The following is a 115,343-nucleotide window of genomic DNA, read 5'->3' as shown; positions in this document are numbered from 1 at the left end:
GTGGCCGTCCGCCAGGACCTGGATCTCGATGTGCCGGGGCCGGTCGATCCACCGCTCCACCAGCAGCGTGTCGTCGCCGAAGGAGGACCGGGCCTCGCGGCGGGCCGCCGCGATCTCCTCGCCGAGCACCGCCACGTCCCGGACCAGCCGCATGCCCTTGCCGCCGCCGCCCGCCGAGGGCTTGAGCAGCACCGGCATACCGATCTCCCGCGCCGCCGCGGTCAGTTCGGCATCGGACAGGCCACTGCCGGAGGAGCCCGGCACCACCGGCACGCCGGCCGCCTTCACCGTCTCCTTGGCCCGGATCTTGTCTCCCATCAGGGAGATCGCGGCGGCGGGCGGGCCGATGAAGGCCAGTCCGGCCTCCGCGCAGGCCGCCGCGAACGCCGCGTTCTCCGCGAGGAACCCGTAGCCGGGATGGACCGCCTCCGCGCCGGTGCGCCGGGCCGCGTCGATCAGCTTCGCCACCGACAGGTAGCTTTCCGCGGCTGCCGCCGGGCCGATCCGGACGGCCGTGTCGGCCTCCCGTACGTGCCGCGCATCGGCATCCGCGTCGCTGAAGACGGCCACCGAACGCACGCCCAGCTCCCGCAGGGTGCGGATGACGCGGACTGCGATCTCGCCCCGGTTCGCCACAAGGACCGTGCTGAACATGGAAGAAGTCCTCACATTCGGAAGATGCCGAAGCCGGGCTCGCCCAGCGGGGCGTTGGCACACGCGGTCAGAGCCAGACCCAGCACCTGCCGGGTCTCCAGCGGGTCGATGACCCCGTCGTCCCAGAGCCGGGCGGTGGCGTAGTACGCGTTGCCCTGCTCCTCGTACTGGGCGCGGATGGGCGCCTTGAAGGCGTCCTCGTCCTCGGCCGGCCACTCCTGGCCCGCGCCCTCGATCTGGTCCCGCTTGACCGTGGCCAGCACGGAGGCGGCCTGCTCGCCGCCCATCACCGAGATCTTGGCGTTGGGCCACATCCACAGGAACCGGGGGGAGTAGGCCCGGCCGCACATCGAGTAGTTGCCGGCGCCGTAGCTGCCGCCGACGACCACCGTCAGCTTGGGGACCCGGGTGCAGGCCACGGCCGTCACCATCTTCGCGCCGTGCTTGGCGATACCGCCGGCCTCGTAGTCGCGGCCGACCATGAAGCCCGAGATGTTCTGCAGGAACAGCAGCGGGATGCCGCGCTGGTCGCACAGCTCGATGAAGTGGGCGCCCTTCTGGGCGGACTCGGAGAACAGGATGCCGTTGTTGGCGACGATCCCGACCGGGTGGCCGTGGATCCGGGCGAAGCCGGTGACCAGGGTGGTGCCGAACTCGGCCTTGAACTCCTGGAAGCGGGAGCCGTCCACGATCCGGGCGATGACCTCGCGGGCGTCGTACGGGGTGCGGGAGTCCACCGGCACCGCGCCGTACAGGCCGTACGGGTCCACCTTCGGCTCCTCGGCCGGCTCGACCGGCCAGGGCAGCGGGCCGCGCTCGGGCAGGGTGGCCACGATGTTCCGGACGATCCGCAGCGCGTGCGCGTCGTCCTCCGCGAGGTGGTCGGTCACGCCCGAGATCCGGGAGTGGACCTCGCCGCCGCCCAGCTCCTCGGCGGTGACGACCTCGCCGGTCGCGGCCTTCACCAGCGGCGGGCCGCCCAGGAAGATCGTGCCCTGGCCGCGCACGATGACCGCTTCGTCGCTCATCGCCGGCACATACGCCCCGCCGGCCGTGCAGGAACCGAGCACGGCGGCGATCTGCGGGATGCCGGCACCGGACATCCGGGCCTGGTTGTAGAAGATCCGGCCGAAGTGCTCGCGGTCCGGGAACACCTCGTCCTGCATGGGCAGGAAGGCGCCGCCGGAGTCGACCAGGTAGACGCAGGGGAGACGATTCTCCAGTGCCACCTCCTGGGCGCGCAGGTGCTTCTTGACGGTCATCGGGTAGTACGTGCCGCCCTTGACGGTGGCGTCGTTGGCGACGACCACGCACTCCCGGCCGCTGACCCGCCCGATGCCCGCGATCACCCCCGCGGCGGGGGCCGCACCGCCGTACATGCCCTCGGCGGCCAGCGGGGCCAGCTCCAGGAAGGGGGAGCCCGGGTCCAGGAGGGTGTCCACCCGGTCCCGGGGGAGGAGCTTCCCGCGGGCGGTGTGCCGGGCGCGGGCCTTCTCGCCGCCGCCGAGGCGGGCGGTCTCCAGGCGGGTCCGGAGGCCCTCCGCGAGTGTGCGGTGGGCGGCCTCGTTGGTCCGCCAGGCTTCGGACGCCGGATCGGCGGCGCTGTGAAGCACTGGTGCCTGCTGCATCCCGTGAGCTCCCTTGCCCTCGGTTAATGAGCGTTAACGCATGACCTGCTTAGGTTAACGAGCGCTAACGGCCCCTGTCTAGAATGGATTCCCATGACCACATCAGCGGCCGTCCCCACCCGTCGCGAGCAGATCCTCAACGAGGCCGCTCGCCTCTTCGCCGAGCGCGGATTCCACGGAGTCGGCGTCGACGAGATAGGCGCGGCCGTGGGCATCAGCGGCCCCGGCCTCTACCGGCACTTCGCCGGCAAGGACGCGATGCTGGCCGAGCTGCTGGTGGGCATCAGCGAGCGGCTGCTCACCGGCGGCCGGCACCGGGTCGCCGAGGCGGCCGGCCGTCCGGAGGAGGTCCTGGCCTCCCTGGTCGACGGCCACATCGACTTCGCCCTCGACGACCGCGCGCTGATCACCGTCCACGACCGCGAGCTGGACCGGCTGCGCGAGGCGGACCGCAAGCTGGTGCGGCAGCTCCAGCGGCAGTACGTCGAGCTGTGGGTGGCCGTTGTGCGGGAACTCCACCCGGACGCACCGGAGGCGGAAGCCCGGGTGGCCGTCCACGCGGTCTTCGGCCTCCTGAACTCAACCCCCCACCTCGGCTCCCTCGGCCGCGAAGCCACCGAATCCCTCCTCCGCCGCCTGGCCAACGGCGCATTTGCCGCACTGAGCGCGGCTCCGACCGCCTGAGCCCGGGCGGCTGCCCGGGGCCGCTCCGACGGCCTGGGGCCGTCCCGGCCGCCTGGCGCCTCGCCGACCGCCTGAGCCCGCGCCGCTTGGCTGGGGCCTCGTCGGCCGCCCGGGGCCGCTCGATCACCTGGGGCCGTGCCGGCGCCTGGCGCCTCGCCGACCGCTTGGGGCCGCATCGGCCGCTTGAGGCCGCCCTGTCACCCGGGGCCGCTCCGACGGCCTGGGGCCGTCCCGGCTGTCTGAGGCCCGTCCCGATGGCCTGGGGCTGCTTCGGCCGTATCAGGACAGCTCATCGCCCGGGGCCGCGTAGGCCGTCTGGTCGTCCGGGCGGTTGGGGGCCGGCTGGGGCGCTCCGAGGTCGGCTGAGGCCGCCGCGGGTGCCGGACCGGGCCCGGCTGGGGTGCTGCCGGGGTCCGGAGGGGACGGGCCGGTTGCGCGGCGCGTCCCGGTTGGCGGGACGGAACGTACGGGTCCGGGTGGGCGGCGGCAGAATGGGGGTCATGCCGATACCCAGCCGCGCGGAACTCATCGACCACCTCGTCCGGACCCGTATCGCGGGCCATGTGGCGACGCCCCGGGAGAACAACCTCTCCCACTACCGCAAGCTCGCCAACGGCGACCGCCACTACTGGCTGGGGCTGGAACTGGGCGACCGCTGGACCGACGAGCAGGACGTGCTCGCCGTGATGGCCGAGCGCGTCGGCGTGGTCGACGACCCGGCCCACCGGTTCGGGCAGGACACCATCGACCCCGAGCTGACCGTGGACGGGCTGGACCGGATGGCGGCCCGGCTGCGGAAGGCGGCGCTGGACCAGCAGAGCGTTCTGCTGGCCACCGGCCACCCGGGCGGCCTGCTGGACGTCCACCGGGCCACCGCCGCGGCTCTGCGAGCGGCCGGCTGCGAGATCGTGGTCATCCCCTCCGGGCTCACCGCGGACGAGGGCTCGGTGTGGCAGTTCGCCGACGTGGCCGTCCTGGAGCGCGGCGCGACCCTGTGGCACACCCATTCGCCGGAGCCGATGGCGGCGATCCTCGACGGCCTGGCCGCGGCCGGCCGGCCCCAGCCGGACCTGGTCGTCGCCGACCACGGCTGGGCGGGCTGTGCCGCCCAGCGCGGCCTCGACGCGGTCGGCTACGCGGACTGCAATGACCCGGCGCTGTTCCTCGGCGAGGCGGAGGGCACCCTCCAAGTCGCCGTCCCGCTGGACGACCACGTCCGCGACCCCCGCTACTACGACCCCCTCGTCGCCTACCTGTTGGGCACGGCCGGCCTCGCCGAGACCGACGCCTGACCGGTCCGGCGATGTCAGTGGCCGTCGGTACGGTCGGGGCCATGACGACGCCTTCGCATCCCCTGTCCGCCCTGCCGTCCGGCTCGCCGATCGTGCAGGACGGCACACCGCTGCTGTGGCTGTCCGACGGGCCGCCCGGGCCCGGCAGTTGGGCGCTGTCCCGGCGCCCGGGGGCGGTTCCGGCCGGGCTGCTGCCCGTACTGCTCCACGACACCCACGGACCCGAGCGGTGGTGGGAGGAGCGGTTGTACCCCGCCCGGATGTCCGACCCCGACGACCACCACGTCGAGGTGGTGCTGCGCGAGTATTGGGAGGCCGTCGTCCCGGACGAGGAAGAGGACGAGGACCCGGAGGGGGAGGGCGCGGAGCTGATCGCCCCGTTCGGCCGCAGCTGGGCGGGGCTGGCCGCGCCCGGTGTGCCCTCCGCAGACGCAGCGGATGCCGCGGACGGCGCCGCCGGGCCGGAGGCCGTGGCGGCCGGGACGGCGGAGGCGCTGCTCGCCGAGGGGCGGCTCCGCAATCCCCGGCTGGGGCTCGTCCCGGCCGACCGCAGCGCCGACATACCCGCCGCGATCGGCTGGACCGGTCCCACCAACCACGAGAACGACACCGCCAGGATCAGCGCGGTCCTGCGGTCCTGGGAGGAGCGCTACGGCGCCCGCGTGGTCGCCCTCGGGTACGACGTGCTGGAGCTGTCGGTCGCGGCCCCGCCCCGCACCTCCGCCGAGGCCCTCGCGGTGGCCGCCGAGCACTTCGCCTTCTGCCCCGACCTGGTCTGGCAGGGGGCCGGCAGCCTCCGGGAGTACGCGCAGGAACTGCCGGGGACCGGGGAGTGGACCTTCTGGTGGGACTGACCGCGCTGCGTGGGGGTCAGCGCGGTCAGGGTCGGCGCGGTCGGGGCCAGAGCGGTCCGGGTCAGCGCGGGACGCGGACCACGCCCTCCTGGATGACGGTGATCGCCAGCTGCCCGTCCTGGGTGTAGATGCGGGCCTGGCCCAGACCCCGCCCGCCGTGCGCGGACGGCGACTCCTGGTCGTACAGCAGCCATTCGTCGGCCCGGAACGGCCGGTGGAACCACATGGCGTGGTCCAGCGAGGCCCCGACCACGTCGCCGACCGCCCAGCCGCCCCGCCCGTGGGCCAGCAGTACCGAGTCGAGCAGGGTCATGTCCGAGACGTAGGTGGCCAGGCAGACGTGCAGCAGCGGATCGTCGGCGAGCTTGCCCGCCGTACGGAACCAGACCTGGGTGTGGGGTTCGATCGGTTCGCCGACCGAGCCCCACGGCGGGGTGGTGGCGTACCGCAGGTCCACCGCGCCCCGCGCCTCCAGCAGCCGCTCCACCGTGCCCGGATCCCGGAAGGTCTCCCGGTAGAGGGGCAACGACTCGGCGGCCGTGGGCAGCGATTCCGGGTCCGGCGCGGCCGGCATGGCGGCCTGGTGGTCCAGCCCCTCCTCGTACGTCTGGAAGGACGCGGAGAGGTGGAAGATCGGCTGGCCGTGCTGGACCGCGACCACCCGGCGGGTGGTGAAGGAGCGCCCGTCGCGGATCCGGTCCACCGAGTAGACGATGGGCGCGCCCGGGTCCCCGGCGCGCAGGAAGTACGAGTGCAGCGAGTGCGCGGTGCGGTCCTCGGGCACGGTGCGGCCGGCCGCGACCAGTGCCTGGGCCGCGACCTGACCGCCGAAGACCCGCGGTACCAGCGCCGAACGGCTGGTACCGCGGAAGATGTTCTCCTCGATCTGCTCGAGGTCGAGCAGATCGAGGAGTTCGCCGAGTGCTGCGTTCAAGGCTGCTTACAGGCCCATCGACTTGGCGATGATCGACTTCATGACCTCGCTGGTGCCGCCGTAGATGCGGTTCACGCGGTTGTCGGCGTAGAGGCGGGCGATCGGGTACTCGTTCATGTAGCCGTAGCCGCCGTGCAGCTGGAGGCACTTGTCGATGACCCGGTGCGCGACCTCGGTGCAGAACAGCTTCGCGGAGGCGGCCTCGGCGGCGGTCAGCTCGCCGGCGTCCAGGGCCTCCAGGGCGCGGTCGGCGACGGCCTCGGCGGCGTCCACCTCGGCCTGGCAGGCGGCCAGCTCGAACTTGGTGTTCTGGAAGTGCGCGACCGGCTTGCCGAAGACGGTGCGCTCCGTCACGTACTGCTGGGCGAACCGGATGGCGGCCTTGGCCTGCGCGTACGCGCCGAAGGCGATGCCCCAGCGCTCGGAGGGCAGGTTGGCGCCGAGGTAGTAGAAGCCCTTGTTCTCCTCGCCGAGCAGGTCCTCGACCGGCACCTTCACATCGACGAACGCCAGCTCGGCGGTGTCGGAGGTGCGCAGGCCGAGCTTGTCCAGCTTGCGGCCGATGGAGTAGCCCTCGGACTTGGTGTCCACGGCGAAGAGGGAGATGCCGAAGCGGCGGTCCTGCTCGCTCGGGGCGGAGGTCCGGGCGCAGACGATCACGCGGTCGGCGTGCACGCCGCCGGTGATGAAGGTCTTGGCGCCGTTGAGGACGTAGTGGGTGCCGTCCTCGGAGAGCTTGGCGGTGGTCTTCATGCCCGCGACGTCCGAGCCGGTGCCCGGCTCGGTCATGGCCAGGGCCCACATCTCCTCGCCGGAGACGAACTTCGGCAGGTAGCGCTTCTTCTGCTCGTCGGTGGCGAGCATCTTGATGTAGGGCAGGGCGAGCAGGACGTGCACGCCGGAGCCGCCGAAGTTGACGCCCGCGCGCGAGGTCTCCTCGTAGAGCACGGCCTCGAACTTGTGCGTGTCCAGGCCCGCGCCGCCGAACTCCTCGGGCACGTTGATGCCGAAGACGCCCAGCTCGCCGAGCTTGTAGTAGAAGTCGCGCGGCGCCTGGCCGGCCGCGAACCACTCGTCGTAGACGGGGACGACCTCGGCCTCGATGAAGGCGCGGATCGTCTCGCGGAACGCCTCGTGGTCCTCGTTGAATACCGTACGGCGCACGGCCGGCTCCCTTCGTCGCGGCGGTCCGCCGCTTATGTCTAAGCGCTTGCTCATACATAAGTTACCGGCGGGTTGTCGGGCGTGTCCAGAGCCGGGGGCCGTGGGTGCCTCAGGGGCCGGGTGCGGGGGGCTGCCCGGCGAGGGCCTGGTGGGTGAGGTGGAGCCCGGAGCGGAGGAGGGCGTCACCGCTCCCGGGGTGGGCGGCCCGGTGCGCGGCCTCCAGCTCCATGGCGCGGCGCAGCTCGGCCGAGTGGTCGCCGCCGCGCAGGGCCGTGTCCAGGGCCCGGGCGGTGGCCTCCAGCACCGGTGCGAGCTCGCGCACGGCCCGGTCGCCGGGGTCCGCGGCGGGCGGCCAGACCTCCAGTTCCCGGGTGAAGTACTGGAGGCTGAGCGCCGTACGCCCGGCCAGCCGCAGCCGGTCGCGCAGGCCGTCCGGCGGTGCGGCGGGCAGATGGAGGCGGCGCGCCCTGACGTCCAGGGCGGCGGACAGCTCGTACGGGCGGTGCCACAGGGCGAAGGACTCGGGGGCGCGCCCGCCAGGGGCCGGGCTCGAGGTCGAGGCCGGGGTCGTGCGGAGCTGTCCGGAGATCCGCTCCAGGCGGGCGGCGAGGTCCGTGCGGTACGCCTCCAGGCCCGCCGCCGCCTCCCGGTAGGGGTCGGGCGGCCACAGCAGCGGGCCGAGGAGGGCCACGACGGCGATGCCGACCGCGCTCTCCACCAGGCGGGCCAGCGGGTAGCCGGCCGCCGGGGTGGTGTAGATCATCAGCGCGGTGATCAGCACCTGCTGGTTGGGGGAGCCGTCGTGCCGCATCAGGTACATCCCGGCGGTACCGCACACCAGCACGAGCATGAACGAGGCCGAGGACACCGGCAGCCAGTGCAGCACGGTCACGCTGAGCAGCACGCCCACGACCACCCCCACCAGGCGCTCCAGGGCCAGCCGGGGCGCGGCGAACAGGTCCGCGCGCAGGATCAGCACGGCCGGCAGGGCGGCGGGCACGGGCGCCGTGCTCGTGCCGAGCCACACGCACAGGTACCAGGGGACGGCGGCGCACACGACCAGCCGGGCGGCCGGCGCCACACGCTCACGGAGGGCGCGGTTCCATGCGCTAGGCGTACCGGGCATATCGGGCATCGTAGGGCGGTGGGGCCGTCCGGCGGGCCCGGGACACCGCCGACGTCGTGGCCAGACGGGCTATTGACCGTGGTCCGGGCGGCTTGAATCCTGGCACGGGCAGGTTTGATCTCGTGGGGCCACGGGGGTGGGGTTACAGATGGAAATCGAGATCTTGAGCGCCGGGCAGGGGGACGACGCCGAGCTGCGGGCGTTACGCGCCTGGCTGCGCGCGGACCCCCAGCTACGGGGCATGGTCATCCGGCTGGTGGACGCGGAGGAGCCGGAGACCATGGGAGGCGTCCTCGAGGCCGTCCACGTGGTCATCGCGGACGCCGCCGCCCTCGGCGGCTTCGCAGTCTCCCTCGCCACCTGGCTGGGCACCCGCCCCCGTGCCCGGTCCCGCACGCTCCGCTCCGGCGGCCGGGAGCGGGAACTGCCCGAGCGCCCCGACGCCGACCAGGTCTTGGCCCTGCTCGAGTCGGCGGAGCCGGCGGAGGGTGCCGAGGAAGGGGTCGACGCGGGGGAGGGGCGCCGATGAGCTCCAGGCTTCCCGACGTCGAGCGCTCACGGGCGGTACTCGTCGGCGTCTCCCGCTACGACCACCACCCCGCCCTGGACTCGGTGGAGAGCAACCTCAGGGCGCTGCACCGGATCCTGGTCAGCCCCGACCACCTGGGCCTGCCGCCCTCGCACTGCCAGGTCGTACGCGACCCGGGCAACGCGGACGAGGTGATGGCCGCGCTGGAATCGGCCGCCGACCGGGCCACGGACACCCTGATCTTCTACTACGCCGGCCACGGCTTCGCCGACGAGGACGGCCTCTACCTCGGCCTGACCGGCACCCGGCACCGGCCCGGCTCCGAGCGGTACAACGCCGTCCACTACGAGTGGGTGCGCCGCGCCGTGCTGATGGGGCAGGCGCAGGCCGCCCAGCGGATCATCGTCCTCGACTGCTGCTACAGCGGGCGGGCCGCCAGCGAGACCACGGCGAGCGTGATGGGGTCGGTGAACACCGACGTGCAGGGCACGGTGGTGTGGGCCGCCACCAGTCCGAGCCGTCCGCTCGCGAAGGCACCGACGGGCGCGGAGTACACCGCGTTCACCGGGGAGCTCGTCCGCACCCTCGAAACGGGCATCGAGGGTGCCGCCGAGGTGCTGGACATGGACACGATCTTCCATCGGGTCAGCCGCGGCCTGGTCGCGCAGGGCTTCCCCCAGCCGGACCGGCACAACCACGCGCTGGGCGGCCAGCTGGCCCTCGTACGCAACCGGGCGGGCGCGGCGGCCGGGGCCGCCCCGGTGTCCGCCGCGCCGGGCGCTTCCGCGGCTTCCCCGTCCGGGTCGAGCGCCTCGTGGGAGCCCTTCACGTGGGGGCCGATGCGGACGGACCTGCTCATCGTGGAAGGGGACGGGGAAAGCGTCATCCCCGAGACCTCCCTGCATGTGCGGGCCGTGGACGAGGACGTGGAACTGCCGGACGAGCTCGCCGAATGGCGGGACGAGATCGCGGTGGAGCAGGACGGGCTCAAGGCGGCGGGCAAGCCGTACTTCTGGAACGGGCTGAATTACGCGGTCGAGCGGATCACGATCGGGCGGGTCGCCGAGACCGAGTCCCCGGAGATCTACATCCAGTTCCAGAACTCCGACTACTACACCTTCCTGGCCACCCAGCAGCTCGACCGGCAGTTCCGGGACGGCAGCACGCCGAAGAGCCGGTACATCGACCCGCACGAGGACCCGCTGGACGTCGAGCCGTTCATGAGCTCGTCGTTCGGGACGAACGTGGCTGTGATCACGCGCGACGAGAAGCTGATCGTCTCGCGGCGCAGCCAGATGGTGGGCTCGCACCCGGGCACCTGGAACTCCTCGGCCAACGAGGCGCTGTCCCGGGTGGTCGACAACGCGGCCCGCCAGGCGCCCAGCATCTTCGGCGTGGCCCGCCGCGGGCTCAGCGAGGAACTGGCGCTGAGCGCGGACGAGTACCGGCTGAGCATGCTGGCGCTGACCATCGACAAGAGCACCCACCAGTGGGGCGCCCTGTTCCTGGCCAAGCTGCGGCGGGTCACCTCGCGGGAGTTCGTCGAGCGGCGCTCGCGGGGGGTCTCCGACAAGTGGGAGCACGACCGGCACGAGCTCGTCGACTTCGAGATCGAGCCGGTCATCCGCTTCATCTTCGACCCCGAGCGGTCCGGCCTGTGGTCACCGACCGCGCCGGGGCTGTTCTACCTCGCGCTGGTCAACAAGTACGGGCGGGTGGCGGTGGAGCGGGAGAGCATGCGATTGCTCGGCGGGGCGGGGGCTACAGCGCGTTGACGAACGCGACCCACGCGGTGGCGGGGATGAGGAGGGCGGGCCCGTTCGGGTTCTTGGAGTCCCGGACGGGCACGGCGGTGGGGTGGGTGTCGCTGACTTCGATGCAGCTGCCGGATTCCTCCCCGCTGTAGGACGACTTGCGCCAGTCGGTCAGGGTGCTGGCGTCCGGCACGATGTGCTCATTCATGCTGCTCGTGTTCCTCCGCGATCGTCCTCATGAGGGCCAGGGACTCCCGCAGAGGGAGTGCGTCACCCAGGGCCAGAGAGTATCTGGCTTGCAACTGCCGTACCAGCTCTGGTGAATCGTGCACCCTGCCAGTGGAAATGCCTTCGCTGTAGGCGGCGGGCGGCTGGTCTTCGAACCACATCAGCGAGAGCATGCCCTGAAGAAGTGGGTACGTTCCGACGCTCAGCGAAATCACATGTGTGCGGATTCGGTCCCTCTCGGTCAACTCAATGAGGTACCTGATCTGCTCGGCCATGACTTGTGGGCTGCCGATGGGGCGCCGCAGTGCTGCTTCGTCAAGCAGGACCCACATTACGGGCGTCACCGGGTCGTCGAGGATCTTCGCCCGTTCAAGCCGTGTGACGACGTGCCTGTCACGCTCCGCTTCACTCTTCGGGGGGAACGCGGCACCGATCACCGAGCGCGCGTACCTCTCCGTCTGGAGGATGCCCGGCACGTAGGAATGCGCGAACTCTCGGATTTCCACGGCCTGCTGTTCCAGCTGCCGCGCTGGTTCGAAGTAGTCCGCGATCGTGTCGTCGTCCTGCGGCAGGAAACTGGCCAGCACATCCCCCGTGCCCAGCGCCCGGTCCAGGCGGCTGGCGTCCTCCCGGGACGGGATGCGGCGGCCTCCCTCGATATGGGCGATGTGCGAACGCGTCATGATCGCCCGGTTGGCCAATTCCTGCTGCGTCAGGCCCGCGGCCTCCCGCTGCGCCCTCAGCCAGTCGCCGTAGATGCTGCCCATTGCCAACTCCCATGTGACGGCGGTGATGTCACGCCCTACCCCCTGGCGAGCCTACTCCGCCCCGTCTCACTGTGTGAGTGGATCGTTACAGACGGAGAAAGGGAGCCGCGACGTGGACGGAATCGGCAGGCTGTTGCCGTGGGCCGGGACGGACGAGAAGCCGTGCTATCTCGTCGGGGACGGGGCCGGGTTCCTCTCCCGGTACGCAGACAAGATCGAGCTCGTACAGCTCGGCATGGCCGCGAGTCTCATCGAGCACGCCGAGGACATGCTCGCCGACCGGCGCGCCACGCGCGACCAACTCCACTTCCTGGCCGGCCGGATGAACGAGGCGCTGCGCGATGTGCACAGGATCGCGGTGAGCCGGGGCGACCGTTAAGCCTTGCCTTGCGCTCCTGGAACAGGGCTGGGCGCGGAGAGTCAACCGTTGCGGTCCGCTCCGCCGTACAAATGAAATCCCGACAGGGGTGAGTTGGCGAGCGAAAAGGAATGGAAATGGCTATGCGTAGATTCTTTTTGCAGTCCGCGGCCGGGGCTGCCGCACTGATCGGTTTCATCGGAATCACGGCCACACCCGCGAGCGCCACTGTGTTCAAGAACGTCGGCCGCCCTGGCCAGTGCTACCAGAACTACGTCTGCCTGTGGGCCAGCCCCAACTACCAGGACGACGGTTCGTGGTGGCCGGGGATCGCGTCGGACCAGAACATAGGTGACATGGGCAAAATTCAGGCGGGCGCCGGCATGCAGGACACCGCGTCATCCATCAAGAACAACACCGGGCGCAGCATCTGCTTCTACGAGCACAACTGGTACGGCGGCAACCAGTTCAGGATCGGCCCGTGGGAACAGTGGGCCACTGTGCCGGGGTGGATCGACAACAAGATCAGCTCTTTCAAGTTCTGCTGACTTACCGATCGGCAAGCCCTTGGCGGCGCGACAGGGCGAACCACAGCTCCATCCGGACGTCCGGGTCGTCCAGGTCGCGGGCCAGCAGGGCCGCGCAGCGGGTGATGCGCTGGCGGACGGTGTTGCGGTGGACGCCGAGTGCGGTGGCCGTGCGGTCCCAGCTGCCGTGGTGGGCCAGCCAGGCGCGCAGGGTCTCGCGCAGGGCCGGGTTGAGCGGGGCGAGCAGGGCGGTGGCGTGGGCCTCGGCCGCGGCGGCCGGGACCAGGGAGGCGAGGCCGCCCTCGTGGTGGCGGGCCAGCGGGGCGCGGGCCGCCTCGGCGCGACGCAGGGCGCCGGCCGCCTGGGCGTCCGCCGAGACCAGGTCCCCGGCTCCGGCGGGCGCGCTGACACCGAGCCGCCAGCCCGGCTGCGGGGCCGGATCCCGGTCGGTGATCAGGCGTACGGCGCCGGGGCCGGGGCCCGGGTCCACCAGGGCGGTGCCCAGGGAGGCGGCCAGGGCGGTCGGGTCCCCGTCACCGGAGGCGTGTACGACGGTCCAAGGCCCGGAGCCGGGCAGCCCGCCGACCCCGGCGCCGGGGTCGCCGAGCAGGACCCGGGTCAGGGCGGCGGCCTCGGGGCCGGGCGTGGCGGGCCGCTCGGCGGTGAGCAGGCTCAGCAGCACGGCGGCGATGGAGGCGATGGTGCGGTCCCCGGCCCGCCGCTCACCGGGGACGGCCACCCCGAGTACGGGACTGGCGACCGGCCCGGCTCCGGGCCCCGGCGGCTCCGGGGCGTCCGCGCCCTCCGGGCGGCGGGTGAGGGCGTACGCGGAGAGGTGCCAGCCCGCGGCGGTGTCCGTGGCCGTGGCCGGCCCGGAGCCACCCACCCGCACCGCGAGCGCGGCAAGCGCGGCACGCGCCTCCGGCGGTGGCACCCGCCCGGCCACACTTGCAGCCCGGCCGGTTACGCCCGGAGCCTCCCCAGCCCGCCCGCCGGGCGCCGCCGCGACGGAGCCCGGCGCCCGGCCCGGCCGGCCCGGCGCCCTCTCGGGCCGGTTGCCGCCCCGCTCGGCCGAGCCCGGAGCCTCCCCGGCCCGGCCCCCGGCCGACTGGGCCGAGCCCGGCGCGACCGGCGCCCCCTCCCGTCGGGCCCCGCCCGGCAGGAGTTCGGCGTGGCCGCCCAGTGCCGCCGCCAGGCGGGTCAGTACCGCAGGGACCGGGTTCGGGCGGGCGGCGGCTGCGGCGAGGGACTGCTGGGCCGTCGTCACCCGGCGCAGTTCCCGCGTACGGGCTTCCGCCATCAGCCGCCACACCGTACGGGCAACCGCCGTGAACGGCGTGCCCGGCTCCACCTCCACCAGCGGCAGCCCCGCCGCCCCGCACGCGGTGAGCAGCGGTTCCGGTACCCGTTCGTGGACCGGGGTCACGCCGAAGCCGAGCGCCGCGACCCCGGCGCGGGCCAGCCGGGCCACGTACTCCGCCGGGTCCCCGGCCCAGGCGCCCGCCGTGAGCAGCAGCTCGCCGCCCAGCAGGTACGGGGTCGGGTCGGCCATCTCGGAGGCGTGCACGCCATGCACGGCAGCCTCCGGCGGCCCGGCGACCAGCCGCAGCCCGAGCTCCCGCTCGCCGAGCAGCGCGCCCAGGCCCACCGGCGGCGTCGGTGGCGTGGCCGGAGGCTCGACGGGCGGGTTTCGCATGGATGCTCCGTACATTTCAGTGCCGCGCAATAGATAAAACGTACACTTCGCGGCCCCGTCCGGGCCGCTTACGCTCGAAAGACCGCACCACCCGCATCACCGCAGCACCGTCAGGAAGAAGGCACCCCCATGAGCACGCAGCCGCGCGGCCCCGTCGATTCCTCCCGCATCCCGCGGTACGCCGGGCCGGCCACCTTCGCCCGGCTGCCCCGCCTCGACGAGGTCGGCTCCGCCGATGTCGCCGTGGTCGGCGTGCCCTTCGACTCCGGCGTTTCCTACCGCCCCGGCGCCCGCTTCGGCGGCAACGCCATCCGCGAGGCCTCCCGCCTGCTGCGCCCGTACAACCCGGCCCAGGACGCCTCCCCCTTCGCCCTGGCGCAGGTCGCCGACGCCGGTGACATCGCGGTGAACCCCTTCAACATCAACGAGGCCGTCGAGACGGTCGAGGCCGCCGCCGACGACCTGCTGAACGCCGGCTCCCGCCTGATGACCCTCGGCGGCGACCACACCATCGCGCTGCCCCTGCTCCGCTCGGTGGCGAAGAAGCACGGCCCGGTGGCCCTGCTCCACTTCGACGCCCACCTGGACACCTGGGACACCTACTTCGGCGCCGAGTACACCCACGGCACCCCGTTCCGGCGCGCCGTGGAGGAGGGCATCCTCGACACCGAGGCGCTGTCCCACGTCGGCACCCGAGGTCCGCTCTACGGCAAGCAGGACCTCGACGACGACGCCAAGATGGGCTTCGGCATCGTGACCTCGGCCGATGTCTACCGCCGTGGCGCCGACGAGGTCGCCGACCAGCTGCGCCAGCGCATCGGCGACCGCCCGCTGTACATCTCCATCGACATCGACGTGCTCGACCCGGCCCACGCGCCCGGCACCGGCACGCCGGAGGCCGGCGGTATGACCTCCCGCGAGCTGCTGGAGATCATCCGCGGTCTGTCCTCCTGCAACCTGGTTTCCGCGGACGTCGTGGAGGTGGCCCCGGCGTACGATCACGCCGAGATCACCTCGGTCGCGGCCTCGCACACCGCGTACGAGCTGACGACGATCATGTCGCGGCAGATCGCGGCTGCGAAGGCGAACCCGAAGGGCTGACACGCGCGTGACCCACGACCACGACCTGGTACTCCGTCCCACCGAGGCCCAGCGGGCGGCGGCGCTCGCGCCGCCGCCGGGCCGGACCGGCGGAGACCTGGTCGTGGAAACGCTGCGCGGCCTGGGCGCGACCACCGTGTTCGGCATCCCCGGGCAGCACGCGCTCGCCGTCTTCGACGCCGTCGGCCGCTCCGACCTGCGCCTGATCACCCTGCGGGTGGAGAACAACGCCGGGTTCGCGGCCGATGCGTACGGGCGGCTCACCGGCGAGGCGACCCCGCTGCTGCTGTCCACCGGGCCGGGCGCGCTGACCGCCCTGCCGGCCCTCGCGGAGGCGGCTGCCGCCTCCGCGCCCGTACTGGCCATCTCCTCCCAGGTGCCGACGGCCGGCCTGGGCGGCGGCCGGCGCGGCCATCTGCACGAGCTGCGGGACCAGGCGGCCTCCTTCCGCGAGGTGGTGAAGTCGGTCCACATCGCCCGGTCCCAGTCCCAGATCCCCTCGGTGATCACCGAGGCCTGGGAGTCCGCGCTCACCGCCCCGCACGGCCCGGTCTGGGTGGAGATCCCCGAGGACGTGCTGCGGGCGGAGACCGTAATCCCGCAGGTCACGGTCGGGGACGCGACCCCGCACGAGCTCGCCCCGCGCCCCGAGCTGACTGCCCTGGCCGCGCACTGGCTTCAGACGGCGGCCCGCCCGGTGATCATCGCGGGCGGCGGTGTCATCCGCTCCGATGCGGCGAAGAAGCTGCGGCAGCTGGCGGAACGGCTCAACGCTCCGGTGGTGACCACCTTCGGCGGCAAGGGCGCTTTCCCGTGGACCCACCCGCTGTCTCTCCAGTCCTGGCTGGAGGACCGCCATATGACCGACTTCCTGGAGGACGCGGACGTTCTGCTGGTGGTCGGCTCGGGCCTGGGCGAACTGTCCTCGAACTACCACACTTTCTTCCCCGGCGGCCGGGTGATCCAGATCGAGGCGGACCTCGGCAAGCTGGAGTCCAACCACCCCGCGCTGGGCATCCACGCCGATGCGCGCCTTGCCCTGCAGGCGCTGCTGGAGACGGCCGGCGAGCGTGAGGACCCGCACGCGCCGGAGCGGGTCCGGCTGGTCCTCGCCGAGATCCGGGACCGCCTCGCCGGCCAGGACCTCGCGCTGGAGCAGCAGCTCCTGACCTCGATCCGGTCGGCGCTGCCGCCCCGCTCCCCGTCCTTCTGGGACATGACGATCCTGTCGTACTGGGCCTGGTCGGCCTTCGACGCGCGCCACCCCAACACCATGCACTCTGCGCAGGGCGCGGGCGGGCTGGGCTACGCCTTCCCGGCCGCGCTGGGCGCGTGCGTCGCCGAACCGGGCACGCCGGTCCTGGCGGTCTCCGGCGACGGCGGTGCGATGTACTCGATCGCGGAACTGGCCACCGCGAAGCAGCACGATCTGGACATCACCTGGCTGATCGTGGACGACGGCGGCTACGGCATCCTGCGCGAGTACATGACCGACGCGTACGGCCGGCCCACCGCGACCGAGCTCACCCGCCCGGACTTCGTCGCCCTGGCGGCCTCCTTCGGCGTCCCGGCCGCCACCACCACCCCGGACACCCTGGCCGCCGACCTCACCCACGCCCTCACCACCCCGGGCCCCTCCCTCCTGGTCCTCCCGACCACCCTCCGGATGTTTGCCCCCACGCACGTGTGAGCGGGCTCAGGCCGCTTCGTGCTCGACGGCGGTGAACTCCACCTGGGAGGTTTCGCCGACCAGTTTGAGGTTCAGCTCGGACTCCATGGCTCGGGCGAGCCGGGCGAGCAGCGGCACGGTCGGCACGGTGCCGCCGAGCTCCAGCTTGGAGACCTGCGGCTGCGTCATCCCGGCCCGCCGGGCCAGCTCGGTCTGTGAGATCCCGAGCTCGGTCCGCCGGTCGTAGACGGCCTGCCCGAGGTCGAACGCGAGTCGGATCTCCTCGCGGTGCCTGGTCACCTCGGGGCTTTCGGTGAGCCCCTCAGCGATCTTCCTGTCACGGGTGAGCTTCCACTGAGCGTGGCTGACCATTACAGCGCTCCGTCCTTGGTGTCACGGATGTAGACGTCAGTTGCGTGACCGTGCTCGGCCTTGCAGTGTTCCTTGGCCAGTTTCGCCCGTGCCACCTCGGCCTCCTCGCGCTGCTTCGTCTTGCGGAAGACCGTCAGGAGGACGATCCGTCGTCCGGGGGCGAGCCAGTACGAGATGCGTACAGCGGCACGATCGTGCCCCAGGTCGAACCGGAGTTCACGGACCCCGTTCCCCAGATGCCGTGAATACGGCTCGGCGAGAGTGGTGGGACTGTCGAGCAGCAGCCCGACCACATGCTCGGCCACCAGGTAGTCGGCGTCCGAGAGGTTCATCAACCACAGCCGGACCTCCGGCTCGATCTCGATGTCGAATGGCTCGTCCATATAGCGGAACGTATAGCCATCTCAGTGTATGGCTGGGCCGAATGGGTGGAAAGCCCCCGAAGGGGTGAACAACCGTTGCGGCATGACGGCAGCAAACCGTTCGATTGTTGCAGCGGGATGAAAACCGGCCCCGCCCGTGTTGGCGCTTCCGGCAGGACTGGACCGACGGGGAGGCATCACGTGACGGCGGCAGAGACAGCCGGGACAGGGCAGGGCTGGGGGAGGCGGCTGGCCGCCTATGCCTGGCGGTACAAGGCGAACGTACTGCTCGCGCTCGGATCCTCGCTCGCCGGAATGGCCGTGATGGCCGTGGTGCCCCTGGTCACCAAGGTGATCATCGACGATGTCATCGGGGACCGCAGCAAGCCCATGGGCCCCTGGGCCGGCATGCTCATAGCCGCCGCGATAGCCGTGTACGTCCTGACGTACATCCGCAGGTACTACGGCGGCCGGCTCGCCCTCGACGTGCAGCACGACCTCCGCACCGAGATGTACGCCACCCTCACCCGGCTCGACGGCCGGCGGCAGGACGAGCTGTCCACCGGACAGGTCGTCGGCCGGGCCACCAGCGACCTCCAGCTCATCCAGGGCCTGCTCTTCATGCTGCCGATGACCATCGGCAACTTCCTGCTCTTCGGGATATCCCTCGGGATCATGCTGTGGCTCTCGCCGCTGCTGACCCTCATCGCCCTGCTGATGGCCCCCGCCCTCTGGTTCATCGCCAAACGCAGCCGCAAGAAGCTCTTCCCCGCCACCTGGTACGCCCAGGGCCAGGCCGCCGCCGTCGCCACCGTGGTGGACGGCGCCGTCACCGGCGTCCGCGTGGTCAAGGGCTTCGGCCAGGAGGAGCAGGAGACCGGCAAGCTCCGCGAGGCCGGCCGCCGGCTGTTCGCCGGCCGGCTGCGGACCATCCGGCTCAACTCCCGCTACACCCCCGCCCTCCAGGCCGTGCCCGCCCTCGCCCAGGTCGCCATGCTGGCCCTCGGCGGCTGGATGGCCACCCGCGGCCAGGTCACCCTCGGCACCTTCGTCGCCTTCTCGACCTACCTCGCCCAGCTCGTCGGCCCGGTCCGGATGCTCGCCATGGTCCTCACCATCGGCCAGCAGGCCCGGGCCGGCGTCGAGCGCGTCCTGGAGCTCATCGACACCGAGCCGACCATGCAGGACGGCACCGTCGAACTCCCCGCCGACGCACCCGCCACCGTCGAGTTCGACGAGGTCTCCTTCGGCTACGACCCCGAGCGGCCCGTCCTCGACGGCTTCTCCCTGCGCATCGCGCCCGGCGAGACCGTCGCCGTCGTCGGCGCCTCCGGCAGCGGCAAGTCCACCGTCTCGCTGCTCCTGCCCCGGTTCTACGACGCCACCCACGGCACCGTCCGGGTCGGCGGCCACGACGTCCGCGAGCTCACCCACGCCTCCCTGCGGGCGGCCATCGGACTGGTCCCCGAGGACTCCTTCCTGTTCTCCGACTCCGTCCGCGCCAACATCGCCTACGGGCACGCGGAAGCCACCGAGGAGCAGATCCGGGCCGCCGCCCGCGCCGCCCAGGCCGAGGGGTTCATCGAGGCCCTGCCGGCCGGCTACGACACCAAGGTCGGCGAGCACGGACTCACCCTCTCCGGCGGCCAGCGGCAGCGGATCGCGCTGGCCCGCGCCATCCTGACCGACCCCCGCCTGCTGCTCCTCGACGACGCCACCTCCGCCGTCGACGCCCGCGTCGAACACGAGATCCACGAGGCCCTGCGCTCGGTGATGGCGGGCCGGACCACCCTCCTCATCGCCCACCGCCGCTCCACCCTGGCCCTCGCCGACCGGATCGCCGTACTCGACAACGGCCGGCTCGACGCCCTCGGTACGTACGAGGAACTCGAGCGGGACTCCGCGCTGTTCCGCCGGCTGCTCACCGACCCCGACGCGCTCGCCGCCGGATCCCCGCGCACCCCCGAGACCGAGGCCGCGGTCCTCGCCGGCCTGGAGCGCGAGCTCCTCGAACGCGATCTGGAGATCGAGGCGGAGATCGACTCCGAGCCGGTCAGCGCCAAGCGCAGGCTGGTGGACGGGGTCACCCCCGAACTGTGGCGACGGCAGGAGCCGGGCCCCGGCCCCGGCACCGCCCCCGGCACCGAGGCCGGCTCCGGAGCGCCCGGCTCCGGCCCCGGCCCCGGCCACTCCATGGCGGGCGCCGTGGCCGGAATGCCGGCCACCCCCGAACTCCTCGCGCAGGTCGCCGCGCTGCCGCCGGCCACCGACAGCCCCGAGGTCGACGAGCAGCAGGCCGTCGCCCCGGAGGAGAGCTACGGCCTGCGCCGACTGCTGCGCGGCTTCTGGGCGCCGCTCGCCATCAGCCTCGGCCTGGTCGCCATCGACGCCGGCGCCGGCCTGCTGCTGCCCATCCTGATCCGGCACGGCATCGACGACGGCGTGGAGCAGGCCGCACTCGGCGCGGTCTGGGCCGCGGCCGGCCTCGCGCTGATCGTGGTCCTCTCCCAGTGGGTGGCCCAGTTCGCCGAGACCCGGATGACCGGCCGGACCGGCGAGCGCGTCCTCTATGCGCTCCGCGTCAAGATCTTCGCCCAGCTCCAGCGCCTCGGCCTGGACTACTACGAGCGCGAACTCACCGGCAAGATCATGACCCGGATGACCACCGATGTGGACGCCCTGTCGACCTTCCTGCAGACCGGGCTGGTCACCGCGGTGGTCTCGGTCTTCACCTTCTTCGGGATCCTGATCGCCCTGCTCGTCCTCGACGTCGAGCTCGCGCTGATCGTCTTCGCCACCCTGCCCCTGCTGGTGGTCGGCACGATCGTGTTCCGCCGGAAGTCCGTCAAGGCCTACGAGCTGGCCCGCGACCGGGTCAGCCTGGTCAACGCCGACCTCCAGGAGTCCGTCTCCGGACTGCGGATCGTCCAGGCCTTCGGCCGCGAGCGCTCCGGGGCCGCCCGGTTCGCCGAGCGCAGCGACTCCTACCGGCAGGCCCGGGTCCGCGGCCAGTGGCTGATATCCGTCTACTTCCCCTTCGTCCAGCTGCTGTCCTCGGTCGCCGCGGCGGCCGTCCTGGTGGTCGGCGCGGGCCGGGTCGAGGCCGGCACCCTGACCACCGGCGCGCTGGTCGCCTACCTCCTCTACATCGACCTGTTCTTCGCCCCGGTCCAGCAGCTCTCCCAGGTCTTCGACGGATACCAGCAGGCCACCGTCTCGCTGGGCCGCATCCAGGGCCTGCTGCAGGAGCCCACCACCACCCCGCTGCCTGCCGCGCCCCGTGAGCCGGCCGAGCTCCGCGGCGAGATCGCCTTCGAAGACGTCCGGTTCCGGTACGGGACCGCCGACGAGCGCGGGGAGAATGGCGAGGCGCTGGGCGGCATCGACCTGCGGATCCCCGCCGGGCAGACCGTCGCCTTCGTCGGCGAGACCGGAGCCGGCAAGTCCACGCTGGTCAAGCTGGTCGCCCGGTTCTACGACCCGACTTCCGGCCGGGTCACCGCCGACGGCACCGACCTGCGCGAGCTCGACCTGACGGCCTACCGGCACCGGCTGGGCGTGGTCCCCCAGGAGTCGTACCTCTTCCCGGGTACGGTCCGGGACGCCATCGCGTACGGCCGGCCCGACGCGAGCGACGCCGAGGTGGAGGCCGCCGCCCGCGCGGTCGGCGCCCACGACATGATCGCCACCCTGGACGGCGGCTACCTGCACACGGTCACCGAGCGGGGCAGGAACCTTTCAGCCGGCCAGCGCCAGCTGATCGCACTGGCCCGGGCCGAACTCGTCGACCCGGACGTGCTGCTGCTCGACGAGGCCACCGCGGCCCTGGACCTGGCGACCGAGGCCCTGGTCAACCAGGCCACCGACCGGCTGGCCGGCAAGCGGACCACCCTGGTGGTGGCCCACCGGCTCACCACCGCCGCCCGTGCCGACCGGGTCGTGGTGATGGACGGCGGCCGGGTGGTCGAGGACGGCACGCACGCAGAACTCCTGGCCCTCGGCGGACAGTACGCCGAGCTGTGGCGCACTTTCATCGGTGAGGACGAGCACGCCGCGGCCTGATGCAACCATCCCGCCCGGCGGTGCGTCGTACGTGCGTACGGACATGGGTTGTACGTACGACCGACCGACGGGGGTAAGCGTGTTCCACGGGTGGGGCAGGACGGGCCGGCTGACCAGGGCCCTGGGGGTGTGCGCGGCGGGCGTGGGCCTGGCCGCCGTCGGGCTGTTCACCGCGACGCCCGCGCAGGCCGCCACCGGCGGCTGCGCCGGACGGCTCGTCAAAACCCTGCCGTTCTCGACCGGCGAGGTGCGGGTCTACAAGACCCGCACCCACGCCTGCGCGGTCACGGTCCCGTACCAGAGCGGGGTGCGGCAGTACATGTCGGTCTCCGTCCAGCCCCGCGGCGGGGTCCCGGTCCGCGACAGCGGCCGGTTCACCCGGTTCGCCGGCCCGGTCTCCGTGTACGCGCTCAGCCGCTGCGTGTACGTTCGCGGCGAGGTCGGGTCCGGATCGGTCTCCTCTGGCTGGATTCTCTGCTGAACCCACCCCGCGGCCCAACCGGGTCTGTTCACGGGCCGGTTGACCCCGTAGGTTCACGGCGACCGCAGTGAACTCAAGGGGAGGGTGAATGCGCAAGGCGCTCAGATGGCTGTTGTCGCTCGTGATGCTGATCGGCACCGTGGGCGCGGCCGGCTTCACGGCCTCGGCGGCCACCGCCGCGGGGCCCGCGACCGGCCCGGACATCAAGGACCAGATCCTCGCGATACCGGGGATGAGCCTGATCGAGGAGAAGCCGTACACCGGCTACCGCTTCTTCGTACTGAACTACGAGCAGCCGGTCGACCACCGGAAGCCGTCGCAGGGCACCTTCAAGCAGCGGATCACCCTGCTGCACAAGGACACCAACCGCCCGACGGTCTTCTTCACCTCCGGCTACAACGTCAACACCAGCCCGCGCCGCAGTGAGCCGACGACCATCGTCGACGGCAACCAGGTGTCGATGGAGTACCGATTCTTCACGCCGTCCCGGCCCGCCGACCCGGCCGACTGGGGCAAGCTGGACATCTGGCAGGCCGCCAGCGACCAGCACCGCATCTTCGGCGCCCTGAAGAAGATCTACTCCAAGAAGTGGCTCTCCACCGGCGGCAGCAAGGGCGGCATGACCGCCACGTACTACGAGCGCTTCTACCCGCGCGACATGGACGGTGTCGTCGCGTACGTCGCGCCCAACGACGTGGTCAACAACGAGGACTCGGCCTACGACCGGTTCTTCAAGAAGGTCGGCACCAAAGAGTGCCGCGACAAGCTGAACGGCGTCCAGCGCGAGGCGCTGGTGCGCCGTGAGCCGCTGGAGGCCAAGTACGCCGCCGCGGCGGCCGAGAACGGCTGGACCTTCACCACCGTCGGAGACCTCGACAAGGCCTACGAGGCCGTGGTCCTCGACTACGTGTGGGCCTTCTGGCAGTACAGCCTGGTCTCCGACTGCGGTTCCATCCCGGTCGCGGCCACCGCCACCGACCAGGAGATCTGGGACAGCATCGACGCCATCTCCGGCTTCTCCGCCTACACCGACCAGGGCCTGAACACGTACACGCCGTACTACTACCAGGCCGGCACCCAGCTCGGCTCGCCCGACATCAAGCAGCCCCACCTGGGCAACCTGAGCCGCTACGGCTACCAGCCGCCGCGGAACTTCGTGCCCCGCGAGATCCCCATGACCTTCCAGCCGTGGGCGATGCGCGACGTGGACACCTGGGTGCAGAACAACGCCCAGCGGATGCTCTTCGTCTACGGGCAGAACGACCCGTGGGGTGCCGAACCGTTCCGGCTCGGCTACGGCGCGCGCGACAGCTACGTGATGACCGCCCCCGGCGCCAACCACGGGGCCAACGTCGCCAAGCTGCAGGAGGGCGAGAAGGCCCTCGCCACCGCGAAGATCCTGGAATGGGCCGGGGTCGCCCCCGCCGCCGTCCAGGCCGACGCGCGCAAGGCGCAGCCGCTGGCCTCGGCGGACGCGCAGCTCGACCGGCGCGACGAGCTGGAGCGCGAGATGCAGCTCCGCCCGTAACCCGCTCCGGCTTTGTTATCAGCTATCTGGGCCACGGTCTCCGTATGTGAGGCCGTGGCCCAGCGCGTACCGGCCGGGCACCGGGACCGGGAGCCGCCCGGCCGGCCGGACCGTCCCGGCCAGCACCCGGGCGGCGGCCCGCAGTTCCACATCGGTCCAGGAGTACGTGGCCAGGCTCGCCGCGCACTCCGGCAGCCGGGCCACGTCGTACGGGTTCCGGATCGCCACGCCCACCACCGGAACCCCGGTCGAGATCAGCTCCGTCACCAGCGTGCGCTGCGGACTCTCGCCCTCCGGCACATTGAGGGTGCAGACCAGCAGCGCGTCGTAGCCGGACGCCACGATCCCCGCCCGGTCCGCGGGGACCGCCGTGGCGGTGAACCCCAGGGCGGTCAGCTCACGGGCCAGGACGACCGTCGGCGGGCCGGTGGTGCCGCTGGGAGAGGCCGGGTCGGCGCCGGTGACCAGCACCAGGGGCCGGGTGGCCGGGTCGAGCGGCAGCAGCGCCCGGGGATTGGCCAGCAGGGTGGTCGTACCGGCCGCGATCTCGTCGGCGGCGGCCAGGTGCTCCGCGGTGCCGACCGTGGCCGCCACCCGCTCCGGTGAGGTGTACGGATCGGTGAACAGGCCGCGCCGGGCCTTGAGTTCCAGGATGCGCAGGACCGATTCCTCGATCCGCCGTTCGGTCAGCTCGCCCGATTCGACCGCGGCCAGCACACTGCGGTACGCGAGCGGAAGGTCCGGCGGGTTGAGCAGCTGGTCGCAGCCGGCCTGCAGGGCCAGCACCGGGACCCGGTCGTCCCCGTACTTCTGGCGTACGCCGGCCATGTCGAGCGCGTCCGTGACCACCACCCCGCGGAAGCCGAGGCGTTCGCGGAGGATGCCGGTCAGGATGGGCCGGGAGAGGGTGGCCGGGTCCCCGGAGGGATCCAGGGCCGGTACGACGATATGCGCGGTCATGACCACGTCCACGCCCGCCCGCACGGCCGCCCGGAACGGCGGCTCGTCCAGCTCCTCCCACTGGGCCCGGGTGTGGTGCATCACCGGCAGGCCGATGTGGCTGTCGGTGGCAGTGTCCCCGTGCCCCGGGAAGTGCTTGGCGGTGGCCGCGATGCCGGCCCCCTGGTAGCCGCGCACCTGGGCGGCGGCCAGCTCGGCCACCGCGCGCGGGTCCGAGCCGAAGGACCGTACGCCGATGACCGGGTTGGCCGGGTTGACGTTGACATCGGCGACCGGGGCGTAGTCCTGGCGGATGCCGAGGGCGGCCAGCTCGGTGCCGGCGATCCGGGCGGCCCGGCGGGCGGCGGCCGTGGAACCCCCGGCACCCAGGGCCATCGCCCCGGGCAGCAGGGTGGCCGGCTTGCCGATCCGGGCGATGATTCCGTGCTCCTGGTCGGTGGAGATCAGCAGCGGGATACGGGCCGGGCCGGCCAGCGCGGCGCGCTGCAGGCCGTCGGAGAGTCCGGCGATCTGGGGCGGGGCCAGGGTGTTGTGGGCCCAGGCGAAGTAGATGACCCCGCCGAGGTGGTAGCGGGCGACGAGTTCGGCGGCGGTGCGTACCCCGAAGTGGGTCATATTGGCCTCGGCGTCGGCCCGGTCCGGATCGGTCGCGGTGTGCCCGTACACCCGGCTGACGAACAGCTGGCCGACCTTCTCGGCCAGAGTCATCCGGGCCAGCAGCTGCTCCGCCCGGCGCGCCGGTTCCGCGTTCCGGCCGTCGTCCACGGGCGGTTCCCCGGCCGCGCGGCGGGGAACACCGGCTGCTGCCGCCCCCGCGGCCAGAGCGGCGGCAGCGGCCAACAGACTGCGACGTGACGCAAGTTTCGGCACCCGTGGCACGCTACCGCCGGGGTACCTCCCGGGTACGGGGGACACAAGCGGGGTCGCCCGTACGCGCCATTCCAGCCTCGCCGGCGGGGCTGGAATGCGCAGCAACCCCAGCCCGCGCGGCGTTTGAGCGCACCCGGCGCGAAGCGGCACTTTCAGCCCCGCCGGCGTTTGAGGCGCGGGGTCTGGGGCGGAGCCCCAGTTTCGGGAAGGGGCGGGGTGGGGGAAGGCTCCGCGCAGCGGCCCCGCCCCGTACCCCGGTTCAGCAGCCCGGCGGGGGCCAGTGGGACTGGAGCACGCGCACCGTCTCCGTGATCGCGGGCCGCCGCGCAGCCCCCGCCCGCCACAACGCGTACAACCTCCGCACCGGCCCCGGCTCAAGCGGCACGGCAACCGCGCCGCCCGGCAACGGCCCGGTCCCCAGCCGCGGCACCACCGCCACCCCCAACCCCGCCGCCACCAGCGCAATCAGCGTGTGGTTCTCCTCCGCCACATGCACCAGCTCCGGCTCGAACCCGGCCGACCGCAGCGTCCGCACCAGCCAGTCATGGCAGACCCGCCCAGGCGGCTGGCAGACCCACCGCTGCCCGCCGAGCTCCTCCCGGCCGACCGCCGCCCGCCCGGCAAAGGCATGCCCCTCCGGCACGATCAGATCGCACCGCTCCGCCCCGATGAAGACCTGCTCCACCCCCTCCGGGGCCGGCAGCGGGGCGATGTCCCAGTCGTGCGCGACCGCCAGATCCGTCACCCCCCGGGCCACCAGGTCCACCGACAGATGCGGATCCACCTCGGTCAGGCGGACGTCCAGCGCGGGGTGCCGGACGGCGAGTTCGGCCAGCACGCCCGGCAGCAGGCCCCGCGCGGCGGACGCGAAGGCGGCCACCCGCAGCAGCCCGCCCGGCTGCCCCCGCCGTTCCTCCAGCGTGGTCTCGGCCCGCTCCATGATGGCCAGCAGCTCCTGCGCGGTGTCCGCCAGGTGCTGCGCCTCCTCGGTGAGCGCGATCCCGCGCCCGCGCCGCTCGAGCAGCGTGGTCCGGGTCTCGCGTTCCAGCTTGGCGATCTGCTGGGAGACGGCGGACGGGGTGTAGCCGAGGGCCGCCGCCGCGCCCGCGACCGAACCGTGCAGGGCGACGGCGTGCAGGGCGCGCAGCCGGGAGAGGTCGAGCATGCGGCCAGCCTAAGCAGGATTCCCACAATTCATAAGCAGCACTACATCCAATAGCGAAGAGATTCGCGCTGGTGCTACATGGTCCGCGGACCGATGCTCGATCCATGCGTCCCGTACACACCGCACTCGCCGTGCTCGTCGCCGCCGTCTGGGGTTTCAACTTCGTCGTCATCGAGATCGGACTCGACCACTTTCCGCCCCTGTTGCTGTCCGCCCTCCGGTTCCTGGTCGCCGCCCTCCCCGCGGTGTTCTTCGTCGGCCGCCCCAAGGTGGCCTGGAAGTGGGTGCTGGGCGTCGGCCTGGCGCTGGGGATCGCGAAGTTCGGACTGCTCTTCACCGGCATGGACGCCGGGATGCCGGCCGGCCTGTCCTCCCTGGTGCTGCAGGTCCAGGCGGTGTTCACGGCCGTGTTCGCCGCCGTGGTGCTCGGGGAGCGGCCCGGCCGGGTGCGGGTGCTCGGGATGGCGGTGGCGCTGGCCGGGATCGGGGTGGCCGCCGTGGACGAGGGCGCGTCCGGGCCGGTGCTGGGCTTCACCCTGGTGGTCGGCGCCGCCGTCTGCTGGGGGGTGTCGAACGTGCTGACCCGCAGGGCCGCCCCGCCGGACGCGCTGAACTTCATGGTCTGGGTGTGCACCGTGCCGGTGCTGCCGCTGCTCGGGCTCTCGCTGCTGCTGGAGGGGCCGGACCGGGACCTGGCCGCGCTGCGGGCCCTGGACTGGTCCGGGGTGGGCGTCATCGCCTACGTGGCCTGGATCTCCACCGTGTTCGGCTTCGGCGCCTGGGGGTACCTGCTGCGCCGCTACCCGGCCACCTCGGTGGCGCCGTTCTCGCTGCTGGTGCCGGTCTTCGGGATGTCCTCGGCGGCCCTGGTGCTGGGCGAGGGGGTGTCCGGGCTGCGCTGGGCGGCGGCGGTGCTGCTGGTCGGCGGGGTCGCGCTGACCTCGCTGGCGCCCGTACGGCCCGTACGGTCCGCCGGGGTGCGGGGGGTCAGCGCGGGGAGCCCTCCTGCAGCGGCAGCCGCCAGTCCTGGCCGGTCAGGGTCACTCCGTACGAGCGATGCTCCTTCTCGGCGATGAGGGTGAACCCGGCGCGCTGGTAGAGGGAACGGGCCGAGGCCAGCACGTCGTTGGTCCACAGCACCAGCTCGCGGTAGCCGACCGAGCGGGCGAACTCCACCACCGTGTCCACCAGCAGGGCGCCGATGCCGTGGCCGCGGGCCTCCGGCTCCACCAACAGCAGGCGCAGCCGCGCCGTGCCGGGCGCCCCGTCCTCCCGTACGCACATCACCGAGCCGGCCGGCCGGCCGTCGAGCTCGGCGATCCACACCCGCTCCAGGTGCGGGTCGTGGTCCTGGGCGAAGTCGGCGACGATCCGCGCGACCAAGCCCTCGAAGTCGGTGTTCCAGCCGTACTCGGCGGCATACAGCGCGCCGTGCCGCTGGACGATCCAGCCCAGGTCGCCGGGCTCCGGATCACGGAGCAGCACCTTCTCAGCCATGGGGCAACTCTAGGCGGCCCGTACGGCGGACGTCACGGGCGGAAACGCGACGTCTGCGGGGTTTTGGCGGCACCTTGGGTCACGGAAAAATAAATCTCCGAACCGGCGTGCAACCGTCTGCCCGGGTCGTGGGTCATATGTTGCGTCGGCACTTCCGGGGAGGGATCCGGGGGGATCGGGAAGTCCGGCACGGGAGGGGTAACCGTGAGGGGGTCCGGCCATCAGGCCGGGCCCCCTTGGTGTTGTCCACAGGCAGGACGGGCTGTCGGCCCGCGACGGTAACGTCGTGCCATGTCCAACATGGCAGTGCTCGAAGGGGTGCTCGAGCGGATCACGTACGCCAACGAGGAGAGCGGCTACACCGTCGCCCGGGTCGACACCGGCCGCGGCGGTGCGGACCTCCTCACGGTGGTCGGTGCGCTGCTCGGCGCGCAGCCGGGGGAATCGCTGCGGATGGAAGGCCGCTGGGGCTCCCACCCGCAGTACGGCAGGCAGTTCACCGTGGAGAACTACCGCACCGTGCTGCCGGCCACCGTCCAGGGCATCCGCCGGTACCTCGGCTCCGGTCTGATCAAGGGCATCGGCCCGAAGATCGCCGACCGGATCGTCGAACACTTCGGCACCGCCACCCTGGACGTGATCGAGGCCGAGCCGAAACGGCTCATCGAGGTGCCCGGCCTCGGCCCCAAGCGGACGAAGCTGATCGGCGCCGCCTGGGAGGAGCAGAAGGCCATCAAGGAGGTCATGGTCTTCCTCCAGGGGGTCGGCGTCTCCACCTCCATCGCGGTTCGCATCTACAAGAAATACGGGGATGCCTCCATCTCGGTGGTGAAGAACCAGCCCTACCGGCTCGCCGCCGACGTCTGGGGCATCGGCTTCCTCACCGCGGACCGGATCGCCCAGGCCGTCGGGATCCCGCACGACAGCCCCGAGCGGGTCAAGGCCGGCCTGCAGTACGCCCTCTCCCAGTCCACCGACCAGGGCCACTGCTTCCTGCCCGAGGAGCGGCTCATCGCCGACGGGGTGAAGCTGCTCCAGGTGGATACCGGGCTGGTCATCGAATGCCTGGCCGAACTCGCCTCGGACGAGGAGGGAGTGGTCCGGGAGCCGGTGCCCGACCCGGAGGGCGGGCCGCCGCTCACCGCGGTGTACCTGGTCCCCTTCCACCGGGCCGAACTGTCGCTGACCGGGCAGCTGCGCCGCCTGCTGCACGCGGAGGAGGACCGGATGCCGGCCTTCCGCGACGTGGACTGGGACAAGGCGCTGGGCTGGCTTGCCGGGCGGACCGGGGCCCAGCTCGCCCCCGAGCAGCGGGACGCGGTGAAGCTGGCGCTGACCCGCCGGGTGGCGGTGCTCACCGGCGGGCCGGGCTGCGGGAAGTCCTTCACCGTCCGCTCGATCGTGGAGCTGGCGCGGGCCAAGAAGGCCAAGGTGGTGCTCGCCGCGCCCACCGGGCGGGCCGCCAAACGGCTGGCGGAGCTGACCGGGGCGGAGGCCTCCACCGTGCACCGGCTGCTGGAGCTCAAACCGGGCGGTGATGCGGCGTACGACCGGGACCGCCCGCTGGACGCGGACCTGGTGGTGGTCGACGAGGCCTCCATGCTGGACCTGCTGCTGGCCAACAAGCTGGTCAAGGCGGTGGCACCGGGTGCGCACCTGCTGCTCGTGGGCGATGTGGACCAGCTGCCCTCGGTGGGTGCCGGGGAGGTGCTCCGGGACCTGCTGGCCGAGGGCGGGCCGGTGCCCGCGGTGCGGCTCACCCGGATCTTCCGGCAGGCCCAGCAGTCCGGGGTGGTGACCAACGCCCACCGCATCAACACCGGGCTGCCGCCGCTGACCGACGGGCTGCCGGACTTCTTCCTGTTCGCCGAGGAGGACACCGAGGAGGCAGGCCGGCTCACGGTGGATGTCGTCGCCCGCCGGATTCCGGCCAGATTCGGCCTGGACCCGCGCCGGGACATCCAGGTCCTGGCCCCCATGCACCGGGGCCCGGCCGGCGCCGGCACCCTCAACGGCCTGCTCCAGCAGGCCATCACCCCGGCGCGGCCGGAGCTGCCGGAGAAGCGGCTCGGCGGGCGGGTGTTCCGGGTGGGGGACAAGGTCACGCAGATCCGCAACAACTACGAGAAGGGGGCCAACGGGGTCTTCAACGGCACCGTGGGGGTGGTCACCGCGCTCGACCTGGACGAGCAGCGGCTGACCGTGCGCACCGACGAGGACGAGGAGGTGCCGTACGAGTTCACCGAGCTCGACGAGCTGGCGCACGCGTACGCCGTCACCATCCACCGTTCGCAGGGGAGTGAATATCCGGCGGTGGTGATCCCGGTCACCACCGGGGCTTGGATGATGCTCCAGCGGAACCTGCTGTACACGGCGGTGACCAGGGCGAAGAAACTCGTCGTCCTCGTCGGGTCCCGTAAAGCCCTTGGCCAGGCTGTGCGTACGGTTTCCGCAGGCAGGAGGTACACGGCGGTGGCTCCCAGACTGTCCGGCGGCATACCGGTGGGAAACATCACCTAGATGATCGATCATCTAGGGTTTCGGCAGCGGCGTGGAGGGGGCAGGATGGGCGGGTTGGCGGCACTCAGTGCCGTCAGAAGCACCAAAGGCCGACCCCGAGTGCACTCTCCTGCGCCAAATGGGGGAAGGTAGAGGAAGTCAGGGCACCTCGAAGAAGAGGCACTACGTCGGTGAGGGATGACGTGAGCGACAACTCTGTAGTACTGCGGTACGCGGACGGTGAATACACCTACCCGGTGGTCGAGAGCACCGTCGGTGACAAGGGCTTCGACATCTCGAAGCTCCGGGCTCAGACCGGGCTGGTCACCCTGGACAGCGGCTACGGAAACACCGCCGCCTATAAATCCGCGATCACCTACCTCGACGGCGAGCAGGGCATCCTGCGCTACCGCGGTTACCCGATCGAGCAGCTGGCCGAGCGGTCGACCTTCATCGAGGTCGCCTACCTGCTGATCAACGGGGAGCTGCCGACCGTCGACCAGCTCGCGTCGTTCCGCAACGAGATCACCCAGCACACGCTGCTGCACGAGGACGTCAAGCGGTTCTACGACGGCTTCCCGCGCGACGCGCACCCGATGGCGATGCTGTCCTCCGTGGTCAGCGCGCTGTCCACGTTCTATCAGGACAGCCACAACCCGTTCGACGAGAAGCAGCGCCACCTCTCGACGATCCGGCTGCTGGCCAAGCTCCCGACCATCGCCGCGTACGCGTACAAGAAGTCGGTCGGCCACCCGGTGGTCTACCCGCGCAACGACCTCGGCTACGTCGAGAACTTCCTGCGCATGACCTTCTCCGTGCCGGCGCAGGAGTACGAGCTCGACCCGGTCGTGGTCAACGCGCTCGACAAGCTGCTCATCCTGCACGCGGACCACGAGCAGAACTGCTCGACCTCCACCGTCCGCCTGGTCGGCTCCTCGCAGGCGAACATGTTCGCCTCGATCTCGGCCGGCATCAGCGCGCTGTGGGGCCCGCTGCACGGTGGCGCCAACCAGTCGGTGCTGGAGATGCTCGAGGGCATCCAGGCCTCCGGCGGCGACGTCGACAGCTTCATCCGCAAGGTGAAGAACAAGGAAGACGGCGTCCGCCTGATGGGCTTCGGGCACCGCGTCTACAAGAGCTTCGACCCCCGGGCGAAGATCATCAAGGCGGCGGCGCACGATGTCCTCTCGGCCCTCGGCAAGTCCGACGAGCTGCTCGACATCGCGCTCAAGCTGGAGGAGCACGCGCTGGCCGACGAGTACTTCGTCGAGCGCAACCTCTACCCGAACGTGGACTTCTACACCGGCCTGATCTACCGGGCCATGGGCTTCCCGACCGAGATGTTCACCGTGCTCTTCGCGCTCGGCCGGCTGCCCGGCTGGATCGCCCAGTGGCACGAGATGATCAAGGAGCCGGGTTCCCGCATCGGCCGCCCGCGCCAGATCTACACCGGCGAGGTCCTGCGCGACTTCGTCCCGGTCGAGGCCCGCTAGGTCTCACCGCCTGGGTCTCACCTCCCGCGGGCCACGGTCCGCGGCTCTCTCCGCACAGAGAAAAGCGCCCCGCCGCCGATCCCCCCACGGGTCGGCGAGCGGGGCGCTTTCCGTTCCCCGGAACGGATTCCCCCCACGGGACCCGAACCGAGGCGTTCAGTGGTCTGCCGGGACCCGTACGGGTCAGGAGGGCCGCTCAAAGCTCCCCGTGGGCACGTGCCCCGGCCGGCTGATGCCCGGATGTCCCCCAAGACCTCCGCCAAACGTCCCCCAAGACGTTCCTGGCATCGCCCCATTAGACCCACGAAGACCCCGAATGGTTACGTTGGCATCAATGTGATCTGCGTCTCCCGTGAAGGACCTGTGTGCAACCGGAGGAGGTGACCCTAGCGGAACGAGCGCAGCCGCAGGCTGTTGGTCACCACGAAGACCGAGGAAAAGGCCATCGCGGCCCCCGCAATCATCGGATTGAGCAGGCCGGCGGCGGCCAGCGGCAGGGCGGCCACGTTGTAGCCGAAGGCCCAGAAGAGGTTGCCCTTGATGGTGGTGAGGGTCCGCCGGGAGAGCCGGATCGCGTCCGCGGCCACCCGGAGGTCCCCGCGGACCAGGGTCAGGTCGGCGGCCTCGATGGCCGCGTCGGTGCCGGTGCCCATGGCGAGGCCCAGATCCGCCTGGGCCAGGGCGGCGGCGTCGTTGACCCCGTCGCCGACCATGGCGACCGTACGGCCCTCCGCCTGCAGCCGCTCGACCACGGCCACCTTGTCCCGGGGCAGCACCTCGGCAATGACCTCCTCGATGCCCACCGAGCGGGCCACGCTGTCGGCCACGGCCTGGTTGTCACCGGTCAGCAGGACCGGGGTGAGACCGAGGGCGCGCAGCCGTACGACCGCTTCGGCGCTGGTCTCCTTGATGGCGTCGGCCACGGTCAGCACGCCGCGCGCGGTGCCGTCCCAGGCCACCAGTACGGCGGTGGCGCCGGCGGCCTCCGCCGCCTGCCGGGCCGTCAGGAGCTCCGGCGGGAGGGAGACGCCCCGCTCGGCGAGCAGCTTCTCGCGCCCGGCCAGCACGGTGTGGCCCTCGACCCGGCCCTGCACGCCGATTCCGGGGAGGCTGCTGAACTCCGCCACGGCGGGCAGCGCGCCGACCCGGTCGGCGGCGCCGGCGGCGACGGCCCGGGCGATGGGGTGTTCGGAGGCGTGTTCCAGGGCACCCGCCAGTCGCAGCAGTTCCTCCTCCGCCACCCCGTCGGCGGGGTGCACGGCGAGCAAGGTCATCCGGCCGGTGGTGACGGTGCCGGTCTTGTCGAGGACGACGGTGTCCACCGCGCGGGTGGATTCCAGCACCTCCGGGCCCTTGATCAGGATGCCGAGCTGGGCTCCGCGGCCGGTGCCGACCAGCAGGGCGGTCGGGGTGGCCAGGCCGAGGGCGCAGGGGCAGGCGATGATCAGGACGGCCACGGCGGCGGTGAACGAGGCGGCCGGGTCGTCGGTGGCGAGCAGCCAGCCCACCCAGGTGCCGAGGGCGATCAGCAGCACCACGGGCACGAACACGGCGGAGATCCGGTCGGCCAGCCGCTGCACCTCGGCCTTGCCGTTCTGGGCCTCCTCCACCAGGTGGGCCATCCGGGCGAGCTGGGTGTCGGCGCCGACCCGGGTGGCCTCGACGACCAGCCGGCCGGAGGCGTTGACGGTGGCGCCGGTGACCGGGTCGCCGGCCGTGACCTCGACGGGTACCGACTCGCCGGTGAGCAGGGAGACGTCCACGGCGGAGGAGCCCTCGACCACGGTGCCGTCGGTGGCGATCTTCTCGCCCGGGCGGACCACGAACCGGTCGCCGACCGCGAGGGCGTTCACGGGTATCCGCACCTCGGTGCCGTCGCGCAGCACCGCCACGTCCTTGGCGCCCAGTTCCAGCAGGGCCCTGAGGGCCGCGCCCGCCTTCCGCTTGGAGCGGGCCTCCAGGAGGCGGCCGAGCAGGATGAAGACGACGACCCCGGCCGCGACCTCCAGGTAGATGGCGTCGGTGCCGTCCGCCGGGGCGGCGGTGAAGTCGAAGCCGTGCCGCATCCCGGGCATTCCGGCGTGGCCGAAGAACAGCGCCCAGAGGGACCAGGCGAAGGCGGCGAGGGTGCCGACGGAGACCAGGGTGTCCATGGTGGCGGCGCCGTGCCGGGCATTGGTCCAGGCGGCCCGGTGGAAGGGCAGCCCGCCCCACACCACCACGGGGGCGGCCAGGGTGAGGGAGAGCCACTGCCAGTTGTCGAACTGGAGGGCCGGCACCATCGCGAGCAGTACGACGGGGGCGGCGAGGACCGCCGAGACCAGCAGCCGCTGCCGGAGCGCGGCGAGCTCGGGATCGGTCCGGTCCGGGGAGGGGGAGGCCGGTTCCGGTTCGGCGGCCGGGGGCGGGGGCTCCGCGGCCGTGTAGCCGGTCTTCACCACGGTGGCGATCAGGTCGGCGACCTGTACGTCCCCCGTGACGGAGACCCTCGCCTTCTCGGTGGCGTAGTTCACCGAGGCGGTGACCCCGTCCATCCGGTTGAGTTTCTTCTCGATACGGGCCGCGCACGAGGCGCAGGTCATCCCGCCGATGGTCAGCTCCACCTCGAGGGTGCTGCTCATGGTCCGGCTCCAGAGAGAGGGCCGGGCCGTGCGGGACCAGTGTCAGCTGGCCGGCACGGCCCGGCGGGGTACTGCGGAAGAGGAGGGGGTCAGCCGGCGGCGAGCTCGTAACCGGCCTCGTCGACGGCCGCGCGTACGTCGTCCTCGGCGAGCGGGGCGTCGGAGACCACGGTGACCTCGCCGGTCGCGGCGACGGCCTTGACCGAGCTGACGCCGGCGAGGGCGGAGATCTCGGCGGTCACCGCGCCCTCGCAGTGCCCGCAGGTCATGCCGGTCACCCGGTAGACGGTGGTGGTCTGGGTGTCCGTCTCGGCGGTCATGTCGTTCTCCTCTTCGGGGCGTGTGCCATCGGCCGGCAGGACCGGGTGCCACTCCACGGTCCTCCCTTCACCCACAGAGTATACCCCTAGGGGGTATTAAGGGGATCTTCTTCCTCGATTCCCGGTCGAATTCGGTTCGGGTGTCGGCTCAGGCGTCGGCTCGGCTGGGCGCGGGTGTCCGTTCCCGGCCGGAGGGGTGGGTCAGGGAGCAGTCGGAGTCGTGGTGACCATCGGCTCCAGGTAGCGCAGCAGGACGCTCTTCAGCTCGGCGACGTAGGCGGCGCGTTCCGCGCCTTCGGTTGCGAGGATCAGGTCCAGCGAGGACTTGAAGATGCCCAGGATCATGTTGGAGGTGAGGTTCAGCTCGGCGTTCGTGGCGTCCGGGCAGAAGGTCCGCAGGACGCCCTGAACCCGGGTCAGCAGGCCGTCGTGCAGGGCCTCGTGGCCCTGGGTGATGCCGGGGACCCCAGAGCCGTGCATCAGCGCCCAGAAGGCCGGGTTCTCGCAGTTGAAGGCGATGACGGGGTCGAGGACGGCGTCCAGCAGTTCGGGCAGCGGCTTGCAGAGGTTCTCCGGCAGGAAGGCCTGGCCGTGCATCTCGTTCGCCCGCTGGAGCAGCTGGCCGCCCAGCTCCACGGCGATCGCCTCCTTGTTCGGGAAGAACTGGTAGAGCGTGCCCGGAGAGACCCCGGCCTCCTTGGCGATCGAGTTGGTGCTGGCGGCGGCGTAGCCGTTCTTGCAGAACACCCCGGCCGCGGCCTCCAGGAGCTGGGCGATCCGGCGCTCCCCGCGGGCCTGGCGGCGCGGGGTGGCGGACGTACGGGCGGCCGGCTTCTCCTGGCGCTCCTGGCGCACGGCGCATCCCCTCCTTCTCAAGGGTGATTGACAAACGCGAGACATCACTCGCATTCTTGGGAAACGCGAGCGACTGCTCGTGTTTGCCAGTGTATTTCGTCTGGCAATCACGGTGAAGGGGACACCGAGTCATGCCTGAAGTCAAGAAGACGCCGAGGGGGTCGGGGGAGGGCGCCTTCACCCGCTTCGTCACCGCCCGGCCGCGCCTGTCCCTGCTGCTCGCCCTGCTGGTCACGGCCCTGGCCGTGGTGGCGGGCAGCGGGGTGGCCGACCGGATGGGGAGCGGCGGCTGGGAGGACCCGGACGCCCGGTCCGGCTATGCGGCGAGGGCGCTGGAGCGCGAGTTCCCGGCCTCCCAGCCGAACCTGCTGCTGCTGGTTCAGGCCCGGCCGGAGGTGGGCGGGGCCGGGGTCGACGACCCGGCTGTCACGGCCGAGGCGGACCGGCTGACCGCGCGGCTCGCCGCCGAGGTGCAGGTCACCGGAGTCGGTTCGTACTGGCAGACCAAACTGCCGGCGCTGCGCTCCGAAGACGGCCGGCAGGCGCTGATCTCCGCCCGGGTGCTGGGCGACGAGAAGACCGCCACCGAGGTCCTCGACCGGATAGCCCCGCAGTTCGAGGGCGTGCACGGACCGGTGGAGGTGTCCCTGGGCGGACCGGTGGCCGTCCAGCGCGAGATCACCACCACCATCCAGGAGGACCTGCTGCGCGCCGAGCTGATCGCCCTGCCGGTGACCCTGGTGCTGCTGGTCCTGGTCTTCGGCAGCGCGATCGCCGCCCTGCTGCCGCTCGGCGTCGGCATCATCGCGATCCTGGGCACCAACGCGGTCCTGCGCGGGCTCACCGAGTTCACCGAGGTCTCGGTCTTCGCCATGAACCTCACCACGGCGCTCGGTCTCGGCCTGGCCATCGACTACGCCCTGTTCATCGTGCGCAGGTTCCGGGAGGAGCTGGCGGCCGGCCGGGAGCCGGTGGCGGCGGTGGGGGCCACCCTGCGGACGGCCGGCCGGACGGTTCTCTTCTCCTCGCTGACCGTCGCGGTCGCCCTCTCGGCGATGCTCCTCTTCCCGATGTACTTCCTGCGCTCCTTCGCCTACGCGGGCATCGCGGTCGTCCTGATCGCGGCTGCCGCCGCGCTGGTCCTGCTGCCGGCCGCACTGGTCCTGCTGGGGGAGCGGGTCAACTCCCTGGAGCTGCGGCGGCTGTGGCGGCGCGGCCGGCCCGCCGGGGCGCCCGACGGCGGGGAGGGGCGGGGCTGGGCCCGGTCCGCCGCGCTGGTGATGCGCCGGGCCCCGCTGTTCGCCCTGGCCACCACCATCGGGCTGCTGCTGCTCGGACTGCCCTTCCTCGGGGTGAAGTTCGGCACCGTCGACGACCGTCAGCTGCCCAAGACCGCCGCGTCGCACCTGGTGCAACAGGAGATCCGGGACGGCTTCCCCGGCAGCCCCGGGGCCGGACTGGTGGTCCTCGCCGAGGGCAAGGCGAGCACCTCGGAGTACGAGGGATACCGGGCCAGGCTGGCCGACCTGCCGGGCGCGGTCCGGGCCGAGGGGCCGGTGACCTCCGGGGAGTACGCGTACTTCACCGTCCTCGGCGAGGGCGAGGCCGTCGGACCCCAGACACAGGACCTGGTGGCAGAGGTCCGCGGGGTGGAGGCGCCCTTCGACACCGCGGTGACCGGACAGGCCGCCGTCCTCGTCGACGCCCAGGACGCCATCGCGGAGAAACTGCCCTGGGCGCTCGCCCTGATCGTGGCGGCCACCCTGCTGCTGGTCTTCCTGCTCACCGGGAGCGTGCTCATACCCCTGCAGGCGGTGCTGCTGAACGCACTCAGCCTGACGGCGATGTTCGGCGCGGTGGTGTGGGTGTTCCAGGAGGGCAACCTCTCCGGATTCCTCTCCTTCACCGCCACCGGGGACATCGAGACCACCCTGCCGGTGCTGATGTTCTGCATCGCCTTCGGCCTCTCCATGGACTACGGGGTGTTCCTCATCTCCCGCATCAAGGAGGAGTACGACCGCACCGGCGACCACGAAGGGGCGGTCCGTGCCGGACTGGCCCGGACGGGCGGGCTGATCACCGCGGCGGCCGTGATCCTGGCGGTGGTGATGGTCGCCATCGGCACCTCGCGGGTGACCAACACCAAGATGCTGGGGCTCGGGATCGCGCTGGCCGTGCTGATGGACGCGATGGTGGTGCGGAGTCTGCTGGTGCCGGCCGTGATGAAGCTGACCGGGCGGGCCACCTGGTGGGCGCCGGGGCCGCTGCGCCGGCTGCACGAGCGCTTCGGACTGAGCGAGGGAGAACCGGCGGCGGTACCGGCGGAGCCGGCGAAGGTCCCTGCCGGGGTCGGGTGACGGAGGCGGGCGGCGGAGGCGGGACCGGCCGGGCCCGCCTCGGCCGGCCCGGCCTGTTCACTCGCGGCGGCCCCGGTTTCCGGGCCGCTGCGCCACCCAGGCGCGGATCGTGTCGGCGTACCAATAGGGCTTGGCGCCCTCCACATGGTCGGGCGGGGGGAGCAGCCCGTGCTTCCGGTAGGAGCGCACGGTGTCGGGCTGGACCCGGATGTGGGCGGCGATCTCCTTGTACGACCACAGTTTCCGGTCGATCATGGCACACCTCCTTGTCCACGCCCCAGGAGCGGCCGGGAGGCCGTCGGGGGAGCCGGAGCGCGGACGCTGACGATCACTCGCGTTGTGCCAGGAGAACGATTCGCGGTGAAGGCAGGGGAGGGGCTGTCGAATGGCTGTGACGGAAGACCCGCGTGATGCGGACATGTGTGACGAACCCCTGACCCCTGTGACAGAAGCGGCACAGGGGCCGGGCGGGGCGTCAGCGGTACAGCGGAGGCCGTTCGGCCAGGTCGACCGCGGTCCGGGTACCGGTGCGGCGGGCGGTCAGCCCTGCCTCCGACACGGCCGCCGCCGCGTAACCGTCCCAGGCGTCCGGGCCCGCCACCCCGCCTCGGGCAGCCGCGGCCACCCACCGCCGCAGCTGCCGGTCGTAGGCATCGGCGAACCGCTCCGTGAAGTCCTGCACGATCTCCCCGTAGCGGCGGCCCGCGGACTGCACCACCATCGCGTGCCCGTCACCGATCCGGGCGCTGCCGGCCTCGCCGACCGCCTCGCACTGCACCTGGTAGCCGAACCCGCAGTTGACGAAGATCTCCACGTCGACGATCGCGCCGCCCGCGGTCTCCAGCAGCACCAACTGCGGATCGTCCAGCCCCCGCGGGGCGGCGGAGCTCGGGGCCGGGGAGAGCACGGACACCGCCGTGATCTCCTGCCCGAGCAGCCAGCGCGCGGCATCCACCTCGTGCACCACCGAGTCGCTGATCAGCATGTCGCTGGTGAAGAACGACGGGGAGGACGCATTGCGGTGACGGCAGTGCAGGAACAGCGGTCGCCCGATTCCGCCCGCGTCCAGCAGTTCCTTCAGCCGCTCGTACTCGGTGTCGAACCGGCGCATGAACCCCACCTGGATCCGGCGCCGGCCCAGCCGCTGCTCCGCCTCCACGACCCGCAGGGCGCCCGCCGGGTCAGGGGTCAGCGGCTTCTCGCACAGCACCGGAAGATCCCGCTCCAGCGCTGCGAGGAGGAGCTCCTCGTGGGCCGGCCCCGGAGCGGCGATCAGCACCGCCGCCACCCCGGGCGCGGCCAGTGCGGCCATCGGGTCGGTGTGCGCGCTCGCCCCCTCCAGGCCGGCCGCGATCTCCTTGACCCGGTCGCCGTCCGGGTCGGCCACGGCGACCACCCGGGCACCGCCGACCGAATGCCCGATCCGCCGGACATGGTCGGCGCCCATCCGCCCCGTACCGATGACGGCTATGCCGAGTGTGCTGGTCACGACCGGATCCTCCTCAACGGGCGCCACAGGAGCGCAGATAGGCCCGGGTGCGCCGGGCGATGGGCAGCGGCCGGTCCGGCGGGCAGGGGTACATGTCCTGCTCCACGATCGCGAACAGCTCGGTGCCCAGCTTCTGGGCGGCGGCCAGCACCGGCTCCAGCGCGGGCACCCCGGAGGGCGGCTCGCACATCACCCCGCGCGCCACCGCCGGACCGAACGGCACCTCCTCCGCCACCACCTCGGCGAGGATCCGCGGATCCACCTGCTTGAGGTGCAGATAGCCGATCCGCTCCCCGAAGGTCTCGATCAGCTCCACGCTGTCCCCGCCGCAGTAGGCGTAGTGGCCGGTGTCCAGGCAGAGCGCGACCGCCTCCGGGTCGGTGGCGTCCAGGAAACGGCCGACGTTCTCCGGGGTGTCGATGTGGGTGTCGGCGTGCGGGTGCACCACGATCCGCAGCCCGTACCGGTCCCGCACCTCGCGGCCCAGCCGCTCGGTCTGCCGGGTCAGGTCCCGCCACTGGTCCACGGTCAGCTTGCGGTCCTCCAGCAGGGCACCCGTCTTGTCGTCCCGCCAGAAGGAGGGGATCACCACCAGGTGCTCCGCGCCCACCGCCCGGGTGAGCGCCGCCACCCGCGACACGTGCTCCCAGGTCTGCTCCCACACGGCGGGACCGTGATGGAGTCCGGTGAAGACGGTGCCGGCCGAGACCCTCAGCCCGCGCTTCGCCGTCTCCTCCGCCAGCAGGTCCGGATCGGTGGGGAGATAGCCGTACGGGCCGAGCTCGATCCACTCGTACCCTGCGTCGGCGACCTCGTCGAGGAAGCGCGACCAGCCGGTCTGCTGCGGGTCGTCGGGGAACCACACCCCCCAGGAGTCCGGTGCCGAACCGACACGGATACGGGTCAACGCGGGCGGGGAGGACGTCATAACGGCCACCTTAGGCTGCATCGCTCGTGGAGACTGGAGGACTTGACAGTGACGACCGATCCGACCGATCCGATCGACCCGACGGATCCGGGGGACCGCTTCGACCTGATCACCATGGGCCGTATCGGGGTGGATCTCTACCCGCTCCGGACCGGAGTACCACTCGCCGAAGTGGACACCTTCGGCCGGTTCCTCGGCGGCTCCGCGGCCAATGTGGCGGTCGCGGCGGCCCGCCTCGGCCGGCGCACCGCGCTGATCACCCGGACCGGCGCGGACCCCTTCGGCGCGTATCTGCGGGCGGAGCTGCGGGCCTTCGGGGTCGACGACCGCTGGGTCGCCGAGGTCGCCGCCTATCCCACCCCGCTGACCTTCTGCGAGATCTTCCCGCCGGACCACTTCCCGATCCACTTCCGCCGCGAGCCCAAGGCCCCCGATCTGGAGATCCACCCCGATGAGCTGGACCTCGCGGCGGTCCGCGCCGCGCGGGTGTTCTGGATGACCGGCACCGGGCTGAGCGCGGAACCCAGCCGGGCGGCGACGCTCGCCGCCCTGGAGGCGCGGGCCGGGGCTGTGGCCGGTTCCGGGATCACCGTCTTCGACCTGGACTGGCGGCCCGTGCTGTGGTCGGAGGACCCGGCCGAGGCCTATGCGCAGGCCCTGCCCCGGGCCACGGTGGCCGTCGGCAACGCGGAGGAGTGCGAGATCGCCACCGGCGAGCGCGAGCCCTGGGCGGCGGCCCGTGCACTGCTGGCGGCCGGGGTGGAGCTGGCGGTGGTGAAACGGGGCCCGGAGGGGGTGCTCGCCGTCCACCGGGACGGCACGGTGGCGGAGGTCCCGCCGGTGAAGGTCGAGGTGGTCAACGGGCTGGGCGCGGGGGACGCGTTCGGCGGCGCGCTGTGCCACGGCCTGCTGGCCGGCTGGGAGCTGGAACGGGTGATGCGGTACGCGAACGCGGCGGGGGCGATCGTGGCCTCGCGGCTGGCATGCTCGAGTGCGATGCCGTATCCCGCCGAGGTGGAGGAGGTGCTGGCCTGATGCCCGTCACTGCCGAGCACGGCATGGATCTGACCCGGCTGAGGGTGCTGGAGCTCGCGCCGGCCGAGACGTACGCGTTCGCCTGCGGGGACGCGGAGTGGATCGTGCTGCCGCTGACCGGCGGCTGCGAGGTCCGCTGCGAGGTCCACTGCGAGGGTCCCCTCGCAGCCGGCCCGGAGTGGCAGGTGTTCGAACTGCGCGGACGGGACAGCGTGTTCGGGGCCGCCACCGACTTCGCGTACCTGCCGCGGGACGCCCGCGCCGAGATCCGCTCCGCCGCCGGCGGCCGGTTCGCGCTCGCCGGGGCGCGCTGCGAGCGGCGGCTGCCCGCACGGTACGGGGCCGCCGCGGACGTTCCCGTCGAACTGCGCGGTCGGGGCAACTGCTCGCGCCAGGTCAACAACTTCGCCGCCGCCGACACCTTCGAGTGCGACCGGCTGATCGCCGTCGAAGTGCTGACCCCCGGCGGGAACTGGTCCTCGTACCCGCCGCACAAGCACGACGAGCACCACCCGGGAGAGGAGTCCGAACTGGAGGAGATCTACTACTACGAGATCGCCCCGCACGGGGACACCCCCGGCCTCGGCTACCAGCGGGTCACCCCCTCCGCGGCCGGGAAGACCGACATCCTCACCGAGGTGCGGACCGGCGACGCCGTGCTCATCCCCGACGGCTGGCACGGCCCCTCCATGGCCGCCCCCGGCCACGACATGTACTACCTGAACGTCATGGCCGGACCGGGCCGGACCCGCGAATGGCTGATCCGGGACCATCCCGACCACGCCTGGATCCGCGACACCTGGCCGGGGCAGCAGACCGACCCCCGGCTGCCCTTCCACCGGCCCCGATCGGAGGACCCGGCCCGATGAAACTGAGACTGACCACCGCACAGGCCCTGATCGGCTTCCTCGCCCGCCAGTTCACCGAACGGGACGGCCACCGGCAGCGCCTGATCGCCGCCACCTGGGGGATCTTCGGGCACGGGAACGTCGCCGGCATCGGGCAGGCCCTGCTGGAACCGGCCGGCAAGGAGATGCCCTTCCTCCAGGGGCGCAACGAGCAGGCGATGGTCCACGCGGCCGTCGGCTACGCCCGGCAGTCCGGCCGGCTCTCCGCCCACGCCGTGACCACCTCCATCGGGCCCGGCGCCACCAACCTGGTCACCGGCGCCGCCCTCGCCACCGTCAACCGGCTGCCCGTGCTCCTGCTGCCCGGCGACACCTTCGCGACCCGGCCCGCCGACCCGGTGCTCCAGCAGCTCGAAGTCCCCCATGCGGGCGACGTGTCCGTCAACGACACCCTGCGCCCGGTCTCCCGCTACTTCGACCGGATCACCCGCCCCGAGGCCCTGATCCCCGCCGCCCTCCAGGCCATGCGGGTGCTCGCCGACCCGGTGCAGACGGGTGCCGTCACCCTGGCCCTGCCGCAGGACGTGCAGGCCGAGGCGTACGACTGGCCGGAGGAGTTCTTCGCCGAACGGGTGTGGACGGTGCGCCGGCCCCGCCCCGACCGCGCGGAACTCGACGCGGCGGCCCACGCGGTCCGGTCGGCCGCCCGGCCGCTGATCATCGCCGGCGGCGGCATCCGGCACAGCCGGGCCGGGCGCGCCCTGCGGGAGTTCGCCGAGGCCACCGGGATCCCGGTGGCCACCACCCAGGCCGGCAAGGGCGTGCTGCCCCACGACCACCCCGCCGAGGTCGGCGGCATCGGCCACACCGGGACCGCCACCGCCGACGACCTGGCCCGCTCGGCCGACCTGGTGATCGCCGCCGGGACCCGGCTGACCGACTTCACCACCGCCTCCGCGACGCTGTTCCGGGACCCGGCCGTCCGCTTCATCGGCCTCAACCTGGACCCGTACGACGCCCACAAGCTGGCCGCCCGGCCCCTGGTCGGCGATGCGCGGGAGGGGCTCACCGCGCTCCTGGAGGCGGTCGCCGGGTACCGGGTCGACCCGGAGTACGAGGCCGGGTACGCCGCCGCGAAAGCCGCCTGGGAGACCCGTACCGACGAGGCGTACGCCACCCCGGACGAGGACGCCCGGCCCACCCAGACCCAGCTCCTCGGGCTGCTCGACGCCCTCCTGGACGACACGGACATCCTGATCAACGCGGCCGGCTCGCTCCCCGGCGACCTGCACAAGCTGTGGCGGGCCCGCGCGGCCGACCAGTACCACGTCGAGTACGGCTACTCCTGCATGGGCTACGAGATCCCCGCCGCGATCGGCACCGCACTGGCCGCGCCCGGCCGTCCGGTGTGGGCGCTGGTCGGCGACGGCACGTATCTGATGAACCCCACCGAGCTGGCCACCGCCGTCCAGGAGGGCATCCCGCTCAAACTGGTCATCGTGGACAATGGGGGGTACGCCTCCATCGGTGGGCTGTCCCAGGCGGTCGGCGGTGAGCGGCTCGGCACCGCGTTCCGCCACCGGCGCCCGGCGGGCGCGCAGGGTGCGCCGGAGGTGGACCTCGCGGCCAACGCGGCCTCCCTCGGGATGGCCGTCATCCGCGCCCACACCGTCCGTGACCTGCGGGAAGCCCTCGCCGAAGCGCGTGCGGCGGACCGTCCCACATGTGTCTACACACAGACCCGAACGCCCGACACTGTGTCGGGCCCACCCCCTGCACAGGCGTGGTGGGATGTTCCTGTGGCCGAGACCGCGACCCGTACGTCGGCGATCGAGGCCCGCGAAGAGTACGACCGGCAAGCCGCTGAGCGACGTCGCCACCTGTGAAGGCCGAAGGAGAAGCAATGAAGACCGTCAACCACTGGATCGGTGGCAAGACCGTCGAGGGCGCGTCGGGCAACTACGGCCCGGTCACCGACCCGGCGACCGGCGAGGTCACCACCCAGGTCGCGCTCGCCTCCGCCGCCGAGGTCGACGCGGCCGTGCAGGTGGCCAAGGACGCCTACCAGACCTGGGGCCAGTCCTCGCTCGCCGCCCGCACCAAGGTGCTCTTCGCCTACCGCGCCCTGCTGGACGCCAACCGCGACGCCATCGCCGAGCTGATCACCGCCGAGCACGGCAAGGTGCACTCGGACGCGCTGGGCGAGGTCGCCCGCGGTCTGGAGATCGTCGAGCTGGCCTGTGGCATCACCACCCAGCTCAAGGGCGAACTGTCGACCTCGGTGTCCAGCCGCGTCGACGTCTCCTCGATCCGCCAGCCGCTCGGCGTGGTCGCGGGCATCACCCCCTTCAACTTCCCGGCGATGGTCCCGATGTGGATGTTCCCGCTGGCCGTGGCCTGCGGAAACACCTTCATCCTCAAGCCGAGCGAGAAGGACCCCTCGGCCGCCAACAAGCTGGCGGAGCTGGCGAGCGAGGCCGGTCTGCCGGCCGGCGTGCTGAACGTGGTGCACGGCGACAAGGTCGCCGTGGACGCACTGCTGTCCCACCCCGACATCGCCGCCGTCTCCTTCGTGGGCTCCACCCCGATCGCCCGCCACATCCACACCACCGCCTCCGCCAACGGCAAGCGGGTCCAGGCCCTCGGCGGCGCCAAGAACCACATGCTGGTCCTCCCGGACGCGGACCTCGACGCCGCCGCCGACGCCGCGGTGTCCGCAGCGTACGGCAGCGCCGGCGAGCGCTGCATGGCCATCTCCGCCGTCGTCGCGGTCGGCTCCATCGGCGACGAGCTGGTCGAGAAGATCCGCGAGCGCGCCGAGAAGATCAAGGTCGGCCCCGGCAACAACCCGGACTCCGAGATGGGCCCGCTGATCACGGCCGCCCACCGCGACAAGGTCGCCTCGTACGTCAAGGGCGCGGCCGACCAGGGCGCGGACGTGATCCTGGACGGCACCGGCTACACCGTCGACGGCTTCGAGAAGGGCCACTGGATCGGCCTGTCCCTCCTCGACAACGTCAAGACCGACTCCGACGCCTACCGCGACGAGATCTTCGGCCCGGTCCTGTGCGTGCTGCGCGCCGAGACCTACGAGGAGGGCGTGGCCCTGATCAACGCCTCGCCGTTCGGCAACGGCACGGCGATCTTCACCCGGGACGGCGGCGCCGCCCGCCGCTTCCAGCTGGAGATCGAGGCGGGCATGGTCGGCGTGAACGTGCCGATCCCGGTGCCGGTGGGCTACCACTCCTTCGGCGGCTGGAAGGACTCCCTCTTCGGAGACCACCACATCTACGGGAACGACGGCATCCACTTCTACACCCGCGGCAAGGTCGTCACCACCCGCTGGCCCGACCCGTCCGAGGGCCACATCGGCGTCGACCTGGGCTTCCCCCGCAACCACTGACGCCCGACGCCTGCCCGGCACCCCCCATACGCAGCCCCCCGGCCAACCCTCACCGGCCGGGGGGTCCTGCTGTTCCCGGGGCGTTGGGAACGGTGGGTTTATGCGAAGACGCGCATAGTCGCGTTCGCGCATAGACGGCCCCGCCAGTCCGTCCGTACGGTCATGGTCATCAGGCCCAGCAGGGGCCTGGCACCGAGGGGGCTTCACATGGCGCGTGAAGAACTGACCCGGCTCACAGGCAACGGAAACGGCGAGTGCGGACAGGGCGACTGCCCGAACGTCTACCGGACCGTGTCCGGCTCGTTCATCGTCCAGGGAGACGTGTCCGCAGCCTTCACCCCGCCGACCGGCGAGGGACTCGTAGAGATCCCCGAAGCAGTGCTCAGGGAGGCGTTCCGTGCTCTTGGATGGTGAAGACTGGGCGTCGAAGTTCAAGACGTTCCAGACGGAAGCCTGGCGGCTGGAGACCCTGCCCCAGTACCTGGTACCGCAGGAAGCGGACGAGTTCGCAGCCTTCAAGGCGGGGGCCCGGTTCCCCGGCCTGTACGAGGACTCGTGGACGGAGATGGTGCGGACCCGGAACGTCGGGCGCGTGCACATCCTCACTCAGCCGCTGAGTGACTACCTGCGGTTCGAGTTCGAGCGGTACTACCGGCACCAGGCCCCGGCCGGAGAAGACATCCGCATCCTCGACGTGACCGACCGCCCCAACCCGTTGCCGGACGTTCAAGATTTCTGGATGTTCGACCGCTCCACGGTCGTACTCATGCACTACGAGCCGGACGGCAAGCAGATCAGCCGCGAACTCTACGAAGGCGACCCCGCCCCGTTCATCGACTACCAGCGCATCGCCGTAGCCGCGTCTGTGCCGTTCCTGGAGTACGTCGCCAGGTGAGTGTCGAACCTGAGGAGCTTGGCCAGTCAGGCGAGGAGCTGGCGGCCCTGCTGAAAGCGGTACGAAAGCGGTCCGGGCTCTCAGGGGCTCGGGCCGCTGCCCGCTGCAACATGTCTCAGTCGAAGGTCAGCCGGATCGAGAACGGCAAGGTACGCCCCTCCCTCGTGGATGTAGAGCAACTCCTAAGGGCCTGCGATGCGGCCCCGGCTCTGGTCACACAGGTCATGACCCTGGCACGTCTGGCGAATACCGAATGGCAAGGCGCCCGGGGCATGCGGCGCAAGGGCTTGGACAAGAAGCAGCTTGAGCTCGCCGGCCTTGAGGCATCGTCAACTGAGTTCCGGTTCTTCCTGCTGTCGATGATCACGGGCCTGCTCTCGACGCCGGAGTACATCCGGGCGAGCCTCGCGCACATCCCCGGTGATCACTCCAAGACGATCGCCCGGAAGCTCGAACGACAGCAGGTCCTGTACGACCGCTCCAAGCGGTTCACGTTCATCCTCACTGAGCAAGCCGTCCGCTGGCCCCTCGTTTGCCCCGACGCGCTCGCGGTGCAGATCGACCACCTGGCCTCGCTGACCCATCTGCCGAACGTCAGGCTCGGCGTCATCCCGATAACGGTGCCGACCGGCCCCGCACCGCTCAACACCTTCACGATGTACGACGACCGGATAGCCACGGTTGAGCTGTCGTCTGGGGTGATGGTCTTCCGCGACCCCCGGGACGTGATGGGACACCTTCAGGAGTTCTCTCACTTGGAGGAGCGGGCCCTCTTCGGCGACGAAGCGCGGGCCTTCCTGGGTGGGTGCGCGACCGCCCTCCGATGATCTTTAGTCCAAGACGCGCATGATCGGCCCACACCGCTGACCAGCGGTGAAAGATGACGCACCGAACGTCAGGCAACGACGCGAAGAGGTGCGACATGGCACGGGCAAAAGCGGTGGCCCCGGACTGCGCCCGACACCCGACGCCCGGAGAGGAGGTGCAGCCATGTCCGACCCCGGCGACAAGTACGGAGACGGCGGCGGAGAGAAGTTCCCGCCCCCGCCCGCAGCCTGACCCGAGAGGAGCAACACCATGACGACTATGATCGAAAGCCCCGTCGCCTTGCGGCACGGGCGGGACCTCGTCGCACCGGAGCTGTTCGAGCGGCTCGCCGCGTTCTGCGCCGGCGAGTACGGATACGAGGGCGCGGTGGCTGACCGCGTGATGGACCAGGCCATCTCGTTCGTCTACGTGCTCGGCAGTGAAAAGGCGTACGACCTCGCGCCGAGTCAGCAAGTGGACCCCGGCTGGCACACGTTCATGCTCCACACACAGGAGTACGCCGACTTCTGTGAGAGGGAGTTCGGCTACTTCGTGCACCACGCCCCGAACTCCAAGATCCGCACCCGGCCCCTGATGGTCTCCACCGTGGACCGGATCAAGGCCGCCGGGTTCGAGGTGGACGAAACCCTGTGGGGTACGGCCGCCGAGTGCAACCAGCCCGCGTGCTGCGGTGACGGTCCCTGCTGCTGAACCGTCCCGCGAACGACAGGGGTCCGGGCGTGGCTAAGGCGCCCGGACCGCCACAGCCAAGGGTTCCAAAGATGAGCAGCAATGACGAGGGCCTGGCTGGACGAGGCAGAGTCACCGTATTCGCGATGTTCGGCGTCGTCTTCGGCTACGCGACCCACCACCTTGATGAGCGGCGGATCGGGGATGTGGCCGTGATCGGCCCCCTGACCCCTGGTGTCGAGTGGCCCCGACTGTGGCAGATGGCCCGTACTTGCGGCAGGTCCGCCGCCAAGGATGCCGAACTTGCCCAGTGGATTCTGATCCAGGCCACCCGAGCGTTTGTGTGCGGCAGCGACCGCATCGCCCAGTTCCCTGACCAGAGCTGGAAGCTGGAGCCGGGCGGTAAGCGAGTCAGCTTCGAAGCGACATACGCCAACCGTGACCACCTGTGGACCGGCAACCTGACCGTGGATGGCGTCACCCCCGATCAGGTAGCCGAACGCCCTTCGCTCTACAGCGCCTGACGCGAGTTGAGAACGGGGTTTGTGGAACACTCGTCGTACCCGGTCCCGACGCCGTGGCGGCGCTGGCTGCTGGGGTGGAGGCGGAGCTGTCGTAGCCAAGAAGCTAGTCGTACAGCGAACGCTCACAGCCGCAGAAGTGGTACGGCCGAGATGCGGGCGGCGAGCCCGGCTTCGCATCCGGTGATGCGGTAGTCCAGTGACCTCGGGTTCACCCGCAACCACTGACGCCTGCCCGCCACCCCCGGCCAACCCTCACCGGCCGGGGGGTCCTGCTGTTTCCGGGGCGGTCAGGCGGTTGCCGGTGTCAAGGTGGCCTTGCGGGTCCATCGCACCGCAGGTCCGATGGCAGCTGTGGCGGCGAGGAAGATCAGGCACAGGGTGAGCCAGCCGGAGGAGCCGCTGCGGACCACGAGGAAGGACACCACGGCCGGTCCGACGGTGGCCTGGATGACCATGTGGAGATGGAATGCTCCCAGGTACTCTCCCCTCGCCGACTCGGGGGCGAGCCCGAAGCCGAGGCCGAAGGCGCTGGAGGACTGCCACAGCTCGGCAAGGGTGAAGAGCAGAACCGCTGCCAGGGCGAAGACTCCTGCGACCCAGGCCGTGGTGATGGAGCCGATGACCAGGATGAGGCAGCCCGCCCCGCTGATCAGACCCGCCTTGCGGGCTGCGCCGACAGAGCCGTCCAGGGTCTCGGAACCCTTGGCGCACTTCACTTGGAGGAGTACGACCAGGACGGTGTTCAGTACGAAGACCACAGGGATCAGACTGCGGGGAAGTTTGTTATCGGTGACGAGCCACAGCGGAATTCCGACGACGAGGACTGCGCTGTGCAGGGCCAGCAGGCTCGATGCGCCGATGACGCTGAGGAAAGGCGTGTCCTTCAGCGCCCGGAACCGGGACACGCGTTCCTTCGTGGGCGGTGAAACCGGTGAAACCAGAGTGGCGGGCAGGCGCAGCACGAGTCCTGCTGCCAGCAGGAAGGACAGGGCGTTGCCCAGGGGCAGCGCCTGCATGGCGGATCCGCCGGCCCCGATGAGCGCGGCAGCCGTCAACGCGCCGATCGAGAAGCCGATGTTGAATACGGAGCGCAGAGCGGCGCGTGCCGTCACCCGGTCGTCTTCCGGGACCAGCTCCGCGATCAAGGTGTGGAACAGCGGACCACTGCCCCATTCGAGCGCTCCGACCAGGCCCACCACCGCGAAGAACGCCGGCAGCGAACCGACCGCAGGGTAGAGGCAATACGCTCCCGCCATCGCCAGCATGCTGACGAACAGAAGGCGCCGGGCGCCGATCCGGTCGGCGGCCATCCCCATGAGCACGCTGGACACGAACCCGGTGAGGCCCGCGAAGGAGAGCCCGAGCCCGACCTGGGCGGCAGGAAGGTCGGCGACCACGATGAAGTAGACGGCCGAACCGGAAATGAAGATGCCGCCGCCCACACTGTCGAGGAAGTGCAGGGCGCCCAGGGTCCTGGCCGGACCATGCAGCGAGGCATAGTTGCGGCGCACGAAGGAAGCGATCACGTTGGTCTCACCTCACGGGAGCCTGGGGTAGTCGGCGTCCGGGAAGGCGATGCCCTCGGTTGTGCCGTCGTCTTCGATGAGGGGCTCGCCGGTGGCGCGGGGGCGGGGGTCGAAGCGGGTGTCGACGTCCATGTAGACGACCACATGGGCGATGCGCGGGTCATCGGTGAGGTTCGGCGCGGCGCTGTGGGCGGTGCGGGAGTGGTGGAAGGTGCAGTCGCCGGCCTTGAGGGGGACGGTGACGCGGGGTTCCCAGAGCAGCTCCGGAGCGGCCTGCATCAGGTTGTCGGCGTCGCGCAGGTCCTGGGTGTGCAGGCCCTCGTAGCGGTGTGAGCCGGGAATGAAGGTCATGCAGCCGCGCGTCGCGGGTACGTCGACGAGGGCGACCCAGGCGGACAGGGAGTGCCGGGAACCGAGGTGCGGCCAGTAGGGCTGGTCCTGGTGGAACTCGGTGGCGGCACCGTTGTGCGGTTCCTTGATCAGGAGATGGTCGTGGTACAGCCGCAGCGGGAGGCCGGCCAGGGCGGTGGCCGCGGCGGCCAGGACGGGGCTGAGGGTGAGTTCGCGGAGGGTCTCGTCCTGCTGCCAGAGCTGCATCACATGGGTGAAGGTCGGATCGGCAGGAGCGTCGCGGGGACGGTCCCGGGCGGCCAGTGCCGCTTTGGCATAGCGGGCGGCGTCGGCCTTGTCGATGATGTCGGGGATGCGGACGAAACCGTCGCGGCGGTAGGCGGCGACCTGTTCTTCGGTCACGGAGATGTTCATGCGTCGTTCTTCCTGCTGGAATGGCATCAGGACAACAGCGCCGCTTCGACGACTTCGAGGGCGTCAAGCCTTTTGCGGTCCCAGTCGTCGAGGCGATCAGTGGCGAAATGTGCTTCCAGGGCCGCAGCGGCGCTCTCGGGAAGCCCGCGCTTCCACTGCTTCAACAGAACGGAATGCCGTCTGTCCCGGAAGTTCAGGGCCTGCGCGATCTCCAGCGCACTGCTTGCCTCTTCGGTGGAGAGGTCTTTCTCCTTCACCCGCTCCGCCAGCAGCCAGCGGACGTTCACCAGGGGAATGGTGACGGGGGTGAAGTCCTCCGGGTCGTACAGGAGCGCCACATCGCCGTCGGAATCGATCGAGCCGTTCAGATACTGCTCGTAGACCCAGCCGCTGCCGGTCATCCCGATCGTCCGGCATTCCACGGCCCGCAGGGCGCCCATCGAGGACGCACCGGACAGCGGTTGCCCAGCGAACAGGAGGGCCCGTACCTCGGTCACGCTCACCGCGAGGCTCTGGCCGAACTCCCCGTCCAGCATGATGATCTTCCGGGGGGATTCCGCGCCGATGAGGGCCAGCAGGTCGTGCCGACGGACCGGGGGGCGCAGATCGAGCGTCCGGTTCCGTTCAGCGGCGAGGGCGTGCAGTCGTATGAGGTCCGCCGGGCGCAGCGAAGGGCCCGTGAACACCGTGATGGTGGGGCTGATCGTCATGACAGCGCCTTCGCGAGTCCGGCCCGCACCATTTCACGGTGCAGGCGTGTGCCCAGTCGTGCGGGATCGTTGTGGTAGACCTCGAGACCGGGAACGATCACCTTGGTCACCGAGAAGGGAAGGTCATCGGGCGCCAGTTCCGTCGCGAAGACCAGCGGGAGCCCGGCGCGTTCCAGTCCGGCCAGGACCGCGGCGAGGTCGCCGTCCGTGGTGCCGGTGCTCGAGCTCTCGATCACGTCGAAATCCGCCGTGGGCCGCCCGCTGCTCCACACCGTGTACATCTCCTGCAGGGCTTCGTAGGAGGAGTGCCGGCGGTAGGCCTGCCCCGCGAAGTCCTCTCGTGCGCCCGCGATGACCGCGAGTCTCGACTGGGCCGCCTCGGTCAGCGCGCGGGTCACCGCGACGACCGGATCGAGATGGCAGCCGGCGCCGCCGTTGAAGAGCATGCCGTCTTCGGCCTGGGTGTCGTCGGTCGTCACGAAGAACGTCGGCACTCCGATGTCATTGACATAGGCGAAGACCTGGACGTCGACCCCCATCCGGTGGAATCGCCCGACCAGTTCCTTGGCGGCGTCCGGCAGCGAGTCCAGCCGGATGTTCCAGCCGCTCTTGAGGGTCTCGCCGAATGCCGTGCAGTCGTGCTCGATGGTCTCGAGCAGTCCGTGCAGCAGAGCTTCCTGGGGGCTGTTGCCCACGGCGAGGCCGATGGTGTTCGACCGGAACATCCCGAACTCGTTCGGGAAGGGGACGAACACCGCGAGGGCGGGAATGAGGACCTCGACGTTCGAGGCCAGTTCCCGTACGGGCCACCAGCCGATGGAGGCGTTCTCGGTCCAGGTGTGGCCCCGCTTGAGGATCAGGCGTCGCGGGTCGAGGGCCGGGACGCCCGCATCGCACAGCTCGGCGTACGAAGCCCGGAGCGGGGGCTCACCGGCCCGCTGCTCGCACCAGGTCCGTTCGATCGCCTCCATCATGGCCGATACCCGGGCTGCGGCTGGGGTCATGCCTTTTCCGCTGGTCACCGTGTTGAGACCGGGTGCGGCGGCGGGCCGGAAGCTGTTGAAGACCGGGATGCCGAGGACGTCGAGCTCGGTGACATCGGCGACCCGGGTGATTCCGCACCGGGTGAAGCTGTCCCGGGCCAGCGCCTCCGTCGCCTCCAGCGTGCGGGTCCGCAGGGAGGTGCCGCAGGCGGTGGCGGGTGCGTCCCCCGCAGGCGGGAACCAATGGGTCCGATCGAGGCTCGCAGGGACACTCGTTTGAACGATCGTCATCTGACGCTGAATTCCTTTCCGGCTGATCGGTTGCCGAGCGTCTCGCGACATGCCTGGGCCACCCACTGGTGCCAGGCGCGGACATTCGCGGGTCTGAGGATGCTGTGCCTCTCGTCCGGGACGAGCATGAGCTCCACGTCCACGCCCGCGGTGTCCAACGCCCGGTACATGGCGCGTGATTCACCGACCGGCACATGGCTGTCCTCGCACCCGTGGGACAAAAGCACCTTCGTCCGCGGCGAGATGGCCTCGAGCGGGAGGCTCTCCGAGCGGTAGGACGGCGACGAGTCCACCGGACCGTACTCGCGCAGCCAATGCCAGTGCAGGTCGCACGCCCGGGCCACCGCAGGGAAATCGGCCCAGCCGCAGTGGCTGACGATCAAGCGTGGTTCGTGCAGGAGGGTTCCCAGGGCCAGCGACAGGAAGCCGCCGAAGCTCGCTCCCATCACCGCCACCCGCTCGGCGTCGAGACGCGGATCGAGCAGCGCGTCCCTGATCTGCTCGGCGGCCACAGCGGCCACCTCGGAGGTCCATTTCCCCCAGCCACGCTCGATGGCGTCCTGGCCGTACCCGACGGACAGGGGAGGGTCGGGCATCAGCACCGCGTAGCCGTCGGCGACGAACGGCCAGGGATTCCACCGCCAGGACCAGTCGGTCCAGCTGAGCAGCGGTCCGCCGTGGCACCAGACCAGGACGGGCAGCTCCCCGCTGATGTCCTCGGGCAGGCAGAGCCAGCTGCTCCAGCTGACTCCGTCGGGTGCCTCGTAGGTGAGGCGCTCCATCCTGCCCGGGGGAGTGGCCGCAGCGGCCGGGGCGAAGATCTCCGTCCCGGGGACGTCCGGGGTGGAGAGCGCGAGAGTCACGACCGAGGGGGGCGACCCGATGGAGGAGCGGACGACCAGGGCCTCGCCCGCGTGGGCCGTCACGGAGAGCACCGAGCCGTCGGCGTCGATCCGCGTGACGACGCCCGTATCGATGGCGATCCGCCAGAGGTGGCGCTGCCCGTCCTCTTCGCCGGTACAGAGAACGGTCTTCGCGTCCTGCCAGCAGCGGGGCTGCAGCCAGTCGCGGTGTTCCTGAGCGAGCTTGCGGACCTCGAGTCCGTCGCTGGACACCAGGGCCGCTTCCTGACGGGGCGCCCGCCCGGGGACCGCGATCCGTTCCGCGGTGCAGGCGAACCAGGCGCCGTCGGGGGACGGAACCATGTCGCTCAGATCGTCCTCGGCCCATACCTGCCGGGCCTCATCCGGCAGGTATGGGGAGAAGAGGAGCAGCCCGTAGCGACGGTGGCCGCCGGGAAGGAAGCGGACCAGCCCGGCGGCGCAGCGGCGGCCGTCGGGGGTCAGGGCGACCTGGCCGGACAGCCGGGTACCCCGGTCGAGGGGGAGGTCCAGCAGTTCCGGCCCGGCCGGATCCTCAGCCGTATCCCCGGCCGTGTCCTCGGCCAAGGACAGGACGACCAGCTTGAGCACCTCGGTGCCGAACTGGTGGCTGGAGCGCGGCCAGAGGTCGCCGTCGACCGTCACTGCGGTCAGGCCCTCCCGGGCCGACTGCTCCCGGAGCACTCGATCCGACGCGAAAGAATCCGCCTCGGCGTGGACCCAGACGGCCGCGACGGCCGTCTGCCCGGCGGCGGCGTAGCAGACCACGTCGCGAGCCGTGCCGAGCAGCGCCTCCGGTTCCCGCCCCTCGCGGTGCCGCCAGAGCGACCGGCCGCCCACGGAGCCTCCCGACTGCGGCCGGCGGTCCGAGAGGAAGAGGTAGTCGTCGTCACTGAGAACGGTCACCGAGGAGGCGCCCGCGTGTGCGTGCTGCAGGACGTGTCCGTCGTCGGAGGAGTAGCCCAGCACGAAGGGAACGAGGTCGGGACGGTTCTCCCGCTCGATGTCGGATTCGACGAGCAGCCGGCTGCCGAACCGGTGTGCCGTCTTGAGCCGCTGCTGTGCCCTGAAGAGTTCGAACAGAGCGGTCCCGGCGGCGCCTTCGGTGGTGGGCTCGCTCACGGTCCTAAGCCCTGCCTTCACGCTGCCGGAGCAGTACGGCCTGTTCCGCCAGCGCTCCGCGGTCGTGGCCGGCCAGATGGGCGCTCAGCTCGGTCCTGAGCCAGGCGACCTTCTCCTCCAGCGACAGGAAGTGATGCGTTCCGGCGATCTCTTCCGCGGCGGAGCTCTTGAGGAACGTCGCCAGGGCCAGCTCGGCGAGGTCCCGGGCCGTGGGCTGCTGAAGGGAGATCACCAGGTAGAGCGCATCGGTGCCGCAGGGGGCTCCCTGCCGTACCTGTCCGGCAGGGACGTAGAGGATGTCGCCGGCTTCGACGACGGTCTCGGACGCGTGCGCGCCCTCGCCCACGACCCAGCGCATCCGGCCTTCCAGCTGCACGGTGAGGGTGTGAGCGCCGTCGGCGTGGGCAGGCACCCCGTCGGATCCGGCGGCGCAGAAGTACGCGGCAGCGCCGGCCTGGGCACGGCACTCGGCGCGGAGCGAATCGACCAGTGCGCCGACCCTGCCGTTCCAGTCTTCCAGTTGGCTCAGTACGAAGACGTGGCCGGAGGCGACCAGCTGCCGCACCGCGGCAGGCTTCGCGTACCCCGGTCGGGGCTTCGTCTGGACGATCCGGGTCTCGGCGATGCCTGAGACCGTGGGGTCGGTGCCCTCTCGGAGGATGCCGAAGTAGGGAGCGATCAGCGAGCCGCAGTCCAGCTCGCGCCAGACGTCCGCCGCGGAGAGCAGCGTCTTCGCCCGCTCACAGCTGAACGTGGCGGTATGGGTCCCCCATACCTCGCCGAGGAACGACTCGGCGTCGCCGACGAGGTCGGCGAGGTGCTCGGGTGCTCGCGTGGTCTCTTCCGTCCGCGAAGAAGTGTTGGTGGTCATCGGTTCAGGCTCTCCGGTTCCGCATGCGCATCACGGTCGTGTCCACGAGTGCTTCCGGATCCACCCGGTCCAGGTATCCGAGCAACGCACTGGTCACGGCCTCGGCCTTGGCCTCGGTGGAGATGCCGGAGGCGGTGGAGTCGAGGCGGTCGGCCTCGTCGCCGAAGCCCTGCATCAGGGATTCGACGAGCTCCAGCGGAGCCGGCTCCGTGAGGGTCAGGGTCAGATGAAGCGAGGTGCCCGTCCGGGCCGTCGCGACATGGGGGATGCCGTGCGGCAGGTAGAGGACGTCCCCGGGCTCCATGACGAAGCGGTGCGAGTAGTCGTCCGGATCCAGGTCGGGCAGGAGCCCGCCGCGGGAGTCGACCTTGTCCGGAGCGTCGTAGATACGCCACTCCTTGGCGCCCGCGACCTGCAGGGCGAGCACATGGGACGGGTCCCGGTGCGGAAGCATGCCGGTGTTGTCGCACGGGGTGTAGAAGACGTAGGCCTTGAGCTCGGCGGAAAGCCTGCTCTCGATCTCGTCCATGAGCTGCCGCGTCGGCTGATGCCAGTCTTCGAGCTGGCTCAGCTTCATCGTGGCGCCGCCGGCCAGGTGCTTCCGGACCTTCTCGGCGTCGGCGAAGCCGCTCACGCTCTGGCCGCGGACGTTCCTGGTCCGGGTGAAGTCCGAGATCGCGGGCTGGATCCCCTCTTTCAGGAGCATGAAGTACGGCCAGCGGAGCAGGCCGACGTCGAGTACTTCCTGAATGGCAGCCTCATCCAGCATTCCCGCGACAGGAGAGGCATTCTTAAACAAGCCGTGCTTCTTGTTCCAGAAGGCACCCATGAGATCGACTTCATCTATGAGGCGAGTAAGTGGATGTATGGTTCCCACGAGAATCCTTATCAGTCAGATAGAAACCACTCGGAGGCGGCCCGAAGGCCGCCTCCGAATGTCACGTCCTCAGGCCTCGTTGATGACACCGATGACCATCGGGCGGTCGTGGTCGGACAGCTCCGCAACCTCAGCGTCGGCGGCGGCGATGATGGTCTCGTCGTTGGTGGCGGCGAGCTTGTCGTTAATGGACATTTGAATACCCCTTTTTCTGGTGATCGGTTGGTTTTCCGTTTTCTCAACGGGCTCTGAATTAATTAAATGACGCGGTGGATCTCGCGTCAAGAGGAAAGGAAAGAAGAAATTTTCCGGCGCATTCCCGCCGGGCCCAATCCATGCGCAATGGCGTGCTGCCGCGGCGATCCGTAGTTCCTCAGCTCGTCTTTTGCAACCCCGAGAGCGAGGATCCTGTGCGGCCTGTCCACAAGGGCGTCGGCGACTTCGGCCGTCGACGTTCCCGTGAGATAGGGCTCGACCAGGACGACGGAGGGCACCGCCTGCTCGCCCACCGCCGCGCGCAGCCCTTCGGCGTCGAAGGGGCGGATGGTGGCGGCGTACAGGACGGTGACGTCGAGGTGTTCGGTGGCCTCGAGCACGGTGTCGGCCAGGGGCCCCACCGCGATGACCGTGGCCTGTGTTCCCCGGCGCAGGACCCGGAAGCCCGGCCCGGAATCCAGACCGTACGGCTCGGCGTTCGACTGGTTGGACAGCCGGACGTAGACGAGCCCGTCGCCCGTTGCGGCCTCGCGCAGTTGCGCCTCGGCCTCGTCCGGGTGGCCCGGCACATGGATGGTCCAGTCGGGCAGCGTCGACAGCAGTGCGACATCGCCGGGCGACTGGTGGGACCGGCCGGCGCTCGCCATGTCGTAGGAGGCGCCGGCGCTGACCAGGACCGCACCCACGTCCTGATGGTTCAGATCGAGCTTGATCTGCTCGAAGGGCCGCTCGATGAGGAACGGGGCGAAGCTGTGGGCGATCGGCCGCATTCCCGCCAGGGACAGCCCGCCCGCCACGCTGACCAGCAACTGTTCCCTGATCCCCAGGTTGACGACCCGGTCGGGGTGGCTCTCCTTGGCCGCGCGGAACAGCCCCGCGGTGAGGTCGGCGGTCACCAGTGCAAGGTTCTCGTGGACGCCTAGCAGCTCTGTCGTCACATCGACGAAGCGCTCGCGCATGATGCCTGCCAAGGACACTCCTCTGGGTAGCTCTGATGTCCGGGCGTCAGCGGTCGCCCGGAGCGCCCACATCGGCGACGACCAGGCCGGGCCGGCCGGGATGCGGGGTGGTGAAGGCCTTCTCCAATGCGTCGTGGTCGCGGCCGTCGACCCGCAGGGTCGCCCAGCCTTCGGCCGCGAACCGCGTCTCCAGACCGCCGGGCCAGCCCTGGGTCGCCGAGTGGTTGTCGATCACCACCGCATTCAGCCGGTCCAGACCGGCCCGCGCGGCGTAGGCGACCGCCTCGTGATTGGAACCCTCGTCGAACTCGCCGTCGCCGAGCAGGACCCAGAGCCGGGAGTCGGTGAGTCCGCGTGCCCGCAGCCCCAGCGCCGTCCCCACCGCGAGCGGCAGTCCGTGTCCCAGCGATCCGCTGGAGATCTCGACACCGGGAATGAGCACCCGGTCGGGGTGATATCCGAGCGGCGACTTGAATGTGCCGAACATATCGAACAGCTCGGGCTCGAAGAAGCCTTTGGCGCACAGCACCGCGTAATAGGCCTGCGGACCGTGGCCCTTCGAAAGGTAGAACCGGTCGCGGTCCTCGCGCATGGCGGGATCGACTTGCAGGACCCGGTCGTAAAGGACCCAGAGCGCGTCCATCGTCGAGGTCGCGGCTTCGGAGTGCTTCTCGTCTCCGGTCATTCTCGACATCAGTCCTGCGAGGTCTTCGAACCCACACGGGCCCGACTCCGCATCCCGTTCCCGGGTCAGGTTTTCGTGCATGAGCATCCTCTCGAAAGCCAAGCGAGAATGCACACTAGTTCCGATCGGCGGTGTGTGGACCGACCGCCCAACGACCTTGTCAGGTTGCCGTGTTGGGTGGTCTGGGTTGTGCGTACACTCCCGACCCATGAAATATCGAACCCTGGGACGCAGCGGGCTGAAGGTAAGTGAGATCGCCTACGGAAGCTGGATCAGCTATACGGAGGGATCCGCCGAACGAATCGCCCGCGAGGCGCTCGAGCAGGGCATCACGACCTTCGACACCGCCGATGTCTACGGCGGCACCCGGGCGGAAGCCGTGCTCGGCCGCGCCCTGGAGAACGTGCGCCGGGAGTCTGTGGAGATATCGACCAAGGTCTTCGCCCCGATCGGGCCGGGGCCGAACGACCGGGGCCTGTCCCGCAAGCACATCATGGAGGCGGCGCACGGGTCGCTGCGCCGGCTCAAGACCGACTACATCGACCTCTACCAGGCGCACCGCTTCGACGAGCGGACCCCGCTCGCCGAGACCCTGCGCGCCTTCGACGACCTGATCCGGCAGGGGAAGGTTCTGTACGTAGGGGTGTCGGAATGGACCGCGGGCCAGATCTCCGAGGCCCTGGAGCTGGCCGACCGGATGGGGCTCGACCGGATCATCTCCAACCAGCCCCAGTACAACCTGGTGTGGCGGGTCATCGAGGAGGAGGTCGTCCCGCTGTGCGAACGCGAGGGGATCGGCCAGCTCGTCTGGTCACCGCTGGCCCAGGGCCTGCTGACCGGTAAGTACCTGCCCGGCCAGGCGCCCCCCGCCGGATCGCGCGCCGCCGGGGTGGCCGCTTCCCAGTTCGCCTCGGGAGCGCTGACCGACGATGTACTCAAGCGTGTTGCCGCGCTCGGCGAGGTCGCCGCAGACCTCGGCCTGTCCATGCCCCAGCTGGCCATCGCCTGGGTGCTGCGCAACCCCAACGTCGCGTCCGCGATCGTCGGCGCGACCAAGCCCGAGCAGCTCGCCCAGAGCGTCACGGCCTCCGGGGTCGAGCTGGACGACGAGGCCGTCGCGCGCATCGACCGCATCCTGGAGCCGGTCATCGAGCGCGACCCCCGCAAGACTCCCGCGGAACCGACCGACTACCGCAGCTGACAGGACAGCAGATCACCCGTGAGCCCCACGTCGATTCGCCTGATCGCACCCTCCGACGGCCCCGCGCTCGCCGGCCTGCTCTCCCGGGACAGGCAGGCGTATGCGCGCTGGATGCCCGACAGGCCCGCAGAGTTCTACACGCCCGAGGGGCAGGCCCCGGTCATCGAATCCCTGCTGGCCTCCCACGGCAATGGGCTCGCCTGGCCCGGCGTCGTGGTCTCCGACGGGACCGTCATCGGGCAGGTCACCATCAGCTCGGTCCTGCGCGGCCCGTTCCAGAAGGGATTCCTCGGCTACTGGGTCTCTTCCCGCCACCAGGGCCTCGGCCACACGAGCCGCGCCGTCGGCCTCGTGCTGCGGATCGCCGAGGACGAGCTGAACCTGCACCGGCTGGAGGCGCACACCCAGCTGGAGAACCTCGCCTCCCAGGCGGTCCTCCGCAAGCACGGATTCCGTTCCTGGGGCATCGCCCATGAGCACTTCTACGCCGACGGCGCATGGCGCGACGAAGTGTTCTGGGAACGGAAACTGTCCGGCAGGCCCGCCTCCTGAGCTCTCCGGCGGCGCCAGGTCCAGGTGGCCAGGGCACCGCCGGAGAGGAGCAGGAGGGCGCCTGCGGCCGGCCAGGGCACCGCCACGAAGTCCGTACGCGCCTTGGCCGCCAGGTCCGGGTGGTCCACCGCACCGGCGGTGAGGGTCACCGTGACCCGGTCGAGCTGCGGGGAGTCCTGCCACGGTTCGGTCAGCTCGACCCGCTGCCCGGGCAGCAGCACCAGCTTCAGGTCCCGGGCCGGCCGGTTCAGCACCGTACGCCCGAACAGGCCCTCGGCGCGCACCGACACCTTTGGGCCGAGCACCACATTGCCCCGGTTGACCAGCGCGTACGACACGGTGGCGGACGCCTTGCCGGTCCAGGGCAGCACCGGCGCACTCCGCTTGACCCGTACGTTCTCCACGCTCAGCCCGGGGGTCACAGGGCCGGGCACCCGGAAGTAGATCCGCGCGCCGACCGAGCGCCGCACCCCGACCTTGACCTTGTCCTCGCCCTCCACACCCTCGATCGCCGTGCCCAGGGCGACGATGCCGCCCACATGGTCACCGGGGGTCGCGTCCTCCGGAACCCTGATGGTGAACGGGATGTCCTTGCGCCCCTTGGCGGGGACGGTGACCGTCCCGGCGGCCTCCGGTCCCAGCCCGATCCAGGTGCCGAGATCCTTCGGGCGGGTCTCGGCCGGCAGCAGGGCGAACGCACCGCCCACCGGGGTGTTCACGGCGTCGGTGGCGAAGACCTTGAACGACAGCTCCCGGTCGGAGGAGTTGTGCACGGTGACGCTGTCGCTGACCGTGCTGCCCGCCGCCCCCTGGTGGAAGAAGTACGCCCGGTCGGGCATCGCAGCGCCCGCCGGCGGGGTCGGGAAGACGCCCCAGCTGCCGTTGTCCGCGGCCCGGGCCGCGGTGGCCGGTATGAGACCCGCGGCGAGCAGGCCCAGAAGCAGCAGCAGGAGCAGCAGCAGCCGGAGTGCGGGGAGCAGGGAGCGGCGGGCGGTGCGGGTGGCCATGGGCGCGGTCTCCAGACAGGGAAGGGTGGTGCGGGGCCGGAGCCCCGCACCACCCGGGATCGGGCCGGTCAGGCGACCGAGAAGGTCACGACCGACTGGTAGGTGTCGGCGAACATGAACGACGGGAGCTGGATCATCCCGGCGCCGCCGACGGCGAACTCGCCACCGGTCAGCTGGTCGCCACCCGCGGCCTGGGAGGCCACCTTCATCGGGGTGTCGGTGATCGCCCCCGGTGCACCGGCGGTGCAGGTGCTCGGGCTGTCCGGGTTGGTGACGGTGCAGCTCGGCTGGATGCCGATCTGCGCGTTGGCCATCGAGTGGCCGGTGGCCTCGTTCAGGAACGGCGTGCGGGTGGCGGTGACGTCCCAGCCGAGGCTGCCGCCGCGGAAGTCCTGCACGGTGGCGGCGTTGAACTGGCCGATGACCGACTGCGGCTTTCCGTTGATGGTGACCTTGCCCCACTCGGAGGCCGGGAAGCCGTCCTTCGGACCGATGCCCAGCGGGCCGGGCAGCACCTCGACGTCGACCGGGTTCTTCACGCCGGCCTGTTCCTCGACGAAGACGAAGGACTTCGCCGGGCCGGTCGAACCGTCGATCTTGATCGCGTCGGCCTTCTTGGTGACCGTCAGGGTGCAGGAGGCGGCCCCGGAGGCGTCCGCGCTGCCGGCACCGGTGTCACCGGTGGCCGTGCCGCCGAGCTGCGCGGAACAGGTGACCGGCCCGGCCGGGAAGTTGGCGCCGGAGACCACCACGGAGGTGCCCGCCTTGCCGCTGTTCGGCGTCAGCTTGGTGGTGACCGGGTCCTTCGGCAGGGCCTCGACCGCGATCGAGCCGAGCGAGGCGCTCGGGCGCGGGACCGGCGTACAGGTCGTGGTGAAGACGGAGGCGCCGAGCTTGGCGTCCGTCACGATCAGGTCGAGCTTGACGTCGACGGTGGTGCCCTCGCTGCCGTCCGGCACCTTGATGGTCTTGGTGACCGGCTTGGGGTCGAGCGGCACACCGGGGGTGACGGTGACCGTCTCCGGGTCGCCGACGATGGTCTGCTTGGCGCTGCCCACCACCAGGGTGATCTTGGTGGTGTTCTCGGTGGTTACTGCGAACTGCGGCAGCAGGGGGCTCGGGCCCGGGTCCACCGTGATGGGCACGGTGTCGCCGGCCTTGGCCGTGTCGGGCAGCGTGACCGTGAAGGTCTGGTTGCCCGAACCGTCCGGCTGGGGATCCGGAGCGTCGCACTGCACGAAGACGGTCGTGGTCTTGGTCGCCGCCTGTGCCGTTCCCGCCAGGCCCGCCACGCCACCCGTCAGGGCCAGGGAGAGGGCTCCCGCCCCGGCCAGAACTCTTCGCCGAAATGTTCTCGTACTCACTGGGTCGCGACTCCTTCGTCATGACGAACCCTCCCCCCACCCGCTGTGCGGGGGAGGCCGAGCCGGTGCGGTGGCCGACATTGACGCTTTGCCGTCATGAGAAGTCAATGGATTGCTTTCGCCCGAAGCGCACAGAAATTGATGTCCCATCAGGCCGGGGCAGGCCGGGTGGGGGCGGGTGGTGCCGGGTGGTGCCGGGTGGGGCCTATTCGGGGACGGCGGGCAAGGTCGCGTGCTCCGTCGGGACCTGGAGCAGCCGGTTCGCGGTGCCGGCCGGCACTCCGCCGATCCGGTCCGGGGCCGAGGACCGGACGAGCTCCGCTGCGACCTGGGCCGGAGTGGCCGCCGGCTGCCGGGCCAGGACCAGGGCAGCGGCACCCGCCGCCTGCGGGGCAGCCATGGAGGTGCCGGACAGGGTGCGGACCGCCTCCCGGCTGCCGGCCCAGGCCGAGGTGACGCCCACCCCCGGAGCGAACACGTCCACACAGGAGCCGTGGTTGGAGAAGCCGGCCCGCCGGTCCCCGGAGTCCGTGGCGCCGACCGTCAGGGCCTCGGGCACCGAGCCCGGGGAGGAGGTGCAGGCGTCCAGGTTGTCGTTGCCCGCGGCGGCCGTGAAGGTGATGCCCCGGGCCACCGCCCGGCGTACGGCGCGGTCCATGACGAAGCTCTGGCCGCCGCCCATGCTCATGTTGGCCACCGCGGGGCCGGCCGGGCGGGCGGTGGCGTGGTGCCGCACCATCCAGTCGATGCCCGAGAGGATCCCGGAGAGACTGCCGTAGCCCTCGCAGTCGGCCACCTTCACCGACACCAGCCGTACGCCCTTGGCCACCCCGTACGTGGCACCGCCCGCGGTCGCCGCGACGTGCGAGCCGTGGCCGTTGCAGTCGGCGGGCCCCTCGTGGCGCACCGCGTTCGCGCCGCTCACGGCCCGGCCCCCGAACTCCCGGTGGTCGGTGTTGATTCCGGTGTCCAGGACGTAGACCGTCACGCCCGCGCCCGTGGTGCCGTAGGTGTACGAGCCGTCGAGCGGGAGGTCGGGCTGGTCGACCCGGTCCAGTTGCCAGGGGGCCGCCGGCTGGGTGTCGCTGATCCGGAAGCGGGTGTCGGGCTCGACCCGGTCCACGCGGGGGTCGGCGGCGTAGGCGGCGGCCCGGGCCGGGGTGGTGCGTACGGCGAAACCGTTCAGCGCGGCACCGAAGACGGGGCCGACCTCCTCGCCGGCCTCGGCCGCCTCGGCGGCCAGGGAGCGGGTGAGGGCGCGCGGGGCGGTGTCCTTGAGGACGACGACGTAGGGGGCGGCCGGTGCTTCGGGTGCCTTTGGCGCCGCGGCGGAACCCGGGTCGGCGGGGGGTTGGGCGGGCAGGGTCACGGCCGTCAACAGGGCTGCGGCCGGGAGCAGTACGGAGAGTGCGGTCATGCGGCGATGCTGAACGAGGGCCACCCGGGCCGCACCGAGGGTGCGCCGAGTGGCCGCACGACACGCCCTCCCGGTGGGCGTGCTACCGGTGCGGTGCGACCGCGGTGACGGCCAGGGCCGCCGCGTAGCCGGCCGGGGCCGGCAGGTCGGTCAGCGTCCAGTCCGGGACGGGGGCGGGCACCGGGCCCGAGCCCACGTACGGTTCGGCCAGCCCGCCCGTCAGGCCCGCCCCGGTGGCCTTGAGGCAGGCCTCCTTGCGGGACCAGATCCGGGCGAGTGCGGCCGGGCGGTCCGGCTCGGGCAGGGCCGACAGCTCCGCGGTCTCCCGCGGGTGCAGGGTGTCCAGGACGTCGGCCACGGCGGTCGGCGCCGGCATCGCCTCGACGTCCACGCCGACCGGCACGCCCGCGAAGGCGAGGTAGGCGGAGTCCGCGCTGTGCGAGAGGGAGAAGTGCAGGCCGCTGGCGCCGGCGACGACCGGGCGGCCGTGCGGGCCGCCGCAGCCGTGGCAGTCCTCCCGGACCAGGGGGACCTCCTCCGGCGGCAGGTCCAGATAGCGGCCGAGCAGGATGCGCAGGCCGAGGTGCGAGGCCAGGTAGCGCTGCCGATGGCCCGGCCGGATCAGCCGGTCCGCCCGCTCGCGCTCGGCCGCGTCCAGCACCGCGACGGCCTCGGCCACCGGGTGCCCGCCCACAACGGGGAGCGTGGTGTCCAGGGACCACACGGCCACGGCGGTGCCAGTGGGGCGCGCGCCGGTCGCGGGGCGGGCCCCGCCGAGTGGGTTCACGTACTCGGTCACCCGATGAGAGTACGAGAGGCGGGCCCGGTGGGAGCCACCGGTCGCCGCACCCCGTCGCGCGGCGGAGGCGTACGCCGCGTCGTGGCCGCGGCCCGGCAGCCGCAGCCCGCCGCGCGGCAGGTGCCATGCGGCTGCCGCCGCTGCTGCCGGACCCGAAGATGCCGTGCACCTTCCCGTGCCCGCGGCGGAGGCTCCGCCTCCGAGAACCGAGCCCGGATGGGCTCCGCCCCCGTGTGGACCCCGGGGTGGGCTCCGCGCCCGGGCGGCTTCGCCCCGGGCGGGCTCATGCCCGGGTGGGCTCGTGCCCGGGCGGGGCCCGGGTTGGGCTCCGCCGCGTGCGGGTTCGCCCCGGGCGGGCTTCGCTCCCGGGGTTGGGCTCCGCCCCCCGGGCTCCGCCTCGGGGTGGGCCCCGCCCCCGGGCGGGCTTTGCCCTTAGGGGGCGTTGGCCCGGGGGTGGGCTTCGCCCCCCGGGCTTCGCCCCCCGGGCTTCGCCCCCCGGGCTTCGCCCCCCGGGCTTCGCCCCCCCCGGGCTTCGCCCCCCCCGGGCTCCGCCCCCCCGGGCTCCGCCTCGGGTGGGCTTTGCCCCCGGGCGGGCTTCGCAGCGCGGTTCGCTTGGCCCCCGCCGGCGGGGATGGCGTCAACCAGAGGGCTGCGTGCGGTGGTTCGAGGGGGCTGCGGGGGTGCTGGGGTGCGGTATTAGTGCCTCCGCGGGCCCGGTTGCCGGGCCGTTGCCGGGTTCGCTGGAGGAACGTGATGCGCCGACCGTACGTTGTTGTTCCCGCCCTTGTGGCGCTCGTGGCGGCGTTCGCCGCAGCCGCACCGGCCGGCGCCGTTCCTGCCGACAAGCCGCAGGTGCTCAGCCGTTGGACCCAGGTCGGCGCCGCCAGTGAGCAGGAGTGGCTGGCGGCCCGGGCGGATCGGGCGGGGTGGGTCGCGTATGCCTTTGACTGGACGACCGACCATTGCTCCTCCTCGCCGGACAACCCCTTCGGGTTTCCCTTCCAGACCGCCTGCGCCCGCCACGACTTCGGCTACCGCAACTACCGCCGGGCCGGTGCCTACGAGGCCAACAAACCCCGCATCGACGAGGCCTTCCACGCCGACCTCAAGCGGGTCTGCGCCCGCTACTCCGGGGCGCGCAAGGTCTCCTGCGACGGCACCGCGTGGACCTACTACCGGGCGGTCAAGGCCTTCGGTGTCTCCGGGAAGCCGGACCCCCGGAACTGACCCGGTGTGGCCCGCCCACACAATTCCGCCCTGCCGGACCCCCGATGACCGGCTCCCTCACCGGGCTGTGGTGACGACGTCACCACCCCTCGGGTGAGGGTGTGTGACCGGCGGCCCTCGTGCACGAGGGGTCCGGAAGCCAAGCTGGAAGTGACCTGGCGGACGAGGGAAGAGGCGGGGGCATGGGCAGCTCGCGACTGGCGGAGCGACGCACACGGCCGCAGTATGCAGCGGAGGTGGATGCGGTCGGTCATGTCTGCGCCGCCGTATTCGACACGCTGCCGCGCGCCGACCAGCGGCGCAAGGCGGAGCTCTACGTCCGGGGCCTGCTGACCGCGCCCGGCCGGAAGTCCATGCGCAGCATTGCCGCGCACGCCGGCATGGCGGCGGGGGAGCAGAGCCTGCACCACTTCATCAGCTGCTCGACCTGGGACTGGCAGTCGGTACGGGAGGCGCTGGCCGTCTACCTGGACCGGACGGTCGGCCTCCGGGCCTGGGTGGTCAAGCCGATGGTGATCCCCAAGTCGGGGGCGCACACGGTCGGGGTGGAGCGCCGCTTCGACGCCCGGCTGGGTCACATGGTCAACGGGCAGCAGGCGTTCGGCGCCTGGGCCGTCGGCGACGAGGTCAGCGCACCGGTCGGCTGGTCCCTGCACCTGCCCGCCGAGACCACCCTCGCCGACTGCGCGGCCCGGTCCGTACTGGACCTCACCGGGTCGGGGATGCTGCGCCGGCTGCCGGTGGTACTGGACGCGGTGCAGGGCGGGCCGGAGGAGCTCCCGCAGCAGTTCGCGGCGGCCGGGCTGCCGTTCGTGATGCGGATCGCCGGGAGCACGCCGGTGACCGTCATCGACCCGCACCTGCCGGGTATCGGCCGCGCCCGGAACCGGGCCGGTACCGTGATGGAGGCGGCCCGGATGCTGCGCCGCCCGGTCCGCTACGCCGACGGGGTCGACGGCTCGATGCGGACCGGCTTCACGGCGGCGGTGCGGGTGGAGACGCCCACCCGCACGGGCGGTGGCCCGGCGCGCCCCCTGATGCTGCTTGCGGAATGGAGCGATCCGCGCCGCCGGCCCGACCGGATCCTGCTGACCGACCTGGTCACGGCGCCGCCGGCCGGGCTGCTGCGGCTGGCGGAGCTGTCCCGCCGGGTGGACCGGGACTTCGCCGGGATCTCCGAGCGGGTCGGCATGCGCGACTTCGAGGGGCGGTCCTTCCCGGGCTGGCACCGGCACGTCACCCTGGCCTCGGCCGCCCACGCGGTGTGCGCCCTAGGTGGGGAACCGCGCACCGCGGTGGGCTACGCCACGGCCGGTGTCCCGGCGACAGGACACGCGATGGTGACCGCACCACCGGTGGCGGGCCTGCCGATGGTGGGTTACGGCGCACCCAGACGGTCCGCGTGAGCGTTCTCGCCCGTCACCGGGGCCGGCACGTCCGGCCGGAGGGTGTCACGGGTGCGGTGCAGCCGGAGTGCGAGCTGCACCTCCAGGGCGCGGGCCGGCTCCTGCCAGTCCTCGCCCAGCAGCGCGGTGATCCGCTCCAGCCGCCGGGAGACCGTGTTGGGGTGGACGTGCAGGGTCTCGGCGGCATGGGTGGGGCTGCTGCCGGACTCGAAATAGGCCTCCAGGGTCAGCACCAGGTTGGTGAACCGGTGGCTGTCGTAGTCGATGACGGGTCCGATGGTGTCGGCGATATATCCGCCGACGCTGTGGTGGTCCCCGAGCAGCAGCCCGAGGAAGCCGAGTTCGTTCGCGGCGGCCGTGGTGCCGGTGCTGCCGAGTGCGGTGAGCGCGCCCAGGCAGCGGACCGCCTCGGCGTGCGCCGGTTCGATGTCCGCCAGCCCGGTGGTGGGACCGGCCGCGCCGACCGTCACCGGATGTCCGAGCAGCGGAGACAGCTCCTCGGACACCTGACGGGCGGTCGCCCCCGGGTTGTCGGAGGGCAGCAGCAGGGTGAGGCAGCCGCCGCGTACGGTGGACAGGCCGCCGGCGCGCAGCGCGTAGGACGAGGCCCACACCACCGCCCGGCCCTGCGAGCCGCCCTCGGGGCGGATGACCGCCACGGCGTACGGGCGTTCCACGTCGAGACCGAGCCGGCGGGCCCGGTCGCGGAGCTGCGCCAACGGCCGGCCGGGCACCGTCAGCAGGTCCTCGAAGAACTCCTCGCGCACCTGGCTCTCGGCCACCGCCGTATTACGGTGCATCAGCATCAGCACACCGGTGGTGCCCGCGGTCAGGCGCAGCAGCCGCAGCCCGCTGTCGGAGAGCGGATCCCCGGTGTGCAGCAGGACGCAGCCCAGGCATTCGGTGCCGGCGGCGACCGGGGCGAGCCACAGGTCCGGGCCGAACTGCACCGGCCGGCGGGCCACATGGGTTTCCAGGACGGCCTGTGCCGTCTCCTCCGGACCGGGCACGGTGGGGGGAAGCGGCCCGGTCGCGGACAGCACCCGGCCGTCGGGGTCGAGTGCGGCGGCGGTGCCGCCCAGGGTTTCGGCGGCCAGCGCGAGCAGCTGGCCGAGATCGCCGCCGGCCAGCAGCAGGTCCGTCATCCGCGCGTGCGCGTCGTTGGCCCGCCGCTCCGAGACCAGGTCCGACTTGGCCTGCGAGGTGTAGCGCTCCAGGTCGGCGATGTCGGCACGGGCCCGGCTGAGCACCCGGGTCTTCTCGATGGCCACCGAGGCGAGATCGCCCAGCGAGGCCATCAGCGCGATCTCGTCCGGGGTGAAGTGCCGGATGGTGCGGTCGGCGGCATAGAGCACGCCCAGGGCGACACCGCGATGGCGCAGCGGTACGGCGACGATGGCGCGCAGCCCTTCGGCGCGGACCACCTCGTCGATCACGGAATGGTGCGAGACGCGCTCGTCGGCCAGATAGTCCGGGCTCCAGAAGGGGGCGCTGCTGGTTCTGACCGAACCGCCCAGACCGGAGCCGCCGGGCACCCGGAAGCCCACGGTCAGCGAGGTGGCATGGCCGTCCGCGGTCCGTACGTAGCTGTCGCCCGTCTCCTCGTCGTGGAAGCTGATGTACGCCATGTCCAGGTTGAGCAGCAGCCGGGCACGGCGGGCGATCACCCGGAGCAGGGCGTCCAGGTCGTACGGCAGGGTGAGGTCGTGGGCGGTGTCCACCAGGGCGGAGAGCACGGCCTCCCGCTGCTGCCGGCGGCCCAGTTGCTCGCGCACGTCGGCGGCGAGCCGCAGCGCCTGGTCGAGCTCTTCGCGCCGGGCTCGGCTCGCGCCGGAGCGGCCCGCCGGGCCGAGGAGATCCTCGAAGGCGCCGGCCGGGGCTTCGCGCGCGAGTAGTTCCAAAACAGTCAGTATGCCGGTTTGCGTCGGCTGCGCATCTAATGCCATGGGGTTGTTTCCTCACGTGTGGGGGGTGCACAACCTCGCTGGCTGGAATCTAGGTGACGTCACTCTCCATGGTCAATTGTCAATGGGCCGTGGTTAAAGAGGAGTTGAAGATTCCGTCTGCATGGTCTTTTGTAAGCCAATGATCCGATTCTGCGGGGCGGGCAGTGGCCGGAACACCACCCTGGGGCCCATGTTGTGTGGAGGGCTCACCTTCTGTATCCCGTCATGCCCGAAGCAGACTTCCTGGCACGCCTACTCGACCACATCTCGAGTGACATTCCAGGAGGGGGAAACATGTCCCAGGCCACCGTCGCATCCGACGCCGCGGCGCTCGTCAACGCCTACCCCACCCACGAGGTGCGCGACTACCAGCGTTCACTGGCCCGCAGTGTGGAGTCCCGCACCCGCGCCGACCGGCCGCACCAGTTCCAGCTGAGGGGCCGTACCTGGGACCTGCTGGACGAGGTCTTCGCCCCCATCTACTCGCCCAGCACCTCCATCGCACTGGACTTCCTCGGGTGGACCGACACCGTGGAGACCCCCCGCTCCGGTTCCATGCTGGAGATCGGCTGCGGCACCGGTGTGATCTCCGTGATGGGCGCCCTGGCCGGCTGCCGGCGGGTGGTCGCCGCGGACATCAACCCGCACGCCGTGGACAACGCCCGGCTGAACGCCCACCGCCACGGTGTCACCGCCCGGGTGGAGGCCGTACACAGCGACCTGTTCTCGGCGATCGACCCGCAGGAACGATTCGACCTGATCTTCTTCAGCTCCAACTACGTTCTGGCGCCCGCCGGTCACCACTACGCCTCCGAGCACGACAAGGCCTATGTGGACCCCGGCTACTCCGTGCACCGCCGCTACCTCGCCGAGGTCTGCGAGCGGCTGACCCTCAACGGCTCGGCCCTGCTGCACTTCAGCTCCCGCGGCGACCTGGACCTCCTCCGGCAGCTGGCTGCCGAGACCGGCCGCAAGCTGCTCACCCTGGTCACCCGTCAGGTCAGGGAGAACGACCACCCGGTGGACCACATCCTCATGGCGATCGTGCCCGCCAGGTGACCCACCGCCCCCCGCACCGCCCCCAGCTCTTACGCCCCTCTACATCCGCGAGGACTGCTGCCGTGCGCACCCTGCTCGTCGACAACTACGACTCCTTCACCTACAACCTGTTCCACCAGATCACCGAGGTCACCGGGATCGAACCGGTGGTGCTGCGCAACGACGAGGCGACCTGGAGACCGGGCCTGCTCGACGCCTTCGACGCGGTGGTGCTCTCCCCGGGACCGGGAACCCCCGACCGGGCGGCCGACTTCGGCATCTGCCGCGACATCCTGGACCACTCCGACCTGCCGCTGCTCGGCATCTGCCTGGGACACCAGGGCATGGCCCGGGCCCACGGCGGCCGTGTGGTCCGCGCCCCCGAGCCGCGCCACGGCCGGACCTCCCCGGTCATCCACGACGGCAGCGGACTGTTCGCCGGACTGCCCTCCCCCTTCGACGTCGTGCGCTACCACTCGCTGGCCGTCGCCGACCTGCCCGCCGAGCTGGAGGCCACCGGCTGGAGCCCGGACGGTGTGGTGATGGGCCTGCGCCACCGCTCCCGGCCGCACTGGGGGCTGCAGTTCCACCCCGAGTCGATCGCGACCACGTACGGCCACGAACTGATCGCCAACTTCCGGCGGCTGGCCGTCGAGCACCACGCGCAGCACGGCGGGCGCCGGCTCGCGCCGGGTGTGACCCTGCCCCCGGCCCCGGCCCCGGCGGTCGTACCGGCGGCGCCCGCGACGGCCGCTCCCGTCCGCCGGCTCCGGGTGCTCGCCGACATCCTCACCACCCGCTGGGACGACGAGGCTGTCTACGACCGGCTGTTCCGCTCCGGCCCGCACGGCTTCTGGCTCGACAGCAGCCGGTCCGACGGCCCCGACGGGCGCTTCTCCTACCTCGGCAACGCGGCCGGACCCCTCTCCCGCGTCGCCAAGGCCGACGTCACCAGCGGCACCGTCTCGGTCTACTCGGCCGGCGGCGTCCCCGAGCAGCTCGTCGCCGAGGACTTCCTCGACTGGATCGACCGCGACCTGCGCTCCTGCCGGACCGAAGTCCCGGAGCTTCCCTTCGACTTCGCCCTCGGCTGGGTCGGCTACCTCGGCTACGAGCTCAAGGCCCAGTGCGGCGGCGAGGCCGCGCACCGGGCCGAGGACCCGGACGCCGTCATGGTCTTCGCCGACCGCGCCGTGGTCCTCGACCACCACACCGGCACCACCTACCTTCTCGCCCTTGCGGAGGGGGGCGAGGAGGAGGCTGCCCGTGACTGGCTGGTCCGGACCGCGCGCACACTGACCGGCGAGCCCGTACCGCTGCCCCGGCCGGTCCGGCAGGAACCGCTCACCGGACTGCGGCTGCGCCACGACCGGTCCGCCTACCTCGACCTCATCGAGGAGTGCCACACCGAGATCGCGGCCGGCGAGACGTACGAGGTGTGCCTGACCAACCTCGCCGAGGCGGACGGCAGCCCCGACTCCTGGGAGACCTACCGGGCCCTGCGCCGCAGCCACCCGGCGCCGTTCGCCGCGCTGCTCCAGTTCGGCCGGACCCAGGTGCTCAGCACCTCGCCCGAGCGGTTCCTGCGGGTGGACGCCGAGGGCGTCGCCGAGTCCCGTCCCATCAAGGGCACCCGGCCGCGCGGCCGGACCGCGGCCGAGGACCTGGAGATCCGCCGCGAGCTGGCCTCCTGCGAGAAGGACCGCGCCGAGAACCTGATGATCGTCGACCTGGTCCGCAACGACCTGGGCCGGTGTGCCGAGCCCGGCAGCGTCGAGGCCGGGGACATCTTCCGGATCGAGAGCTACGCCACCGTCCACCAGCTGGTCTCCACGGTCACCGCCCGGCTGCGGGCCGGCCTGAGCGCGGTGGACTGCGTCCGGGCCGCCTTCCCCGGCGGCTCCATGACCGGCGCCCCCAAGCTCCGTACGATGCAGATCATCGACCGGCTGGAGGCCGGACCGCGGGGCATCTACGCCGGTGCCATCGGCTACTTCTCGCTCTCCGGCGCCTGCGACCTGTCCATCGTCATCCGCACCCTGGTGCTCACCCCCGGCCGGGTCCGGTACGGGATCGGCGGGGCGATCGTGGCCCTCTCCGACCCGGCTGCCGAGTTCGAGGAGACCGCGGTCAAGTCCGCCCCGCTGCTGGGGCTCACCGCAGGGGGCTTCCCCGGCCGGGCCGAGGTGCCGGTGGGTTCCGGGCTCTCCGGCTGAGGCCGCCGTACCACTGATCGGGATCCTGACCCCGGCCGGGCGCCAGCGGCCGGGGTCACCTGCCGTGCGGGGTCACCTGCCCTCCGGGTCACCTGCCGTACGGGGTCACCCGCCCTCCGGGCCGGCCAGCGCGCGGCCCACCGCGGCCACCAGCGACCGCCACTCCCGGTACTGCCGGCGGGGCGCCTCCGCCTCCAGGTTCTGCGCCAACTCCGGCCAGCGGACGCCCAGGTCCTCGATCCGGTCCAGATCGTCCCGGGCGCTCAAGTGACGTCCGGAGAGGGTGTCGCCCTCCATCAGCAGCGCCGTCTCCGCCAGCCTTCCCAGGCCGTCCTCGGTCAGGACGTGCACCGTGCCGGCCGCCACCAGCCCGCCCGAGGAGGCCGGTACGGAGGCCCCGTCGAGCGCCAGCGCCAGCCGCGGCGGCACGGCCCCGGCCCGGGCCAGCCGGGGCCAGCGAGGATCGTCGAACACCTGCTCGTGGACGGTGAAGGCCAGCCGGGCCACGGCGATTCCGGCCTGCCGGCATACGGCCTGCGCGACCCCGTCCGGCCGGGTGCCGGCCGGCAGGGCCGCCAGCACCTCCGCATCCACCACACCGACCGGAACCCGGACCGCGGAGGAGAGGCCGTGCAGCGGGCGGCCCGCCGCGAGGGCCGCCTCCAGCCCGTCGAACCAGGCCGCCAGCACCTCCCGGTACTGGCGGTCCGTGAAGACCGGGCCGGCACCGGCCCCGATGCCCTCCGCGAGGCAGCGGCGCAGCGCGGCCAGGCCCACCGGGTCGGCCGGGAACTGCACCAGCAGATTGGGGCGGTCCACGATCCAGTGCAGCCAGCGGGCCTCGGCCACCGCGGCGGCCGGATCCAGCGTCTGGCCGACCGCCGCGCACACCAGCCCCTCGGTACCCCGGCCGGTCCGCCACACCGGGTTCAGCGCGTCGCAGACCGCCCGCAGGTCGTCGGCGACCAGCGCCCGGGCGGCCTCCTCCGGGCCGGCTCCGAACGCGGCCAGATCGGCCAGCCGGTCGCGATACGCGGCCCCCCGACCCCCACTGACCGCGTCGGTGAGGCCGCCGAAGGAGAACGTCGCGCCGGTGACCCCGACTTCGCGGATCAGCCGGTCCAGGACGCCAGAGGACACCTGTCGGTGGCTCACGCCGTCCAGCCAGAGGGACACCCCTTCGGCGGCGAGCTGTCTCGCAGGATTGCTGGTCATCCTCGTTCTCAGATCCATCGGGCCCCCTCTCGCAGAGCCGCGCCCTGTTGTATTGGTGGGAGGCGAATCTATCCGCAGTCGTTGCCATGTGCATCTGTTGCGGAAGGTTTATGTCAGCTGGCTGTCAACTGGTGAAGTCATGCCGATGAATTGGTTGCCGAAAGCCGGGTGCCGGACAATTCCCGGGCCCGCAGAACCCGCTGTGAGCTGCGGTGGTGCCCGTCGATGGGCGAGCTGACACATTCTCCCGGATCCGGTGCCCCGAGGTGACAAACTTCCCGGTGCGCAGCGTTCCGCAGTTGTCGAAAACAGTCCTTGGCTGGTTGTTTGAAGGGTGGAAAGTCGGCGCCTCGGCGCCGCCGTTCGATTTCGGATATCCCCCCGACCTGTGTGGAGAATCGATCATGGCCAGTGCTGCCGCCGAGTCCTACTGGATCGTGGTGAACGACGAGGACCAGTATTCGATCTGGCCGGGTGACCAGCAGATTCCGGCGGGCTGGCAGTCGGTCGGCGATCGCGGCTCCAAAGAGGACTGCCTCGCCTGGATCGAGGAGAACTGGACCGACATGCGCCCGATGAGTCTGCGCCGGGCGCTGGACTCCGAGCGGCCGGCCGGCGGTGTCGCGGGCGCGGCCTGACAGGGAGCCATCTTTCATGATCCATTTAATGCACGACCGTCTCCAGGTGATCGCCCTGTGGAGCCCGCCGGGCTGCCGGGCCACCGCCCTCGAGCGGATGATGACCGAGCGGGGCGACCTCACCGTGCTGCACGAGCCGTTCACCAAGCTCGCGCTCACGGGGAGGTACAGCCACGAGGGCCGCTCGTACGGCACCGCAACCGCGCTGTTTGAATCCGTACTGGAACGAGCCGAGCGGCCCGGCGCCCATCCGGTCCTCTTCACCGACAGCACCGCCTTCCGGCACCCCGACCTGCTCATGGACACCCGCTTCACCTCCCGCATCCAGCACACCTTCCTCGTCCGCGACCCCGCCGAGGTCATCGCCGCGCACCGGGCCGGCGGACGGGAGACCGGCTCCGACGCGATCGGCTTCGGCAACTGCTGGGAGATCTTCGAGCTGGCCCGGATGGCCTCCGGTGCCATCCCGGTGGTGGTGGACGCCGCCGACCTGCCGACCCGGCCCGCCGCGGTGGCCGCCGCGTACGCCACCCACACGGGGCTGCCGTCGGCCGCCGAACCCGGCCGGTGGACCATGGAGGAGGAGTGGCTGCCGGCCGGTACGGGCAGCCTCGCCGACACGGTGCACGAGGACCCGCACCTGGCCGAGCTGTACGCCGACCAACTGCCCTACTACGCGTGGCTGAGCGCCCACCGCCTCGAACTCGAACCGGCGGTGACCCGGTGACCCGGTGATCCGGGCACCCGGTGACCGGCCGCGCCGGGCAGCCGGTCACCCTGAAGACCCCTGACACCACGAGGAAGTAGGGAGCACCACCGATGTACGGCAGTCCGCCCCCGGGCCCAGCCGACTGGCTGAAGACCTCGTACGCCCCTCGCACCACCCGGGCCACCGCCCGCCGCCGGCTGCTGTGCCTGCCGCCGGCCGGCGGAGCAGCGCACCTCTACCGCAACTGGGCCGCCTCCCTGCCCACCGGCACCGAGGTCCTCGCCGTCGAACTCCCGGGTCACGGGAGCCGCCTCACCGAGGAACCGCTGACCCGCATGGCGGAGGTGGTGGACGGGATCGTCACCGCCCTCGAGACCCTCCCGGACCCGGCCCTGCCGATGGTCATACTCGGCCACAGCATGGGCGCGGTGATCGGCTGGGAGCTGTGCCGCACCCTGCGCCACTACAGCGGACGGCCCGTCCGCGGCCTGGTGTCCGTGGCCTCACCCGCTCCCTCCCGGCCGGCCCCGGACCGCTGGAAGGCCGGTGCGGACAGCAGCGAGGAGGAACTGCTGACCCTGCTCGACCAGTCCGAGAGCCTGCCGCCGGAGCTGCGGCGCAATCCCGAGTTCCTGGACTTCTACCTGCCCGTGCTCCGCGCCGACATGGAGATCCTGGCCCGGCACCAGCCGCGCCGGGAATCCCCGCTGCCGTGCGACCTGCGCGTCTACACGGGAGAGAAGGACCCTCTGGTCAGCGAGGCCGACGCCTGGCCGTGGGACGGCGAGGAGACCGTCGGCAGCCGGGAGCTGGTCCGCTTCGCCGGAGGGCACTTCTTCCTTCACGAGAGCCCCGCTCCGTTCCTGGAGCGGCTGTCGGGCGATATCGAAGCCATGACGGGCGTGCCCGCGTGGAGCGGCCGGTAGGCCGCCGCACCGCGGCACCGTGACCTGTACCCGGCGGGGATCCCCCGCCGGGTACAGCCGTTTTCCGAGCCGGCCCCCTCACGCCGCTGCCCGCGATCTGTATCGGGGAGGACGTGGGCCGGACCTGGTGGGGATCTCCCGCAGGGTCCGGACACCGCCGGGGCCGGCGTACGCGCAATGCCGTCAGAGCGCCGGGTCATGCGAGGGGCACGCGGCCCGGCATGTCGCCACCCGGCCAGTCCGCGAACTCCCGCCCGCCGTACAGCAGGGGAGTCCCGGCCTCCTGGGCCACCTCGACGAGCGTCCCCAGGACAAGGGTGTGGGTGCCGACCTCCAGCATCCCGGCCACCTCGCACTCGGCGGTCACGAACGCGTCCTCGACCAGCCACGGCAGCCCGAGCCCGGGGGAGGGGCGCCAGTCCACCTCGGAGAACCGGTCGATGTTCGGGGTCGCGAACACCCCGGCCGCGCGGCGGCCCCCGGTGTGCAGCAGGTTCACGGCGAAGGAGCCGTGCTCGCGCAGGGCCTGCAGGGTGTCCCCGGCCGTGTTGAGGCAGACCGACACCGTCGGCGGTTCGGCGGTCACGCTCGCCAGGGACGAGGCCGTCAGTCCGCGCGGTATGCCGTCCCGGTCGTACGTGGTGACCACGGCGACACCGGAGGGGAAGGCGCTCATCATCGAGCGGAAGTGGGCGAGCGGGGCTGGGCGGGTCAGGGTCAGGGTGGTCATGGCGGATGGCCTTTCGGAGGGCCGGCGGGGTCCTGCCGGTTGGTGGGCTTCTGGGTTGGGGCCGGGGCCCGCGCGGCCGGTGGTCGCGCGGCTCCTCCTCGGCCCGGGCGCTCAGAACGGCAGCTCCGACGGCGAACGGGCCTGCGCGGTCCGGCCCGGCAGCGCCTGCTCCGTGGAGAGCACCCGTACCCGCTCCGGGGGCCGCCGGCCCGGGACCGGCCGGGTCTGGGCGATCAGGTCCGGGCCGCTGTGCACCGTGGCCAGCACCGAACGGACCCCGAGCACCGCCACCGCACCGGCGTAGTCCTCGCCCAGCGAGAGGTCGGCCAGCGCCGGCACCGGGCGCCGGCCGGCGTCCTGGCCGTGCCAGCGCACCAGGGCCGGCGGCTCGTCCGGCCCGGAGAGCGTGAAGTCGGTCATCGGGGTGTTGAGCCCCTCGCCGGTCGCCTTCAGAACGGCTTCCTTGCGCGTCCAGTAGGTCAGCCCGGCCCGTGCCCGCTCCCGCTCGGGCAGCCGCTCGACGGCTGCCCGCTCGGCTGGTGTCAGCACCAGGTCGTACTCCGGTGGGAGTCCTGGGCCGCCCCAGTGCTCGAAGCGTTCGACATCGACCCCCAGCGGACTGCCGAGGGCGATGGCCACCGCCACGATGTCGCCGGAATGCGTGATGGACAGCTCCCACCCCGCCCCGGCCCCCACCACTTGCGGCTTGCCGTGCGCCCCGCCGCATCCCGGGCACCGGGTGCGGAAGCTGATGGCCTCGGGCCCGGTGCCCACGAGGCTGGCCAGGGCCGTCTTGGCGAGGGTCCTGCCGGTGACGAACCGGGCCAGGTCGAGCTCGTGGGCGAAGGACGAGACACGGGTGAGCTCCGCGCTGTCGAGGAGCCCGAACCAGGACTGCGGGCTGGACAGCGGGCGCAGGGACCAGATGTGGCACTCGGCGGCGGCCTGCGGTGCGTCGGCGGCGCCTTCTGCGGGAGCCAGCAAGGTGCCGGCTGCGTGGATGGGCGTCATTCCGGGTTTCACCTCCCGTACTGCGGCAGTGCGTCTGCCGCTGCCACAAGTCTTCGGCTGGGCGGGGGTGCCCGGGTAGCAGGAAATCCTCCGTCCCCGGGTGGGTTATCCCTCCCTCGATATCGCCGTTATCGCCGTTATCGAGGGCCGGTGCCGAAGCGATAACAGCGCGAAAGCCCGGCTCCGTAATTTTCTCGGCAGAAGGAAGAACACGCAGCTCAGAGACCTGAGCGGCCAGCCGAGAAGGAGCCCGACATCATGAACAAGACCCTCACCACCGCCGTTAAGTCCCTCACCGTCACCCTGGTCGCCGGCACCGCGATATTCGCCTCTGCGGGCCTGGCCTCGGCGCAGGGTGAGGACGACCTGGGCCCCTGGGGCGTCTCGGCCGCCCCGACCGCCAAGGTGCAGGGTGACCTCGGCCCCTGGGCCCCGCCGGCCAAGGCGCAGGGTGACCTGGGCCCCTGGTAAACCGCCCCCAACCCCTGATCCCACCCACCGCTCCACCCACCGCTCCACCCACCGCTCCACCCACCCGCCGAGGGAATGTTCGAGGAGAAATCTCCGTTCCCGCTCCGGCTTCCCGTCACCCGCCCGATCGGGCACTCCGAAGGTGACGAGGCCCCACTCTTTCTCGCTGGAAGTTCCCTGCTGGTGACCTACATTGGGGGTCGCCGTAGACGAGGACTCGATGGACGGGGGCGAGGTGGGGGCACAACTCAGCTTCAAGGTATTGGGGCCACTGGAAGTGGCCGCGGGAGAAGGCGACATACCGCTCGGCGGTGCACGCCAGCGCACCATCCTCGCGCTGCTCCTGCTCACTCCCGGCCGCGTCGTTTCCGTGGACACCATGGTCGAGACGGTCTGGAACAACAATCCGCCGACCACGGCACGGACCCAGGTCGCCATCTGCGTCGCGGCCCTCCGCAAGATCTTCAAAGCCGCGGGGACCGCCGAGGACGTCATCGTCACCGCACATCCCGGATATCTCCTGAAGACCGAGGGGCACCGGGTCGATTCGGTCGAGTTCGCCGGACTGGTCCAGTCGGCCGAACAGCACGCCAAGGACGGCCGTCTCCAGGAAGCCGCTCACCACTACGCGCAAGCGCTGGGTCTCTGGCGCGGCTCCGCCTTCGCGGGCGTCGGCGGGCAGATCATCGACGACGAGACCGACCGCCTCGAGGAGCACCGGCTCAACGCCTACGACGACTCCACCCTCGTCCACCTCGAACTCGGCCAGCACCAGGAACTCATCCCGGAACTGGCCGCGATGGTCCGCGAACACCCCCTCCGCGAACGCATCCGCCACCACCTGATGCTCGCCCAGTACCGCTCCGGCCGCCGCGCCGACGCGATGGAGTCCTTCCGCGACGCACGCCGGCACCTGATCGACGAACTCGGCATCGAACCCGGACCCGACCTGCAGGAACTGCACGACGCGATCCTGCGTGACGACCCTTCACTGGCCGCGGTGGCTCCCGTGGCGGCAGAACGGCAGCCGGTGGCCGTGCAAGCGGTGCCTTCTGAACTCCCGCCTGACGTACCCGGCTTCACCGGCCGGGATGCGGAGCTCGCGGCGCTCGACAGCCTGGTGACCGGCGCGGACGAAGACCGCTCCTCCACCATCGGTGTCATCACCGGCGCCGCCGGTGTGGGCAAGAGCGGCCTCGCGACACGCTGGGCCTTCCGTGCCGCGGAGCACTTCCCCGACGGGCAGCTCTTCGTCGACCTTCGCGGGTACGACGAGCACCACGACCCCACCAAGACCCACGAGGTGCTCAGCCGCTTCCTGCGGTCCTTGGGGGTGCCCGGCGAGCAGGTACCTGCCGAGCTGGAGGAGCGGATCTCGCTCTACCGCAGCCTGCTGGCAGACCGGCGCGTGCTGATCATCCTCGACAACGCGCGCAGCTACACCCAGATCCGCCCGCTGCTGCCAGGCAGCGGCAGGTGCTGTGTGGTCGTCACCAGCCGGGATCAGCTGGAGCAGCTGGTGGCCTGGCCCTCGCAGGCCCGCATCCACCTGGGAGTGCTGTCCGAGCCGGAGGCCGTCCAGCTGCTCACGACCATCGTCGGCGAGCGCAGGATCGGTCCGGCCCGTGCCGATGCCGCCCGACTGGCCGAACTCTGCGAGCGGCTGCCGCTGGCCCTGCGGATCGCGGCTGCCCGGCTCGCCTCCAAGCCGCACTGGCCCGTGAAGTTCCTGGTCTCGAGGCTCAGTGACGAGCGCCGCCGACTCGATGAGCTCAGCCAGGGCGAATCCCAGATCCGCGCGAGCTTCGCGCTCAGCTACCGGTACCTGCCGGAGGACTCTGCCCGGCTCTTCCGCCGGCTCGGGCTGCTCGACGTACCGGACTTCACCGCCTGGGCCGCGGCGGCGCTCCTCAACAACGAAGTGCTGGACGCCGAGCGGCTCATCGAGCACCTGGTCGATGCGCAGTTCCTCGAAGTGGTCACCATGGACGCCACCGGTCAGCTGCGCTACCGGTTCAACGGCTTGCTACGGCTGTACGCAGCGGAGCGCGCCCACCAGGACGAGCCGGAGCCGGACCGGCTCGCGGCCTGTACTCGCTTCCTGCGGACGTTCCTGACCATCGCGGAGGAGGCCGGTCGGCGAGAGGGAGCCGGAAACAGCACGGTCACGCACAGTGGTGTGCAGCGCCGGCGGATCGATTCGGGACTTCTGGAGGAGCTGCTCGATGTGCCTCTGGACTGGTTCGAGGCCGAACGGCTGGGCCTGATGGCCTCCGTCCGGCAGGCAGGCCGACTGGGGATGGCGGACATCGCCTGGGATCTGACGATCTCTTCGACGATCTTCTTTGCCACCCGGCGATACCCCGAGGTGTGGCGTCAGTGCTGTGAGGAAGCCCTGGCGGCTGCCTACGACGCAGGAGATCTCCTCGGACAGGGAGCGATGCGCTACAGCCTGGGCACGCTGGAGATGACCAGCAGCCTGGAGGCCGCGTCCCCGCACTTCGACGAGGCACTCCGGCTGTACACGGACGCCGGTGAGGAACAGGGCCGGGGGATGGCCTTGCGCTGCATGGCCATGATCGACCGCAACCGGGGCGACTTGGACCTCGCGATGGAGCGCTGTGCGGAGGCGCTGTCCATCTTCCGGGCCATCGGAGATCACCTGTGCGAGGCGCACACCCTGAGCAATATGGCGGAGACCGAACTGGCTCGGGAGCGCCCGGAGGCGGCGCTGGACTTCGCCTTGGACGCGGTACGGATCGAGGAGAGCACGGGTGTGGAAGGCACCCGCAATCTGGCTCAGGCGTTGTACCGGCTCGGCCGCGTCCAGCTAGCGCTCGGTCAGTTGAAGGAGGCCGAGGGGTCGTTCCTGCGCACTGTGCGGATCGTCAAGGAGAAGTCCGACATGGTCGGCCTGGCCTACGCTCTCCTCGGTCTGGGCGAGACCCGGTTCACCACCGGGTCGGTCGACTTGGCCGGGACCACACTGGAAGACGCGCTGGACATCGCCGAGGAGATCAAGAGCCCTCTGGCCGCCGGCCAGATCAGCTTCGTCCTCGCCCAGGTCTGGGAGCAGCGCGGCCACGCCGAGGAGGCCCGGGCCCATCTGCTGACCGCCCAGGAGAAGTTCACCGCCGTCGGGGCCCCCGTCTGGCTGCGGCGGGCCGAGGAGGCGCTCGGGGCGCTCGTCGACTGATCCGGGCCGCACCACGAAAGGTGCCCCCGGCCTGGATCCCAGGGATGCTGTTGGCTAATTGAGGGGGCCTGCGTGACGGCGGTTCCCAAGACCCGGTTGTGGTCTTGGGAACCGCCGTTGTCGTATGGGGAGGGTGTCGATGTCGATGCAGCCGATGGAGCCGGGTGGGGTGCCGGCGGAGACGGTGCGGGTGGCGAAGGCAGCGTTCCCCAAGGGCAGTCTGGCGATCCGGCTGAGGGACGAGTTGGGGATGTTATTCACCGATGAGCAGTTCGCCGGGTTGTTCCCGTCTCGGGGCAAGCCGGCCTGGTCGCCGGGACGGCTGGCGCTGGTGTCGGTGCTGCAGTTCGCCGAAAGCCTGCCCGACCGGCAGGCAGCGCAGGCGGTGCGGGCCCGGATCGACTGGAAGTACGCGCTCGGCCTGGAGTTGACCGACCCCGGGTTCGACTACTCCGTCCTGAGCGAGTTCCGGGCCCGGCTGGTCGAGGCGGATGCCGGACAGCAGATCTTCGATCAGGTGCTGGAGACGGCCCGCGAGGCCGGGTTGGTGCGGGCGCGAGGTCGGGCGAGGACCGACTCCACGCACGTGCTGGCCGCGGTCCGGTCGCTGAACCGGCTGGAGTGCGTCATCGAGACCCTGCGGGCAGCGCTCGATGCAGTCGCGGCCGTCGCTCCCGAGTGGCTGGCCTCCCACATGGACCCCGCGTGGTTCGACCGGTATGCCGCCCGGCCGGACGACTTCTGGCTGCCGGAACACCGCCGCAAGCGGATCGAGCTGGGCGAACAGACCGGCCGGGACGGGATGCGGCTGCTGACCGACGTGTTCGCGTCTGCCGCGCCGGCCTGGCTGCGTCAGGTGCCGGCCGTTGAGATCCTGCGCCTCACCTGGGTGCAGCAGTACACGATCAGCGCGGAGGGCGAGGTGGTGTGGCGGGACCCAAAAGACTGCCCGCCGGGCGCGAAGCGCCTGGTCAGTCCCCATGACACCGAGGCCCGCGCGAGCGTGAAGCGGGACATCGGCTGGGACGGCTTCAAGGTGCACCTGACCGAGACCTGCGACCCGGATGTCCCGCACCTGATCACCAACGTGCTGACCACCTGCTCCACCGTCCCCGACATCAAGGCCACCGATCCGGTCCATGAGGCACTCTCGGCCCGTGACCTGCTGCCCGGCGAGCATGTGGTGGACATGGGATATGTCGACGGTCCCCGCATCGTCACCGCCCTCCAGGAGCACGGTGTCACCCTGATCGGTCCGATGGCCCGCAACACCACCCGCCAGGCCAAAGGGACCTATGCCCAGGACGCGTTCACCGTGGACTGGGAGAACAAGACCGTGACCTGCCCGAACGGCGCGACCGCCCGCAACTGGCGCGAGGCACTCTCGCACCGCGGCACCCCGATCATCCGCATCACGTTCCGCAAGACCGACTGCCGGCCCTGCCCGGTCCGCTCCGAATGCATCAGCTCCGCCGCGGCCGACCAGCGGCAGGTCACCGTTCGCCCGCGTCCCGCCCACGAAGCCATCCAGCAGGCCCGCGCCGCCCAGGGCACCCCCGAATGGCACGAACGCTACGCGGCCCGCGCCGGTATCGAGGGCACGATCTCCCAGGCCGTCCACAACAACGGCCTGCGGCGCTGCCGCTACCACGGACTGCCCAAAACCCGGCTCCAGCACCACCTCACCGCAGCCGCGATCAACCTCGCCCGCATCGACGCCTGGTACTCCGACAGACCCCGAGCCCGAACCCGCACCACACACCTGGAAGCACTCCGCCCTGCCGACCAAAGGCCGGCAGGGCGGAGGAGGCTACGGGCCCTCAATTAGCCAACAGCATCCCTGGGATCCAGGCCGGGGGCACGCTTGTGTGTACGGGGAGCGGCTCAGCCGAAGAGTTCCGCCAGGGCCTCCATGTCGATCGGGACCGGCGGCAGCCGGAAGCCGGCCGGGGGCTCGGTGCCCAGGAGGTTGCGGACCAGGAAGTCCCAGCGGCGCTGGTTCACGTAGTGCTCGTAGCCGAAGTAGATGTGGTCGGCGTCCGGCACGATCACCAGGTCGAAGTCCTTGCCGTGCTGCACCAGCCGCTCCGCGAGCCGGAGCGTCAGCTGCGGGGAGACCCGGTCGTCCAGGCCGCCGTGGACCAGCAGGAGCTTGCCGGCCAGGCGGTCCGCGAGCTCCGCGTTCGAGGTGGCCGTGTAGTCCGCCTCGCCGACCGGGCCGTGGTAGCCCTCGCCCAGGCCGGGCTCCAGCAGGCGGAAGTCGTGCATGCCGGACTCGGCGACGCCGGCCTTGAACAGCTCCGGGTACTGCAGCATCGCCCGCACCGCCGCGTAGCCGCCGGAGGACATGCCGGTGACGCCGACCCGGTCCAGGTCCATCCACGGCCGGGTCGCGGCCAGTTCGCGGATCGCCGCCACATGGTCCGGCAGGCCGGTGGCATCGCCCAGGTTGCCGTACGAGGCGTCGTGGAACGCCTTGCTCCGGCCCGGCGAGCCCTGGCCGTCCACCGCGATCACGACGAAGCCCAGCGCGGCCAGCACCTCGGCGTCGTAGCCGTAGTAGCCCGGGTCGAAGGAGGGGCTCACCCGGGTCGCGGTCGGGAGGCCGTACGGGGTGTCGATGACCGGGTAGCGGCGCGCGGGGTCGAAGCCGTGCGGCTTGTAGAGCAGGCCGTGGATGTCGATGGTGCCGTCGGCCGAGGCGACCGTGAAGTGCTCGGGCGCGGTCCAGCCGGCGGCCTTCAGCCCGGTGATGTCGGCGCGCTCCAGCTCCACCAGGACCTCGCCGGACCAGTCCCGGACGGTGATCACCGGCGGGGTGTCGGAGGCGGAGGCCGAGTCGAGGAAGTAGCCGGCGTCCGGTGCGACGGTGACCGCGTGGTCGAGGTCGTCCCCGGTCAGCCGGGTGAAGCCGGTGCCGTCCAGGTTGGCCTTGCAGACCGTGCGGCGGTACGGGTTCTCCTCCACCAGCCCGGAGGCGGTGAAGTACACGACCCGCTGCTCCTCGTCCACGCGCAGGATCTCCTGCACGCCCCAGGGACCGGAGGTGATCTGTGCGACCGGCTCCGCGGAGCCGGTCGCGTACAGGTAGAGGTGGCCCCAGCCGTCGCGCTGCGAGTACCAGATCACCTCGTTGCCGCCGGACAGGACCCGGACCAGGGGCTGCTGGAGCTGCTGCTGGGCCGGCTCCACCCGGGTGTCGCCGGTCTCGGTGACCAGGGTGCGGACCTCGCCGGAGTCCGGGTCGAGGCGGTGCAGGCTCAGGGTCCGGTGGTCGCGGGTCCGGGCGAGGTAGAAGACGGCCGAGCCGTCCTCGGCCCACCAGGCCCACTTCTGGAAGATCGGCGACATCATCGACATCGCGACCGGCTCGGCCTGCGCGACCGTGGAGGTGCCCGAGGCGATGTCGAACACGACGAACTCGGCGACCGGTATGTGCTCGTCCCCGGGGACCGCGAAGCGCGGGGAGAGCAGGCCGGGCTCGCTGCCGTCGGCGGGCGCCGCCTGCACCAGGTGGGTGCGGCGGACGCCGGCCTGGCCGGTGCGGTGGGTCAGCACCCGGGCCGAGTCCGGGGACCAGGCCACGGCGGGCGGCAGGTGCGGCAGCCCGATCTTCCCCAGCAGGGTGGAGTACATGAGGTAGTCGGGGTTGGCGCCGTAGTCGTGGTCCTCGGTGCCGTCGGAGGTCAGGGCCCAGTCCCGGCTGCCGTCCAGCGTCAGCGCGCGCAGGTCGTGCCCGGCCCGGTAGACGGCGTGCTTGCGGTCGGGCGCGGGCACGGCGAGCGGGTTGCCGGGGGCGTCGCCCTCGGCCTTCTCCACCGCGTAGTGGTCCAGGCGGCACCGCCAGTGCGCACCGAAGGCGTCGAACTCGACCGCGTCGGCGACCGGCTGGATGGCCGGGAACGGCAGCGCCGCCGCGTCCACCTCCTGGCCCGACGCGGCGGCCAGGGCTGCCGCCAGGCGCTCGTGGTCGAAAGCGAGCGCCCGGGTGCCGGTCTTCGGGTCGACGAGGACGAACCTCTTTCCCTCGGCCGTGCCGACCGTGTACCAGAAGCGGCTGCCGGCCTCAATCCACCGCGGAGTTACTTTGTCACCGCGGACGAGTTCCTTTCGGTTGTGCCGGAGAAGCCGCTCCGCCGCCTCATAGGCCCGCACGTCAAGTTCGGTCGAGTGCATCGGGTGTGTGCCCTTCCTTCGGAGTGGTTGTACGGATTCCGTCCGTGAATCGGAACGTGCGCGCGCGTAGCGCTGACTTTCGTTACCGGGGCAGCTCTCATCATCGCCACCGGGCAGCCGTCCTGTCGACAGGACACCGGCTGCGCCTGACAAGAGGCCTGCCAAGCAGGCTGACAGGACATATATAGATGCTTCGTAGAACCGAATGTCACATTGGGTTGCGTACGTAAGTGGGCTTATGAACTGAGGTGTTGGCGTGGGTACGCGGAACCCCGAAAATGTCGTGATCGTGGGCGGTGGAGTCGCAGGCTGGATGACCGCTTCCTATCTCAAAGCCGCATTCTCCGACCGGATTTCCATCACGCTGATCGAATCGGGATCCGATGCCGCGGCGGCGGGCCCGCTGTCCGGAGACGAGACGACCTTCAGTGACTTCGGACGGTTCTTCGATTTCCTCGGCCTGGCCGAAGAGGACTGGATGCCGGCCTGCAATGCCGCATACAAACTCGCGGTCCGCGTCCAGGACTGGAACCGTCCGGGGCAGCACTTCTACCACCCGTTCGAGCAGACCCGGTCCGCAGGCGGATTTCCGCTGACCGAATGGTGGCTGCACAACGGGCCGAGCGGGCGCTTCGACCGCGACTGCTTCGTGGTGGCCTCGCTGTGCGACGCCGGCCGCAGCCCCCGGCACCTCGACGGCTCCCCGACCGACGGCCTGCGCGGCGAGGCCGTCGGCGGGCAGCTCCCGTACGCCTACCACCTGGACGCGGCCCTGCTCGCCGAGTACCTCGGCGACCACGCCCGGGGCCGCGGGGTGCGGTGCCTGACCGACGAGGTCGCCGAGGTACGGCTGGACGAGCGCGGCTGGATCAGCCACCTGGTCACCCGGGAGCACGGAGAGGTCCACGGCGACCTGTTCGTGGACTGCACCGGCTTCCAGGGCCTGCTGATCAACCGGGCGCTCCGGGTCCCCTTCGTCTCCTACCAGGGCGCCCTGCCCAACGACAGCGTGGTCGCGCTCCAGGTCCCCGCCGACATGCGGGCCCGCGGGATCGCCCCCTACACCACCGCCACGGCCCGGAGCGCGGGCTGGATCTGGACGATTCCGCTGGTCAGCCGACTGGGTACGGGCTACGTCTACGCCCGGGACTACTGCAGCCCCGAGGAGGCCGAGCGCACGCTGCGCGCCGTCGTCGGCCCCGAGGCCGCCGAGGTGGCGGCCTCCCACGGCACCCTGCGGGTCGGCCGCAGCCGGCAGGCGTGGAAGAACAACTGCGTGGCGGTCGGCGCCTCCGCCGGCTTCGTCGAGCCGCTGGCCTGCTCCGAGGCCTCCTTCGTCCACCACGCGGTCGCCGAGCTGGTCCGGAGCTTCCCCGGCGCCGACCGGCAGCCCGAGGCGGTCGCGGCCTTCAACGCCTCGGTGGCCCGGGTGACCGACGATGCCCGGGACTTCCTGGCGCTGCACTACCAGGGCGCCGCGCGGGAGGACTCGCAGTACTGGCGGGACACCAAGACCCAGACCCTGCCGCGGGCGCTCGCCGAGCGCATCGAGCGGTGGCGGGCGCGGATGCCGGACGCGGGCGCGGACGGTGGGCCTGCGGCCGGGCCCGGGCTGACCCCGGACTCGTACGCCTGCATCCTGCTGGGCACCGGGGCGATGCCGCTGCGGCCCTCGCCGGCCGTGTCCCTGGCCGACGACGAGGCCGCCCGCAGGCAGTTCGCCGAGGTCCGGGACACCGCCCGGGCGCTGGTCGACACGCTGCCGAGCCAGTACGAGTACTTCGCCCAGATGGGCGTTCCGGCCTGAGCCCTTCCCCTCCGCCCCCGGACCCCCCGCCGGGGGCGGAGGCTCAGTGCCGCAGGGCCGCCGGGCGGTGCAGTGCGGGGTCGGCGCTCAGGATGGCCTGGTGCACCTCGCGCAGCAGCGGCCCGGGCTCGAGGCCGAGGTCCGCGGCGAGCCGCCGTCTGCCGCTGTCGTAGAGCGCCAGCGCCTCGGCCTGCCGGTCGCACCGGTAGAGCGCCGTCATCAGCTGGGCGCGGAAACGTTCATGCATCGGGTGCCGGTCGATCAGCCGGGTCAGCTCCGGCAGCACCTGGAGGTGCATCCCGACCGCGAGGTCCGCCTCGATCCGGCTCGCCAGCGCGGAGATCCGGGCCTCCTCGATCGGCGGCCCCTCGACTGCGGCCAGCTGCTCCGAGACGTTGGCGAGGGCCGGCCCGCGCCACAGCGCCAGCGAGGCGCGCAGCAGCCCGGCGGCCTCCGGGAACCGCCCGGCGATCAGCTCCAACTGCCCGCGCATGGCCAGTTTCCGGAACTCGACGAGATCGAAAGAGGCCGCACCGATCTCCATGAGATATCCGTTCGGACGGCGGCTGATGACCGCCCGCGGGCCGAGGGTCCGGCGAATCCGGGAGACATAGGTGTAGATCTGCGCGTGGAGCGTGCGGGGCGGATGTTCCCCCCACAGGAAGCGGCTCAGTTCGGAATCGGGCAGGAAAGAGCCTTCGGCGATGAGCAGGGCCGCCAGAACCGTTCGCTGCTTGGGCCCGTCCAGCGGAATGCCGACACCGCCGTCCCGTACTTCCACGGGTCCCAGAATCCCGTACTCCATCGAAATTCCCTCGCAGATCCACATTGATGTCATATGAGATAAGCCCGGGAATCCGCCGGTGTCCATGCGGCGGTTCAGGACGTCCCGGCGGAGCATGTCCGGAACTGTCCTGTCGACGGGACGGCACCTGCCGGGCCGGGCCGCCGGGGCCGGTGACGCTTGACTCGGACGGCGCGGACGCATGAGGGTGTTGGGCGTCGTGAGGGCCCCGAATACCGGACTTGCACTGACGACTTCGCGCCAGGGGGGAGCGTAAGGTTCATTCGGACAGCCTTGCTGTCGATCTATCAGATCGCGGAATTTGATGACGCCGTGCGCCGTGAGGTGACCCGCGCCGGTGTGCCGAACCGCCGTCTTCCCGTACAGAAACCTTCGCCGGAGCGAGGAGTAGCCAGCACATGCTGCCGTTGGAAAGCCAGGAACTGGTCCCCGAAACCCCCTACATCTGGCGTGCAAAGCGTCCGGAATCGACCCATCGGCTGATCTGTTTCCCGCATGCGGGCGCCGGTGCGGCTGCCTATGCCGAGTGGGTCGGGCTGCTCCCGCCGCAGATCGAGCTGGTTGCCGTACAGCTGCCCGGCCGTCAGAACCGTATCGCCGAGGACCCCTTCACGGAGGTCGCTCCGCTCGTCACGGTGCTCAGCCAGGCGCTGCGCCCGGTGTTCGACGGCCCCTTCTCCTTCTTCGGGCACTCCGGCGGCGCCTCGCTCGCCTACGAGCTCACCAAGACCCTGCGGGCGCGCGGCAGTCGGGGACCGGAGCAGCTGTTCCTCTCCGCGCAGCCGGCACCGGGGGAGAGCGGCCTGCGGCAGCTGCACGACCTCTCCGACGAGGAGCTCGCGGCCGAGATCGTCGCGCTCGGCGGCCTCGACCCCGAGATAGCCGAGGACGAGGACGTCATGGAGTCCCTCCTCTTCACGCTCCGCGCGGACTTCGCCCTCTGGGAGCGGCACGAGTCGGCCGGCGACACCCCGCTGGACATCCCGATCACCGCGCTCACCGGCAAGTCCGACCCGCGCGCGCCCCTGGAGCACGTCGAGCGCTGGCGGGACTTCACCACCGCCCCCTTCGAGACGGAGCTCTACCCCGGCGGCCACTTCTACTTCCTGGAAGAGCCCTCCGAGGTGGTCTCGGTCATCAGCCGCAGGATTCTGAACCCCGCAACCTCCGGGAGGACCGCATGACCGCCCCCGACCTGCTCGGCGACGGCGCACTCGACGCCATCACCGCCGCGGCCAAGGAAGTTCCCGGAGTGTTCGACGCGGTCGCCGTCGCCCGCAAGGTGCGGGCCGCCGATCCGGTGGCGGCGCAGCCGGCCGCGGTGACGGAACCCGCCGCCCCCGCCCCCGTTGCTGCCCCCGCCGCCGTTCCGGCCGCTGTCGTGGCGCCCACGGCGGACGAGCCGGCCGGCCCGGCCTCCGACCTCTACGGCGGGGACCTCATCGTGCGCCCCGGTACGCCGGCCACCCTGCAGGAAGCCCTGCGCGCGGCGGCCGAGCAGGCCCCGGGCAAGGGCACCGTCTACCTCCGGGCCGGCGAGGAGGACGTCTTCCAGACGTACGCCGAGCTGCTCGCCGCGGCGGAGCAGGCACTGGCCGGCTTCCGTGCCGCGGGCCTGCAGCCGGGCGACGCCGCCCTGTTCGTCTTCGACGACAACCGCGGCTACCTGACCGCCTTCTGGGCCTGTGTGCTCGGCGGCTTCGTGCCGACCCCGGTCGCCGTGGCCACCTCCTACACCTCCCCGAACGAGGTCAACCGCAAGCTGCGGGGCGCCTGGAACCTGCTCGGCCGCCCGGTGCTGGTCACCGACTCGGCCACCGCGGGCGCGCTGGCCGGCGTACGCGAGCTGTGGGGCGAGCCGGACGTCCGCATCCTGACCGTCGAGGAACTCACCGCCCACGAGCCCGACCGGGACTGGTTCCCGGCCACCGCCGACTCCCCGGTGCTCAACCTGCTCACCTCGGGCAGCACCGGCGTCCCCAAGTGCGTGCAGCACACCCACGCCAGCGTGGTCGCCCGCGAGCTCGCCGTCATCCAGCACTGCGGTCTCACCGCCGAGGACGTCAGCCTCATCTGGATGCCCTTCGACCACGTCACCGTCGCCTACTACAACGTCCGCGACGTGTTCCTGCAGTGCATGCACGTCAACGCGAAGATCCACCACTTCCTCGCCGACCCGCTGCAGTGGCTCGACTGGATCGAGCGCTACCGCGCCACCAACGTGTGGGCGCCGAACTTCGCCTTCGCGCTGATCAACGAGCGTGCCGAGGAGATCGCCGCCGGGTCCTGGGACCTCTCCAGCCTCCGCGAGATCTCCAACGCCGGCGAGCCGGTCGTCGCCGCCACCAGCCACCGCTTCCTGGAGCTGCTGGCCCCACACGGGCTGCCCGCCGACGCGATGGTGCCGTGCTGGGGCATGTCCGAGACCTGCTCCGGCGTCACCTACACCCGCCAGAGCCGGGAGGACCGCGCCGCCGGCACGGTCGCCATCGACCCGGCCTCGCTCAGCGGGGCCATCCGCCACCTCGACCCCGGCCACGAGGACGCGGTCGTCCTGTCCCGGGTCGGCCGGCCGATCCCCGGCGTGCGGATCCGCGTCGTCGGCGACAACGGCGCCGTCCTGCCCGAGGGCCGGATGGGCGAGCTCGTCATCACCGGCCCGACGATCATGCGCGGCTACTTCGCCAACGACGAGGCCAACGCCGAGGCCTACGACGCCGAGGGCTGGTTCCACACCGGCGACCTGGCGTTCGTCCGGGACGGCGAGGTCGTCATCGCGGGCCGCAAGAAGGACCAGATCATCGTCCGCGGCATCAACTACATGGCGCACGAGCTGGAGAGCGTGGTCGAGCGGGTCGACGGGGTGCGGGTCACCTTCTCCGCGGCCGTCGGCGTCCGCGAGCCCGGGGCCGGCTCCGACGACCTGGCGGTGTTCTTCGTCCCGACGGACTGGGACGCGGACACCCTGGCCCGGACCGCCGAGCAGGTGCGCGCCGTGCTGGTGCGCGAGGCCGGCGTCTCGCCCGACCTGATCATCCCGGTCACCGAGGAGGAGTTCCCCAAGACCGGCAGCGGCAAGGTCCAGCGCGCCGCGCTGGTCACCGCCCTGCGGGCGGGCGCCTTCGCCGACCGGCTGGCCGGCTCCGAGCCGGAGGCCGAGGAGGACGGCGAGGACACTTGGCTCTTCGGCCGGCAGTGGGTGCAGCTCCCCGAGCCCGCCGCGGCCCCCGCCGGCGACGCTGCCGCCGCCGGCGTGACCGTCGCGATCGCCGCGGACCAGGACCTGAAGTGGCTCGACCTCCAGGGCACCGTGGTCACCGTCCGCCGCGGCGCGCAGTACGCCGAGGACGGCCCGGACCGCTTCCGGCTGCGCACCACCGACCGCACCGAACTCCGGCGCCTGCTGAGCGAGGCCACCGCCCGCCACGGCGAGCTCTCCACCGTGGTCCTGGCCCTGCCGATGCTGGGCCGCAGCGGCGGCTCCGCCGCCCGGCTGGACACCGCCACCGAGGAGTTCACCGCCCTGATCTCGGTGCTCGCCGACGGCGAGTTCGGCCGCCCGCTGCTCCTCGTGGTCAGCCAGGGCGCCCTCTACGTCCAGCAGGGCGACACCCTCGACCTGGGCGCCGTCCACCTGCCCGGACTCGTCCGGACCGCGATCGCCGAGGCCGCCCCGCTGCCCGTCCGGCAGCTCGACCTGACCCCCTGCCCGATCGACTGGCCCGCCGCGGTGCGCGCCGAGCTCGCCGACCGGACCCGTACCGGGGTGATCGCCTCGCGCGACGGCAAGCGCTGGCAGCCGAAGCTGGTCCCGGTCGCCGAGGACGAGGTCACGGGCGCGGGCACGGGCGCCGCCCGGCAGCCCGTGACCCCGGGCGGGCTGTACCTGGTCACCGGTGGTCTCGGCGGCATCGCGCACGACATCGCCGGCTACCTGCTGGCCGCCTTCGGGATCCGCCTGCTCCTGGTGGGCCGCTCGGCCGCCGAGGGCGACAAGGCCGCCCGGCTCGCCGAACTGTCCGCCTTCGGGCAGGTCGCGTACGAGCAGCTCGACGTCGCCGACGAGGCCGCCCTGGAGGCCGCGATCGCCGCGGCGGAGGCCCGCTGGGGCCGCCCGCTCGACGGCGTGCTGCACCTGGCCGCAGCCGACCCGACCGGCCAGTGGTCCGAGCTGGAGAAGCACACCCTCGCGAAGGAGACCCGCGAGACCTTCGACCTGCACTACGGCGCCAAGGTCGCCGGCACCCTGGCCATCGCCAAGGCGCTGGAATCCCGTCCGGACGCCTCCCTGGTGCTCTTCGGATCCGTCAACGGCGAATTCGGCGGCCATTCCTTCGGCGCCTATTCCGCCGCGAACAGCTTCCTGACCGGATTCGCCGACCACTGGCGCCACGAGCGCGGGCGCACCGTGCACTGCCTGGCGTGGAGCATGTGGACCGGCGTCGGCATGAACAAGTCGCAGTCCGCCGCAGCCGCCGAACACCGCGGATTCCGTTCCATCGACCCGGAGACCGGCCTTCGGCTGTTTCTCAACGCCATGGCCGGAGACCAGCACTATCTGGTGGTCGGGCTCGACCTGAAGAACCCGGCCATTGTCGAGGAACTCGTACCGCAGAAGCTGCGGGTGAGCGAAATCGTCATCGCCTTCATTTCCGATGCTCCGGAACAGGCTTCCGTACGTGCCGCCATAGCGGAAAATGTGGGAAGCTTGGCCGTGCCGGTACGTATCGTCGCAGTGCCCCGCATCCCCAGGGACGCCTACGGCGCGGTGGACACCGCCCAGCTGCTGCACGACGTCGCACCGGACAAGCCGAGTCGCAAGTACACCGAGCCCGCAACCGAGTTGGAGCGAAACCTCGCTCTGATCTGGTCCGATGCCCTGGGCCGTCCGGAAGTCGGCAGGGACGATTCCTTCTTCGAACTCGGTGGGAATTCACTGCGGGCAACTCGCCTGCTGGCACTCGTCGACAACAAGCTCGGATTCCGGGTATCGACCCAAGAGCTGTACGAGCTGCCGACCGTGGCGGGAATGGCCGCGACCATCGAACGGCACACGACGAACTGACTGACCCTCAGCCGTCTTTAGTGGTGTCCTGCTGCCACACAATGCCACGTCTGCGCAGGACGACTGATCGAGGAGTAGACGCTAAATGATCCCCTTGTCCTTCGCCCAGCGGCGCCTGTGGTTCATCGACCGGTTCGAGGGGCCGTCGGCGACCTACAACGTTCCGTTCCTGCTGCGTCTGAACGGAACGCTCGATGAGGGCGCGCTTTCTGCCGCATTGCGCGACGTGGTCCTGAGGCACGAAAGCCTGCGCACCGTTTTCGTCGTCGACGAAAGCGGTGTGCCGGCCCAGCAGGTCCTTCCGGCCGAGAGCCTGGACCTGGACATTCCACTGATCGTCGTCGACCCCGGCACCGAGGGTGCCGAGGCTGCCGTGGACGCGGTGGTCGCCGAGGAGGTCGTCCACCACTTCGACCTCGCCACCGAGATCCCGGTACGGGCCCGTCTGGTGCGCAGCGCCCCGGACGAGCACGTGCTGATCCTCGTCATTCACCACATCGCCGCGGACGGCGAGTCGATGCTGCCGCTCTCCCGCGACCTGGCCGAGGCCTACACGGCCCGGGTCCACGGCGAGGCCCCGGAGTGGGAGGAACTCCCGGTCCAGTACGGGGAGTACACCCTCTGGCAGCGCGAGATGCTCGGCGAGGAGAGCGACCCCGACAGCGTCATCTCCGGCCAGCTCGCCTACTGGCGCGAAGAGCTCGCCGGCTCCCCCGAGCAGCTGCGGCTGCCGCTGGACCGGCCCCGCCCCGCGGTGATCAGCCACCGCGGCGACATGGTCGACTTCGCGATCGACGCCGAGCTGGTGGCCGCCGCCGAGCGACTGGCCTCCGTCCACGGCGCGAGCACCCCCATGGTCATGCAGGCGGCGCTCGCCGTCCTGCTGCACCACATGGGCGCCGGCGAGGACGTCCCGATCGGCGCCACCATCGCCGGCCGCGTCGACGAGGCCCTGCTGGACCTGGTCGGCTTCTTCGTCAACACCTGGGTGCTGCGCACCGACCTCTCCGGCAACCCCTCCTTCGACGAGGTGCTGGAGCGGGTCCGCGACAAGGCGCTCGCCGCGTACGACAACCAGGACGCCCCCTTCGAGCGCCTGGTCGAGGTCCTCAACCCCGAGCGCTCCACCGCCTACAACCCGCTGTTCCAGGTCATGTTCACCTGGCAGAGCAACGACCGGCTGGTCCTGGACCTGCCGGGGGTGACCGGCGAGCTCGAGGCCGTCCCCACCCACACCGCCAAGTTCGACCTGGAGTTCAACTTCGCCGTCGACCCGGCGGACCAGAGCATGCGGTGCGTGCTGGAGTACGCGACCGATCTTTTCAACCGCAGCACCGTGGAGAACATCGGTGCGCGCCTGCTCCAGGTGCTGCGCCACCTCGTCACCGAGCCCACCCGACCGGTCGGCTCCGTCGACGTGCTGCTGCCCGGCGAGCGCGAGCGGCTGGCCGGCTTCGCCGACACCGCCGCCTCCACCCCCGCGGTGACCGTCCCCGAGCTGTTCGAGCAGCAGGTCGCCGTCGACCCGGACGCGCTCGCCGTCGTGTTCGGCGAGCAGACCCTGACGTACCGGGAGCTCGACGAGCGCGCGAACCGGTTGGCACACGCCCTCCTGGAGCGCGGTGTGCAGCCGGAGACCCTGGTGGGCCTCGCGCTGCCGCGCTCGGCCGACCTGGTCGTCGCGATGCTCGGCATCATGAAGTCCGGTGCCGCCTACCTGCCGATCGACCCCCGCTTCCCGAGCAAGCGCCTGAGCCTGGTGCTCTCCCAGGCCCGCCCGGTGCTGCTGCTCACCGACCTCGCGACGGCGGCCGGACTGCCGGAGCACGACGCCCCCTGCCTGTTCCTCGAGGAGCTGGAGCTGGCCGAGGCCGAGGCCGCGGCCGTGACCGTGCCGCTGCGCCCGGACAACCTCGCGTACGTCATGTACACCTCGGGCTCCACGGGTACCCCCAAGGGCGTTGCGATCACCCACCACGGCGTGGTCAACGGCGTGATGCGGCTGGCCTCGGTGGTCGGGATCGGCCCCGGCTCCCGGATGCTGGCCGGCACCTCCATCAACTTCGATGTCTCCGTCTTCGAGATCATCACGGCGCTGACCTCCGGTGGCAGCGTCGAGGTGGTCCGCGACGTGCTGGAGCTGGGCGAGCGCGACGGCTGGTCCGGCAGCGTGATCAGCTCCGTCCCCTCGGTCTTCGCCGAAGTCCTGGACCAGATCGCCGGCAAGACCAGCGTGGACACCCTGGTGTTCGCCGGTGAAGCCCTGCCGGCCTCCCTGATCGCCCGGGCCCGCGAGGCCTTCCCCGGCGTCCGCGTGGTCAACAGCTACGGCCAGACCGAGTCCTTCTACGCCGGTACGTTCACCGTGGACGGCGCGCAGGAGTGGGACGCCAACGGCAGCGTGCCGATCGGCGACCCGCTGGGCAACATGCGCGCCCATGTGCTGGGCCCCGGCCTGACCCCGGTGCCCCCCGGCGTGGTGGGCGAGCTCTATGTCTCCGGCGTGGTCGGCCGTGGCTACCACGGCCGCTCCGCCCTGACGGCGGAACGTTTCGTCGCCGACCCGTTCGGCCCGGCCGGCTCGCGCATGTACCGCACCGGCGACCTGGCCCGCTGGAACTCCGAGGGCAAGCTGGAGTACGCGGGCCGCGGCGACAGCCAGGTCAAGATCCGCGGTCTGCGGATCGAGCCCGGCGAGATCGAGGCCGCCCTCACCGCCCACCCCGGCGTCTCCCAGGCCGTGGTCACCGTCTACGAGCGGGCCGGCGCCAAGCAGCTCGTCGGCTACGTCGTCCCAGTCGGCGTCCTCGGCAACGACCCGGGCGCCGCCGAGAGCATCGGCGACCTGCACGTCGACCTCACCGCCGGCGTCTCCACGGCCGAGCTGCGCAAGTTCGTCTCCGCGCGCCTGCCGGAGTACATGGTCCCGTCCGCCTTCGTGATGCTGGACCGGCTGCCGCTCGCCCCCAACGGCAAGCTGGACCGGGCCGCCCTGCCCGCCCCGGTCTTCAAGGGCGAGGTCTACCGCGGCCCGTCCAACGAGGTCGAGGAGACCCTGGCCGCCGTCTTCGCCGAGGTCCTCGGCGTCGACCGGGTCGGCGTCGACGACGACTTCTTCGCCATCGGCGGCGACAGCATCCGCTCCATCCAGGTGGTCTCCCGCTCCCGTGCCCGTGGAGTCGAGGTCAGCCCGCGCGAGGTCTTCCAGTGCCGCACCGTGGCCGAGCTCGCGATCGCCGCCGGCGGCCGGGTCGGCGCCGCGGTGGTCCTCGAGGAGTTCGAGGGCGGCGGCGTCGGCTTCATGCCGCTGCTGCCCGTGGCCCGCTACCTCCTCGAACTGGGCGGCGGCTTCGACCGGTTCACCATGTCCACGGTCGCCGACCTCCCCGCCGGCATCGACCGCGACGGCCTGGCCACCACCCTGGCCGCCGTCTGGGACCGGCACGACCTGCTCCGCTCCCGGCTCGTCGACGACGGCATGATCGTCACCGCGCCCGGTTCCGTCGACGTCGCCTCCCTCATCCACCGCGTGGAGTGGGACGGCGCCTGGGACGAGGCCTGGTACGCCCGCGCCACCGAGGAACTCGACGCGGCCACCGGCCGCCTGGACCCAACCGCCGGCGTGATGGCCCAGTTCGTCTGGTTCGACGCCGGAACCGGCGTCGGCCGCCTCCTCATCAGCCTCCACCACCTGGTCGTGGACGGCGTCTCCTGGCGCATCCTGCTCCCGGACCTCGCCGAGGCCTGGGGCAGGATCCGCGACGGCAAGGCTCCGGAGCTCCCCGCGGTCGGCACCTCGGTACGCCGCTGGACCCAGGCCCTGGTCGACGCGGCGGAGAGCCCCGAGCGGCTCGCCGAGCTCGAGCTGTGGAAGTCCGTGGTCGAAGGCCCGGACCCGCTGCTCGGCTCCCGTGACATCGACCCCGAGGTCGACGTCATCTCCGCGGTCGACTACGTCTGGCTGAAGGTTCCCGCCGCCGTCACAAGCGCCCTGCTCGCCGAGGTCCCCGCCGCCTACCGCGGCGGTGTCAACGACGGCCTGCTCAGCGCCCTGGCCGTCGCGGTGTCGAGCTGGCGCCGCAGCCGCGGCATCGACGAGTCCTCCCTGCTGGTCAAGCTGGAGGGCCACGGCCGCGAGGAAGGCGTCGTCCCCGGCGCCGACCTGTCCCGCACCGTCGGCTGGTTCACCAGCATGTTCCCGGTCCGCCTGGACCTCGGTACCGCCGACGTCGAGGACGCCCTCGCCGGCGGCGCAGCCACCGGGCAGGTCATCAAGGCCGTCAAGGAGCAGCTGCTCCGGATCCCCGACAAGGGCCTCGGCTACGGCCTGCTCCGCTACCTCAACGACGACACCGCCGCCGTGCTCGCCGAGTACCCGACCGGCCAGATCGCCTTCAACTACCTGGGCGTCTTCAACTCGGCCGATATGCCCGAGGAGCTGCGCGGCCTGGGCTGGACCCAGGCCCCCGGCACCAACGAGCTCATCGCCGTCCCCGACGCCGACATGCCGGTGATGTCCACCCTGGAGATCAACGCGCTCGTCACCGACTCCGGTCAGCTGACCGCCCGGTTCGGCTTCCCGACCGGCGTCCTGGCCCGCGAGGACGTCGAGCAGCTCGCCGAGCTGTGGCAGACCGCGCTGGAAGGCGTGGTCCGGCACGCCGCCGGGCCCGAGGCCGGCGGCCTGACCCCCTCCGACGTCCCGCTCGTCGCCGTCCGCCAGAGCGAGCTGGAGGTCTGGGAGCGCCGCTACCCGTCCCTCACCGACGTATGGCCGCTCACCCCGCTGCAGAACGGGCTCCTCTTCGAGTCCATGCTGTCCGACGCCACCTACGACGCGTACCAGATGCAGTTCGCGTACCACCTGTCCGGCCCGGTGGACGCCGCCCGCATGCGCGCGGCCGGCCAGGCCCTGCTGGACCGGTACGCCAACCTGCGCACCGCGTTCGTCTCCGACGACGCCGGCGACCTCGTCCAGCTGGTCCTGGGCGATGTCGAACTGCCCTGGCAGCACCTGGACATGACCGGCAAGGGCGAGGAGGCCTTCCAGGACTTCCTGATCGAGGACCGCAACACGCGGTTCGACCCGGTCAGCCCGCCGCTGCTGCGCATCACCCTGGTCACCCGCGGCCCCGACCGCTCCGCGCTGGTCTTCACCGCCCACCACGTGCTGTTCGACGGCTGGTCGGTGCCGTGGCTGATGCAGGACCTGCTGCGCCTGTACGGTTCCGCCGGCGATGCCACGGCCCTGCCGCGGGTCCGCGGATTCCGCGAGTTCCTGGTGTGGCTGGCCGAGCAGGACCGCGACGCCGCCGCCCGGGCCTGGTCCGAGGAGCTCGACGGCTTCGACGAGCCCACCCTGCTGGTGCCGGACAAGGGCGCCGACTCGCACAGCGACGACGTCGGCCTGGTCGAGGTGCCGCTCTCCACCGAGCTCGCCCTCGGCCTGACCGCCACCGCCGCCGACCTCGGCGTCACCCTGAACACCCTGGTCCAGGGCGCCTGGGCGGTCCTGCTGGGCCAGCTGACCGGCCGCTCGGACGTGGTGTTCGGCGCCACCGTCTCGGGCCGCCCGCCGGCCGTGCCGGACGTCGAGTCCATGGTGGGCCTGTTCATCAACACCCTGCCCGTGCGGGTGCCGGCCGCCCCCGGCGACTCCTTCGCCGAGCTGCTCGGCGCGCTGCAGAACCGGCAGGGCGCGCTGCTCGACCACCACCACTACGGCCTGACCGAGATCTACCAGGCCGCCGGGACCAACAACCTGTTCGACACCATCGTGGTGTTCGAGTCCTACCCGGTCGACCATGTCGGCCTGAGCGAGGCCAACGCCTCCTCCGGTGTCGCCATCACCGGCATCACCCCGTTCAGCGGCACCCACTACCCGCTGACCGTGATGGCCGACGCCGACCCCAACCTCCAGCTGTCCCTCCAGTACCAGCGCAACGTCCTCGGCCGGGCCGCGGTGGACACCCTCGCGGAGCGCTTCGAGCGGGTCCTGACCCAGCTGGTGGCCACCCCGCACATGCCGGTCGGCGCGGTGGACGTGCTTGCCCCCGCGGAGCGGGAGCAGATCCTGCGCGGCGCCGGCACCACCACGGCGGAGGTCCCCGAGGCCACCGTCCCCGGCCGGTTCGCCGAGCAGGCCGCGGCCACCCCGGACGCCGTCGCGGTGGTGTCCGGAGAGCAGTCGCTGACCTACCGCGAGCTGGACGAGCGCGCGGACCGGGTGGCGGCCGGCCTGGCCGCCCGCGGCGTGGGCCGCGAGTCGGTCGTCGCCGTCGCGCTGCCGCGCACCGCGGACCTGGTGGTCGCCCTCCTCGGCGTCCTCAAGTCCGGGGCCGGCTATGTGCCGATCGACCCGGAGTACCCGAGCCGCCGGCTCGAGTTCATCCTGAACGACGCGGCCCCCTCGCTGATCCTCACCGAGGCCGCGGCCCAGAGCGTGCTGCCGCCCGCCGACATCCCCCGGCTGTTCCTCGACGAGATCGAGATCGCCGCCGAGGGCGCGGGTGCGGCGACGACCGCCGCAGTGGCCCCGCTCCCGGACAACGTGGCGTACGTGATGTACACCTCCGGTTCCACCGGCATCCCCAAGGGCGTGGCCATCACCCACCGGAACGTCACCAACGCCCTGCCGGGCCTGGTCGACGCCCTCGGTGTGGAGCCGGGCGCGCGGGTCCTGGCCGGTGCGTCGATCAACTTCGACGTGTCCGTGTTCGAGATCTTCTCGGCGCTGACCACCGGCGGCAGCGTCGAGCTGGTCCGCGATGTCCTCGCCCTCGCCGAGCGCGCGGACTGGGCCGCCGATGTGATCAGCTCGGTCCCCTCGGCCTTCGCCGAACTGCTGGACGACCTGCCGGGCCGGATCAGCCCGCAGGCCCTGGTGTTCGCCGGCGAGGGCCTGCCGGCCTCGCTGGTGGCCCGGGCCCGGGCGGCCTTCCCCGGCGTCCGCGTGGTCAACGGCTACGGCCAGACCGAGTCCTTCTACGCCACCGCCTTCTCCCTGGCCGCCGCCGAGGAGTGGACCGGCGGCGCGAGCGCGCCGATCGGCGCACCCCTGGGCAACGTCCGGGCGTATGTCCTGGGCGCCGGCCTGACCCCCGTCCCGCCCGGTGTGACGGGTGAGCTCTACGTGGCCGGCGCCTCCCTGGGCCGTGGCTACCGGGGCCGTGCCGCCCTCACGGCGGAACGATTCGTCGCCGACCCCTTCGGCCCGGCCGGCTCCCGGATGTACCGCACCGGCGACCTCGCCCGCTGGACCGCCGAAGGCACCCTGGAGTACGTCGGCCGCGGCGACGGCCAGGTCAAGATCCGCGGCGTCCGCGTCGAGCCCGCCGAGGTCGAGGCCGTCCTGATCACCCACCCCCAGGTGGGCCAGGCACTGGTCATCGCCCGCGAGGGCCAGGGCAAGAGCACCTCCAAGTACCTCGCCGCCTATGTGGTCCCCGCCGGGACCGAGGCGCCCGAGAACCTCCGCGGCTACACCTCCGCGCGGCTGCCCGACCACCTGGTGCCCGCCGCGTTCGTCACCCTGGAGAAGTTCCCGCTGCTGCCCAACGGCAAGGTGGACCGGGCCGCGCTGCCCGAGCCGCAGTTCACCGGAGTGGCCTACCGGGCACCCCGCAACGCCAACGAGGAAGTGCTGTGCCGCCTGTTCGCCGAGGTCCTCGGCGTGGACCGGATCGGCATCGACGACGACTTCTTCGCCCGCAACGGCCACTCGCTGCTCGCCACCCGTCTGGTCAACCGGATCCGCGCCGCCCTCGGCGTGGAGGTCCGCGTCCGGCTGGTGTTCGACGCGCCCACCGTCGCCGAGCTGAGCCGTCACCTGACGACCACCGGCCCGGCCCGTCCGCAGCTGCGCCGCGTCGAGACGCGCCCCGAGCGGGTGCCGCTCTCCTACGCGCAGACCCGGCTGTGGTTCGTGGACCGCTTCGAGGGTCCCTCGTCCACGTACAACCACTCCTTCGTGCTGCGCCTGGCCGGCCTGCTCAACGTCGAGGCGCTGCGCGCCGCCGTCCGCGACCTGGTGGCCCGCCACGAGACCCTGCGCACCCTGATGGTCGAGGACGCCGACGGCCACCCCTTCCAGCAGGTCGTGCCCGCGGCCGAGGTGTCCCTGGACATCCCGCTCGTCGACGTGTCGGTCAACGGCGTGGCCGAAGCCGTGGCCGAGGTCCTCGAGGACCCGTTCCGGATGGCGACGCAGATCCCGGTCCGGGCCGCCCTGGTGCGCTCCGGCGCCGAGGAGCACCGGCTGGTCCTGGTGATCCACCACATCGCCGTCGACGGCGAGTCGATGGCCCCGCTCGCCCGCGACCTGGGCGCCGCCTACGCGGCCCGGCTGGACGGCCACGCCCCGGACTGGGAGGAACTGCCGGTCCAGTACGTCGACTACACGCTGTGGCAGCGCGAGCTGCTCGGCGAGGCCGACGACCCGGACAGCCTCCTCACCGCCCAGGCCTCGTACTGGCGGCAGGAGCTGGCCGGCGTCCCGCAGCCGCTGCCGCTGCCCGTGGACCGGCCCCGCCCGCCGGCCCCCAGCCACCGCGGTGACGTCGTGGAGTTCGGCCTCGACCCGGAGCTGTCGGCCAAGGTCGAGGAGCTGGCCCGCACCCACGGCGCGACCGCGTCGATGGTGCTCCAGTCGGCGCTGTCGGTCCTGCTCGGCCGGCTCGGCAGCGGTGACGACATCACCATGGGCTCCCCGATCGCCAACCGCACCGACGCGGAACTGGCCGAGCTGGTCGGCTTCTTCGTCAACACCTGGGTGCTGCGCGCCGACCTGTCGGGCAACCCCTCCTTCGAGGAGGTGCTGCGGCAGGTGCGGGGCAAGGCCCTCACCGCGTACGACAACCAGGAAGCGCCCTTCGAGCGGCTGGTGGAGATCCTCAACCCGGAGCGCTCCACCGCCTACCACCCGCTGTTCCAGGTGATGTTCGCCTGGCAGAACATCACCCGCGAGGACTTCGAGATGCGCGGGCTCCAGGTCACCTGGGAGCCCTCGTTCACCGACACCGCGAAGTTCGACCTGTTCTTCAACATGGGCGACATCCCCGGTACCGGCGTGATCGGCTACCTCGAATACGCGACCGACCTGTTCAACCGAGGCACCATCGAGAAGCTCGCCGACCGCTTTGTGCAGGTCGTCCGCCAGCTCGTGACCGAGCCGGCCCGCCGGATCGCCACGGTGGACGTGCTGGTCCCGGGCGAGCAGGAGCTGCTGGACACCTTCAACCGTCCTGCGGTCCCGGCCGCCGCCAAGACCGTGACCGGACTGTTCGAGGCGCAGGCCGCCGCCGCCCCCGATGCGGTGGCCGTGGTGTCCGGCGAGCAGACCCTGACGTACCGGGAGCTCGACGAGCGCGCGAACCGGCTGGCCCGCGCCCTGGCCGGCCGCGGTGTGCGGCAGGAGTCCGTGGTGGGTCTGGCACTGTCCCGCTCGGCCGACCTGGTCGTTGCGATGCTCGGCATCCTGAAGTCCGGTGCCGCCTACCTCCCGATCGACCCCCGTTTCCCGAGCGGGCGACTGGGCCTGATGCTGGAACAGGCCGCCCCCGAGCTGCTCCTCCTCGACGAGGAGGCCGCCCGGGTGCTGCCGGAGCACGGGGTCACGGAGCTCTTCCTCGGGAAGATCGACCTGACAGAGGGTGCGTCGGCTGCTGTACCGGTCGCGCCGTCCCCGGACAACCTGGCGTACGTGATGTACACCTCCGGTTCCACGGGCGTCCCCAAGGGCGTTGCCGTGACCCACGGCAACGTCACCAGCGCCCTGCCGGGCCTGGTGGCGGCCCTCGGGCTGGAGCAGGGGGCCCGGATCCTGGCCGGCACCTCGGTCAACTTCGACGTCTCGGTCTTCGAGATCATGACCGCGCTGACCACGGGCGGCAGCGTCGAGGTGGTCCGCGACGTGCTGGAGCTGGGCGAGCGGGACAGCTGGTCGGGCAGTGTGATCAGCTCGGTTCCCTCGGTCTTCGCGGAGCTGCTGGACCAGATCGCGGGCAAGACCAGCGTGGACACCCTGGTGTTCGCGGGCGAGGCCCTGCCGGCCTCGCTGGTGGCCCGGGCCAGGGCGGCCTTCCCCGGTGTCCGGGTGGTCAACGGCTACGGCCAGACCGAGTCCTTCTACGCCACCGCCTTCTCCCTGGCCGGCGGCGAGGAATGGGACGGTGCGGCCGGTGCGCCGATCGGCACCCCGCTGGAGAACGTCCGGGCGTACGTCCTGGGCGCCGGTCTGACCCCGGTCCCGCCGGGCGTCCCCGGTGAGCTGTACGTGGCCGGCGCTTCCGTGGGCCGTGGCTACCGGGGCCGTGCCGCCCTGACGGCGGAACGTTTCGTCGCCGACCCGTTCGGCCCGGCCGGCTCGCGCATGTACCGCACCGGCGACCTGGCCCGCTGGACCGCCGACGGCACCCTGGAGTACGTCGGCCGCGGTGACGCCCAGGTGAAGATCCGCGGTCTGCGGATCGAGCCCGGCGAGATCGAGGCCGCGCTCACCGCCCACCCGGGCGTCGAGCAGGCCGCCGTCCTGGTCCGCGCCGGCAAGGGCGACGCCAAGCAGCTCGTCGGCTATGTCGTCCCGGCCCGCACCGCGGACCAGGACGGCCCGGCCAAGAAGAACAGCATGGACCTGACCGCCGGTGTCTCCGCGCAGGAGCTCCGCCGGTTCGCCTCGGCCCGCCTGCCGGAGTACATGGTCCCGTCCGCCTTCGTGGTGCTGGACCGGCTGCCGCTGACCCCCAACGGCAAGCTGGACCGGGCCGCCCTGCCCGACCCCGTGTTCAAGGGCGAGGTCTACCGCGGCCCGTCCAACGAGGTCGAGGAGACCCTGGCCGCGGTCTTCGCCGAGGTCCTCGGTGTGGACCGGGTGGGTGTGGACGACGACTTCTTCGCCATCGGCGGGGACAGCATCCGGTCCATCCAGGTGGTCTCCCGCTCCCGTGCCCGCGGGGTCGAGGTCAGCCCGCGTGAGGTCTTCCAGTGCCGCACCGTGGCCGAGCTCGCCCTGATCGCGGCCGAGCGGGTCGGTGCCGCGGTGGTCCTCGAGGAGTTCGAGGGCGGCGGCGTCGGCTTTATGCCGCTGCTGCCGGTGGCCCGCTACCTGATGGAACTGGGCGGCGGCTTCGACCGGTTCACCATGTCCACCGTCGCCGACCTGCCGGCCGGCATCGACCGGGACGGCCTGGTCGCCACCCTGGCCGCGGTCTGGGACCGGCACGACCTGCTCCGCTCCAAGCTGGTCGACGGCGGCATGATCGTCACCGCGCCCGGCTCGGTGGACGTATCGGGCCTGGTGCACCGGATCGACTGGGACGGCGCCTGGGACGAGGCGTGGCTGGCCCGCGCCACCGAGGAGCTCGACGCGGCCACCGGCCGCCTGGACCCGGCCGCCGGCGTGATGGCCCAGTTCGTCTGGTTCGACGCCGGAACCGGCGCCGGCCGCCTGCTGGTGATCCTGCACCACCTGGTCGTCGACGGCGTCTCCTGGCGCATCCTGCTCCCGGACCTCGCCGAGGCCTGGGGCAGGATCCGCGACGGCAAGGCCCCGGAACTCCCCGCGGTCGGCACCTCGGTGCGCCGCTGGACCCAGGCACTGGTGGACGAGGCCGCCTCGCCGGAGCGCGTCGCCGAACTCGGCCTGTGGCAGTCCGTGGTGGACGGCCCGGACCCGCTGCTCGGCTCCCGTGACATCGACCCCGCCGTGGACGTCATCTCCACCGTGGAGCACGTCTGGCTGAAGGTGCCGGGCTGGGTCACAAGTGCCCTGCTCACCGACGTCCCCGCCGCCTTCCGCGGCGGTGTCAACGACGGCCTGCTGACCGGCCTCGCCCTGGCCGTCGCCCAGTGGCGGCGGGCCCGCGGGATCGAGGAGTCCTCCCTGCTGGTCAAGCTGGAGGGCCACGGCCGCGAGGAAGGCGTCGTCCCCGGCGCCGACCTGTCCCGCACCGTCGGCTGGTTCACCAGCATGTTCCCGGTCCGGCTCGACATCGGCGAGGCGGACCTGGAGGAGGCCCTCGCCGGCGGCGCATCCGCCGGACGCGTGGTCAAGGCGGTCAAGGAACAGCTGCTCCGGATCCCCGACAAGGGCCTCGGCTACAGCCTGCTCCGCTACCTCAACGACGACACCGCCGAACAGCTCCGCGGCCACGGCACCGGACAGATCGCGTTCAACTACCTCGGCCGGTTCTCCACCACGGACATGCCGGAGGAGCTGCGCGGGCTGGGCTGGACCCTCGCCCCCGGCAGCAACGAACTGATCGCCGTCCCCGACGCCGACATGCCGGTGATGTCCACCCTGGAGATCAACGCGGCCGTCACCGACACCAAGGAGGGCCCGCAGCTGGGAGTCCGCTTCGGCTTCCCGGCCGGAGTCCTGGCCCGCGCCGAGGTCGAGCAGCTCGCCGACCTCTGGCGGACCGCCCTGGAGGGCCTGGCCCGCCACGTCGCCCAGCCGGGCGCCGGCGGCCTGACCCCCTCCGACGTCCCGCTCGTCTCGGTCCGCCAGAGCGAGCTGGAGGTCTGGGAACGCCGCCACCCGTCGCTCACCGACGTCTGGCCGCTCACCCCGCTCCAGTCCGGTCTGCTCTTCGAGTCGCTGATGGCCGACTCCACCTACGACGCCTACCACGTCCAGGTGGTGTACGACCTCTCCGGCGCCGTGGACCCGGACCGGATGCGGACCGCCGGCCAGGCCCTGCTCGACCGGTACGCCAACCTGCGCACCGCCTTCGTCTCCGACGCCGCCGGCAACCAGGTGGCGCTGGTCCTGGACGAGGTCGAACTCCCCTGGGAGTTCGCCGACCTCCGCGACCTGGACGCCGCACAGCGCGCCCAGGCACTGGAGCGCTTCCTGGCCGAGGACCAGGCCAACCGCTTCGACCCGACCCGCGCCCCGCTGCTCCGGCTCTCGCTGGCGCTGACCGGCGCGGACGAGGCCGAACTGGTCCTCACCTCGCACCACGCGCTGCTCGACGGCTGGTCGCTGAGCGTGCTGATGCAGGAGCTGCTGCGCCTGTACGGCTCGGCCGGCGACGCCTCGGTGCTGCCGCGGGCCCGCAAGTACCGGGACTTCCTCGGCTGGATGACCGAGCAGGACGCCGAGGAGTCCGCCCGGGCCTGGGAGACCGAGCTCGCCGGGGTCGAGGAGCCCACGCTCATCGCGCCCGGCGCCGGATCCGAGGTGGACCCGGAGCGGGTCGGCCAGGTCGAGATCCCGCTGTCCTCCGAGACCGCCCGCGAACTGGTGCGCAGCGCCGCCGACCTCGGCATCACGCTGAACACCCTGGTCCAGGGCACCTGGGCGATCGTCCTCGGCAGCCTGACCGGCCGCTCGGACGTGGTCTTCGGCACCACCGTCTCGGGCCGCCCGCCGGCCGTGGCCGGGGTGGAGTCCATGGTGGGCCTGTTCATCAACACCCTCCCGGTGCGGGCGGAGCTGTCCCCCTGGCACACCCTGCGCCAGGTGCTGACGGGTCTGCAGGACCGGCAGGGCCCGCTGATGGACCACCACCACATCGGACTGACGGAGGTCACCCGGAGCACTGGGCTGGGCACCCTGTTCGACACCGTGGTCGTCTTCGAGTCCTTCCCGATGGACCGGGACGGTCTCGCCGACACCAGCGTCAACGGCGGCATCGCCATCACCGGTGTCAGCACCGGCAACGGCACCCACTACCCGCTGGGCATCGCGGCTGCGGCCGACGACTCCCTGCACGTGGTGATGGAGTACCAGGAGGACCTGTTCGAGGCCTCGGCCGCCGAGGGGATCGCCGCCCGGTTCGCCCGGGTGCTGAACCAGCTGGTGTCCGACCCGGACGTGGCGCTCGGCGCGGTGGACATGGTGCCGCCGACCGAGCGGGAGCGGCTGCTGGCCGGCTTCAACGCCACCACCGCGGCCACCGGGGACGGCACGATCCCGGACCTGTTCGAGCGTCAGGCCGCCGCGACCCCGGATGCCGTGGCGGTGCTCTTCGAAGAGGAGCAGCTGACCTACCGCGAGCTCGACGAGCGGGCGAACCGGCTGGCCCACGCCCTGGTGGCACAGGGCGTCGGACCGGAGACGGTGGTGGCGGTCGCCACCCGCCGCTCCCCGGACCTGGTGGTGGCCCTGCTCGGCGTGTCCAAGGCGGGCGGCGCCTACCTGCCCGTCGACCACACCTACCCGGCCGAGCGCATCGCCTACATGGTCGAGGACTCGGGAGCCCGGCTGGCCGTGGTGGACGCGGTCGCGGCCGAGGTCCTGGCCGGCCACGGCCTGCCGACCCTCCGGGTCGACGAGGCCGTCGCGGACCGGGCCGGAACCGGCGGGTCCGTCGCCCCGGTCGAGCGGTTCCAGACCCTCGACAGTGCCGCGTACGTCATCTACACCTCGGGTTCCACCGGCCGCCCCAAGGGCACCGTGGTCACCCACCGGGGGATCGCCAGCCTGGTCGCCGCGCACGCGGAGAAGATGGCGGTCACCGCCGGCAGCCGCATGCTGCAGCTCGTCTCGCCCAGCTTCGACGTGTCGATCTGCGAGATGTTCACGGTCCTGCTGACCGGGGCGGCCCTGGTGGTCGCCGACAAGGAACAGCTGGCTCCGGGCCTGCCGCTGGCCGACACCGTCGACCGGCACAAGGTGACGCACATGATGCTGCCGCCCGCGATGCTGGCCGCGCTCCCGACGGACGCGCTGACCAGCGTGGTCTCCCTGCTGGTCGGCGGCGAATCGCCGGCCCCGGAGCTGGTCGCCGCCTGGGCGCCGGGCCGCCGGATGATGAACGTCTACGGCCCGACGGAAACCACGGTGTGCGCCACGATGGGCGCGCCGATGACCCCGGACGGCACGGTGTTCCCGATCGGCACGCCCATCCACAACACCCGGGTGTACGTGCTCGATTCGGCGCTCCAGCCGGTGCCGGTGGGCGTGGCCGGCGAGCTGTACATCGCCGGGCCCGGCGTGGCCCGCGGGTACCTCGGCAAGCCGACCGTGACCGCCGAACGCTTCGTGGCCTCCCCGTTCGGGCGGCCCGGCGAGCGGATGTACCGGACCGGCGACGTGGTGTCCTGGAACGAGGCCGGCGAGCTGGTCTTCCGGGGACGCGCGGACGACCAGGTCAAGATCCGCGGCTTCCGCATCGAGCTCGGCGAGATCGAGGCCGCCCTGGTCTCGCACCCCGACGTGGACCGTGCGGTGGTGGTCGTGGACGTCGACGCCCAGCGCATGGACAAGCGCCTGGTGGGCTATGTGGTGCCGGCTGGCGAGGTCTCCGAGGACCTGCTCGCCGACGTGCGGGCACTGCTGCGGGACCGGCTGCCGGAGCACATGGTGCCCGCCGCGCTGATGGTCATCGACGAGGTGCCGCTGACCCTGAGCGGCAAGCTCGACAAGCGGGCGCTGCCCGCACCGGAGTACGCGGGCGAGTCGGCCGGCCGTACGCCGCGGACTCCGCGCGAGGAGATCCTCTGCGGCCTGTTCGCGGAGGTGCTGGGGCTCGAGTCGGTCACCATCGACGACAGCTTCTTCGTCCGGGGCGGACACTCCCTGCTGGCCTCCCGGCTCATCACCCGCATCCGGATCGTGCTGGGCGTCAACCTCCCGCTGCGGGCGGTGTTCGACTCCCCGACGGTCGCCGAGCTGGTGGGCTACCTGGAGGCGGAGGGCGCCTCCGCCGGCTCCGGTGACCCCTTCGGTGCGGTCCTGTCCATCAAGGGCGGCGCCAATTCCGTGACAAACGACCGGACTCTGTGGTTCATCCACCCCGGTGGCGGCATATGCTGGCCCTACCTCGGATTCGCCGGTCGTCTTCCGCAGTACACGACGATCAACGGAATCCAGGCCAAGGGATTCGACGGCCGGACGAAACTGCCCGAGTCGATCGACGAGATGATCCTCGATTACGTCGGGGAGATTCTGGAAATCCAGCCGGAAGGCCCCTTCCACCTCGCCGGATATTCCATCGGCGGTACGTTCGCCCAGGCGATCGCCGCAGAACTGCAGCAGCGTGGGCACGAGGTCGCGCTGCTGGCGATGCTGGACAGCGTGCCCAGCACGTACCTGGTCACGCAGGCATCGCCCACCGCGGGCGCGCTCCGGGAGTACTTCCAGGAGCAGCTCACCGGCCAGGCCGGCTCGGAGGACTACGAGTCGTTCCTGGACAACGCGGTACGCGTCATCCTCAACCACACGTCTCTGACGCCGGGATTCAATTCGCCCGTCTTCCACGGAGACGCGCTCTTCTTCAACGCCGTGCCCAACCCGGACGCGACGTTCGGCGACCTGTGGAAGCCGTTCATCACGGGCACCGTCAAGCAGTACGACATCGAGACCACCCACCACGAAATGGTGCTGCCGGAACCTGCTGCCGAGATTTGCCGGATCGTCGGTCGAGAAGTTTCCGCAAAGCAGTCGGATGGAAATGGAGTTCAGGTATGAGTAGCAACCCGTTCGACGACGAGAGCGGCCAGTTCTACGTCCTGGTGAACGGCGAGGACCAGCACTCGCTGTGGCCCGCCTTCGCCGAGGTTCCGGCCGGCTGGCGCATCGTGTTCGGCGCGGCCGACCGGCCGGCCTGCCTGACCTACGTCGAGGACAACTGGACGGACCTGCGGCCCAAGAGCCTGCAGGACGCCATGGCCGTCTCCCAGTAGTTCCGGATTTCCCAGCGTACGCAGAGAGGAAGCATCAGTGTCTGAGGTCATCGAGCGGTGGAACGTCCACCCAACCCGCCAGTGGCTGCGGGGAATCCGGCCGGCCGGCGCGATCGAGTTCGACGAGGAGATCGGCGCCTGGTGCGCCTACGGCTACAACGAGGTCGAGCAGATCCTCGGCGACCACGCCACGTTCTCGGCGGCGACGGCCAAATACGCCGCGGTGCAGGTCGACCCGAAGTTCCAGGAAGGGGACATCTCGCAGATGGACCCGCCGGAGCAGAACAAGTACCGGAAGCTGATCGGCCACGCCTTCACCCCGCGGGTCATCAACGGCCTCGAGGGCCGCATCCAGAAGATCACCGATGAGCTGATCGACGAGGTGCAGGAGAAGGGCAGCTTCGAGCTGGTGGCGGACCTCGCCTACCCGCTGCCCGTGATCGTGATCGCCGAGATGCTGGGCGTCCCGCTCAGCGACCGCGACCTGTTCAAGGGTGTCGCGTTCGACATCATCGAGAACATGGCCGGCCTGGACTTCGTGGCCGGCGGCGAGGGCATCGAGGACCAGATCCACGCCGCCGAGGCCCGCCTGAAGCCCATGCTCGACTACATGGCCGACCAGGTGGCCCAGCGCCGCAAGCAGCCCCGCGAGGACCTGCTGACCTACCTCATCCAGGCGGAGCAGGACGGCGAGACCCTCACCGACAACGAGGTCGTCAACATCGCCAACGTGCTGCTGATCACCGGCCACATCACCAGCACCATGATGGTCGGCAACACCATGGCCTGCCTGGACACCGAGCCCGCCGTGTTCGACAAGGTGCGCGCGGACCGCTCGCTGGTCCCGGGCGCCATCGAGGAGGCGCTGCGCCTGCTTCCGCCGGCCGCCACGCTGTCCCGGGTGACCACCCGTGAGGTCGAGATCGGCGGGGTCACCATCCCGGCCGAGCAGATGATCCTCCCGTGGGTGAGCGCGGCCAACCGCGACCCGCTCAAGTTCGACCGTCCCAACGTGTTCGACCCGGCCCGCACCCCGAACGACAGCATCTCCTTCGGCTACGGCGTGCACTACTGCCTGGGCACCCGCCTCGCCCGACTCGAGGGCAAGATCGCGATCAACACGATCCTGGACCGCTTCCCGAAGTTCTCCAGCAACCCGGAGAACCCGCCGACCTTCTTCCCGTCCACGGACATGCTCGGCGTGCGCTCCTTCGACGTCCTCTACAAGTAAGGCGCTCGTACCTCGCACCGGTCACGCGGCACCCTCCGCCGGGTCGCCGCGTGACCGTTTGCGGGATCGGGGCACGGAATGCTCGCTCAGCAGGGGGATACACCTATGACGACGACGACAGAACTGGCCGCCCTGTGGGGGCTGGCAGAGCACCGCACCTGGCTGCGCGGCGAGCGCCCGGACGAGCCGGTGTGGTTCGACGAGAAGCTCGGACTGTGGCAGGTCTGGGGCTACCGCGAGGTATGCGAGGTCCTGAACGACCCAGCCAAGTACTCGACCGACAGCGCCCGGCTGTTCGAGGTCGACGAGGAAGCGCGGAAGTATTTCGCCGGTGACATCGCGCAGATGGACGGGCCCGACCACATCCACATGCGCCGGCAGGTCGGCAAGCTGCTGACGCCCAAGCACCTGGGCGACCTGGAGGAGCAGGTCCGGCAGACGGCGGTCGAACGGCTCGACCTGCTGGGCGACCGGGACCGCTTCGACCTGATCCACGACTTCATCGACGAGGTGTCGGGGATCCTGTTCAGCCGGATCATCGGCACCCCGGTCGAGGGCCGCAAGCACCTGCTCCGCGTGAACGCGACCATGGACGTGGACGCGCACATGAGCACCTCCGGGCAGGAGGGCGAGGAGTACTTCAGCTCCATGCTCAACCCCCTGCAGCCGCTCCGCGAGTTCCTCAGCGAGGTCATCGAGGAGCGGATGCGGGAGCCGCAGGAGGACCTGCTCAGCCTGATGCTCGACTTCCAGTACCTCGACGGCCGCAAGATGCCCCACCACGAGCTGGTGAACTTCGCGATCGCCGTGCTGGGTGCCGGGCACGTCACCAGCCCGATCCTGATCGGCAACACGATGCTCTGCCTGGACGCCTTCCCCGACCAGGCGGCGAAGATCAAGGCCGACCCGTCGCTCGTCCCCTCCATGTTCGAGGAGACGATGAGGTTCTTCAGCCCCGCCTCGACCTCGTACCGGGTCACCGAGGCCGATGTGGTCCTGGCCGGGAAGCACATCCCCAAGGACAGCCTCGTCTGCGTGCAGCTCGGCGCCGCCAACCGCGACCCGCTCCAGTTCCCCGACCCGCACACGTACGACGTGACCCGCTCGCCGAACCAGCACGTCGGCTACGGCCGCGGCCCGCACTACTGCATCGGCGTGCAGCTGGCCCGGGTCGAGGTCCGTACGGTCTTCAACGCCCTGATGGAGCGCTACCCGAACCTCCGGCTGGACCCGGACCTCCCGCCCGTCTTCTACGGTTCGCCCGAATTCACGGGTGTGCGCAGTCTGCCCGTCCGCACGAGCTGAGACGGGGCCTGCGGACCGGCCCCTCGTTCGCATGGCCCCTCGGCACTGTTCGACGTACGTACATACGCACCGACTAGCCAAGGGAACACGCATGAGCGATTTCGCAGAGCGCTGGGGTCTCGGTCCGGAGAAGTACTGGCTGTACGGCCGACTGCCGGAGCAGAAGGTGAGGTTCGACGAGGCGACGGGGGTGTACGAGGTCACCGGGTACCCGGAGGTCCTCGCCGTCCTGAACGACTCCGAGTCGTACACCGCCGACTCCACCCGGCTGTTCGACGTGGACGAGGAGCAGGCCAAGCTCATCAAGGGCGACATGGCCCAGATGAACGGGCCCGAGCACATCCACATGCGCCGGCAGGTGGGCCGGGCGTTCAGTCCGAAGGCCATGGAGGACCTCGAGGTCCGGATCACCAAGCTGGCCGGGGAGCTCATCGACCGGCTGGCGGGCCGTCAGAGATTCGACCTGCTCGGGGACTTCATCGACGACCTGTCGGGGATCCTGTTCAGCGAGCTGCTGGGCACCCCGCCCGAGCAGCGCCACATGTTCAAGGCAGTGGACCAGACGATGGACTCCGACGTGCAGATGAGTACGGTCGGGCAGGGCGGCGAGGAGTACTTCGACGCCCTGCTCGGCCCGCTGCTGCCGCTGCGCGACTTCCTGAGCGAGATCATCGACGAGCGCCGCAAGGAGCCCAAGCAGGACCTGCTCAGCCTGATGGTGGAGTTCAAGTACCTCGACGGCAGCCCGATGGCCCACGACGAGATCATCAACTTCGCCGTCGCCGTGCTGGGCGCGGGGCATCTCACCAGCCCGATCCTGATCGGCAACACGATGCTCTGCCTGGACTCGTTCCCTGATGAGGCGGCCATGGTCCGGACCGACCGGGCCCTGGTGCCGCCGATGTTCGAGGAGGTCATGCGGTACTTCACGCCGGCCACCACCTCGTACCGGGCCACCGAGGCCGATGTCGAGCTCGGCGGCGTGAAGATCCCCAAGGGGCGGATGATCAGCCTCCAGCTGGGCGCCGCCAACCGGGACCCGCGCCAATTCCCCCGTGCGGACGTCTTCGACGTCACCCGGGCGCCGAACCAGCATGTCGGCTACGGCCGCGGGTCGCACTACTGCATCGGCGCCGCCATGGCCCGGGTGGAGACCCGGATCATCTTCAACATCCTGCTGGACCACTTCCCGAACCTGCGGGTGGACCCGGACATCGCCCCGGTGTTCTTCGGCTCGCCCGAGTTCACCGGTGTCCGTTCGCTGGCGGTCCGCACCGACTGACCGCTGCTCTGACCTGCGAGAACTCCCCGCCCCAGGCCATGTGCCGGCGGGGATTTCCCGTATCCGGAGCCGGATACTCCGACGATAACGACCCGATAGGGCCACTCCCTAACGTTGTATTCAGAACGAGGGAGCGGGACGAAAAATCCTCGGACCGAAGAAGGGGAGTCAGCGATGAAGGCGGTTCGTGAGTCGCTCCTCCAGACCGTCCATGACGGACTGGAGGCCGAACTCGAAGCTTTTCTCGGGAGCTGCGGCGTAATCGGCATCGGCGTAGGAGTCGATCCGGGCGCGGAGCCTCGGGAACTGCGAAGCGATATCCGCCGCCTGCGTCATGGCTTCCTGGACGAGGGCCTGGGCGTTCCCGCCACCGTGACTCAGCCGTCTGTTCACGGAGACCGAGGCCGACAGGCCGAGGGTGCTGCCGAGAACGAACATGAAGACCACGGCCGTCGCCTGGTCGGCCTCCGCGCCGACGAAGCCGGCCTTCTCGTAGACCGCGAGACTGTGATCGTCATGGCGCGCCTTGTTCGGCCCGTAGAGGGGCTGGGAGGCGAAGGCCATGACGAGCCACGGATGCCGGGCGATCATCGCGTAGAGATCGGTGGCCATCGAGATGGCCGCCGTCCGCCAGTCGACGGTGTCGAGGTCGGGTAGCCCGACCTCGTTCCACACCTCGTCGCTGGCGAGTATGACGAGATTGTCCTTGTTCTTTACATGCCAATAGACCGCAGTCGCGGCGGTGCCGAGCCGTTTGCCCAGACTGCGCATGTTCAGGCCTTCAAGACCCTCGGCATCCAGGAGCTCGACGGCAGTCCGAACGATCTGCTCCCGGGTCAACGTGTCACGCGGCATGCGCCAACAGTAGATCAAGATTTCGGATTGCACAAAGTTCAAGAAGCTACTTGCACAGCGTGCAAGTCGGCTCTATCGTCTGACTTGAACGATGTACAAGCAGACTCTTCAGAGGAGGAATGTCATGACGGCCATCACGGCTACCGGTCTTCGCAAGGCCTACGGGGAGCACAAGGTCCTCGACGGTGTGGACCTGCACATCCCGCA

84 protein-coding genes and 1 pseudogene (1 of these 85 running past the window's edge) are annotated in these 115,343 nt (G+C 71.3%); 45 read left to right on the top strand and 40 right to left on the bottom strand.

Features of this window, described 5'->3' with window-relative positions:
• Positions 1 to 654 carry the beginning of an ATP-binding protein gene (locus tag ABT123_RS13650; RefSeq protein ID WP_351312949.1) on the bottom strand. Its footprint begins 1,437 nt before the window's first position, so the window shows 654 of its 2,091 coding nt (coding positions 1-654); it begins with the start codon at positions 652 to 654; its stop codon lies off the left edge, out of view.
• An 11-nt stretch (positions 655 to 665) separates the two neighbouring features.
• The gene (locus tag ABT123_RS13645; RefSeq protein ID WP_351312947.1) at positions 666 to 2,282 is read right to left on the bottom strand and encodes a carboxyl transferase domain-containing protein; all 1,617 of its coding nucleotides are present in this window, start codon (positions 2,280 to 2,282) and stop codon (positions 666 to 668) included.
• A 93-nt stretch (positions 2,283 to 2,375) separates the two neighbouring features.
• On the opposite strand from ABT123_RS13645, the gene ABT123_RS13640 reads away from it, so the two are divergent.
• The 3 genes from ABT123_RS13640 to ABT123_RS13630 all read left to right on the top strand — a co-directional run bounded on the left by ABT123_RS13640 (position 2,376) and on the right by ABT123_RS13630 (position 5,112).
• Positions 2,376 to 2,966: an SACE_7040 family transcriptional regulator gene (locus tag ABT123_RS13640; RefSeq protein ID WP_351312945.1), complete on the top strand. Its 591-nt coding sequence runs from the start codon at positions 2,376 to 2,378 to the stop codon at positions 2,964 to 2,966.
• A gap of 500 nt (positions 2,967 to 3,466) precedes the next feature.
• Positions 3,467 to 4,258, top strand: coding sequence for a phosphatase (locus ABT123_RS13635; RefSeq protein ID WP_351312943.1), 792 nt, complete (start codon positions 3,467 to 3,469; stop codon positions 4,256 to 4,258).
• Positions 4,259 to 4,299: 41 nt separating this feature from the next.
• Positions 4,300 to 5,112: a DUF4253 domain-containing protein gene (locus ABT123_RS13630; RefSeq protein WP_351312941.1), complete on the top strand. Its 813-nt coding sequence runs from the start codon at positions 4,300 to 4,302 to the stop codon at positions 5,110 to 5,112.
• 61 nt (positions 5,113 to 5,173) lie between these two features.
• Here ABT123_RS13630 and tesB read toward each other — a convergent pair whose 3' ends face one another.
• The 3 genes from tesB to ABT123_RS13615 form a co-directional block, all read right to left on the bottom strand.
• Positions 5,174 to 6,046, bottom strand: a complete 873-nt coding sequence (tesB, locus tag ABT123_RS13625; protein ID WP_351312939.1) for an acyl-CoA thioesterase II — start codon at positions 6,044 to 6,046, stop codon at positions 5,174 to 5,176.
• 6 nt (positions 6,047 to 6,052) lie between these two features.
• The gene (locus ABT123_RS13620; RefSeq protein WP_351312937.1) at positions 6,053 to 7,210 is read right to left on the bottom strand and encodes an acyl-CoA dehydrogenase family protein; all 1,158 of its coding nucleotides are present in this window, start codon (positions 7,208 to 7,210) and stop codon (positions 6,053 to 6,055) included.
• Positions 7,211 to 7,319: 109 nt separating this feature from the next.
• On the bottom strand, positions 7,320 to 8,336 hold the full coding sequence (locus ABT123_RS13615) for an FUSC family protein (protein WP_351312935.1): 1,017 nt from the start codon (positions 8,334 to 8,336) through the stop codon (positions 7,320 to 7,322).
• 148 nt (positions 8,337 to 8,484) lie between these two features.
• Between ABT123_RS13615 and ABT123_RS13610 the strand changes: the two genes are divergently transcribed.
• Positions 8,485 to 8,865: an effector-associated constant component EACC1 gene (locus ABT123_RS13610; protein WP_351312933.1), complete on the top strand. Its 381-nt coding sequence runs from the start codon at positions 8,485 to 8,487 to the stop codon at positions 8,863 to 8,865.
• Positions 8,862 to 10,640: a caspase family protein gene (locus tag ABT123_RS13605; RefSeq protein WP_351312932.1), complete on the top strand. Its 1,779-nt coding sequence runs from the start codon at positions 8,862 to 8,864 to the stop codon at positions 10,638 to 10,640. The genes ABT123_RS13610 and ABT123_RS13605 overlap by 4 nt, the downstream gene beginning before the upstream one ends.
• Here ABT123_RS13605 and ABT123_RS13600 read toward each other — a convergent pair.
• Both ABT123_RS13600 and ABT123_RS13595 read right to left on the bottom strand, forming a co-directional pair.
• Entirely contained in the window at positions 10,627 to 10,827 is a 201-nt protein-coding gene (locus ABT123_RS13600) for a DUF397 domain-containing protein (RefSeq protein ID WP_351312931.1), read from the bottom strand. The genes ABT123_RS13605 and ABT123_RS13600 overlap by 14 nt on opposite strands.
• Positions 10,820 to 11,614: a helix-turn-helix domain-containing protein gene (locus tag ABT123_RS13595; RefSeq protein ID WP_351312929.1), complete on the bottom strand. Its 795-nt coding sequence runs from the start codon at positions 11,612 to 11,614 to the stop codon at positions 10,820 to 10,822. The genes ABT123_RS13600 and ABT123_RS13595 overlap by 8 nt, the downstream gene beginning before the upstream one ends.
• A 112-nt stretch (positions 11,615 to 11,726) precedes the next feature.
• On the opposite strand from ABT123_RS13595, the gene ABT123_RS13590 reads away from it, so the two are divergent.
• The gene (locus tag ABT123_RS13590) at positions 11,727 to 11,993 is read left to right on the top strand and encodes a hypothetical protein (protein ID WP_351312928.1); all 267 of its coding nucleotides are present in this window, start codon (positions 11,727 to 11,729) and stop codon (positions 11,991 to 11,993) included.
• 116 nt (positions 11,994 to 12,109) lie between these two features.
• Positions 12,110 to 12,520 (top strand): peptidase inhibitor family I36 protein, encoded by a 411-nt coding sequence (locus tag ABT123_RS13585; RefSeq protein ID WP_351312927.1) that lies wholly within the window; start codon positions 12,110 to 12,112, stop codon positions 12,518 to 12,520.
• A 1-nt stretch (position 12,521) separates the two neighbouring features.
• On the opposite strand, the gene ABT123_RS13580 is transcribed toward ABT123_RS13585, so the two are convergent.
• On the bottom strand, positions 12,522 to 14,195 hold the full coding sequence (locus ABT123_RS13580; protein WP_351312925.1) for a PucR family transcriptional regulator: 1,674 nt from the start codon (positions 14,193 to 14,195) through the stop codon (positions 12,522 to 12,524).
• 129 nt (positions 14,196 to 14,324) lie between these two features.
• On the opposite strand from ABT123_RS13580, the gene speB reads away from it, so the two are divergent.
• Both speB and ABT123_RS13570 read left to right on the top strand, forming a co-directional pair.
• Positions 14,325 to 15,296 (top strand): agmatinase, encoded by a 972-nt coding sequence (speB, locus tag ABT123_RS13575; RefSeq protein ID WP_351312923.1) that lies wholly within the window; start codon positions 14,325 to 14,327, stop codon positions 15,294 to 15,296.
• Between the two features lie 7 nt (positions 15,297 to 15,303).
• A complete protein-coding gene (locus ABT123_RS13570) occupies positions 15,304 to 16,986 on the top strand; it encodes a thiamine pyrophosphate-binding protein (protein ID WP_351312921.1) in 1,683 nt (560 codons plus the stop codon).
• Positions 16,987 to 16,992: 6 nt separating this feature from the next.
• Here the strand turns inward: ABT123_RS13570 and ABT123_RS13565 are convergent, their stop codons facing one another.
• On the bottom strand, positions 16,993 to 17,337 hold the full coding sequence (locus ABT123_RS13565; protein WP_351312919.1) for a helix-turn-helix domain-containing protein: 345 nt from the start codon (positions 17,335 to 17,337) through the stop codon (positions 16,993 to 16,995).
• Complete coding sequence (locus ABT123_RS13560) at positions 17,337 to 17,720, bottom strand: type II toxin-antitoxin system RelE/ParE family toxin (protein WP_351312918.1); 384 nt, start codon at positions 17,718 to 17,720, stop codon at positions 17,337 to 17,339. Before ABT123_RS13560 ends, ABT123_RS13565 begins: the two co-directional genes overlap by 1 nt.
• A 117-nt stretch (positions 17,721 to 17,837) precedes the next feature.
• On the opposite strand from ABT123_RS13560, the gene ABT123_RS13555 reads away from it, so the two are divergent.
• The 3 genes from ABT123_RS13555 to ABT123_RS13545 all read left to right on the top strand — a co-directional run bounded on the left by ABT123_RS13555 (position 17,838) and on the right by ABT123_RS13545 (position 23,770).
• Positions 17,838 to 21,761 (top strand): ABC transporter ATP-binding protein, encoded by a 3,924-nt coding sequence (locus ABT123_RS13555; protein WP_502970947.1) that lies wholly within the window; start codon positions 17,838 to 17,840, stop codon positions 21,759 to 21,761.
• Positions 21,762 to 21,840: 79 nt separating this feature from the next.
• Positions 21,841 to 22,242, top strand: a complete 402-nt coding sequence (locus ABT123_RS13550; protein WP_351312914.1) for a hypothetical protein — start codon at positions 21,841 to 21,843, stop codon at positions 22,240 to 22,242.
• A gap of 88 nt (positions 22,243 to 22,330) precedes the next feature.
• Positions 22,331 to 23,770, top strand: a complete 1,440-nt coding sequence (locus ABT123_RS13545; RefSeq protein WP_351312912.1) for a S28 family serine protease — start codon at positions 22,331 to 22,333, stop codon at positions 23,768 to 23,770.
• Between the two features lie 18 nt (positions 23,771 to 23,788).
• Here the strand turns inward: ABT123_RS13545 and ABT123_RS13540 are convergent, their stop codons facing one another.
• Positions 23,789 to 25,600 (bottom strand): glycoside hydrolase family 3 protein, encoded by a 1,812-nt coding sequence (locus ABT123_RS13540; protein ID WP_351312910.1) that lies wholly within the window; start codon positions 25,598 to 25,600, stop codon positions 23,789 to 23,791.
• A gap of 259 nt (positions 25,601 to 25,859) precedes the next feature.
• Complete coding sequence (locus tag ABT123_RS13535) at positions 25,860 to 26,765, bottom strand: LysR family transcriptional regulator (RefSeq protein ID WP_351312908.1); 906 nt, start codon at positions 26,763 to 26,765, stop codon at positions 25,860 to 25,862.
• A 104-nt stretch (positions 26,766 to 26,869) separates the two neighbouring features.
• Between ABT123_RS13535 and ABT123_RS13530 the strand changes: the two genes are divergently transcribed.
• The gene (locus ABT123_RS13530) at positions 26,870 to 27,841 is read left to right on the top strand and encodes an EamA family transporter (RefSeq protein WP_351312906.1); all 972 of its coding nucleotides are present in this window, start codon (positions 26,870 to 26,872) and stop codon (positions 27,839 to 27,841) included.
• On the opposite strand, the pseudogene ABT123_RS13525 reads toward ABT123_RS13530, so the two are convergent.
• Positions 27,753 to 28,265 (bottom strand): annotated as a pseudogene (locus ABT123_RS13525) (GNAT family N-acetyltransferase); the annotation flags it as partial. The gene ABT123_RS13530 and the pseudogene ABT123_RS13525 overlap by 89 nt on opposite strands.
• Before the next feature lie 288 nt (positions 28,266 to 28,553).
• Between ABT123_RS13525 and recD2 the strand changes: the two are divergent.
• Both recD2 and ABT123_RS13515 read left to right on the top strand, forming a co-directional pair.
• Positions 28,554 to 30,782: an SF1B family DNA helicase RecD2 gene (gene recD2, locus ABT123_RS13520; protein WP_351312905.1), complete on the top strand. Its 2,229-nt coding sequence runs from the start codon at positions 28,554 to 28,556 to the stop codon at positions 30,780 to 30,782.
• A gap of 182 nt (positions 30,783 to 30,964) precedes the next feature.
• The gene (locus tag ABT123_RS13515; protein ID WP_150207560.1) at positions 30,965 to 32,254 is read left to right on the top strand and encodes a citrate synthase; all 1,290 of its coding nucleotides are present in this window, start codon (positions 30,965 to 30,967) and stop codon (positions 32,252 to 32,254) included.
• 386 nt (positions 32,255 to 32,640) lie between these two features.
• On the opposite strand, the gene ABT123_RS13510 is transcribed toward ABT123_RS13515, so the two are convergent.
• The 3 genes from ABT123_RS13510 to ABT123_RS13500 form a co-directional block, all read right to left on the bottom strand.
• Positions 32,641 to 34,875 (bottom strand): heavy metal translocating P-type ATPase, encoded by a 2,235-nt coding sequence (locus ABT123_RS13510; protein WP_351312902.1) that lies wholly within the window; start codon positions 34,873 to 34,875, stop codon positions 32,641 to 32,643.
• Between the two features lie 89 nt (positions 34,876 to 34,964).
• Positions 34,965 to 35,195, bottom strand: a complete 231-nt coding sequence (locus tag ABT123_RS13505) for a heavy-metal-associated domain-containing protein (RefSeq protein ID WP_351312900.1) — start codon at positions 35,193 to 35,195, stop codon at positions 34,965 to 34,967.
• 201 nt (positions 35,196 to 35,396) lie between these two features.
• Positions 35,397 to 36,050 (bottom strand): TetR/AcrR family transcriptional regulator, encoded by a 654-nt coding sequence (locus ABT123_RS13500; RefSeq protein ID WP_351312898.1) that lies wholly within the window; start codon positions 36,048 to 36,050, stop codon positions 35,397 to 35,399.
• Positions 36,051 to 36,181: 131 nt separating this feature from the next.
• Here ABT123_RS13500 and ABT123_RS13495 point away from each other — a divergent pair, with 131 nt between their 5' ends.
• A complete protein-coding gene (locus ABT123_RS13495; protein ID WP_351312897.1) occupies positions 36,182 to 38,407 on the top strand; it encodes an MMPL family transporter in 2,226 nt (741 codons plus the stop codon).
• Positions 38,408 to 38,464: 57 nt separating this feature from the next.
• Here the strand turns inward: ABT123_RS13495 and ABT123_RS13490 are convergent, their stop codons facing one another.
• The 3 genes from ABT123_RS13490 to ABT123_RS13480 all read right to left on the bottom strand — a co-directional run bounded on the left by ABT123_RS13490 (position 38,465) and on the right by ABT123_RS13480 (position 40,824).
• Entirely contained in the window at positions 38,465 to 38,662 is a 198-nt protein-coding gene (locus ABT123_RS13490; RefSeq protein WP_351312895.1) for a helix-turn-helix transcriptional regulator, read from the bottom strand.
• Between the two features lie 220 nt (positions 38,663 to 38,882).
• The gene (locus ABT123_RS13485) at positions 38,883 to 39,896 is read right to left on the bottom strand and encodes a Gfo/Idh/MocA family protein (protein WP_351312893.1); all 1,014 of its coding nucleotides are present in this window, start codon (positions 39,894 to 39,896) and stop codon (positions 38,883 to 38,885) included.
• A 13-nt stretch (positions 39,897 to 39,909) separates the two neighbouring features.
• On the bottom strand, positions 39,910 to 40,824 hold the full coding sequence (locus ABT123_RS13480; RefSeq protein ID WP_351312891.1) for a sugar phosphate isomerase/epimerase family protein: 915 nt from the start codon (positions 40,822 to 40,824) through the stop codon (positions 39,910 to 39,912).
• Positions 40,825 to 40,938: 114 nt separating this feature from the next.
• On the opposite strand from ABT123_RS13480, the gene iolC reads away from it, so the two are divergent.
• The 9 genes from iolC (at position 40,939) to ABT123_RS13435 (ending at position 49,026) form a co-directional block, all read left to right on the top strand.
• Positions 40,939 to 41,859, top strand: coding sequence for a 5-dehydro-2-deoxygluconokinase (gene iolC, locus ABT123_RS13475; protein ID WP_351313125.1), 921 nt, complete (start codon positions 40,939 to 40,941; stop codon positions 41,857 to 41,859).
• Positions 41,859 to 42,728, top strand: a complete 870-nt coding sequence (gene iolB, locus ABT123_RS13470; protein ID WP_351312889.1) for a 5-deoxy-glucuronate isomerase — start codon at positions 41,859 to 41,861, stop codon at positions 42,726 to 42,728. The genes iolC and iolB overlap by 1 nt, the downstream gene beginning before the upstream one ends.
• Positions 42,725 to 44,593 carry a 3D-(3,5/4)-trihydroxycyclohexane-1,2-dione acylhydrolase (decyclizing) gene (gene iolD, locus ABT123_RS13465; RefSeq protein WP_351312887.1) on the top strand — a complete coding sequence of 623 codons (1,869 nt, stop codon included), beginning with the start codon at positions 42,725 to 42,727 and terminating at the stop codon, positions 44,591 to 44,593. Before iolB ends, iolD begins: the two co-directional genes overlap by 4 nt.
• Before the next feature lie 17 nt (positions 44,594 to 44,610).
• A complete protein-coding gene (locus ABT123_RS13460) occupies positions 44,611 to 46,110 on the top strand; it encodes a CoA-acylating methylmalonate-semialdehyde dehydrogenase (protein WP_351312885.1) in 1,500 nt (499 codons plus the stop codon).
• Between the two features lie 207 nt (positions 46,111 to 46,317).
• Positions 46,318 to 46,524, top strand: coding sequence for a hypothetical protein (locus ABT123_RS13455; RefSeq protein ID WP_351312883.1), 207 nt, complete (start codon positions 46,318 to 46,320; stop codon positions 46,522 to 46,524).
• Complete coding sequence (locus ABT123_RS13450; protein ID WP_351312882.1) at positions 46,508 to 47,005, top strand: DUF6879 family protein; 498 nt, start codon at positions 46,508 to 46,510, stop codon at positions 47,003 to 47,005. The genes ABT123_RS13455 and ABT123_RS13450 overlap by 17 nt, the downstream gene beginning before the upstream one ends.
• On the top strand, positions 47,002 to 47,832 hold the full coding sequence (locus ABT123_RS13445; RefSeq protein WP_351312880.1) for a helix-turn-helix domain-containing protein: 831 nt from the start codon (positions 47,002 to 47,004) through the stop codon (positions 47,830 to 47,832). Before ABT123_RS13450 ends, ABT123_RS13445 begins: the two co-directional genes overlap by 4 nt.
• 250 nt (positions 47,833 to 48,082) lie before the next feature.
• On the top strand, positions 48,083 to 48,523 hold the full coding sequence (locus ABT123_RS13440; RefSeq protein WP_351312878.1) for a glycine-rich domain-containing protein: 441 nt from the start codon (positions 48,083 to 48,085) through the stop codon (positions 48,521 to 48,523).
• A 71-nt stretch (positions 48,524 to 48,594) separates the two neighbouring features.
• A complete protein-coding gene (locus tag ABT123_RS13435) occupies positions 48,595 to 49,026 on the top strand; it encodes a hypothetical protein (RefSeq protein ID WP_351312876.1) in 432 nt (143 codons plus the stop codon).
• A gap of 287 nt (positions 49,027 to 49,313) precedes the next feature.
• Here ABT123_RS13435 and ABT123_RS13430 read toward each other — a convergent pair whose 3' ends face one another.
• From ABT123_RS13430 to ABT123_RS13385, 10 genes are all read right to left on the bottom strand, one after another.
• On the bottom strand, positions 49,314 to 50,552 hold the full coding sequence (locus ABT123_RS13430) for an MFS transporter (protein ID WP_351312874.1): 1,239 nt from the start codon (positions 50,550 to 50,552) through the stop codon (positions 49,314 to 49,316).
• Between the two features lie 12 nt (positions 50,553 to 50,564).
• Complete coding sequence (locus ABT123_RS13425; RefSeq protein ID WP_351312873.1) at positions 50,565 to 51,317, bottom strand: phytanoyl-CoA dioxygenase family protein; 753 nt, start codon at positions 51,315 to 51,317, stop codon at positions 50,565 to 50,567.
• Between the two features lie 26 nt (positions 51,318 to 51,343).
• Positions 51,344 to 52,027 (bottom strand): TfuA-like protein, encoded by a 684-nt coding sequence (locus tag ABT123_RS13420; protein WP_351312871.1) that lies wholly within the window; start codon positions 52,025 to 52,027, stop codon positions 51,344 to 51,346.
• On the bottom strand, positions 52,024 to 53,301 hold the full coding sequence (locus tag ABT123_RS13415) for a YcaO-like family protein (RefSeq protein WP_351312870.1): 1,278 nt from the start codon (positions 53,299 to 53,301) through the stop codon (positions 52,024 to 52,026). The genes ABT123_RS13420 and ABT123_RS13415 overlap by 4 nt, the downstream gene beginning before the upstream one ends.
• On the bottom strand, positions 53,298 to 55,304 hold the full coding sequence (locus ABT123_RS13410) for a S9 family peptidase (RefSeq protein WP_351312868.1): 2,007 nt from the start codon (positions 55,302 to 55,304) through the stop codon (positions 53,298 to 53,300). The genes ABT123_RS13415 and ABT123_RS13410 overlap by 4 nt, the downstream gene beginning before the upstream one ends.
• 4 nt (positions 55,305 to 55,308) lie before the next feature.
• The gene (locus ABT123_RS13405) at positions 55,309 to 56,175 is read right to left on the bottom strand and encodes a JmjC domain-containing protein (RefSeq protein WP_351312867.1); all 867 of its coding nucleotides are present in this window, start codon (positions 56,173 to 56,175) and stop codon (positions 55,309 to 55,311) included.
• A 4-nt stretch (positions 56,176 to 56,179) separates the two neighbouring features.
• A complete protein-coding gene (locus ABT123_RS13400) occupies positions 56,180 to 56,944 on the bottom strand; it encodes a JmjC domain-containing protein (protein WP_351312865.1) in 765 nt (254 codons plus the stop codon).
• Positions 56,945 to 57,121: 177 nt separating this feature from the next.
• Positions 57,122 to 57,247, bottom strand: a complete 126-nt coding sequence (locus tag ABT123_RS13395) for a hypothetical protein (RefSeq protein ID WP_351312863.1) — start codon at positions 57,245 to 57,247, stop codon at positions 57,122 to 57,124.
• An 86-nt stretch (positions 57,248 to 57,333) separates the two neighbouring features.
• On the bottom strand, positions 57,334 to 58,227 hold the full coding sequence (locus ABT123_RS13390) for a transketolase family protein (protein WP_351313123.1): 894 nt from the start codon (positions 58,225 to 58,227) through the stop codon (positions 57,334 to 57,336).
• 46 nt (positions 58,228 to 58,273) lie between these two features.
• Positions 58,274 to 58,993, bottom strand: a complete 720-nt coding sequence (locus ABT123_RS13385; protein WP_351312862.1) for a thiamine pyrophosphate-binding protein — start codon at positions 58,991 to 58,993, stop codon at positions 58,274 to 58,276.
• Between the two features lie 127 nt (positions 58,994 to 59,120).
• Between ABT123_RS13385 and ABT123_RS13380 the strand changes: the two genes are divergently transcribed.
• Both ABT123_RS13380 and ABT123_RS13375 read left to right on the top strand, forming a co-directional pair.
• On the top strand, positions 59,121 to 60,113 hold the full coding sequence (locus tag ABT123_RS13380; RefSeq protein ID WP_351312860.1) for an aldo/keto reductase family protein: 993 nt from the start codon (positions 59,121 to 59,123) through the stop codon (positions 60,111 to 60,113).
• An 18-nt stretch (positions 60,114 to 60,131) separates the two neighbouring features.
• Entirely contained in the window at positions 60,132 to 60,665 is a 534-nt protein-coding gene (locus ABT123_RS13375; protein WP_351312858.1) for a GNAT family N-acetyltransferase, read from the top strand.
• Here ABT123_RS13375 and ABT123_RS13370 read toward each other — a convergent pair.
• From ABT123_RS13370 to ABT123_RS13355, 4 genes are all read right to left on the bottom strand, one after another.
• Positions 60,596 to 61,672 carry a WxL protein peptidoglycan domain-containing protein gene (locus ABT123_RS13370; protein ID WP_351312856.1) on the bottom strand — a complete coding sequence of 359 codons (1,077 nt, stop codon included), beginning with the start codon at positions 61,670 to 61,672 and terminating at the stop codon, positions 60,596 to 60,598. The two genes, ABT123_RS13375 and ABT123_RS13370, sit on opposite strands and share 70 nt — an antisense overlap.
• Positions 61,673 to 61,740: 68 nt before the next feature.
• On the bottom strand, positions 61,741 to 63,036 hold the full coding sequence (locus tag ABT123_RS13365; RefSeq protein WP_351312854.1) for a hypothetical protein: 1,296 nt from the start codon (positions 63,034 to 63,036) through the stop codon (positions 61,741 to 61,743).
• A gap of 205 nt (positions 63,037 to 63,241) precedes the next feature.
• Complete coding sequence (locus ABT123_RS13360) at positions 63,242 to 64,453, bottom strand: S8 family peptidase (RefSeq protein WP_351312852.1); 1,212 nt, start codon at positions 64,451 to 64,453, stop codon at positions 63,242 to 63,244.
• An 82-nt stretch (positions 64,454 to 64,535) separates the two neighbouring features.
• The gene (locus ABT123_RS13355; protein ID WP_351312851.1) at positions 64,536 to 65,252 is read right to left on the bottom strand and encodes a 4'-phosphopantetheinyl transferase family protein; all 717 of its coding nucleotides are present in this window, start codon (positions 65,250 to 65,252) and stop codon (positions 64,536 to 64,538) included.
• A gap of 753 nt (positions 65,253 to 66,005) precedes the next feature.
• Here ABT123_RS13355 and ABT123_RS13350 point away from each other — a divergent pair.
• Both ABT123_RS13350 and ABT123_RS13345 read left to right on the top strand, forming a co-directional pair.
• On the top strand, positions 66,006 to 66,479 hold the full coding sequence (locus ABT123_RS13350) for a phospholipase (RefSeq protein WP_351312849.1): 474 nt from the start codon (positions 66,006 to 66,008) through the stop codon (positions 66,477 to 66,479).
• A gap of 236 nt (positions 66,480 to 66,715) precedes the next feature.
• On the top strand, positions 66,716 to 67,885 hold the full coding sequence (locus ABT123_RS13345) for an IS701 family transposase (protein ID WP_351312847.1): 1,170 nt from the start codon (positions 66,716 to 66,718) through the stop codon (positions 67,883 to 67,885).
• Here the strand turns inward: ABT123_RS13345 and ABT123_RS13340 are convergent.
• Positions 67,858 to 69,786: a helix-turn-helix domain-containing protein gene (locus tag ABT123_RS13340; protein WP_351312845.1), complete on the bottom strand. Its 1,929-nt coding sequence runs from the start codon at positions 69,784 to 69,786 to the stop codon at positions 67,858 to 67,860. The two genes, ABT123_RS13345 and ABT123_RS13340, sit on opposite strands and share 28 nt — an antisense overlap.
• 339 nt (positions 69,787 to 70,125) lie before the next feature.
• On the opposite strand from ABT123_RS13340, the gene ABT123_RS13335 reads away from it, so the two are divergent.
• Together ABT123_RS13335 and pabB are read left to right on the top strand one after the other, a co-directional pair.
• A complete protein-coding gene (locus ABT123_RS13335) occupies positions 70,126 to 70,890 on the top strand; it encodes a methyltransferase domain-containing protein (RefSeq protein ID WP_351312843.1) in 765 nt (254 codons plus the stop codon).
• 62 nt (positions 70,891 to 70,952) lie between these two features.
• Positions 70,953 to 73,085 carry an aminodeoxychorismate synthase component I gene (gene pabB / locus ABT123_RS13330; protein WP_351312842.1) on the top strand — a complete coding sequence of 711 codons (2,133 nt, stop codon included), beginning with the start codon at positions 70,953 to 70,955 and terminating at the stop codon, positions 73,083 to 73,085.
• 105 nt (positions 73,086 to 73,190) lie between these two features.
• Here the strand turns inward: pabB and ABT123_RS13325 are convergent, their stop codons facing one another.
• Entirely contained in the window at positions 73,191 to 74,300 is a 1,110-nt protein-coding gene (locus ABT123_RS13325) for a transaldolase family protein (RefSeq protein ID WP_351312840.1), read from the bottom strand.
• Between the two features lie 281 nt (positions 74,301 to 74,581).
• Between ABT123_RS13325 and ABT123_RS13320 the strand changes: the two genes are divergently transcribed.
• The 3 genes from ABT123_RS13320 (at position 74,582) to ABT123_RS13310 (ending at position 76,573) form a co-directional block, all read left to right on the top strand.
• Positions 74,582 to 74,938: an MbtH family protein gene (locus tag ABT123_RS13320; RefSeq protein WP_351312838.1), complete on the top strand. Its 357-nt coding sequence runs from the start codon at positions 74,582 to 74,584 to the stop codon at positions 74,936 to 74,938.
• A 28-nt stretch (positions 74,939 to 74,966) separates the two neighbouring features.
• Complete coding sequence (locus ABT123_RS13315; protein WP_351312836.1) at positions 74,967 to 75,665, top strand: sulfotransferase-like domain-containing protein; 699 nt, start codon at positions 74,967 to 74,969, stop codon at positions 75,663 to 75,665.
• Positions 75,666 to 75,757: 92 nt separating this feature from the next.
• The gene (locus tag ABT123_RS13310) at positions 75,758 to 76,573 is read left to right on the top strand and encodes a thioesterase II family protein (protein ID WP_351312834.1); all 816 of its coding nucleotides are present in this window, start codon (positions 75,758 to 75,760) and stop codon (positions 76,571 to 76,573) included.
• Positions 76,574 to 76,769: 196 nt separating this feature from the next.
• Here ABT123_RS13310 and ABT123_RS13305 read toward each other — a convergent pair whose 3' ends face one another.
• Positions 76,770 to 77,303, bottom strand: a complete 534-nt coding sequence (locus ABT123_RS13305) for a flavin reductase family protein (protein WP_351312833.1) — start codon at positions 77,301 to 77,303, stop codon at positions 76,770 to 76,772.
• Positions 77,304 to 77,414: 111 nt separating this feature from the next.
• The gene (locus ABT123_RS13300; protein WP_351312831.1) at positions 77,415 to 78,314 is read right to left on the bottom strand and encodes a 4'-phosphopantetheinyl transferase family protein; all 900 of its coding nucleotides are present in this window, start codon (positions 78,312 to 78,314) and stop codon (positions 77,415 to 77,417) included.
• A gap of 258 nt (positions 78,315 to 78,572) precedes the next feature.
• On the opposite strand from ABT123_RS13300, the gene ABT123_RS13295 reads away from it, so the two are divergent.
• From ABT123_RS13295 to ABT123_RS13285, 3 genes are all read left to right on the top strand, one after another.
• The gene (locus tag ABT123_RS13295; protein WP_351312830.1) at positions 78,573 to 78,785 is read left to right on the top strand and encodes a hypothetical protein; all 213 of its coding nucleotides are present in this window, start codon (positions 78,573 to 78,575) and stop codon (positions 78,783 to 78,785) included.
• Between the two features lie 193 nt (positions 78,786 to 78,978).
• Positions 78,979 to 81,981, top strand: a complete 3,003-nt coding sequence (locus tag ABT123_RS13290) for an AfsR/SARP family transcriptional regulator (RefSeq protein ID WP_351312828.1) — start codon at positions 78,979 to 78,981, stop codon at positions 81,979 to 81,981.
• A gap of 139 nt (positions 81,982 to 82,120) precedes the next feature.
• Entirely contained in the window at positions 82,121 to 83,809 is a 1,689-nt protein-coding gene (locus ABT123_RS13285; protein WP_351312827.1) for an IS1182 family transposase, read from the top strand.
• A gap of 56 nt (positions 83,810 to 83,865) precedes the next feature.
• On the opposite strand, the gene ABT123_RS13280 is transcribed toward ABT123_RS13285, so the two are convergent.
• On the bottom strand, positions 83,866 to 86,157 hold the full coding sequence (locus ABT123_RS13280) for a S9 family peptidase (protein ID WP_351312825.1): 2,292 nt from the start codon (positions 86,155 to 86,157) through the stop codon (positions 83,866 to 83,868).
• Positions 86,158 to 86,413: 256 nt separating this feature from the next.
• Here ABT123_RS13280 and ABT123_RS13275 point away from each other — a divergent pair, with 256 nt between their 5' ends.
• A complete protein-coding gene (locus ABT123_RS13275) occupies positions 86,414 to 87,964 on the top strand; it encodes a tryptophan halogenase family protein (protein WP_351312823.1) in 1,551 nt (516 codons plus the stop codon).
• Positions 87,965 to 88,007: 43 nt separating this feature from the next.
• Here ABT123_RS13275 and ABT123_RS13270 read toward each other — a convergent pair whose 3' ends face one another.
• Positions 88,008 to 88,769, bottom strand: coding sequence for an AfsR/SARP family transcriptional regulator (locus tag ABT123_RS13270; protein WP_351312822.1), 762 nt, complete (start codon positions 88,767 to 88,769; stop codon positions 88,008 to 88,010).
• Positions 88,770 to 89,167: 398 nt separating this feature from the next.
• On the opposite strand from ABT123_RS13270, the gene ABT123_RS13265 reads away from it, so the two are divergent.
• The 7 genes from ABT123_RS13265 to ABT123_RS13235 all read left to right on the top strand — a co-directional run bounded on the left by ABT123_RS13265 (position 89,168) and on the right by ABT123_RS13235 (position 114,281).
• Positions 89,168 to 89,953: a thioesterase II family protein gene (locus tag ABT123_RS13265; protein ID WP_351312820.1), complete on the top strand. Its 786-nt coding sequence runs from the start codon at positions 89,168 to 89,170 to the stop codon at positions 89,951 to 89,953.
• Positions 89,950 to 93,834 carry an SDR family NAD(P)-dependent oxidoreductase gene (locus tag ABT123_RS13260; protein WP_351312818.1) on the top strand — a complete coding sequence of 1,295 codons (3,885 nt, stop codon included), beginning with the start codon at positions 89,950 to 89,952 and terminating at the stop codon, positions 93,832 to 93,834. The genes ABT123_RS13265 and ABT123_RS13260 overlap by 4 nt, the downstream gene beginning before the upstream one ends.
• 85 nt (positions 93,835 to 93,919) lie before the next feature.
• Positions 93,920 to 110,248 carry a non-ribosomal peptide synthetase gene (locus ABT123_RS13255; RefSeq protein WP_351312816.1) on the top strand — a complete coding sequence of 5,443 codons (16,329 nt, stop codon included), beginning with the start codon at positions 93,920 to 93,922 and terminating at the stop codon, positions 110,246 to 110,248.
• Positions 110,245 to 110,463, top strand: a complete 219-nt coding sequence (locus ABT123_RS13250) for an MbtH family protein (protein WP_351312814.1) — start codon at positions 110,245 to 110,247, stop codon at positions 110,461 to 110,463. The genes ABT123_RS13255 and ABT123_RS13250 overlap by 4 nt, the downstream gene beginning before the upstream one ends.
• Before the next feature lie 37 nt (positions 110,464 to 110,500).
• On the top strand, positions 110,501 to 111,694 hold the full coding sequence (locus ABT123_RS13245) for a cytochrome P450 (RefSeq protein WP_351312812.1): 1,194 nt from the start codon (positions 110,501 to 110,503) through the stop codon (positions 111,692 to 111,694).
• A 105-nt stretch (positions 111,695 to 111,799) separates the two neighbouring features.
• Positions 111,800 to 112,999 (top strand): cytochrome P450, encoded by a 1,200-nt coding sequence (locus ABT123_RS13240; protein WP_351312810.1) that lies wholly within the window; start codon positions 111,800 to 111,802, stop codon positions 112,997 to 112,999.
• 91 nt (positions 113,000 to 113,090) lie between these two features.
• The gene (locus ABT123_RS13235; protein ID WP_351312808.1) at positions 113,091 to 114,281 is read left to right on the top strand and encodes a cytochrome P450; all 1,191 of its coding nucleotides are present in this window, start codon (positions 113,091 to 113,093) and stop codon (positions 114,279 to 114,281) included.
• Positions 114,282 to 114,449: 168 nt separating this feature from the next.
• Here the strand turns inward: ABT123_RS13235 and ABT123_RS13230 are convergent, their stop codons facing one another.
• On the bottom strand, positions 114,450 to 115,136 hold the full coding sequence (locus tag ABT123_RS13230; RefSeq protein ID WP_351312806.1) for a TetR/AcrR family transcriptional regulator C-terminal domain-containing protein: 687 nt from the start codon (positions 115,134 to 115,136) through the stop codon (positions 114,450 to 114,452).
• Between the last annotated feature and the right edge of the window lie 207 nt (positions 115,137 to 115,343).

The sequence above is a fragment of the Streptomyces sp. NPDC002054 genome, assembly GCF_040296685.1.
GTDB lineage: Bacteria > Actinomycetota > Actinomycetes > Streptomycetales > Streptomycetaceae > Streptomyces.
This window is presented reverse-complemented; position numbering and strand designations above follow the sequence as displayed.

Coding starts and splice junctions, on each gene's coding strand:
- ABT123_RS13645 (WP_351312947.1), bottom strand. CDS start 2,282: ATGCAGCAGGCACCAGTGCTTCACAGCGCCGCCGATCCGGCGTCCGAA.
- ABT123_RS13640 (WP_351312945.1), top strand. CDS start 2,376: ATGACCACATCAGCGGCCGTCCCCACCCGTCGCGAGCAGATCCTCAAC.
- ABT123_RS13635 (WP_351312943.1), top strand. CDS start 3,467: ATGCCGATACCCAGCCGCGCGGAACTCATCGACCACCTCGTCCGGACC.
- ABT123_RS13630 (WP_351312941.1), top strand. CDS start 4,300: ATGACGACGCCTTCGCATCCCCTGTCCGCCCTGCCGTCCGGCTCGCCG.
- ABT123_RS13615 (WP_351312935.1), bottom strand. CDS start 8,336: ATGCCCGGTACGCCTAGCGCATGGAACCGCGCCCTCCGTGAGCGTGTG.
- ABT123_RS13610 (WP_351312933.1), top strand. CDS start 8,485: ATGGAAATCGAGATCTTGAGCGCCGGGCAGGGGGACGACGCCGAGCTG.
- ABT123_RS13605 (WP_351312932.1), top strand. CDS start 8,862: ATGAGCTCCAGGCTTCCCGACGTCGAGCGCTCACGGGCGGTACTCGTC.
- ABT123_RS13600 (WP_351312931.1), bottom strand. CDS start 10,827: ATGAATGAGCACATCGTGCCGGACGCCAGCACCCTGACCGACTGGCGC.
- ABT123_RS13595 (WP_351312929.1), bottom strand. CDS start 11,614: ATGGGCAGCATCTACGGCGACTGGCTGAGGGCGCAGCGGGAGGCCGCG.
- ABT123_RS13585 (WP_351312927.1), top strand. CDS start 12,110: ATGGCTATGCGTAGATTCTTTTTGCAGTCCGCGGCCGGGGCTGCCGCA.
- ABT123_RS13580 (WP_351312925.1), bottom strand. CDS start 14,195: ATGCGAAACCCGCCCGTCGAGCCTCCGGCCACGCCACCGACGCCGCCG.
- speB (WP_351312923.1), top strand. CDS start 14,325: ATGAGCACGCAGCCGCGCGGCCCCGTCGATTCCTCCCGCATCCCGCGG.
- ABT123_RS13565 (WP_351312919.1), bottom strand. CDS start 17,337: ATGGTCAGCCACGCTCAGTGGAAGCTCACCCGTGACAGGAAGATCGCT.
- ABT123_RS13560 (WP_351312918.1), bottom strand. CDS start 17,720: ATGGACGAGCCATTCGACATCGAGATCGAGCCGGAGGTCCGGCTGTGG.
- ABT123_RS13555 (WP_502970947.1), top strand. CDS start 17,838: ATGAAAACCGGCCCCGCCCGTGTTGGCGCTTCCGGCAGGACTGGACCG.
- ABT123_RS13545 (WP_351312912.1), top strand. CDS start 22,331: ATGCGCAAGGCGCTCAGATGGCTGTTGTCGCTCGTGATGCTGATCGGC.
- ABT123_RS13535 (WP_351312908.1), bottom strand. CDS start 26,765: ATGCTCGACCTCTCCCGGCTGCGCGCCCTGCACGCCGTCGCCCTGCAC.
- ABT123_RS13530 (WP_351312906.1), top strand. CDS start 26,870: ATGCGTCCCGTACACACCGCACTCGCCGTGCTCGTCGCCGCCGTCTGG.
- recD2 (WP_351312905.1), top strand. CDS start 28,554: ATGTCCAACATGGCAGTGCTCGAAGGGGTGCTCGAGCGGATCACGTAC.
- ABT123_RS13510 (WP_351312902.1), bottom strand. CDS start 34,875: ATGAGCAGCACCCTCGAGGTGGAGCTGACCATCGGCGGGATGACCTGC.
- ABT123_RS13505 (WP_351312900.1), bottom strand. CDS start 35,195: ATGACCGCCGAGACGGACACCCAGACCACCACCGTCTACCGGGTGACC.
- ABT123_RS13495 (WP_351312897.1), top strand. CDS start 36,182: ATGCCTGAAGTCAAGAAGACGCCGAGGGGGTCGGGGGAGGGCGCCTTC.
- ABT123_RS13490 (WP_351312895.1), bottom strand. CDS start 38,662: ATGATCGACCGGAAACTGTGGTCGTACAAGGAGATCGCCGCCCACATC.
- ABT123_RS13480 (WP_351312891.1), bottom strand. CDS start 40,824: ATGACGTCCTCCCCGCCCGCGTTGACCCGTATCCGTGTCGGTTCGGCA.
- iolC (WP_351313125.1), top strand. CDS start 40,939: ATGGGCCGTATCGGGGTGGATCTCTACCCGCTCCGGACCGGAGTACCA.
- iolB (WP_351312889.1), top strand. CDS start 41,859: ATGCCCGTCACTGCCGAGCACGGCATGGATCTGACCCGGCTGAGGGTG.
- iolD (WP_351312887.1), top strand. CDS start 42,725: ATGAAACTGAGACTGACCACCGCACAGGCCCTGATCGGCTTCCTCGCC.
- ABT123_RS13460 (WP_351312885.1), top strand. CDS start 44,611: ATGAAGACCGTCAACCACTGGATCGGTGGCAAGACCGTCGAGGGCGCG.
- ABT123_RS13455 (WP_351312883.1), top strand. CDS start 46,318: ATGGCGCGTGAAGAACTGACCCGGCTCACAGGCAACGGAAACGGCGAG.
- ABT123_RS13440 (WP_351312878.1), top strand. CDS start 48,083: ATGACGACTATGATCGAAAGCCCCGTCGCCTTGCGGCACGGGCGGGAC.
- ABT123_RS13435 (WP_351312876.1), top strand. CDS start 48,595: ATGAGCAGCAATGACGAGGGCCTGGCTGGACGAGGCAGAGTCACCGTA.
- ABT123_RS13425 (WP_351312873.1), bottom strand. CDS start 51,317: ATGAACATCTCCGTGACCGAAGAACAGGTCGCCGCCTACCGCCGCGAC.
- ABT123_RS13420 (WP_351312871.1), bottom strand. CDS start 52,027: ATGACGATCAGCCCCACCATCACGGTGTTCACGGGCCCTTCGCTGCGC.
- ABT123_RS13415 (WP_351312870.1), bottom strand. CDS start 53,301: ATGACGATCGTTCAAACGAGTGTCCCTGCGAGCCTCGATCGGACCCAT.
- ABT123_RS13405 (WP_351312867.1), bottom strand. CDS start 56,175: ATGACCACCAACACTTCTTCGCGGACGGAAGAGACCACGCGAGCACCC.
- ABT123_RS13400 (WP_351312865.1), bottom strand. CDS start 56,944: ATGCTGGATGAGGCTGCCATTCAGGAAGTACTCGACGTCGGCCTGCTC.
- ABT123_RS13395 (WP_351312863.1), bottom strand. CDS start 57,247: ATGTCCATTAACGACAAGCTCGCCGCCACCAACGACGAGACCATCATC.
- ABT123_RS13390 (WP_351313123.1), bottom strand. CDS start 58,227: ATGCGCGAGCGCTTCGTCGATGTGACGACAGAGCTGCTAGGCGTCCAC.
- ABT123_RS13385 (WP_351312862.1), bottom strand. CDS start 58,993: ATGCACGAAAACCTGACCCGGGAACGGGATGCGGAGTCGGGCCCGTGT.
- ABT123_RS13380 (WP_351312860.1), top strand. CDS start 59,121: ATGAAATATCGAACCCTGGGACGCAGCGGGCTGAAGGTAAGTGAGATC.
- ABT123_RS13370 (WP_351312856.1), bottom strand. CDS start 61,672: ATGGCCACCCGCACCGCCCGCCGCTCCCTGCTCCCCGCACTCCGGCTG.
- ABT123_RS13360 (WP_351312852.1), bottom strand. CDS start 64,453: ATGACCGCACTCTCCGTACTGCTCCCGGCCGCAGCCCTGTTGACGGCC.
- ABT123_RS13350 (WP_351312849.1), top strand. CDS start 66,006: ATGCGCCGACCGTACGTTGTTGTTCCCGCCCTTGTGGCGCTCGTGGCG.
- ABT123_RS13335 (WP_351312843.1), top strand. CDS start 70,126: ATGTCCCAGGCCACCGTCGCATCCGACGCCGCGGCGCTCGTCAACGCC.
- ABT123_RS13325 (WP_351312840.1), bottom strand. CDS start 74,300: ATGACCAGCAATCCTGCGAGACAGCTCGCCGCCGAAGGGGTGTCCCTC.
- ABT123_RS13315 (WP_351312836.1), top strand. CDS start 74,967: ATGCACGACCGTCTCCAGGTGATCGCCCTGTGGAGCCCGCCGGGCTGC.
- ABT123_RS13310 (WP_351312834.1), top strand. CDS start 75,758: ATGTACGGCAGTCCGCCCCCGGGCCCAGCCGACTGGCTGAAGACCTCG.
- ABT123_RS13305 (WP_351312833.1), bottom strand. CDS start 77,303: ATGACCACCCTGACCCTGACCCGCCCAGCCCCGCTCGCCCACTTCCGC.
- ABT123_RS13300 (WP_351312831.1), bottom strand. CDS start 78,314: ATGACGCCCATCCACGCAGCCGGCACCTTGCTGGCTCCCGCAGAAGGC.
- ABT123_RS13295 (WP_351312830.1), top strand. CDS start 78,573: ATGAACAAGACCCTCACCACCGCCGTTAAGTCCCTCACCGTCACCCTG.
- ABT123_RS13285 (WP_351312827.1), top strand. CDS start 82,121: ATGTCGATGCAGCCGATGGAGCCGGGTGGGGTGCCGGCGGAGACGGTG.
- ABT123_RS13280 (WP_351312825.1), bottom strand. CDS start 86,157: ATGCACTCGACCGAACTTGACGTGCGGGCCTATGAGGCGGCGGAGCGG.
- ABT123_RS13270 (WP_351312822.1), bottom strand. CDS start 88,769: ATGGAGTACGGGATTCTGGGACCCGTGGAAGTACGGGACGGCGGTGTC.
- ABT123_RS13265 (WP_351312820.1), top strand. CDS start 89,168: ATGCTGCCGTTGGAAAGCCAGGAACTGGTCCCCGAAACCCCCTACATC.
- ABT123_RS13260 (WP_351312818.1), top strand. CDS start 89,950: ATGACCGCCCCCGACCTGCTCGGCGACGGCGCACTCGACGCCATCACC.
- ABT123_RS13255 (WP_351312816.1), top strand. CDS start 93,920: ATGATCCCCTTGTCCTTCGCCCAGCGGCGCCTGTGGTTCATCGACCGG.
- ABT123_RS13250 (WP_351312814.1), top strand. CDS start 110,245: ATGAGTAGCAACCCGTTCGACGACGAGAGCGGCCAGTTCTACGTCCTG.
- ABT123_RS13240 (WP_351312810.1), top strand. CDS start 111,800: ATGACGACGACGACAGAACTGGCCGCCCTGTGGGGGCTGGCAGAGCAC.
- ABT123_RS13235 (WP_351312808.1), top strand. CDS start 113,091: ATGAGCGATTTCGCAGAGCGCTGGGGTCTCGGTCCGGAGAAGTACTGG.
- ABT123_RS13230 (WP_351312806.1), bottom strand. CDS start 115,136: ATGCCGCGTGACACGTTGACCCGGGAGCAGATCGTTCGGACTGCCGTC.